Here is a 115,343-nt window from a genome sequence, read left to right as displayed (position 1 = left end):
CGGGGTGCGGCCCTCGCGGAGCGCGGTCACCGCGTCGGGCAGGGCCGCCGCAAGCGCCCTGGAGTACTCCTCCGCGCCGGAGTCGGGCTTCGCGTCCCGGTCCGGGAGGTGTGCCTCCAGCAGCATCGTGACCCGGCCCAGGGTGACCATCGCGGACTGCGCCGCCGTTGCAGAGCGACGCGAGAGGCCGCCGCGGTGACGTACGGGCTCGGCGCCCGCCCGTGTCGCCGTCTGGTCCCACTCCTGGCGGGCGGAGCGCGTGTCCAGCAGGGCCTCGCGGACCTTGCGGTTCGGGTTTCCGGGTGCGGGCGTGCCGACCGCACCGGCCGCGCTGCCCGCCGGGTCGGCGAAGCAGTCGAGCACGGCGATCGTGTAACCACCGGTCGCCGAGAGCCAGTCGGCGAGCCGGTCCCTCAACTGCGGTGTCTCCCATGCCGGGAAGAGCGCGTAACTGAGCATCGCGAGCCCGCCGCCGAGCGCCGTCAGCCAGATCCGGTCCAGCACGGTCTGCGACCACAGCGAGCCGGCGATCCCCAGCAGGAAGACGACGTACGCACCGATGCAGGCGGAGGTGATGGCGTAACCGGTGCGCATCAGCAAGTACATGCAGCCGACGCTGACGACCGCCAGCGCCGCACTCGCGTACGGGGGAGGATGGGCCAGCACCGTGACCGTGCCCGCCAGCCCCACGCCGAACAGCGTCCCGACGACGCGGGCCACACCCCGTTCGTACGTACGGGAGAAGTCGGGGCGCATCACCATCACGGCGGTCAGCGGCGCCCAGTAGCCGTGCTCGGGCGGCAGCACCCTGCCCAGCACATAGCTGACGGCGACGACGGCGGCGACGCGCAGAGCATGCCGGCACACGGGCGAGGACCAGCGCAGTTCACGGCGGAAGGTGCGCACGGCCACGGGGACGAGGACGGCGAGCGACGGCTGGCTCAAGTGCCGTGGCTGTACGGGATGTGCGGGCTGGGCGTCCGCGTCGGGGTCGACGTAGACGTCGGCTTCCTCCACGCTGTCGGGCCGTGCCGGCATCTGCCATGTGGCGCGGGGAATCAGCGGGATCGAGCGGGTGACCTCGACCGGCTCCTGCGCGGCGTCCACCGCGTCCTGCGTCAGCGCGATCAGCCGCATCGCCGCCTTGCGCGCCGGGCCGCTCAACACCGGCCCGGAAGCGGGGACTTGGAGCACGTCCAGGGCGTCCTCCGGCAGACGTACGCGCTCGCCGCGCCGCACCGCGCGGGCCGTCGCGTCCAGCACGGTCGCCGCCGCCTGCAGCAGCTCCCGTACGCGCTCCCGTTCCCGGCCGACCATCGGCGCGCCCACGACGGGGTCGGCGAGGGAGGCGAGCACGGGACGGAAGCGTTCGGCCAGGCCCCGGTAGCCGCCGAGCTGGCGCGGGCGGCGGCGTGCCTGACGCGGCGTCACCGCTGCGGCGCTGCGGGCCTCCATGAGCGGCTTGGGATCGAAGGACGCGCCGGGGTCGTGGCGCAGCCGGCGCGCGTAGTCCGCGACGGCGGCGAGCGCGTCGGCGAGCGCGTCGCGCCGCTCGCCCCATGGCCGTACGGGGAAGAGCACGATCAGCGCCGCCTGCACCAGTCCGCCGGCCGCGATGAGCGCGGCCTGTGCGAGGGCACCGAGCACGGTGGTCGGCAGGGTGACGGTCACCAGCATGCAGGCCACCGTCGAGGACGCCACGACACCCGCTGTCGGGCCCAGTCCCCAGGCCAGGCCGGAGGCGAACGCCCAGGCGGCGAGGAGGAGTACGAACGCGACGGGATGGCCGACGACGAGATAGCCGGCGAACGTCGACAGCGCCAGCGCCGCCCCCGCGCACAGCGCCAGCACCGGCCGGGGACGCCAACTGCGCTGGAACGTGGCCACACCTGAGGAGAAGGCACCGAACGCGGAGGCCACAGCCAGCTCCGCGGACCCCGCCCACAGGGTCAGGAACACGATCACCGCGACACCGGCCGCGGCGCGCAGCGCGATGAGCGGATTGAGCTTGGCCCGCTCGACCGACAGTCCGGACCGCGCCGTCTCACCGAACGCCCGGAACCAGGGCAGGACCTTCATGCCGTCGAGCTTACGGGGACGTTCCGGGCGGCGGCCGGGGGCGGCAGCCGAGGTCAGAACGCGAAGGTGGGGCGGAACCACGGCCGGGGCGATGAGTTCCGGAGGGCCCGGTGGTCGGCCTCGGTCAGACACACGAACCTGGGGAGGATCATGAACAGCGCCGCGTCATCACAACCGGGCACGGACGAGCCCGAGATCGTCGACGTCGAACCGGCGGTGACGGCCGTCGTCCGCGGCGTCGTGCCGCAGGCCGGGCTGCGGGACTTCTTCGACACGTCGTTCCGGCAGCTCGGCGAGACGGTCTCCCGTCAGCAGATCGCCATCACCGGCCCCGCGTTCGGCCTCTACAGCCGGCCGCCGCAGGAGACCGCCGAACTCGAAGTCGGCTTCGTCACCGACCGGGCTGTCCGGCCCGAGGGGGACGTCGTCGTGAGCGCGCTCCCGGGTACGCGCGTCGCACGTACGACCCACCACGGCTCGTTCGACGGGCTGGGCGCCTCCTGGGAGCGGCTGCACGCCTGGGTACGCGAGCAGGGGCTGACGCCGGGCCCGGTCATGTGGGAGTTCTACGTCACCGAGCCCACGCCGGACATGGACCCGCGGGAGCTTCGTACGCAGCTCAACTGCGTGGTCGCGGACGGGGAGGCTTCCGCGAAAGACTGACTCCATGAACCGCATCGACGTCCGCCCGGTCCGGACCGGCGAACTGGAGGCAGTCGCCGTGCTCCGCTGGCAGTGGGCGCAGGAGCGGCAGAGGACGCCCGTCACCTCGCGGGACGAGTTCGTACGGCGGTTCGTGACGTGGGCGCTGGAGCACGAGTCCTCGCACCGGTGCCTGGTCGTGGCCCGCGAAGGCACCTGCGGCGCGGAAGCCGGTGGCGACACCGACCGCGAGGACATCCGCGAAATGGCTTGCGACGAGGGCACTCTCCTCGGCATGGCCTGGCTCGCGATCACCCGGCGGGTACCGCACCCCGGCGCCCCCGAACGCGCCTCGGGCGACGTCCAGTGCGTGTACGTGGTGCCTGACGAGCGCGACGGAGGGCTGGGTGCACGGCTCATGGACGGGGTCCTCGCGCTGGCGCGCGACCTCGGGCTGGAGCGGGTGACGGTCCACTCCAGCGACCGCGCCGTCACCGCCTACACCCGTGCCGGCTTCGCCCACTCCCCCCTCCTGCTCCAGGCGGAGGTTGCGCGGGAGGGACAGCCCGGAACCCGGACTGCGCCCGTCAGACCTTGATGACGGTGACGTGCTCACCGCACAGGGCGGCGATGTCCTCGGGATCCGAGGTCAGTGCGGTCACGGGTCCGGGTGCGCTGAGGGCGGTTGCGCAGAACATGGCGTCGATGGCGTGCTTGTGACCGTGAAGGCCGACCTCGGCGAGCAGGTCCGAGGCACACCGCGCGATGTGCTCGGTAACGGGCTCGATGACGATCCGGGACAGCGTCCAATGCAGAGCCGTTCGCTTGATCCGAGGGTGGACGACTTCCACCAGCGTCACGGCGCTGGTGATCACGCGCATGTCCTCCGCACGCGCCAGCGCAAGCCACGCCGTGACCTCGCGATCGCGAAGAACAGCCTTCGCCAGTCCTTCACTGTCCAGAGCCAGTGTGCCCCCCGGTACAGCCAGGGGCCGGGTCATGCGGCGCTTGTCCCGGTGCTTCCGGCATTTCCGGCCTGCCCCTGGTCCTCGCGGGCACCGTGCAGTTGATCCCGTCTGGCCTGGATCTCTTCCTCGGTGATGGGGCCGTGATCGGCTTCCGCAACAGCGATGAGTTCATTGAGATCATCCCGCTCGATCTGCCGCCCGACGGCCGCGGCCACATAGGCGGACAGTCCTGATGGGCCGCTTCGTGTGCGGGCGGCTTCGGCGATGTCTCGCGGCATGGTGATGGAGTACTTCTGAGTGGGCTCTGCCATGCCCTCTATGCTACCTCGAATACTCCTGCTCGAGTGCGAACGGTCACGGCGGCCTCCGTACGCTCACACACCCGCCGCGTAACGCCAGAAGTCCCGCATCCGCTCGGGCCACGCCGGTCCGGACAGCCGGAGCTGCGTCAGCAGGATGGTGACGGCGCCGGTCGAGGGAGTGATGTGGGCGGCTGTCCCGCTGCCGCCGACCCAGCCGTAGCGGCCGGGCACGTTCCACACCTCGACGGGGTCCACGTCCACGCCGCCGCCGAATCCCCAGCCCTGCCCTTCCAGGAAGTGCGCGCCGGCCTCACGCTGGGCCCGCGTCAACTGGTCGGCGGTCATCCGGCGCACCGAGGCGGGCGACAGCAACTGCCTTCCGCCGGGGCCTCCTTCAGCGCCTCTCCCCGTACGCCCCTTCCGGGCAGGGCCCTTCTCCGTACGCCCCTCGGCGAGCAGCATGCGGGCGAAGGCGTGCCAGTCGTCGAGGGTCGAGACGAGACCGCCGCCGCCGGACGGGAAGGCGGGGCGGCGGCTCCACTGCCCGTCCGGCGGGTCGGCGGGCTCGATGCCGCCGCCCGGCGTCCGCGGGGGCAGGTAGAGGCTGGTGAGCCGGCCGAGCTTCTCCGGCGGCACCCAGAATCCGGTGTCCTCCATCCCCAGCGGTTCGAACAGCCTCTCGGCGAGGAACTCCGGCAGGGGCGTTCCCGAAGCGCGGGCGATGAGCACGCCGAGAATGTCGGAACCGAAGTGGTAGAGCCAGCCTTCGCCCGGCTGGTGCAGCAGCGGGATGCGGGAGAGCGCCGCCATCCACTCGTCGGGCGCGGCGCCCGCCTGTGGGCGCACCGGATCGTAAGCCAGCTCCGCGAAGAGCCGCCTGACGACCGGCAGCGAGAAGTCGGGCGCGAAGCCGTACCCGGCGCGGAACGTCAGCAGGTCGAGCACGGTGATGGGCCGCGAAGCCGGAACGACGTCGTCCACCGGGCCGTCGGGCCTGCGTACGACGACGGGCGAAGCCAGTTCCGGCAGCCACCGCTCCACCGGGTCCTGCAGCGCGAACCGGCCCTCCTCCACCAGCATCATCGCCGCCGCCGCGGTGACCTGTTTGGTCAGCGACGCGATACGGAAGACCGACTCCCTGGTCATCGGGACGGCGCCGCTCGCGTCCGCATGGCCAACGGCCGCCACCTCCGCCCGGTCACCACGGGCCACCAGGCCCACCGCCCCCGGCGCCGATCCGCGGCCCGTATGCCTCTCCAGGACGTCGCGCAGGCTGGTCATCGTCCCCTCCAGGTCTCCGGTCGCGCAGCGTACCGGTGCTCACGCCGCAGGCCCGGCCGCGCAGCGACGCGGCCGGGCCTGCACGAGCTGCTGCGAACGCCGAGCCGCTACGACGACGTGGGGAAGCCGAGGTTGATGCCGCCGCTCTCGGCGGGGTCGGGCCAGCGGGTGGTGATGACCTTGCCGCGCGTGTAGAAGGCGATGCCGTCGTTGCCGTAGATGTGCAGGTCGCCGAAGAGGGAGTCCTTCCAGCCGCCGAAGGAGTGGTGGCCGACGGGGACCGGGATGGGCACGTTGATGCCCACCATGCCCGCCTCGACCTCCAGTTGGAAGCGGCGGGCGGCGCCGCCGTCGCGGGTGAAGACGGCGGTCCCGTTGCCCCAGCGGCTGCCGTTGATGAGGGCGATCGCCTCGTCGTAGGTGTCCGCCCGTACGACGCACAGCACCGGGCCGAAGATCTCGTCCCGGTAGGCGTCCATGTCCGGGGAGACCTTGTCGAGGAGGGAGACGCCGATGAAGAAGCCGTCCGCGCACTCGGGGCGGCCCTCGACGGTGTATCCGGTGCCGTCCACGACGACGTCGGCACCCTGGTCGCGCGCGCCGCCCACGTATGAGGCGACCTTGTCCCGGTGCTCGCGGGTGATCAGCGGGCCCATCTCGGAGGAAGGGTCGTCGCCAGGACCGATGCGCAGCTTGTGCGCACGGTCGGCGATCTTCGCCACCAGTTCGTCGCCGGTGTCGCCGACGGCGACGACCACCGACACCGCCATGCACCGCTCCCCCGCCGAACCGTAGGCGGCGTTGATGGCGTTGTCGGCGGCGAAGTCCAGGTCGGCGTCCGGGAGTACGAGCATGTGGTTCTTCGCGCCGCCCAGCGCCTGCACCCGCTTGCCGTGCGCGACGGCCTCCGACTGGATGTACTTCGCGATCGGCGTCGACCCGACGAAGCTGACGCCCGCGACGTCCGGGTGGGACAGCAGCCGGTCGACCGCGGTCTTGTCGCCGTTGACGACGTTGAGCACACCGTCCGGCAGGCCCGCCTCCGCGGCGAGTTCGGCGAGACGGTAGGGCGCGGACGGGTCCTTCTCGCTCGGCTTCAGGACGAAGGTGTTACCGCAGGCGATGGCGAGCGGGAACATCCACATCGGCACCATCGCGGGGAAGTTGAACGGCGTGATGCCGGCGACGACCCCGAGCGGCTGGCGGATGGAGGCGACGTCGACGCGTGTGGAGACCTGCGTGGAAAGTTCGCCCTTGAGCTTCTCGGGGATGCCGCAGGCCAGTTCGAGGATCTCCATGCCGCGGGCGACCTCGCCCAGCGCGTCGGAGTGCACCTTGCCGTGCTCGGAGGTGATGAGCGCGGCGATCTCGTCGCGGTGCGCGTCGAGCAGTTCGCGGTACTTGAAGAGGAAGGCGGTGCGCCTGGCCAGCGAGCTGACCGACCACTCCGCATACGCGCGCCGCGCCGCGTCGACGGCCGAGTCGACCTCCTCGGCCGAGGCGAGCGCGACCTGTGTGGGCTGCGTGCCGGTGGCGGGGTCGTAGACGGGGCCGACGTTGCCGGAGACGGACTCGACGGCCTTGCCGCCGATCCAGTGGCCGAGGGTCTTCATGTCGTGGCTCTGCTTTCTGTGGTGGTTGCGAAGCCGGTTGCTGTACAGGGCTGTTGAGGTGTGACGTGACCCGGCTTGTTCCGTCGTGCCCGCGTGCCCGTCACAAGTGGCGGCGCCTGGCGGCCGCGTGGCGTTCGTACTCCTCGCGTGCCTTGCGCGCGGCCGGACGGCCGGACGTCTCGGCGACGACGACGTCCCACCAGGCCGCGGCCCCGGGCGGAGCCGGCGCCGAGGGGCCGGTGTCGGTCTCGACGTACACGCACGTGGGACGCTCGGAGGCGCGCGCCCGCGCGAGAGCCGTACGAAGCTCGCCGACGGTCTCCGCGCGGATGACGTCCAGGCCGAGCGATGCCGCGTTGGCGGCCAGGTCGACGGGCAGCGGCTCGCCCGTGTACGAGCCGTCGGCCGCCCGGTAGCGGTAGGCGGTACCGAAGCGTTCGGCGCCGGTCTGCTCGGACAGGCCGCCGATGGAGGCGTAGCCGTGGTTCTGCACCAGCACCATGTTGATGTTGACGCCCTCCTGCACGGCGGTGACGATCTCGCCCGGCAGCATCAGATACGTGCCGTCGCCGACGAGGGCCCACACCGGCCGGTCGGGGGCGGCGAGGCGGACGCCGATGGCGCCGGGGATCTCGTAGCCCATGCAGGAGTAGCCGTACTCCAGGTGGTACTGCCGCGGTGAGCGGGCGCGCCACAGCTTGTGCAGGTCGCCGGGGAGGGAGCCCGCGGCGTTGATGACGACGTCGTCGTCGCCGACGACACCGTCCAGGGCGCCCAGCACCTGGGCCTGGGTGGGGCGGGCGCCCTCGTCCTTCGCGGCGTACGCGGAGTCGACGGCCCGCTCCCATTCCGCCTTGCCCCGGGCGAACTCCTCCTCGTACGAGGCGGCGACGCGGTGTCCCAGCAGGGCGCCCGTCAGGGCCTCCAGGCCGGCGCGGGCGTCGGCGACGAGCGTCAGCGCGCTCATCTTGTGCGAGTCGAACGGGGTGATGTTGAGGTTGAGGAAGCGCACGTCCGGTTCGGCGAAGAGCGTGTTCGAGGCGGTGGTGAAGTCGCTGTACCGGGTGCCGACGCCGATGACGAGGTCCGCGGCGCGCGCCAGGTCGTCGGCCACGGCGGTGCCGGTGTGGCCGATGCCTCCCACGTCGCAGGGGTGGTCGAAGCGCAGCGATCCCTTGCCCGCCTGGGTGCTGGCGACGGGGATGCCGGTGGCGTCGGCCAGCGCCCGCAGTGCGTCCTCGGCCTCGCTGTGGTGCACGCCGCCGCCCGCGACGATCAGGGGCCTGCGGGCGTCCAGCACGGCGGTGGCGGCGGCCGCGACCTCGGCGGGCTCCGGGCCCGGCCTGCGTACGTGCCAGACGCGCTCGGCGAAGAACTCCGCGGGCCAGTCGTACGCCTCCGCCTGCACGTCCTGCGGCAGCGCCAGCGTGACGGCTCCCGTGTCGGCGGGGTCGGCGAGGACGCGCATGGCCTGCAGGGCGGCGGGGATCAGCGCCTCGGGCCGGTGCACGCGGTCGAAGTAGCGGGATACGGGCCGCAGCGCGTCGTTGACGGACACGTCGCCGGCGCCGGGCACTTCGAGCTGCTGCAGCACGGGGTCGGCGGTGCGGGTGGCGAAGATGTCGCCGGGGAGCAGCAGCACGGGCAGCCGGTTGACGGTGGCGAGGGCCGCGCCGGTGACGAGGTTGGTGGCTCCGGGGCCGATGGAGGTGGTGACGGCGTGGGCGGAGAGGCGGTTGTTCTGGCGGGCGTAGCCGACGGCGGCGTGCACCATGGCCTGCTCGTTGCGGCCCTGGAGGTAGCGCAGCGGTGCGTCGTCGCCCTGGCCGCTCTCGACGAGCGCCTGGCCGATGCCGGCGACGTTGCCGTGTCCGAAGATGCCCCAGCAGGCGTCGATCAGGCGGTGCTGCCGCCCGTCGCGCTCGGTGTACTGGGCGGCGAGGAAGCGCACCAGTGCCTGCGCGACGGTGAGGCGCCGCGTGCCGCGTTCGGTACGGCGTCCGGTCCGGCCTTCGGTGCCGGCGCCTCCCGGTACTGAGTTCACTTTCCCCTCTCCCCTTCCACTGTCGGTGCGTGGTAGAGCGGCAGCCTTGGATCGACAGGCTGCTCCTCCCAGCTGCCTCGGATCCAGGCGTGGTCTGGATGGTCGCAGATAAGCCACGCCCGCTCCAGACCCGGTCCGGCCATCACGTTCAGGTAGTACATGTCGTGGCCGGGTGCGGCGATCGACGGGCCGTGCCAGCCGTCGGGAATCAGCACCGCGTCGCCGTCGCGGACCTCGGCGAGCACGTCGGTGCCGCTGCGCGGACCGGACGGCGAGACCCGCTGGTAGCCGAGGCCCGGGATCTCCGCGGAGCCGGCGACGTCCTCGGTACGGTGCGGGGCGATCTCGAAGTAGTAGATCTCCTCCAGTTCGCTCTCCACGCCGGGCCGGTCCTCGTCGTGCTTGTGCGGCGGGTACGAGGACCAGTTGCCGCCCGGTGTGAGCACCTCGACGGCGATGAGCTGGTCGGCCTCGAACACCCCGGCCGCACCGAAGTTGTTGACCTGCCGGGAGCAGTTGCCCCTGCCGCGCAGTTCGACGGGGACGGACGAGGCGGGCCCGTAGCGCGCGGGGAACCGGCGCGTGCAGCGGGCGCCGGTGAGCGCGAAGCGGCCGCCCCCGTCGCTGCTGATGCTCACCGCGGCGTCCCTCGGGACGTACGCGAAGTCGCTCACGCCGTCGAAGACGCTTGTGCGGCCGTGGAGTTGGAACGTCTCACCCTCGGCGGCGACGGTGCAGCCCCCGCTGAGCGGCAGGACGATCCACTCGCTCTCCCCCGCGCCGAACTCGTGGCTGCCGCCGGGCTCCAGCTCCAGGACGCGAAGCGAGGAGTAGCCCCACCCGGCCCTCTCGGGATCGATGTCGAGCGTGTACGGGGCCGCGGCCGCGCTGCCCGCCGGCAGATGCAGTTCGCTGCGTGTCATGTGCACCGTCCTCGGGGTCCTGGGGTTTCTCGGGGCTGTGCTTTCCCGGGGGCCTTTGCCGCCACGGGGCCTGGGCTTTCCCGGGGTTCTCGGAGTCCTGCGCGTGCTCGGCTCACAGCAGCCCGACCGCGGTGTCCACGGCGCCCGCCACGTCGCCGTCGGCCGGATACAGCAGGGACCGTCCGACGACCAGACCGCGCACGGTGGGCATGCGCAGCGCCGTACGCCACTTCTCGTACGCGCCCTCCTGGTCCCCGTTCGTCTCGCCGCCCAGCAGCACGACCGGCAGGGTCGAGGTCCCGCACACCCATGCCATGTCGTCGGGGTCCTCGGCCACGGGAAGCTTCAGCCAGCTGTAGGCGGACGTGCCGCCGAGACCGGAGGCGATGGCGATGGAGCGGGCGACCGCCTCCGCGCTCAGGTCGTTGCGGACCTTGCCTTCGACGCGGCGGGAGATGAACGGCTCGATGAAGACGGGCAGCCGCCGCTCCGCCATGTCGTCGACGGCGCGCGCGGTGGAGTGGAGCGTGGCCAGCGAACCGGCGTCGCCGTAGTCGATGCGTACCAGCGCCTTGCCCGCGTCGAAGCGCAGCCGTTCGATGTCCTGGGCGCGGTATCCGGTGAAGCGGTCGTCGAGTTCGTACGTGGCGCCGGCCAGCCCTCCCCGGTTCATCGACCCCATGACGATCTTGTTCTCGAGGGCGCCGAGAAGCAGCAGGTCCTCCAGGATGTCGGCCGTGGCCAGTACGCCGTCGACTCCCGGGCGGGACAGCGCCAGCGTCAGCCGTTCCAGCAGCTCCGCGCGGTCGGCCATGGCCAGTTCGCTGCCGCCGACGCCCAGGGCACCTCGGGCCGGGTGGTCGGCGGCGACGATCATCAGCCGGCCGCTCTCGCCCACCAGGGGACGCCGGGCGCGTCTGGCGGCAGCCTCCGCGATCGCCTCCGGGTGCCGGGCCCGTACGGCGACGAGGTCACAGATGCTGATGCTGCTCAAGGGAGTTGCTCGCTTTCGTGGCGTGGCACGGCCTGGCGGCCGGCCGTGGCGGAGCGGCGGCGCGGGTCAGCCCCGCAGGAGTTCCTCGACCTCGCCGGGCGTGGGCATCGCGGTCGAGCAGGCCAGCCGCGAGGCGACGAGGGCCCCGGCGGCGTTCGCGTACCGCATCGTGTACTCCAGGTCCCAGCCGGCGAGCAGCCCGTGGCAGAGCGAGCCGCCGAAGGAGTCGCCCGCGCCGAGTCCGTTGACGACCTCGACCGGATGCGGGGGGACCTGAGCACGGGTGCCGTCGCGGTGCGCGGCGAGCACCCCCTTGGGGCCCTGCTTGACGACGGCGAGTTCGACGCCCGCCTCCAGCAGGGCGTCGGCGCAGGCGTCCGGCTCCCGGGTACCGGTGGCGACCTCGCACTCGTCGAGGTTGCCGACGGCGACGGTGGCGTTGGCGAGTGCCTGCCGGTAGTACGGGCGTGCCTCCGCCATGACCGCCTGCCCGGCCTCCTCGGCGTCCCCTGGTTCGTCGGCGTCCCCGGTGTGCGCGCCCCAGAACATGGGCCGCCAGTCCATGTCGAAGACGGTCGCCGCGGGTTCGCCGCCCGGGTGCCGCAGGCGGCTCTCCGCGCGGGCCTCGAGCGCGGTGAGGGTCGTGGTGCGGCTCGGTTCCGCGCACAGCCCCGTGCCCGTCACCCAGAAGATGCGCGCGGACGCGATCGCGGTGAAGTCGAGGTCCTCGGGTACGAGTTCGAGATCGGGAGCCTTGGGCTCACGGTAGAAGTACAGCGGGAAGCTGTCGGGAGGGAAGATCTCGCAGAAGGTGACGGGGGTGGGATACCTGTTCACGGGCGTGACCCACCTGTCGTCCACGCCGAAACCGCGCAGCGCCTGATGGCAGTACTCGCCGAAGGGGTCGTTCCCGGTGCGGCTGATGACGGCGCTGGTGTGCCCGAGCCGGGCGGCGGCCACGGCGACGTTGGTGGCGGAGCCGCCGAGGAACTTCCCGAACGTCTCGACCTGCGGCAGCGGAACGCCGGTCTGGAGGGGGTAGATGTCGACGCCGATGCGGCCCATCGTGATGACGTCGTGCGGCTCTTCCGTGACTGCCATGGATGCCCTTCCTGGGTCGTTCCCTCGCCGAGCGCCCCTCCCGGCGCCCGGCCTCCTCATCGTCGGCGCTGACGGCAAAACCTGTCAATGATTTGTCCTTACATACTGACGTCTGCAGTGCAAGGCGATGGTTCGTTTAGTCCGTATGAAACGTTGTCCTTACATACTCTTGACAGTGGCCGCGCCCACCGAGTTGGCTCGGCCCGTCGCTGCGCGCGACCCTCCGGCCCGTGACATCACACGCAAGACGTACGTAGAGCGAGGAGCCCTCAGTGACTTCTGCGACCCCTTCCCTCGACCGCATCCGGGTCGGCTCGGCACCCGACTCCTGGGGCGTCTGGTTCCCCGAGGACCCCGAGCAGGTGCCGTGGCGGCGCTTCCTCGACGAGGTCTCCGAGGCCGGCTACGAGTGGATCGAACTGGGCCCGTACGGCTACCTCCCCACCGACCCCGCCCGCCTCACCGAAGAGGTCGGCTCACGCGGCCTCAAGGTCTCCGCCGGGACCGTCTTCACCTCGCTGCACCGGGGCCCCGCGGTGTGGGACGCCACGTGGGAACACGTCAGCCAAGTCGCCGCTCTGACAAGGGCGATGGGCGCGAGCAACCTCGTCGTCATCCCGTCCTTCTGGCGGGACGACAAGACGGCCGAGGAGATCGAACCGCGCGAACTGACCGCGGAGCAGTGGCGCCACCTCGCGAGCGGCACCGAGCGCCTGGCCCGCGAGGTACGCGAGAAGTACGGGCTGGAGATCATGGTGCATCCCCACGCGGACACCCACATCGACACCGAGGAACACGTGGAGCGCTTCCTCGACGCGACCGACTCCGGCCTGGTCAACCTCTGCCTGGACACCGGCCATTACGCGTACTGCGGCGGCGACAGCGTCAAGCTGATCGAGACCTACGGCGAGCGGATCGGCTATCTGCACCTCAAGCAGGTCGATCCGGCGGTCCTCTCCGACGTGGTGGAGAAGGGGACGCCCTTCGGGCCGGCCGTGCGGCAGGGCGTGATGTGCGAACCGCCGCTGGGCGTACCGGCGATGGAGCCGGTGCTCACCGCCGCACAGGGTCTCGGCGTGGATCTCTTCGCCATCGTCGAGCAGGACATGTACCCGTGCCCGCCGGACCAGCCCTTGCCGATCGCCCGCCGCACACGGCGGTTTCTGCGCGGCTGCGGCGCGTAGGGAGCGTCCCGGCGGACCTTCGCGGGTCGACGAGCCGGGGACTCCCCCTCGCTGCGCTGCGGGGCCCCCACCGCAAGGCGGTGGGGTACCCCGGACGGGGTCCGGGGGAGATCGTCCTCGTGCCGGGCCCCATGCCGCAGGGCTGGGGCCGCATGCGAAGCCCTGGGGTCCCCCATGCGAAGCCAGGGGAGGGAGTACGCCGACTCCGACAACACCCGGGCACACCCCCTGACTTAGCGGGAGGGCCCCCTCCCGGACGCAGTCCAGGGGGCCGAGGTGCCGTGCCGGGCATCGCGAGCCGGTGGGCCTTTCCGGTCACAGCACCGGCCTGGCACCGGCCTGGCGTGCCGCCCAAGTGGCCCCCGAAGCGCGGGACTTGACGTGCCGCGAGGCCGGCCCGCGGCACCCGGCGCCGGCCGCGCCCCGCGCTGTGCCGGCGCCGTGCGGGCAGCACGCGGGGCGCCGCCGCAGGCGTACCGCACGCAGCGCGGGACCGTGTCGGAACCCTGTCACGAGCGTCACCATTACCCGGTCGGTACGTCACAGACCTTCAACAGGCCCTCCCCGTCGGTCACTCAGCGTCGTTCACCGGGCACAGGCTGATGATCAACAGCCGCTTCTGTGGTCCCTGTGGGAGGTGCCAAGTTGCCCGATCGACGACTCTGGTCGTACAAGGACATCGCCGCGCACATCGGAGTCCGGACGGACACGGTGCGCTCGTACCGCAAGCACGGCCTGCTGCCGCCGCCCGACCTCGTGGAGGGCGGCAAGCCGTTCTGGTACGCGGACACCGTCCGGGCCTGGGTCACGCGCCGTCCCGGACACCGTGGAGGGCGCTGAGGGCGCGGTCGGCGGACGCACCGGCGTCACCGTCCTGCGAGGCAGGCCGGGAGCCCCGGCGCCCGTCTCCCATCGAGATCCTCTCGGGTCTCCGTGGGGACGGGCGCCGGGGCCTCTGTCATATTCGGACCCGCGCCACAGCACGGCGGAAATACCTAGGGGGGGTATAGTGGTTCCTGTCTCCGTGCCCCACTGGAGCACAGGAACCAAGGACAACCAGGCATGACCAGGGAGCGACGATGAGCACAGTCACCACCACGTACAAGGTCAGCGGCATGAGCTGCGGGCACTGCGAGGGCGCCGTTTCGAGCGAGATCTCGGAGATCGAGGGCGTGTCCTCCGTGAAGGCCGTCGCCTCCGCCGGCGAGGTCACGGTCACCTCCGCCGCCGAGCCGGAGTACGAGGCGGTACGCGCGGCGGTCGACGAGGCCGGCTTCGAACTGACCGGGCGGGCCCAGGACACGGCGTGAGCCCCGCATCCGCATCCCCACCCCATCGCTCCCGGGAGCACCACGATGACCAGCACCACGCAACATGAGGCACCCGCCGCACCGCAGAGCGTGGAACTGTCCATCGGCGGCATGACGTGCGCCTCGTGCGCCGCCAGGGTCGAGAAGAAGCTCAACCGCATGGACGGCGTCTCCGCCAGCGTCAACTACGCGACGGAGAAGGCGAAGATCCGGTACGCGGACGCGGTGTCCGTGGACGACCTCATCGCCACGGTGGAGCGCACGGGCTATTCGGCACACCGGCCGCCCTCCCCGGTCCCGTCCACGCCCGGACCGCGCGCCGAACCCGGCGCGGGGACCGGCCGCTCGGAGACCGGTCCGGCGGACCCCGGCGCGGACGCCTCAGGGGAGGGCGACCCCCGGGCGGGCGAGCCGGCCGCACTGCGGCAGCGTTTCCTCGTCGCGCTGGTGCTGTCCCTGCCGGTCGTGCTGCTGTCGATGGTGCCGCCCCTGCAGTTCGACAACTGGCAGTGGCTCTCCCTCGTGCTCGCCTCGCCCGTGGTCGTCTGGGGAGGTCTGCCCTTCCACCGCGCCACCTGGACGAACCTGCGCCACGGCGCGGCCACCATGGACACGCTGATCACGGTCGGCACGCTGGCGGCCTTCGGCTGGTCGCTGTGGGCGCTGTTCTTCGGGCACGCCGGGATGCCGGGCATGCGTCACGGTTTCGACTTCACCCTCTCCCCCGGCTCGGGGGCCGGTTCCTCCGCTCTCTATCTCGAAGTCGCCGCGGGCGTAACGACGTTCCTCCTGCTGGGCAGGTATCTGGAGGCCCGCGCCAAGCGGAAGTCGGGAGCGGCCCTGCGTGCGCTGATGCAGCTGGGGGCGAAGGACGTCGCGGTGCTGCGGAACGGTGCCGAAGAACGGATTCCCGTCTCACGGCTGGCCGTCGGCGACCGCTTCGTCGTACGCCCCGGAGAGACCGTCGCCACGGACGGCACCGTCACCGAAGGCGCGTCGGCGGTCGACACCTCGATGCTGACGGGCGAGTCCGTGCCGGTCGACGTGGCCGCGGGAGACACGGTGACCGGGGCGACGGTCAACGTCTCCGGACGACTGGTCGTGACCGCGGCCCGGATCGGCTCGGACACCCAGCTCGCCCGGATGGCGAGGACCGTGGAGGAGGCGCAGAGCGGCAAGGCCGCCGTGCAGCGGCTCGCCGACCGGGTGTCGGCCGTGTTCGTACCCGTCGTGCTGGTGCTGGCCGCGGCGACCCTCGCGGGCTGGCTTCTGACCACGGGCGACGCCGCCTCCGCGTTCACCGCGGCCGTGGCGGTGCTGATCATCGCCTGCCCCTGCGCGCTCGGACTTGCCACGCCCACAGCGCTGATGGTCGGCACGGGACGCGGAGCGCAGCTCGGCATCCTGATCAAGGGCCCGGAGGTGCTGGAGTCCACGCGCCGCATCGACACCGTCGTACTCGACAAGACCGGCACCGTGACCACCGGACGCATGGAACTCCACGACGCCGTCCCCGGTGAGGGCGTCACGGAGGACGAACTGCTGCGGCTTGCCGGTGCGTTGGAGGACGCCTCCGAGCACCCCATCGCACGCGCCATCGCGCGGGGCGCGCGGGAGCGCGCCGGCGCGCAGGCGCCGCCGCTGCCCACCCCGGAGGGCTTCGAGAACCTCGCCGGGCTCGGTGTGCGCGGCACGGTGGAGGGCCGGGCCGTGCAGGTCGGACGTGCGGCCGGTGAACTGCCGGCCCGCCTGGCCGAGGCGATGACCGCGGCGGAGTCGGCGGGCCGTACGGCCGTCGTGGTCAGCTGGGACGGTGCGGTACGGGGCGTGCTGACCGTCGCGGACACGGTGAAGGACACCAGCGCCCAGGCCGTACGGGAACTGCGCGAACTGGGCCTCACACCGGTGCTGCTGACGGGCGACAACAGGGCGGTCGCGGAGGCGGTGGCGCGCAGCGTCGGCATCGAGCCCACCGGATCGGCTGTGATCGCAGGAGTGTTGCCGGAGGACAAGGCCGGCGAGGTGCGCCGGCTGCAGGCCGAAGGCCGCACCGTGGCGATGGTCGGCGACGGGGTCAACGACGCGGCGGCCCTGGCCGGCGCCGATCTGGGCCTGGCCATGGGCACGGGCACGGACGCGGCGATCGAGGCCGGCGACCTGACCCTCGTGCGGGGAGACCTGCGGGTGGCGGCGGACGCGATCCGGCTGGCCCGCAGGACGCTCGGCACCATCAAGGGCAACCTCTGGTGGGCCTTCGGCTACAACGTGGCCGCTCTGCCGCTCGCGGCCGCCGGGCTGCTCAATCCGATGATCGCGGGGGCGGCGATGGCCTTCTCGTCGGTCTTCGTGGTCACCAACAGCCTGCGGCTGCGCCGTTTCAAGTGACCCGGTCAGGGCTGCCCTGGCGACCGGGCACGGCCTCACACGTGAGGGGAAAGTGAAGATGGTGTGACGGCTGCCCGCCCCTATGTCCGTACGCGCCACCCTTGGCGGGGGAAATCCGGAATTACCAACTCCACCCATCCGCATCCCCGCGGGGACACCCGGGCGACCACACCCGGGTACCGAAAAGCGCCCCGCCGATCAGGTCCCCCCACGGGCCTGTCGACGGGGCGCTTCCGTTTCCCGGTCACGGATTCCCCCCACGGGATCCTGGCCGGGTGCTTACTGGCTGCACGTACGGACGGGAGGGCCGCTCAAAGCTCCCCGGGCACGCTTGCCGATTCTGCTCACCGGGTCCGTCCCCCAAAGACGCACTCGGCAGTGGCGGCGGCTCCGCCGGGGGGCCGCTGCCACCCGGTTAGACGTCCGACCCTGGACAATGGTTACCCCCCAATTTCTGTGACCTATGTCTCTCTGCGGATCTGCATATACGGAAGGCCCCGATCCGCTTGGATGGGGCCTTCCGCGGACGTCTCCCAAGGGGGCGTCACGCACTGTACAGCAAACGTCACCCGTGGGTCAGTGGGATCAGCGGGATTCGATGGGCACGTACTCGCGCTCGACGACACCGGTGTAGATCTGCCGCGGACGCCCGATGCGCGAACCGGGCTCCTTGATCATCTCGTGCCACTGGGCGATCCAGCCGGGCAGCCGGCCGAGCGCGAACAGCACGGTGAACATGCTGGTCGGGAATCCCATGGCCCGGTAGATCAGGCCGGTGTAGAAGTCGACGTTCGGGTAGAGCTTCCGCTCGACGAAGTAGTCGTCGCTGAGGGCGTGTTCCTCCAGGCGCAGGGCGATGTCCAGCAGTTCGTCGCTCTTGCCGAGAGCCGAGAGGACATCGTGCGCAGCCGCCTTGATGATCTTCGCCCTCGGGTCGAAGTTCTTGTAGACGCGATGGCCGAAGCCCATCAGCTTTACGCCGTCCTCCTTGTCCTTCACCTTGCGGATGAAGGTGTCGACGTCGGAGCCCGACGCCTGGATGCCCTGCAGCATCTCCAGAACGCTCTGGTTGGCGCCGCCGTGCAGCGGCCCCCACAGGGCGTTGATGCCGGCGGAGATCGAGGCGAACATGTTCGCCTGCGAGGAGCCGACCAGCCGCACCGTCGAGGTGGAGCAGTTCTGCTCGTGGTCGGCGTGCAGGATCAGGAGCTTGTCGAGGGCGTTGACCACGACCGGGTCGAGCTCGAACTCGGCGGCCGGCACGGAGAAGGTCATCCGCAGGAAGTTCTCGACGTAGCCGAGGTCGTTGCGCGGATAGACCACGGGGTGGCCGATGGCCTTCTTGTAGGCGTAGGCGGCGATCGTCGGCAGCTTCGCCAGCAGCCTTATGGTCGATAGGTGCCGCTGCTCCTCGTCGAACGGGTTGTGGCTGTCCTGGTAGAAGGTCGACAGCGCACTGACCACGGACGAGAGCATCGCCATCGGGTGGGCGTCGCGCGGGAATCCGTCGTAGAAACGCTTGACGTCCTCGTGCAGCAGGGTGTGGCGGGTGATCTCGTCCTTGAAGGAGGCCTGCTGGTCGACGGTGGGAAGTTCGCCGTGGATCAGAAGGTAGGCCGTCTCCAGGAACGTGCCTCGCTCCGCCAGCTGCTCGATCGGGTAGCCGCGGTAACGCAGGATCCCGCCCTCGCCGTCGAGGTAGGTGATGGCGGATTTGTACGCGGCGGTGTTGCCGTAGCCCGAATCCAGGGTCACCAGACCGGTCTCGGCGCGCAGCTTGCCGATGTCGAAACCACGGTCGCCTACCGTGCTGTCGACCACGGGGTAGCTGTACTCATCGTCCCCGTACCGAAGTACTACAGAGTTGTCGCTCACGTCTTCCCTCACCGACGTAGTGCCTCTTCTTCGAGGTGCCCTGACCCTTTCCACTGTCTCCCACTGAGCGCGGTGCGGTGCACTCGGGGTCGGCCAAAGGGCTCTTTGATGGCACGCAGTGCCGTCTTCTTCTCAATATCCTGCACCCTCCACGCGGCGCCGGTCACCCCCTGGAACAGCCGGGGACCGCGCCGGGCGCCGCGGCCCCCAGCAGCCGGTGGTCCAGGGCCGTGCACCGGCGGCCCGCGGAGACGGTGCGGACTGCCTGCCCGATCGCCTTCCGCGACCCCACAAGCACCACAAGACGCTTTGCCCGTGTGACGGCGGTATAAAGCAGATTGCGCTGGAGCATCATCCACGCACCCGTGGTGACGGGAATCACCACCGCCGGGTACTCGCTGCCCTGGGACCGGTGGATGGTGACGGCGTACGCGTGGGCAAGCTCGTCCAGTTCGTCGAAGTCGTAGGCCACCTCCTCGTCCTCGTCCGTACGGACCGTCAGGCGCTGGTCCTCCGCGTGCAGGGCGGTGACGACGCCGACGGTGCCGTTGAAGACGCCGCAGGCGCCCTTCTCGTAGTTGTTGCGGATCTGGGTGACCTTGTCACCGACGCGGAAGACCCGCCCGCCGAAGCGCTTCTCCGGAACATCCGGACGGGACGGGGTCACCGCCTGCTGCAGCAGCCCGTTGAGCGTCCCGGCGCCGGCCGGGCCGCGGTGCATGGGCGTGAGCACCTGTACGTCGCGGCGGGGGTCGAGCCCGAACTTGGCGGGGATGCGGCGGGCCACGACGTCGACGGTGAGCTTCCCTGCCTCCTCCGAGTCGTCCTCGGGGAAGAGGAAGAAATCACTCAATCCGTGGGTGACGGGCTGCGCTCCGGAATTGATGCGGTGGGCATTGGTCACCACACCGGACTGCTGCGCCTGCCGGAAGATCCGCTTCAGCCGCACCGACGGGACGGGGCCGCCCTCGGCGAGCAGGTCCCGCAGCACCTCGCCGGCGCCGACGGACGGCAGCTGGTCCACATCGCCCACCAGCAGCAAGTGGGCGCCCGGCGGCACGGCCTTGATCAGCTTGTTGGCCAGCAGGAGATCGAGCATCGACGCCTCGTCGACCACCACCAGGTCCGCGTCGAGGGGGCGGTCGCGGTCGTACGCGGCGTCCCCTCCGGGCTTCAGCTCAAGCAGCCGGTGCACCGTGGAGGCTTCCGCCCCGGTCAGCTCCGCAAGCCGCTTGGCGGCCCTGCCGGTGGGCGCCGCGAGGACGACCTTCGCCTTCTTCGCCCGCGCCAGCTCCACCACCGACCGCACCGTGAAGGACTTGCCGCAACCTGGCCCGCCCGTCAGCACCGCCGCCTTCTCGCTGAGCGCCAGCCGCACCGCCTGCCGCTGCTCCGGCGCCAGCTCGGCGCCCGTGCGCTCCGCGAGCCAAGTGAGCGCCGCCTCCCAGTCGACGTCCTGGAAGGCTGGCATCCGGTCCTCCGGGGCGTGCAGCAGCCGGCGGAGCTGACCCGCCAGTGACAGCTCCGCCCTGTGGAAGGGCACGAGATAGACGGCCGTGACCGGCTGCCCGTCCTCGCCGGGGACCGTCTCGCGCACGACCCCCTCCTCCTCCGCGGCGAGTTGGCCGAGACAGTCGATGACGAGACCCACCTCGACCTGGAGCAGCTTCACCGCGTCGGAGATCAGCCTCTCCTCGGGGAGATAGCAGTGCCCCTGGTCGGTGGACTGCGAAAGGGCGTACTGCAGACCGGCCTTGACGCGCTCCGGGCTGTCGTGGGGGATTCCGACGGACTGCGCGATGCGGTCCGCGGTGAGGAAGCCGATGCCCCACACGTCCGCCGCCAGCCTGTAGGGCTGGTTCTTCACCACGGAGATCGAGGCGTCCCCGTACTTCTTGTAGATCCGCACGGCGATCGAGGTGGAGACGCCGACGCCCTGAAGGAAGACCATCACCTCCTTGATGGCCTTCTGCTCCTCCCAGGCGGCGGCGATCTTCCCGGTGCGCTTCGGGCCCAGGCCCGGCACCTCGATCAGCTTGCGCGGATCGGACTCGATGACCTCCAGCGTGCCCGTGCCGAAGTGGTCGACGATGCGCTCGGCGATGCGCGGGCCGATGCCCTTGATCAGGCCGGAGCCGAGATACCGGCGGATGCCCTGCACGGTGGCCGGCAGGACCGTCGTGTAGTTCTCCACGGTGAACTGGCGGCCGTACTGCGGGTGGGAGCCCCAGCGGCCCTCCATGCGCAGCGACTCGCCGACCTGCGCGCCCAGCAACGAGCCGACGACCGTGAGCAGTTCGCCGCCGCCGCGGCCGGAGTCGACCCTGGCCACGGTGTATCCGTTGTCCTCGTTGGCATACGTGATGCGTTCGAGGACCCCTTCGAGCACGGCGTTCTGGAAGGACATGTGACAGACCTTGACTTCCGCTCTCCGGCCTAGGTGCCGGGGATTCCTACCACGGTCGGTTGACCGTCTCGGGGGGTTCCTGCTTCAACGCGCTGTGCCGGGATGGGTCCCGGTCTTACCTGCGCTCGACAGGCTGACACCGCCAGTCCGGCGGCCTTGGCGACGTCGACCGCCGCGTTGACGTCTCGATCGAGGACGGCCCCGCACCCTTCGCACTCCCAGATGCGGACGTGTAGGGGCTTAGGGCCGTCCTTGACGCCGCAGACTGAGCAGACTTGAGAGGTCGGCTCGAACCGGCCGATGCGCACGAACCTGCGACTGAACTTCGCGGCTTTGTCTCTGGCTGCCTGCCGATAGTCCTTACGGGACTTCAAGCGGGGTGCTCCCATGCGGGGGCGCTTGCCCTTCCGGTAGGCGGCGTCCAGGTCCCGGAGGGACTGTTGAAGAACGACGGCGGAGACTTCGGCGAGCCAGGCGCGCTCTTCGGTCTTCTTCGCCTCGGTAATCAGCAGCTTGGACAGGTCTCCTGTCTTCGGGAACACCTCACCTGCGGCACGGGCGGTCTCCCGGGCGCGAAGCGCGTCGTTGTAGACCACCCGCACACACCCGAACGCCCTGGCCAGCGCGGCACGCTGAGGACCGTTCGGGTACAGGCGAAAGCTGTACCTCAGCTGCATGACGATCACCGTAATGCCCGCCACCGACAACGCGTCAGGCCTGTGGACGACCCGGTCACGCCCCGGCACGGACGCCTCCGGCAGGTGTCACGTGCCGCGTCACGGACCGCGTCGGGAGCCTTGTCACGATCGGATGTAGAACCCTTGTGCTGACGCGGTGCCGTCCCTTCTCATGTCGGATGTAATCGTTACCACGACGGTCAGGATCCAAGGCGGGCGCGGCAGTTGACCAGCATCAAGGACGTTGCATCCCACGCAGGGGTCTCGGTCGCCACGGTCTCCCGGGTGCTCAACGACCACCCGGCCGTGCGCCCGGACACCCGCTCGCGCGTGCTGACCGCCGTCACCCAGCTCGGTTACCGTCCCAACGCCGTCGCACGCTCCCTGAGGACGCATCAGACGCGCACTCTCGGCCTCGTCATCAGCGACGTGCTCAACCCGTTCTTCACGGAGCTGGCCCGGGCCGTCGAGGACGCCGCCCGTGAGCGCGGCTACAGCGTCATCATCGGAAACGCCGACGAACGCGCGGCACTTCAGGAACACCATGTGCGCACTCTCCTGGAGCGCCGCATCGACGGCCTGCTGGTCTCCCCCACCGACGGCGGCAACGCGATGATCCGGGACGCGGCGGCCGCCGGCACCCCCATGGTCTTCGTCGACCGCTGGATACGCGGCCTCGACGTGCCCGTCGTGCACGCGGACGGACGCGGCGCCGTCCACGATCTCGTCGCGCACCTCCACGCACTGGGCCACCGGCGCCTCGCCATCATCGGCGGCCCCAGCGAGACCACCACGGGCGACGAACGCGTGGCCGCCTTCCGCGCGGCGCTCGACGCGCACGGACTGCCGCTGCCCCCGGAGTACACCGGCCAGGGGGACTTCCAGACCGAGAGCGGCAGACGGGAGACGGCGGCCTTCCTCGATCTGCCCGAGCCCCCCGAGGTCGTCTTCGCCGCGGACAACCTGATGGCACTGGGCGCGATGGACGAACTGCGCCGCCGCGGCCTGCGCGTCCCCCACGACATCGCGCTGGCCGCGTTCGACGACATCCCGTGGTTCCTGCACACCGATCCGCCCATCACCGCGATCGCACAACCGACCGGCGAGCTGGGACACCGCGCCGTGGAAGCCCTGATCAACCTGGTCGAGGGCCGCAGCGCCGAGTCCGTCACCCTCACCGCCCGCCTTGTCACGCGCCGCTCCTGCGGCGAGAGCGAAGGGAAGAACCGTTGAGCACGCCCGACCCCCCACCTTCCCGGGAGTTGCTGCGCACCGAGGGCATCCGCAAGACCTTCACCGGAGTGGTCGCCCTCGACGGCGTCGACTTCGACCTGCACGAAGGCGAAGTGCACGTACTGCTGGGCGAGAACGGCGCCGGCAAGAGCACCCTCATCAAGGTCCTCTCCGGCGTCCACCGCGCGGACTCCGGACGCGTGCTGCGCGACGGGAAGCCCGTGCGCATCCACAGCGCGGGCGACGCCGAACGCCTCGGAGTCGCCACCATGCACCAGGAGTTCAACCTGGTTCCGCATCTCAGCGTCGCCGAGAACATCTTCCTCGGCCGGCAGCCCCGCCGCTTCGGGCTGCTCGACCGCTCCCGCATGAACGCCGACGCCGCCGAGGTGCTCGGCCGCGTGGGCGTCGACATCCCACCGGACACGCCCGTACGCGAACTGGGCGTCGCACGCTCGCAGATGGTCGAGATCGCCAAGGCGCTGAGCCTGCGCGCGCGTGTGCTGATCATGGACGAGCCGACGGCCGCGCTCACCGCCGACGAGGTCGAGAAGCTCTTCGACCTCGTACGGAGGCTGCGCGCCGACGGCGTCGGCATCGTCTTCATCACCCATCACCTGGAGGAGATCGCCGCGCTCGGCGACCGCGTCACCGTGCTCCGCGACGGCCGCAGCGTCGGACGGACACCCGCATCGACGCCGCGCGACGACCTCGTACGGATGATGGTGGGGCGCAGCATCGAGCAGCAGTACCCGCGGGAGACCGGCACCCCGCGCGCCACTTCCGGGAACGCGGAGGCGCCGCTGCTGCGCGTCTCCGGGCTGGGGCGTGCGGGCAGCTTCTCCGGAGTCGGCTTCGAGCTGCGTGCGGGCGAAGTCGTGGGCCTGGCAGGGCTGGTGGGCGCCGGGCGTACGGAGGTGGCGCGTGCGGTCTTCGGCGCCGACCCGTACGACTCGGGCACCGTCGAGGTGCAGGGCAGGCGGCTGCGCCGGCACGACATCAACGCCGCACTCGCCGCCGGCATCGGGCTCGTACCGGAGGACCGCAAGGGCCAGGGTCTGCTGCCTGACTCCTCCGTGGAGGACAACCTGGGGCTGGTCACGCTGCGCCGGGCAAGCCGCGCGGGCTTCGTGAACCTGACCGGCCAGCAGGAGTCCGCGAGCCGCATCGCCGGGCGTCTGAACGTACGCATGTCGGGGCTCGGCCAGCGCATGGGCACCCTCTCCGGCGGCAACCAGCAGAAGGTCGTCATCGGCAAGTGGCTGCTCGCACAGAGCAGAGTGCTGATCCTCGACGAGCCGACGCGCGGCATCGACGTCGGCGCGAAGGTCGAGATCTACGAGCTCATCAACGAACTCACGGCGTCGGGCCACGCCGTGCTGATGATCTCCAGCGACCTCCCCGAGGTGCTGGGCATGAGCGACCGCGTCCTCGTGATGGCCCAGGGCCGCATCGCGGGCGAACTCGCAGCGCGGGAAGCGACTCAGGACGCCGTGATGCGGCTCGCCGTGGGCACCGCGCACGAACAGGGCACGCCCGCGTCGAAGACCAAGGACAAGGAGGGCCTCCGTGGCCACTGACATCCACAGCAGCAGCGGGCAGGGCCACGGCGACGGGCACGGTCAGGGACAGCACCGCCTGGGCAAGGGCCCCTCGAAGGGGGGCGGTCCCGGGGGCGGTCCCGGCGGTGCCCTGAGTGACGCGAAGCCGGTGCTGCGCAAGGTCCTCCTGGAGAACGGCGCGCTGAGCGGACTCGTCGTACTGACCGTCGTGCTGGCGGCCATGTCCCCCGACTTCCTCAGCACGCAGAATCTGCTGAACGTCGGCGTGCAGGCGGCCGTGACCGCGATCCTCGCCTTCGGGGTGACCTTCGTCGTCGTCGCGGGAGGCATCGACCTGTCGGTCGGCTCGGTCGCCGCCCTCTCCGCGATCATGCTCGGCTACACCTCGACGAAGGAAGGCCTCCCGGTCTGGCTTTCCGTGCTGCTCGCGGTCGGTACGGGCGTCGCATGCGGCCTCGTCAGCGGCGGGCTCATCGCCTACGGCAAGCTGCCGCCGTTCATCGCGACCCTCGCGATGCTCTCCGTCGGACGTGGCCTCTCGCTCGTGCTCTCCGAGGGCACCCCGATCGCGCTTCCCGCCTCCGTCGCCACGGTCGGCGAGACGCTCGGCGGCTGGTTCCCCCTGCCGCTGGTGGTGCTCGTGGTGATGGGCGGCATCACCTCGCTGGTGCTCGCCCGTACCTACAGCGGCCGTTCGATGTACGCGATCGGCGGCAACGAGGAGGCCGCGCGGCTCTCCGGAATCCGGGTGCGGCGTCAGAAGCTCGTCATCTACGGGCTCTCCGGCGCATTCGCCGCCGTCGCCGGGATCGTGCTGGCCTCGCGGCTGGCCTCCGCGCAGCCGCAGGCGGCCACGGGGTACGAACTGGACGCCATCGCCGCGGTGGTGATCGGCGGCGCGAGCCTCGCGGGCGGTGTCGGAAAAGCGTCCGGAACGCTCATCGGCGCCCTTATCCTCGCGGTCCTCCGCAATGGTCTCAATCTGCTGGAAGTCTCGATTTTCTGGCAACAGGTCGTTATCGGGGCAGTGATTGCTCTTGCGGTGCTCCTCGATACACTCCGTCGTCGCGCATGATCTCTGTGCGTTCGGGGGACAGCGCGCCGTTCATTTCACTGCCGTCGACTGCAAGGAATGCAGCAATGAGCAAGAGAAAGAGCACGTATGCCGTAGTGACAGCCGCGGCTCTGATATGCGCAGCCGCCACGGGCTGCGGCAGCGGCTCGGCCAAGTCCGGGGAGAAGAAGGACATCAAGCTGGGGCTGGCCCTCTCGACCCTCGACAACCCGTTCTTCGTGGAGATGAAGAAGGGCGCGGAGGAGGAGGCCAAGGCGCAGGGAGCCTCACTGAACGTCCAGGACGCCCAGAACGACGCGTCCCAGCAGGCCAACCAGCTGCAGAACTTCACCAGCCAGAACGTGAAGTCGATCATCGTCAACCCCGTCGACTCCGACGCCGCCGGGCCTCCGGTCAAGGCCGCGGCCAACGCCGGTATCCCCGTCGTCGCCGTCGACCGTGCCGTGAACAAGGCGAAGGTCGCCACGACCGTCGCCTCCGACAACGTCAACGGCGGCAAGAAGGCGGCCGAGCAGCTCGCGAAGCAGCTCGACGAGCAGGGCAGCATCCTCGTCCTGCGCGGCCAGCCGGGCACCTCCGCCTCCCGCGAGCGTGGCAAGGGCTTCATGTCCGCGATCAAGAAGTACCCGGACATCAAGGTCGTCGGTAAGCAGTCGGCCAACTTCGACCGCGCCGAGGGGCTCGACGTCACCACCAACCTGCTCCAGTCCCACCCCGAGGCCACCGGCATCTTCGCCGAGAACGACGAGATGGCCCTGGGCGCGATCAAGGCGCTGGGCGGCAGGGCCGGGAAGCAGATCAAGGTCGTCGGCTTCGACGGAACCCCTGACGGCTTCAAGGCCATCCAGAAGGGCACGCTCAACACCTCGATCGCCCAACAGCCCGCCGAGCTGGGCAAGATGGCCGTACGCAACGCCATCCGGAAGATCGAGGGCAGCGACCCCGACCAGGAGATCATGGTCCCGGTCGTCACCGTGGACAAGAGGAACGTCAGCCGGTACTCCTGACCGGCCGCCGGGGCAGGTCACCCGCCCCGGCCGGAAGCAGGCACGCGGGGCGGCGGCGGCCGACGGGCAACTGGCCGGCCGCCGCCCGGCGGCGAACCGAACGGACCGGACCGGACCGGACCGCAACTGGAGAAGGAGCCGGCACCCCAATGAAGAAGTCGGGAATCCTCAACCGTCACCTCGCGGGCGCGCTGGCCATGCTGGGCCACACCGACCGCGTCGTCGTCTGCGACGCGGGATTTCCGGTGCCGGTGGCGCCGGGCCTGATGATCGTCGACCTGGCCTTCCGCGCGGGGGTGCCGCCCTTCGCCGAGGTGCTCTCCGGCCTGCTGGACGAGCTCGAGACCGAGGGCGCCATGGCGGCCTCCGAGATCAAGGACCGCAACCCGGAGGCGTCCGCCCTCCTCGACGGGCTCTTCCCGTCCCTGGAACTCGTTCCGCACGAGGAGTTCAAGGCCCGGGCACGTGGGGCGCGCCTCGTGGTCCGTACGGGCGAGGTCCGTCCGTACGCGAACGTGATGCTGCACTGCGGGGTGCCGTTCTAGGCCGTGCGCGGGCCTTCCCCAGGGGGGCGGGTAACCCGGTGGCGCCGGGTGCCCGGTGCGGGCAGGATCAACGGATGCCTCATCTCGGACTGGTGACCGTGGTCGTGCCCGACTACGACGAGGCCGTCGCCTTCTACGTGGACGCCCTCGGCTTCGAACTCGTCGAGGACACACGCGTGGAGCAGGACGGCGACGGCGGGAAGCGCTGGGTGGTCGTCGCCCCGCGCGGAGCGCGGGAGACGCGGGTGCTGCTCGCCAGGGCCGACGGGCCCGAGCAGAGCGCCCGCATCGGGGACCAGACCGGGGGCCGCGTCGGCTGGTTCCTCAACACCGAGGACTTCGACGGTGATTACGCGCGCATGCGGGCGGCCGGGGTCGTCTTCGAGGAAGCGCCGAGGGACGAGCCGTACGGGAAGGTCGCGGTCTTCCGCGACCCGTACGGGAACCGCTGGGACCTGCTCGGGCCCGGCCTGAACGGGACGGCGGAGCCGGGCACTTGGCCCGTCGCCACTGCCCTGACGACCGCGCGCCTCGCGCTGGAGCCGCTGCGCGCCTCGCATGCGCCTGAGGCGTTCCCGGTGCTCGCCGACGTACGCCTGCACACCTGGACCGGCGGATCGCCTCCCTCGGCCGAGGAGTTGGAAGCCCGCTACCGGCGGCAGTGCGCCGGGCGGTCGCCTGACGGGGGCGAGGGATGGCTGAACTGGATGCTCCGCCGGGTGTCCGACGCGCAGTTGGTCGGCACCGTGCAGGCCACGCTCCGCCGTCCGGCCGCCGGCCCTCTCACTGCCGAGGTCGCCTGGGTCGTCGGCGGCGACCACCAGGGAAACGGCTACGCACGCGAGGGCGCGCTCGCCATGGCGCGGTGGCTTCGCGGCCACGGCGTGGACACGCTCGTCGCCCACATCCACCCGGAGCATGCGGCATCGGCCGCGGTCGCCCGCGCGTTGGGCCTCACCCCGACGGACACGATGGTCGACGGGGAAGTCCGCTGGAGCGGCGGCCCCGGGAGCGTCAGCGGCAGTTGACCGGGGCCGCATCCCGGCCCCAGGGCATGCAGCTCGTGTGTGCCTTTCCCCACGTCCGAACTTCCCCTTGTGCGGGGCACTTTGCGCCTGTCTAGACTGTTCGGGGTTTCGAACTGGACGCCCGGGCTGCTGCGGTGTTGCTGTTCGAACGGGGACTCAGGGCAGGTCGACGTGCCTGTGTACGGGGGGAGTTGACGGTGGGTTACACGCTGCCGGAATGGGCGGACGAGGTCCTGGACTACATCGGGATCAGTTTCCCGAACGTGGACGAGGACGACTACCGCGAAATGGCCACCGGCCTGCGCGAGTTCGCCGACGACATCGAGGACCACGGAGCAGAGGCCCACCGCGCGATCCAGCGGCTGCTCTCCTCCGGCGAAGGCGCCGCCGCCGACGCCCTCGAAGCACACTGGGGCAAAGTCAAGACCAAACACCTCCAGGACGTCGCCGACGTCTCCCGCACCTTCGCCGACGCCATGGACGTCATCGCCGGGCTCATCGAAGGAATGAAACGCAAAGCCGAGATCGAACTCGGCGTCATGGCCGCCGCCGTCGGCATCTCGCTGGCCGCCGCCGTCTTCACCGGCGGCCTGTCCGCCCTGGGCGGCGCCGCCGCGAGCGCCGCCTGCCGGGAGGCCATCCGCCGCGCCATCAAGGAAGCCTCCGAGGCGATCGTCGAGGAGCTCGTCGCGAAACTGACCGAGCCCGTCGTGGCCAAGCTGGAGAGCAAGGCCGCCGACCTCCTCGTCGAGCTCGGCTCCGAAGCACTCGGCCTGCCCGGCGGCGACGGCCCGCCCAAGGGCAAGGACGCCACCCAGCTCAACTCCGCACCCGGATCGGCCGGTTTCGGCTCCGGCCCCGGCAAGACCGGCAAGGTCAAGGTCGACCACGACGAACACGACACCGCCGCCACCAGCCTCGCAGGCCTCGGCTCGAAAATGGACTCCGGCGCCCTGTCCAAGCTCGACCGTGCCGACTCCAGCCACGGCCGCGTCCGCGGCAAGGACGCCTTCACCGCCCCCTTCGACGCCCTCATCGACTCCGGCGTCAAAGCCGCCAAGAAGGCAGGCCCCGCCCTGCGCGACCACATATCCGACGGCATGACCCGCGCCATCCGCACCACCTCCAAGAACCACAAACGCAACGAAGACTCCATCGTCGACGACCTCAAAGGCATCAACTCCCGCAACGACGGCAAGGGCCCGGACGGATCGCGGGGCGGCCCGAACCCGGCCGGCAGGAACGCACCCGGCAAGAACAAGCCACCGTCCCCGGAGCTGTCGGCCAAGGGCCGCAACTCGTCCGACAGATGCCTCGGCGGCGACCCCATCGACATGTCCACCGGGGAGGTCTTCCAGCACCAGACCGACCTCACCCTCCCCGGCGTCCTGCCGCTGGTGGTGGAACGCACCCACCTCTCCGGCTACCGCAACGGCCGCTTCTACGGACCCTCCTGGGCCTCCACGCTCGACGAGCGCCTCGAAGTCGCCGAGGACGGCAAGGAGTTGTGGTGGCACCGCACCGACGGGTCCTCGCTGCGTTACGGCCACGCCCCGGACATGATCGGCGAACAGGTCCACCCGTATGAGGGCCACCGCATCCCCCTGACCTGTGTGCAGGGCTCCAGCGGCTGGGACCTGGCCGTCACCGACCCCCGTACGGGGCTGACCCGCCGCTTCCTCCCACCCGAGGACGGAACGTCCGGCCTGTGGTGGCTGGCGGAGGTCGAGGACCGCAACGGCAACGGCATCAGCATCGACCGCGCGCCCGACGGCACCCCTACCGCCATCCGCCACGACGGCGGCTACCACGTCGAGGTCGCGACGGAGGACGGCCTGGTCGCCTCGATCGCCCTCCGCACCCCGGACGGCCCGGTCGAGGTCAAGTCCTACGCCTACGACGACGCCCGGAACCTGACGCACATCGTCAACTCATCCGGCCTGCCCATGGTCTTCGGCTACGACGCCGACCACCGCATCACCTCCTGGACCGACCGCAACGACTCCACCTACCAGTTCGTCTACGACGAGCGGGGCCGCGTGACGCGTACGGTCGGCCCGGAGGGATATCTCTCCTCACAGCTGGAGTACGACACCGCCGAGCGCATCACCCGCTACACCGACTCCCTCGGCGCGGTCACCACATACCACCTCAACTACCTCGGCCAGGTCATCGCCGAGACCGACCCGCTGGGCAACACGGTCCACAGCGAATGGGACCGCCACGACAACCTCCTCTCCCGCACGGACGCCCTGGGCCACACCACCCGCTTCGACTGGTCCGACAACCACGTCGACCTCCTCGCGGTCCACCGCCCCGACGGCACGACGACCTCGACCGTCTACAACGGCATGCACCTTCCGGTGGAGATCACGCTCCCGGACGGCGCGGTCTGGCGGCAGGAGTTCGACGGGCGCGGCAACTGCAGCACCGTCCTTGCCCCTGACCGGACAAGGACTTGCTACACCCATGACTCCACAGGTGCAGTCGCCACCATCACCGATGCACTCGGCGGACAGACCCGCATCGCCAACAATCCCGCAGGACTCCCCCTCGCCCTCACCGACCCGGTCGGGGGTGGGACCTCATGCGCCCGTGACCCCTTCGGACGACCTGTCACAGTCACTGATGCAGTCGGGGTGACCACACGGCTGGAATGGACCGTCGAGGGCAAGCCCTCCCGCCGCTTGGCTGCCGAAGGTTCTGAAAGGACGTGGGAATGGGACGGGGAAGGCAACTGCGTTACTCAAACCGACCCCAATGGCGGTGAAAGCCACTTCCAATACACCCACTTCGACCAGTTGGTTTCACGGACCACGCCGGACGGGGTGACATACAACTTCGCCTATGACACCGAGCTGCGTCTCACCCAGGTCACGAACCCGTACGGCCTGACCTGGGATTACGCCTACGATCGGGCCGGCAATCTCTGTGCAGAGTCCGACTTCGACAACCGCGAAGTCAGCTACGTCCACGACGTCACAGGAAGGCTGGAGTCCCGGACCACACCGCTCGGCCACACCATCCGCTACGAGCACGACGCTCTCGGTCGCGTCACCGCCAAGAACGCAGCAGGGCACGTCACCCGGTACGAGCACGATGCCGGGGACCGGATCACCCACGCAGCGTCGCCGGACTCCACACTCGACTTCGAGTGGGACATCACCGGGCGGCTGTTGTCCGAAGCCGTCGATGGCCGCAGGACCCTGTTTGCTTATGACGAACTAGGACGTCGCTCCTCTCGCACCACTCCTACGGGCGCAGTCACAAGGTTCGCCTACGACGAGGCCGGGAACCGCACCTCCCTTTCCGCCGATGCGCATCGGATCGACTTCACCCACGACGCGAACGGGCGCGAGCTGGAACGCACCTTCGGCGATACGGTCACCCTGACATCCGTATGGGACCCTCTGGGCCGCCTCACCCATCAGGATCTGGTCACCAACACCCGTACTCGACGCGCCCGTTCGTATGCCTACCGCCCCGACAGCTACCTCACCTCCATCACCGAGGAGGTCACCGGGCTCAGCCAGCAGATGGACCTCGACGCCATTGGCCGACCACTGACGGTCACGGCCGACGGCTGGTCGGAGTCCTACGCCTATGACCAAGCCGGCAACCAAACCGCGGCGGCCTGGCCCGAGGAAGCTGGTCACGCCGCCGCCCGCGGCGAACGCACCTACCAGGGCACGCGCATCGTCTCCGCCGGCAGTGTGCGATACGAGCACGACGCCGCGGGACGCATGACCACACGCCAGAAGAAGCGGGTGTCGCGGAAGCCAGACACGTGGCACTACGAATGGGACCCTGAGAACCGGCTCACCGCGTGCACCACACCTGACGGCACGCGCTGGAGCTACACGTACGACCCCATTGGCCGCCGCACCGCCAAGTACCGCCTCGACGACAACGGTTCACCCGTTGAAGCCGTCTACTTCACTTGGGACGGCACGCGACTCGCCGAACAGTCAGACACCGCCACCGGCGTCACCCTTACCTGGGACCACGAAGGACACCGCCCACTCACCCAATACGAGCGCAAACCCCTCACCCAAGGCGAGGTCGACTCCAGGTTCTTCGCCATCGTCACCGACCTCGTCGGCACACCCACCGAACTCGTCGACGAGCAAGGCGACATCGCCTGGCACACCCGCACCACCCTCTGGGGCACCACTACCTGGAACCGCAACGCCACTGCCTACACGCCCCTCCGATTCCCCGGCCAGTACGCCGACCCCGAAACCGCGCTCCACTACAACCATTTCCGCCACTACGATCCCGAGACCGCCCGCTACACCACGCCGGACCCCCTCGGTCTCGCGCCGGCCCCCAACCCGTCTACATACGTACAGAACCCACGCAACTGGATAGACCCACTGGGCCTGGCCTCATGTGAAACGGTGACGGTCTACCGCAAGCAGACCAACCACCCGCTGAGCCAGCGTGTGCACATCGGCGAGAACGGCGAGGTGGTGATCAGTGGAAAGGGAAAGCTGTACCTCAACATGAGCGGCGACATCAGCCACACCACAGAATTCCGTGGCGATGGCGGCCAGATCGTCGCCTTCGACGTGAGCCGAGAATACCGTGACGCCGTACGGGATGCCGCGCTCCCACAAGACCGCGCCGACCACCCAGATGGAGATTCCTTCAGCAAACCCGAATGGAAACAGCTGCTGAGGGAGTATCCGGAGATTTCTGACCCAAGCAAGGGACCGGACCTCTACGGCATATCCGATAAGCTACTCGGGGGGCTCCGAGAAAATATCGTCCCCGGCTCCGGTCGCGTAATACAAGAAGGTTGAGAGAGCACTACATGATTCACGACGTTGACAGTGTCCGCATGGAGCTCATGCGCCTCCGGGAAGGAGCCGATCCAGCCTCAGCGTCCGCTCCACCCGTGCTTTCCGTGTTCACTGTGGAACTGCAAGAAGGTCTGCTCCACTTCAAGGACGGACTGACATCGGTCCTGGAAGTGGCCTTGCGTCTGGGCACCACAGAGGAATTCGATGGCGAAGATCTACCCATCCAAGAGGTACCAGGCTGGTTTGTAGAAATCAGTTCGAACCCGGAGAATGCGCCACTGGCTGCCCGTCGTGGACGAGATCAGTACCTCGCCAATATTGTGAGCGGACCGTGGCCGCTCCAGGACTGGCTGTATCGATTCTGTCCCGACGAAGATTCCCGAGGATGGTCTTGGTGGGACATGACACCCACTTCCGACGGCGACGTTCACCTCTGGGTGGACAGTTGGGGCGAGGATTTCTTCGGCTGTGACGACCTTCGCTGGTTGGCATACACCGCTGGGGCACGACGGGTCGTCGGACCGGAGATTCGCCAGCTTGAATCATGGCTTGAAGAATCCAGTACGCAGAAAGATGACAATGAACACTGAGGCATCAGCTGTTCCGTCGAAACGTACATTGCGGGGGCGCTACGACGCCTCCACAATCCGCGTTTACCAGGCATACACAAAGGAGATTTCCGAGCGAGCAGTTGCCGCCGGCACGTTCGTACCCCCTTTCAAGAGGGAGCGGATGACATGGATCAAGCCCTCATTCCTATGGATGATGTACCGCTCGGGGTGGGCGACGAAGCCTGGACAGGAACGTGTTCTAGCGATCGATATTACGCGAGAAGGCCTTGAATGGGCTCTTTCACGCTCGACTCTCAGTCATTTCTGCCCTGACTTGCACGAAAGCAGGGAAGACTGGCAAGCCATGGTCAGCGAGTCCCCGGTTCGCGTGCAATGGGATCCCGACCGGTCGCTCGATCTCAAACCCTTGGACGTCAGGGCCATCCAGATAGGGCTCTCCGGGGAAGCTGTAAAGCGGTACGTAGAGAATTGGATCGTCTCTATTACCGATATCACTGAGATGGTCCATGAGATCCATTCCTCTGCGCGCCTGGGGCATGTGGCGAAGGCAGAAGAAAGACTTCCTCTCGAAGTACCGTATCCTCTCCCCGAGCTCATTCGAAGAAGAATCAGTGCGGACTCCGTGGATTGAAGAAGCAGCGAAGAGCGCAACCGGAATTTACGATGGGCGAACAAGTGTCACCCGCCATCTACGAATACAAGAAGCGTGTTGGCGCATGGGGGATGATCGTGCGCCTTACCGCAGAGCTCTCAATTGTGGACGACTCCCCTGCGGAAGGAGAACGGGTCCAGGACAAAGATGTCTGGATCCGATTCACTGCTACCTTTCCCGCAACAGAGAGGGAGTGGATCACATATGACCTATCACTCGTTGCAACGCAGTTGACGATCGCAGAGCTTGACGCCCGCAGCACGCTGGTAACAGTGCACGATCTCGAAATTCCGCTTCTTACTGATTATCAGGAGGAAGCGTCAGCACTGGCCATGATCGGCTGGCTTCGGGAGAACGCTGGAATTCGAGGAATCGACATTCCCGTTGATTTCGACAAGGATAACAACCGCTATGTCTGCGACTGGGGAGGAACAGACAGCATCCGAGGTGAATGATGCGGCTGCCGGGCTGACACAAGCCGAACTGGGCACGGCCATCGGGTACGGGGAGGACCACGTCTCCTCGGTCGAGCGCGGAAGGCGCGTACCCAGGCCGGAGTTCCTGGACTCCGCGGATCAAGTGCTGGACGCCTGCGGCAAGTTGGCGGCCATGAAGGGTGACGTGGCCGAGGCCCGGTACCCGAAGAAGGTGCGGGACCTCGCCCGGCTGGAAGCCGAGTCGGTGGAGTTGGGGGCGTACGGCAACCACAACATCCACGGGCTGCTGCAGACCGAGGAGTACGCGCGGGCGCTGTTCCGGATGCGCCGGCCCACGTACGGCGAAGACGACCTTGAGCGGTATCTGGCCGCCCGCATGGCCCGGCAGGAGATCATCGCCAGGACTCCCCTTCTGCCCACGCTCACGTTCGTACAGGAAGAGGTCACGCTGCGACGGCCCATCGGGGGCAGGGAGGTGCTTCGGCGACAGCTCCAGCACCTGTTGCAGATCGGCCGGTTGCGGCACGTGGAGATCCAGGTCATACCGACCGACCGGGAGGATCACGCGGGGATGGGGGGTGAGCTGCAGGTGCTGAAGCTCAAGGACGGGTCGACGGTCGGCTATTCGGCAGCACAGCTGACGACGCACCTCATGTGTGACCCGAAACAGGCTCAGGTGCTGGAGCTGCGGTATGGAATCATCCGGGCTCAGGCTCTCAGCCCACGGGAGTCGCTGGCCTTCATCGAGAAAGTGCTTGGTGAGACATGACCCTGAAGCCCTCTGTCCCGGACGGCTCCACGCTGACATGGATCAAGAGCAGCTACAGCGGCAGCAACGACAACGACTGCGTCGAAGCCGCAGCCACACCCGGCACCGTCCACATCCGGGACTCCAAGAACACCCGCGGCCCACGGCTCGCGTTCACCGCCGCCGCGTGGACGGAGTTCGTCTCGTACGCCCGCGCCGGCCGGTAACGGGAAGCGAAGGGCGGATTTCGAGGGGCCCGGCTGCCGTGCTCCAACGGCCGGGCCCCTGTGCCCCCCTCGGCCTCCTGCATCCCCCCAAGAGGCCTCAAGCACCAGGTAAGACCCACAACACCCCGGAACGGTTGCGCCCGATCCGGAATTTCTTCCTCAGGTTGCTTCCGGCCGCCCCTCAGGCCTCCGGCAGCCCTGCCGGCAGGACGTGCCGCACGAAGCGGTCAGCCGTCTCCGCCAGGACCTCGACGCCGTCGCGCGCCCACAGGCCGGGGTTGAAGATCTCCACCTCGATGGGTGCGTCGTAGCCCGTGGCGTCGACCAGTTCGCGGAAGCCGCGCAGGTCGACGGCGCCGTCGCCGAGCTGGCCGCGGCCAAGCAGTACGCCCTCGGGGAGCGGCGTGATCCAGTCCGCGAGCTGGAAGGACGCCAGCCGTCCGCCCGCGCCCGCCCGCGCTATCTCTTCCGGCGCCCGGTCGTCCCACCACACGTGGTACGTGTCGACGACGACCCCCACCTGCTCCGGCGGGAAGCGTTCGGCCAGGTCCAGCGCCTGCCCCAGCGTGGAGACCACGCAGCGGTCGGAGGCGAACATGGGGTGCAGCGGTTCGACCGCCAGGCGCACGCCGCGCTCGCCCGCGTACGGGGCCAGTTCGGCGAGCGCGTCCGCGATCCGCTCGCGGGCGCCCCGCAGGTCGCGGCTGCCCTCAGGCAGGCCGCCGGAGACGAGAACGAGCGTTCCCGTGCCGAGCGTCGCGGCCTCGTCCACGGCCGTGCGGTTGTCGTCCAGGGCCCGCCGGCGGGCGGCTGCGTCGGACGCCGTGAGAAAGCCGCCCCGGCACAGCGAGGTGACGTTCAGCCCCGCGTCCCGTACGAGCCGGGCGGCCGCCTCCGGGCCGTACTCCTGGACGGGGCCGCGCCACAGCCCCACGTGTGCGATGCCGAACTTGGCGCAGGCGCCGGCCAGTTCGGGGAGCGGAAGCTGCTTGACGGTCTGCTGGTTGACGGAGAGGCGCGCCAGCCTGCCGCCGGGGGCCCTCACGCCTCCACCCCCTGTACGTCGAGCAGCCGCCGCATGCGCGCTTCGGCGAGGCCCGGGTCGGGGAACAGACCGAGCGTGTCGGCGAGTTCGTAGGCGCGCGCGAGGTGCGGCAGGGTGCGCGCCGACTGCATGCCGCCGACCATGACGAAGTGGTCCTGGTGGCCGGCGAGCCACGCCAGGAACACGACGCCCGTCTTGTAGAAGCGCGTCGGCGCCTGGAAGAGGTGCCGGGAGAGCGCCACGGTGGGATCGAGTGCCGCGCGGAAACCGTCGCGGTCACCTGCGTCGAGAAGGCGTACGGCGTCGGCGGCGAGCGGCGCCAGCGGGTCGAAGATGCCCAACAGGGCGTGGCTGAAGGCCCGTTCGCCGCTGAAGGCCCCTTCGCCGTCCGCGTCCCCGCCGTCTCCCGCGATCAGCTCCGGGTAGTTGAAGTCGTCGCCCGTGTAGCAGCGCACGCCCTCCGGCAGACGGCGGCGCAGCGCCACCTCACGGCCCGCGTCCAGCAGGGAGACCTTCACGCCGTCGACCTTGCCGGGGTTCCCGTCGATGATCCTCAGGAAGGTGGCGGTGGCGGCGTCGAGGTCGGTGCTGCCCCAGTAGCCCTCCAGCGCCGGATCGAACATCGGCCCGAGCCAGTGCAGGATGACGGGCTCGCGGGCCTGGCGCAGCAGATGCCCGTACACCTCCAGGTAGTCCTCGGGGCCACGGGCCGTGGCGGCGAGGGCCCGCGAGGCCATGACGATCGCTTGCCCGCCGGCCTTCTCCACCACCTCGGACTGTTCCTCGTACGCGCCACGGACGCTCGCCAAGTCCGAAGCACCGGGCGGCAGTTGGTCCGTGCCGACGCCGCAGGCGACGCGTCCGCCCACGGCTCGTGCCTCGGCCGCGGAGCGCCGGGTGAGTTCGGCGGCGACGGACCAGTCCAGGCCCATGCCGCGCTGCGCCGTGTCCATGGCCTCGGCCACGCACAGGCCGTGCGACCACAGATGGCGCCGGAAGGCGAGTGTGGCGTCCCAGTCCAGGGCGGCCGGTCCGTCCGCCCCCGCCCCTTCCTTGAACCGGTCGGCGACGACGTGCGCCGCGGCGAAGACCGTACGCGAGGCGGGAGCGGCGCCGGCACGGGCGGAGGCACCGGCCTCCACCCGTACGACGGCGTCCGCCGGCTCGGCCCTCGGCTCGTACGCGCGCAACGCCCCGCTCTCGTCGGGCAGTCGGATCACAGCGTCCCTCCCTCGCAGCAGCAGGTACGGCCTGACCGGGGCATCAAAGCGACAGCTCCGGGACGGGCAGCCGCCGGCCCTCCGCCGAGGAGCGCAGGCCGAGTTCGGCGAGCTGCACTCCGCGCGCGCCCGCCAGCAGGTCCCAGTCGTAGGGCGTGCCGAGCGCGACGTGGCGCAGGAAGAGCTCCCACTGCGCCTTGAAGCCGTTGTCGAACTCCCCGTTGTCCGGGACCTCCTGCCACTGCTCCCGGAACGACTCGGTGGCGGGCAGGTCCGGATTCCATACGGGCTTGGGCGTGCCCGACCTGTGCTGTGCGCGGCAGCGGCGCAGCCCGGCGACGGCCGAGCCCTCCGTGCCGTCGACCTGGAACTCGACGAGTTCGTCGCGGTTGACGCGCACCGCCCAGGAGGAGTTGATCTGTGCGACGACGCCGCCCTCCAGCTCGAAGATGCCGTACGCGGAGTCGTCGGCCGTCGCCTCGTACCCGCGTCCCTGCTCGTCCCAGCGGCGGGGGATGTGCGTCGCGGCGTGCGCCTGTACGGAGTTGACCTTGCCGAAGAGCCCGTGCAGCACGTACTCCCAGTGCGGGAACATGTCGACGACGATGCCGCCGCCGTCCTCGGAGCGGTAGTTCCAGGAGGGGCGCTGGGCCTCCTGCCAGTCGCCTTCGAAGACCCAGTAGCCGAACTCGCCGCGCACCGACAGGATCCGCCCGAAGAAGCCGCCGTCGACGAGTCGTTTGAGCTTGAGCAGCCCCGGCAGGAAGAGCTTGTCCTGCACGACGCCGTGCTTGACGCCCTCGGCGTGCGCGAGCCGTGCGAGGGCGAGGGCGCCGTCGAGGCCGGTGGCGGTGGGCTTCTCCGTGTAGATGTGCTTGCCGGCGGCGATCGCCTTGCGCAGTGCGTCCTCCCGGGCGGAGGTGACCTGGGAGTCGAAGTAGACGTCGATGCTTCCGTCCGTGAGCACGGCGTCGAGGTCCGTGGTCCACTCGTCCAGTCCGTGCCGCTCGGCGATCGACTTGAGGGCGAAGTCCCGGCGGCCGACGAGCACGGGCTCGGGCCACAGCGCGCTGCCGTCACCGAGGTCGATGCCGCCCTGCTCGCGGATGGCGAGGATGGAGCGGACGAGATGCTGGCGGTATCCCATGCGTCCGGTCACGCCGTTCATGGCGATGCGCACGGTTCTGCGTGTCACGAGGGTCGTCTCCTTCAGGTCCGCACAATGGTGGCAACTTGCGCAGCAAGCGCTTTCTAACCGAAAAAGCTTGCCGCTTTCCTGGGGGGCACCACAAGGGGGCGCCTATCGGGACATCCAGGGCGGGCGTGCTTCCGGACCGCCCGGCTCACTCTGCCCACCGCTCTGCTCCCACCGCAGCTCGACGGCGGTCAGGGCCAGAGCGAGCGGTCCGGGCAGCAGGAGGAGCACCGGCGGCAGGGCCCACGCGCACACGCCCGCGGTGCACAGGGCCAGCACGATCAGACCGCTGCCGGGGAGGTCCCGCACGGTGCGGGCGGCTCCGGCCCGCACGGCAGGGATCCAACCGCCCGGGCCCGCGTACGGGGGCAGCGCGCACGCGCGCAGGCCGGTCACCGCCGCCGCTGCCGCCACCACCGCCAGGATCAGCGCGAAGGGCTCCGCACCGGGCAGGCCCACGGTGGCGAGAGAGGCGTCGGCGGCCACCAGGACGGCGAACAGGAGCGCTGCCGCCCCCGCAGCCCATTCGCCGGGGCGGGCCAGCCGCCTGCGCAGCGCCGCGTAGTAGCGTCCGGCCGTGCACGGTTCGTCGTACAGGCGGCGGCGCCTGAGCAGCGTGCACGCGGTGGACAGCGCGGCCGGGAACGTGACCGCCGGCAGAGCGGCGACGGACACCGCGAGTCCGACGGCGAGGATGTCGGCGAAGAGCTCGAAGCGCGCCCCGAACAGGTCGCCGCGTTCCCGCTGTGTCCGCGAAGTGCTCATCGCCGGTCAGCCTTTCAGTCCGGAGTTGGCCATGCCTTCGACGAGCAGCCGCTGGAAGGCCAGGAAGAACAGCACGATGGGCAGCAGCGCGAAGACCGACATCGCGAACATCGGCCCGTACGCGGACTGGCTGGAGGTGTCCACGAAGGTGCGCAGCGCCAGTGTGAGTGTGTACTTGTCCGGCTCGAAGAGGTAGATCAGCTGGGTGAAGAAGTCGTTCCAGGTCCAGATGAAGGTGAAGATCGCGGTGGTGATCAGCGCCGGCCTGGTCAGCGGAAGAACGACACGGGCGAAGATGCGGAACGGGCCGCAGCCGTCGATCTTGGCTGCTTCGTCCAGCTCGCGCGGCAGCCCGCGCATGAACTGGACGATGAGGAAGACGAAGAAGGCGTCGGTGGCCAGGAACTTCGGCAGCACCATCGGCCAGAACGTGTTCACCATCCCGAGCTGGTTGAAGACGATGTACTGCGGAATCAGCACAGCGTGATGCGGCAGCATGATCGTGGCGATCATGAACGCGAACAGCGGCCCCCGCATGGTGAAGCGGAGCCGGGCGAAGGCGTAGGCGGCGAGCGAGCAGCTGAGCACGTTGCCGAGCACGGCACCGAGGGAGATCGTCAGCGAGTTGCCGAACAGCTGGAGCAGCGTGACGCCTTCGATGCCCTCGGCCGCCGTTCCGTAGTTCTCGGTGGCCAGCCGGGAGGGCAACAGGGCGAGGCTGGCGAGCACTTCGTCCGCCGGCTTGAAGGACGTGGCGACCAGCCAGGCCAACGGGTAGAGCAGCACGGCGAGTACGGCGAGCGCGCCGATGTGGAGTGCGATGTGCGACCGGTCGGCCCGGCGGCGGCCGTGGTGACTGCTCAGGACGGTGACGGACATCAGCCGCCCTCCTCGTTCGCGTAGAAGACCCAGGACTTGGACGTACGGAACAGCACCGCCGTGACGATGCCGATGGCCAGCAGCAGCATCCACGCCATCGCCGAGGCGTAGCCCATGTGTGAGGAGGTGAAGCCCCGTTCGTAGAGGTAGAGGGTGTAGAAGAGCGTGGAGTCGGCCGGTCCGCCGCGCCCCGAACTGATGGCGAAGGCGGGCGTGAAGACCTGGAAGGCCTGGATGGTCTGCAGCACCAGGTTGAAGAAGAGCACCGGGGAGAGCATCGGCAGGGTGATCGAGGCGAACTTCCGCCATGGGCCTGCCCCGTCCACGGCGGCCGCCTCGTACATCTCCTGCGGGATCTGCTGGAGCCCGGCGAGGAAGATGACCATGGGCGCCCCGAACTGCCAGACGGTCAGCAGCGCGACGCTCAGCAGCGCCCAGCCGGGCTGGTTCACCCAGCCGCCGATGTGGACGCCGACGCCGGAGAGCAGATTGTCGACCGTGCCGCCGTCGTTGAATATCGCCCGCCAGACCAGCGCGATGCTCATGGACGCGCCGAGCAGCGAGGGTGCGTAGAAGGCCGACCGGTAGAAGGACCTGCCGCGCCGCATCGACTTCAGGGCGAGGGCGGCCGCGAGGGCGAGCGCCAGCTGCAGGGGCACGGCGATGAACACGTACAGCAGGGTGTTCCCGACGGAGCGGTAAAGGCGCGCGTCCTCGGTGAACATCTGCGTGTAGTTGCGCAGGCCGACCCATGAGGGCGGGTCGAAGAGGTTGTAGTCGGTGAAGGACAGGTAGAGCGAGACGGCCATGGGCAGGAGGGTGAGCACTGTCGCGCCCAGCACCCACGGGGAGAGGAACACCCAGGCGGCGCCCTGCCGTTCGCGTACGGGCGGGCGGCCCTGCCCGTACGGGCGGCGCCCGCCGGTGCCGCCCGCACGCTGCGCCCCTGACGGGGCAGCCTCGGAGGCCGGGGCCGAAGTGGCCCGGGCGGTGGATGTGTTCGCCATCACGGCCTCAGCTCCGCTCGTGCCTCGGTGAGGAAGTTCTCGGCCGCCTCGCGCGGTGTCAGCTTCTCGAAGGAGACCTGGTCGTAGTCGCGTTGGAAGGTCGACTGCAGTCCGTTGTCGCCCCGGGGCGGCGCCGCCGGCGGGGGATCGAGCTTGCCCCGCAGGGATGTCTGCAGCCTCGCCACCTGCTTCTGGAAGCCCGTCACGGAGGAGAGCACCCGGCTGCGCTGCCTGCTGTTCACCGGGGTGCCGCGGTCGACGCCGAGGATGTCGGCGGCCTTGTCGGAGTTGAGCAGAAAGTCGATGAACTGCGCCGCCTCACGGGGGTGTTCACTTCCGGCCGAGATGCCGAGCAGCATCGACGGCTTGTAGTACTGACCGAACGTGCCGTCCTCGCCCGTCGGCGTCGGGGCGATGGCGAGCCGGTCGCCGTACATCGCCTCGTAACCGGCGGAGGGCGCGTCCCAGTTGAACTCCGCGACGGACAGCTTGCGCCCCATCGGCGTGTCCTCCACCGATCCGGACATCTGCGTGGTGTCGGTGGCGGGGCTGACCAGCCCCTCCTTGCGGAGCTTGGAGGTGAAGGTCCACCAGCGCGCCAGATCCCCGGCGCTGAAGGCGACCTGGCCGTCCTTGCCGTAGAGCTGCTTTCCCCGGCCGCGCAGCCAGATCTCGAACTGGTCCTCCGCCGCTCCGGGGTCCGTCATGGCGTACGTGCCGCGGTGCTCCTTCACCTGGCGCAGCGCCTTCACCCAGTCCTGCCAACTCCAGCCGGCCTGGGGCTGAATCACCCCGGCCGCACGCCATGCCGCCTTGTCGTAGGCGACGGTCTGGGTGCCGACGCCCATCGGCAGTGCGTACTGGCGGCCACCGACCTGGCCGGTCTTCAGCAGCTTCGGATCCATCTCGCCGGTGGGGAGGGCCTTGCGCTGCTCGGCGAGGTCGAGCATCACACCCGAGCCCGCGTACTGGCTGATCTGCCGGTAGTCGAGCTGGATCAGGTCGGGTACGTCGTCGCCCGCGGCCTGGGTGGCGAGCTTCTGCTTGTAGGAGTCGTAGGTGGAGTAGGAGGTCTGGACGTCGATGCCCGGGTGGGCGCGTTCGAATGCTGCGACGGCCTTCTCGGTGCGTGCGGCGCGGTCGGTGTTGCCCCACCAGGTGAAGCGGAGGGTGACCTTGCCGTCGGCGGTGGCGGAGGCTCCGCCACCGCACCCGGTGAGCGTCGCGCACAGGGCGATCGCGACGGCTGCCGCGCAGGACGCCCTTGTCCTGGGTCGGGGCATGGAGGGTGACCTTTCCGTGCTGCTTTCGGTACGCCGGTGACGCCGGCGCCGGGCACCGGCCGGAGCTGTCCCGCGCCGGCGCCCGGCGAGGACTATTCGCCGTGATACGGGAGCGTGGTGCCCGGCAGTTCGTACTCGTCGCGGCGTCCGCACATCCCGTAGCCGCCGCGGCGCGTGGGCTCCGCCGAACGGGCACGGGCGGCCGCCAGATGGGACGGGTCGCCGTCCGCCAGCGCGGCGAGATGCCGGCCGGTGCGTTCCGCGGCGGCGAGCGCGCCGTCCCGCCAACGCGGCTGCCAGGCGGCCAGTCTGGGGGCGACGAGGCGTGCGGCCGCCCGGTGGAAGGCGTGCAATGGCTCCGCGTCGCCGTCCTTCAGCGCGTCTCTCAGCCGCAGATAGCCCTCGACCGCGAGGTCGCGCCGCTCGCGCGCCGCACGGTCCGCCTCGGGGCCCTCCTTGGCGGGCAGCCCCGACGCGGCGGCGTACGCCTCGGGGTCGGCCAGCACCTCGGGCGGAAAGGTGAACACCGCGTCGCCGGCCTCCGGCAGGCCGCTGTTCTGCATGAGCACCGTCACCCGCAGACCGCCGCCGCTGCCGTCCTCTTCCCGCCCGCGGGTCATCCGGTGCACCGTCCCCGGCGTGAACCAGGCGATGACACCCGGCTCCAGCGGCGTCTCGGTGAAACCGTCCTCGACGGTCAGCGTCTGGACCGAGCCCTCGCCTGCCGTGACGACGTACGCCTCGGTGCAGGCCAGGTGGATGTGCGGGCTGCCGCCGCAGACGCCGTCGGCGGCCTCCCAGTCGTAGGCGCTGATGTGCGACAGGCCGATCCCGCCCGGCAGTTGAGCGTCCACGTGCTCTCTCCTTCGAACTCGGCGTTCAGGGTCCGGACCGCCGGGCGGGTCTCTCCCGGCCGGTCACCACGGGGTCGCCTTCAGCCGCCGCTCGATACCGTCCGCGTCCAGGGCGCCGTCCGCGACCAGCACGCGGTAGCCGTACGCGAAGGAGTCGCCCGGCGGCAGCGCGAACTCCTCAAAGAATGCCCAGGAGAAGGCGACTGTCGGCACGGGCTCGGAGCGCACGAACCAGTGGGACGCGTGCACCGACTCCGCGTTGCCCGGCGCGTGCGCGAAGACGAGGGTCGAGTGGGCGTCCGTGCCGTCGTGTTCCCCGACGAAGCCGATCCAGGGGTGGTCCTCGGCGGACCGGCCCATCATTTCCTCGTCGGTGCTCGGCCCGGCCGGTGAGAGCACCTGGCCGCCGGTGAAGTCGCGCGGCCCGCGCCAGTGCAGTCCCGTGTAGCCGGCCATCTCACGGCCGTGCGTCGTCGGCGAGCCGAAGTGCAGTGGTTCGCCGCGGATGTTGGTCAGCTCGATGGACCAGTCGACCGCGTAGGTGCCGCTGTGCTCGTCGGCCGAGTGGAGCGCCACGGAGCGCCGCTCGTGCGCCCACTCCTCGCCGCCGTTCTCGACCCAGGTGAGCAGTTCGGTGAAGTCCAGCCTGTCGCCCGCCACTTCGAAGGAGTCGAAGCCGTCGTGCCGCATGGAGCCGACGCGGTCGTGGAGAGGCAGGTAACCCTCGCCGTGCACATAGGAGTTGCCGCCCCAGAAGTTCTGTCCCGACAAGTGGCTTGCGGTCATCTGCAGGCCCTTGTGCCAGCGGTGGTCGTTGGGCCGGTAGCCGGAGACCGGGCTGCCGGCGAGCGTCCGCAGCGGATGCACGTACGGCTTGCGGGACTCGAAGGCCACCGGGTCCGGGGCGTAGACGTACGCCATCAGCTCGGTGCCTGCCGCGGTGACGGTGACGCGTTCGCCGTGCGTGTGCGTGACGGTGAGGGGAGTGGGGGCGTTCAACGCTGCTCCTTCGGTGCCCAGTCGGGGTGATTGCCGTGCATGGCGCGGTAGAAGGGGTCCTGCGCCGCGATCTCACCCTGGTGTACGGGAGCCCCCGTGAACGCCGACTTGTAGAGCGCGGCGAGGAATTCGAGAGTGCGGCGGGCGTCGCGGCCGCTGCCCGGGGGCCGTTCGCCCTTCTCCATGGCGTCGAGGAAGCCGTCGAGCTGGGCTTTGTGCGAGCTGGGCACGTCGGCCGCGGGAGTGTGCCAGTGCGATGTGCGTTCCTGCTGCTCGCGTGCGTGCGGGGCGGGGGTGTAGGCCCAGTCGTCGTTGCCGTACCCGTACAGGTGCGTCAACTCCACTGTGGCGTCGGTGCAGTCGATGCGTATGCGGCTGACCTCGTCCGGGCTCAGCACGCTGTTGACGACGGTGGCCATGGCTCCGCTCTCGAACCGGACGAGGGCCGTCGAGACGTCCTCGCTCTCCACGTCGTGCACGAGCCGCCCCGCCATGGCACGGATCTCGCTCCACTCACCCAGCAGATGCAGCAGCAGATCCATCTGGTGGATGCCGTGACCCATGGTCGGTCCGCCGCCCTCGGTCTCCCAGCGGCCGCGCCACGGAACGGAGTAGTAGCCGGCGTCCCGGTGCCAGGTGGTCTGGCAGTGCGCGACGAGCGGCGTTCCCAGCTCGCCGGCGCGCAGGAGTTCGCGGGCGTGCAGGGCGCCGGAGCCGTAGCGGTGCTGGAAGACGACGGACGCGTACGGGCCGCCGGTGCCGTCCCCCTCCGCCTCCGCGATGGTGTCGTACTCGGCGAGCGAGAGGCACAGCGGCTTCTCGCACAGCACCCACGCCCCGGCACGCAGCGAGGCGACGGCCTGCTCGGCATGGAAGGCCGGCGGCGTCCCGATCAGGACGAGGTCGGGCTCCTCCGCGGCCAGCATCTCCGTCAGCCCGGGGTAGCCGCTCACCCCGTCCCCGGCCTCGCCGAGGAAGTCCGCGAGGCGGCCCTCGTCGACGTCGACTGCGCCGACGAGCCGTACACGGCCTGACTGCTCACGCAGCGCCGGCAGATGGCTTCCGCTGACGATTCCGCCGGTTCCGACGACGGCGGCACGCAGGGGAGTTCGCTCTGAGGGCATACAGCAGGGGCTCCATCCACCAATAGAAAGCGCTTGCTGAACGGGCACACTAGAGGTGCTTGATAGGACGGGACAAGACCCGTGCACTCCTCAGCCGGAGTCTCCCGTTCCGAAAAAGACCGGGGAGCCGGTTGCGCACACAAGAGAACACGCGGGGTGAGAACATGGGCGCGCCCGGGCACCGCTGGGGAGGGCTGTGACCGTGTGCGCTGCACTTCTGCGCTCCTGCACCACCGGACGGGCGTCCGGATGCGGCGATCGCCCAAGGCAATTCGAGAACTGTGGACAACGGAGGACTGGATGGCAGTGACTCTGGCCGACGTGGCGACGCGAGCAGGGGTCTCGGCAGCGACCGTCTCGCGCGTACTGAGCGGCAATTACCCGGTCGCGGGCGCCACCCGTACACGGGTGATGCGTGCGGTCGAGGAGCTCCAGTACGTCGTCAACGGCCCGGCCAGCGCCCTCGCCGCAGCCACCTCCGATCTGGTCGGCGTCCTCGTCAACGACATCGCCGACCCGTTCTTCGGCATCATCGCCAGCGCGGTGCAGGGCGAGATGGGCACCGGCGTCCAGGGTGGCAGCGGCGGCCAGAAGCTCGCCGTCGTGTGCAACACCGGCGGCTCCACCGAGAGCGAACTGACCTACCTCACGCACCTTCAGCGCCAGCGCGCGGCCGCCGTCGTCCTGACGGGCAGCGGCGTGGAGGACGAGAAACACGGTGCCGCACTCGCCACCCGGCTGCGCCGCCTCGCGGCGGGGGGCACGCGCATCGTGCTGTGCGGGCGGCCTCCGCTCGCGCCGCCCGGGCAGAAGGAGGGGCAGGAGTCCCAGGAGGCCCGGGAGCGGGGGCAGGACCACGGACAGGGGCAGGGGCAGGAGCAGGACCCGGAGCGGGCTCACGGCCGGGAAGCGGCTCGGACGCCGCCGGACGAGGGAGAGCCGGCTCCGGCCCCCGGGGACGGCATAGTCACGATCGCCTTCGACAACCGCGGCGGCAGCCGCCGCCTCACCGAGCATCTGCTCTCCCTCGGCCACCGCAGCATCGGCTATGTGACCGGTCCGGCCGACCGCACCACCACACGGGACCGCCTGGAGGGCCACCGGCTCGCCCTCCGGGCCGGTGCGCCCGAACTCCTCGCCCAGGCCGAGCAGTTCACCGTCCACGGAGGGGCCTACGACCGCTCCTCCGGCTACGACGGCGCTCTCGAACTGCTGCGCCGCGTCCCGGACCTGACCGCCGTGCTCGCCGCGAACGACACCGTCGCGCTCGGCATCTGCGCCGCACTGCGCGACCAGGGCCTGCGCATCCCCGAGGACGTCTCCGTGGCGGGCTTCGACGACCTGCCCTTCAGCGCGGACGCCTCACCGACGCTCACCACCGTCCGCATCCCCCTGCACGACGCGGGCGCCCGCGCCGGCCGGCTGGCCCTCGGCCGCGAGACGCCGCCCCCCGGCGGGGTCGCGACCGTACGCACCGAGCTGATGGCGCGCGGCTCGACGGCACCCCCGTCGGGACGCCGCGCCTGAGACCCACGGGCACCGCGGCCGGTACGGAATCGGCACCGGCGGTGTGAGCTGCACGGCCGCCCGCTCACACTGCGGGCGGGGGCACAGACGACCAGTTGACGCCCGGAGCTTGTACGAGCACAGGGGCATCTGATCCGCTGTGCTCATGCGACTCGCCTTCTCCACCCTCGGCATCCCTGGTCTCCCCGTCCCCGAAGCCGTACGTCTCGCCGCCGACTCCGGCTTCGAGGGCCTGGAGCTGCGGGCCCACCCGGAGGAGCCCGTGCATCCGGGGCTGACCCTCGCCGAGCGGGTGGACGTGGTCGAGGAGTTCAAGGCGGCGGGGGTGGAGATCCTCGCCGTCGCGGGATACGCCAAGGTCGCCGCCCCGGGCGACGACGACGCCGTCCTCACGGACGTCCAGGAACTCCTCGAACTGGCACGTGACTTGGGCGCGCCCTTCGTACGGGTCTTCCCCGGCGGCGGCGACAGCAGCCGCGAGGAGAGCGACGCCACGGCCGCCCGCAGGCTGGCCGCCCTCGCGCCCCTCGCCGCCGACCTGGGCGTGCGGCTGCTGCTGGAGACGCACGACTCGCACAGCACCGGTGAGGACGCCGCACGCGTGCTCGCCGCCGTCGGCCATGCCTCGACGGGCGCGCTGTGGGACGTCATGCACACCTGGCGCGCCGGCGAGGAGCCCGGCACCAGCCAGCGTCTCCTCGCACCGTTCCTCGGCTATGTGCAGGTCAAGGACATCGCCTCCGCCGACGACACCACTCCCCTGCCGCCCGGTGAAGGCGTGCTGCCGCTGCGCGAGGTGGTGAAGCTCCTGACGCACGCGGGCGACACGAAGGACCCCATCGCGGCCGTCGGCACGAGCGGAAGCGCCGGGGGCGCGCACTCGGACCCGTCCCGCGGGTGGCTGTGCTGGGAGTACGAGAAGCGCTGGTATCCGGAGGTGCCGGAGCTGCCCGCGCTGCTTCCGGCCGTACGGGACCATCTGCGGGACCTGATGTCCGGGAACTGACGTCCGGGAACTGAAGCAGACGCCGGGTCCAGGCGGCGGCTCCCGCCGGCAGCACACGCAGCCGACAGCACACGCGAAGGTGCCCGCCCGGGGCGTACATGCCCCGGGCGGGCACCTGACCGCGTCAGGGCTGCGGAGAGCCGGACTCCGTCCGGACGTCAGCCGGTCCGCAGCCGGTCCGCGGCCCCGGGCCTCACGGCCGCAGCATCCGCTCCTGCTCGACGGGACGGTCCAGGTCCCCGTCGTACTTCGTCAGGCGCTTGGGCTGTGCGCCCTTCGCGGGCTCGGCGTCGGCCCACTTCAGAAGCGCGGCAGTCGCAGCCTTCTTGTCCTTCGCGCTCAGCCCGGCGATGTTCGCGCCGTGGTTGGCACCGGGCGCCGTGAAGACGTGCGCGTCCTTCGTGCCCTTGCCGACGCTGAACGGCTCGGCGCTCCACGGGTCGTTCTGCCCGTTGACGAAGAGCATCTGCGAGGCGTGCCCGCGGACCCACTTGTCGATGTCCTTCATCGCCTTGGAGTCGAACTTCATCGGGATGTCCCGGGGCACGTACGTGCGGGGCTTGTTCAGCCCGGGGTACTTGCGTACGTCGTCCAGGAGCGGCGACTCGTAGTCCGGCGAGCCCATCTGCGTACCGGCCTGGAAGTAGTACGGCGTGTACGGCAGCATGCCCTGGTCGGCACCGGCCTCCCAGCCGCCGGTCTCATTGGCCCAGTCCCACAGTTCCTGGGTCTTGGCCTTCTCGGAGGGCACCTTGTCGCATGCCTCCTCTTCCAGCTGGTACTGCCAGAAGCCCCACACCAGGTCCTGCGCGACGAGTTCGAACGCCTTGTCCGCGCTGCCCGCCAGCTTGAAGGTCCAGCCCTCCTCCTTGGCCAGCTTCTTCAGCCGCTTCACCATCTCGCCGCGGCGTTCGAAGATCTCGTGCTGCGTCGCGTTGAGCCGGTCGCGGCACTTGTCGGAGCCGACCTTCTCGAAGAAGTCGTAGTACGCCGAGTCCTCGTCGTTGTTCACGTCGTTGGGCGCGACGTAGGCGACGGTGCCGTCCATGTCCTTCGGGTAGAAGCGGCGGTAGTAGGTCGCCGTCATTCCGCCCTTGCTGCCGCCCGTGGAGATCCAGCGCTCGCCGTAGATCTTGTTCAGCGCCTTGAAGATGCGGTGCTGGTCGCTGGCCGCCTGCCAGATGTCGAGCTTCGACCAGTCGGCCGGGTCGGGCCTGGACGGCGTGAAGAACCGGTACTCCATGGAGACCTGGTTGCCGTCGGTCATCTGCGTCGGCTCGCTGCGCCTGGGCTCCGGGTTCAGGTCGTAACCGGAGGTGAAGAAGATGTTGGGGCGGTCCTCGGCCTTGTGGAGAAGCGAGATCCGCTGCTTGAAGGTCCCCTTTTCCGGGTTCCTGTGGTCCACCGGCTGTTCGTAGTTGAGGAGGAAGAAGCGGTAGCCGTCCACCTTCTTCTCCTCGATGAAGCTCATCCCCTTGATAGCGAGGATGCGGTCCTTGATGTCGGTTCCGGCCGCTGTGGCGGTCCCTGCCGACGCTCCGCCGGCGCTCGCGGTGCCTATCAGCACCGCCAGCGACAGCGTCCATCTGAGCGTTCTTCGCATGCGCTCTCCCCTGGATCCGTCAAAGGTCGGAGTGAACCTACCGGGAGGGATGCGGCACCGCTAGATATTCCTCCCAGGTGTGACGCTCGACCCAGGGCCGGGGCGTCACCGGGGCCGGTCCGGCGCTGTGTCGCGTGCCGGTCAACGGTGCATCCGGCGCAGCGCGTTCATGGCGGAGCCGACGATCCGGTCGTCGGACACGAGCGCCAGGTCGCGGGCCGCCCGGCCGCCGTTGAATCCGAGGAGCACGGGCCTGCCGAAGGCCTTCCGGCCGTTGACCCACCAGGACCACCGGCCCGGGGCGTCCCGGTCGAACCACTCGATGACGTCGGCGTCCGGGTCCCAGAAGACGTACGGGAACTCCAGCCACAGCTTGTCGAGCAGGCCCGACCCGAGGGCCTCGACCGCCTGTTGCTTCTCCCGCGGCAGCGGCGGATCGAACGAGATCCTCTCGGCCTTGAGCACCCCGATCGGGACGGTGATCACCGCGTGGTCGGCCGTCACCTCGCCGCCGTCGCGCAGGGCGAGGGTGACACCGTCGGAGCGGTGTCGCACCGCGGTCACCACGGTCCCGTCGCGCACGGGGAGTTCGCCGCGTACGTGATCGGTCAGGCGGGCGTAGCCGTCGGGCAGCAGCAGGTCCGGGCCACGCAGATCCCGCCCCTCGCGCTCGGCGGTCACCGCGAGCCGGTCCGGGTCGGCGGCGTACTCCTGGGTGTAGTGGACGGCCGCGGCGTACCGCAGTGCGGCCGAGGGCTGCTCGGGGAAGACCGCGGACACGGGGGTCGTGTCGGGCTCTTCGACGTCGCCGAGTTTCCGCCGGTGCAGGGCGAGTTCGGCCATGGCCCGGGCATCCCGCCCGGCGACGCTGCCGTAGTCGAACGCAGTGCCGCTGCCGCCGCTTCGCCGCAGCACGCGCGTCATCACATTGCCCTTGGAGCCGTGTATCCAGGAGGCACCCATCTCGGCGGGCACGCCGGCGATCCGCTCCGTCCATATCCGGCCGCCCACGCGGTCGCGGGCCTCCAGGACCGTCACCTCGAAACCCGCGTCGGCCAGGGCGCGCGCACAGCCCAAGCCGGCGAACCCGGCGCCCACCACGGCGACGTGCCGCCCCGCCCGTCCGCCGCGGGCGATCTCCTTCGCGGCCCGTCGCCCGCTCTCCAGCGCACCGTGGGTGGTGGCCGGGGCTCCGGACGAGGTGGCTTCGCCGGCGAAGTGCAGCCTTCCGGCCACGGGCGCCGCGAGCAGCTTCCGCGCCCTCACACCGAGAGGGCTGGGCGCGAGGAAGGAGTAGGAGCCCAGTGCGAACGGGTCGGCCGACCAGGACGTACGGAGGAAGGACACCGGTTCGGGCAGCGCACCGGACCGCCGCAGCGACGCCGGAGTGGCTGCCCCGCCGCTCCGGCCGCTCCCGGCCAGTCCGCCGGCGACCGCCGCGGAGAAGCCCGCTGCCAGCAGGTGTCTCCGCATCGTCCCGCGTGGTCTTCCGGTCATCGTGCCCCCGCCCCTTCCGGCCGCCGGTCTCGCGCCCGGTCCAGACGGCAGACTCTAGAGCGTGTCCGCGAAGCGGCGTCGTCCTCCCCCTGGGCGGGAGCGCAGGGGCACTCCCCCTCGCTGCGCCGGGGCCCCGCCCGGACGGAATCCGGGGGAGGAACTGTACGGATACGCCCTAGGCTGCCTCGCATGACCGACTACCGGCAGCATCAGCCCGCGCCGCTTGCCACCGGGCCGCGCAACATGGCTCTGCTCTCCTTCCACGACGCGCGGGAGCAGCCCGAGGACGCCAGGTTCGAGGACGCGCCCATGGGTTACGCGCTGGTGGTGCTCTGGCACGGCGACCGGGTGCTGATGGTCTACGAGCGCGAACGCGAGTGCTGGGAGCTGCCCGGCGGCGGGATCGAACCCGGTGAGTCGCCGAGGGCCGCGGCAGTGCGGGAGTTGTGGGAGGAGACCGGTCAGCCGCTGGAGGCGGACGCGATGCGGTTCGTGGGTCACACGTGCACGGCGCTCGGCACGTCCGGACGCGTCCTGTACGGCGGGGTGTTCACGGCGCGCACCGACAGGCCGCGTACGTTCGCGCCCAACAGCGAGGTCTCGGCGGTGCACTGGCGCGCTGACGGCGAACCGTTCCCGGGCGGCGGCATGGTGCAGACGGTCGACGAGTACATCGTGGAGCTGTGCAGGGACTGAGCGCCCGGCGGCGGGCACGGCCGCGCGAGGTCCGCGCGGCCGTGCGGGGGGTCAGTCCGTCACCCTCAACTCCTCGATGCCCGTGGGCTTCCCGGCGTCCGCGGAGGTGACCGAGACCCGTACGTAGCGGTACGGCTTTCCGTGTTCGTCCGGCTTGCCGTCGTCCGCCTCGCGCCAGTGCCGTCCGTCGGCCGACACCTCCGTCCGGTGGCTCGCGGGCTTCCCGCCGTCCCACTCCGGCTCGATGCTGCCGCCCTTCACGCTGCGGGCGAGGCGTACCGTCAGCGAGCCCTTCTTGCCGTCCGGCGTCCATGCCGTGGCCGCGTTGCCGTCGACGGCGGCGTCCGCGTACATGCCGGACTCCTCCGAGGAGGCGTCCGCGTCGCGGCAGCGGGCGAGGTTCGGCGTCGGGTCCTGGTCGGGGCGGCGGGTCTTGAGCACCGCCGGGGCCTCCTCGCTGACGGTCTGCTCGCCGTGCGGCGTCCGGACCGTGAAGGGCTCACCGCCGGTGAGGCGGACGGTGGTGCGGTGCGCGCCGAGTTCGATGTCGTACGTACGCCCCTGCCAGCGCTGCCCCTTGAGCGTGACGCCCTCGGAGAGCTGCGGCGGAAGCATCGGGTCGAGCTTCAGTTCTCCCTCGGCCGGCCGCTGCCCGGTCAGGCCGTGGGTGAAGACCTGCAGGAAGCCGCCCTTCCCGGTGACGAAGTCCTGTGCGGGCTGCCCCGCGTGCGGGTCGGCCGCTCCGGCCTTCTCGCCGCGCGCCTCGGAGAAGAGCGCGAAGGGTCCGCGTACGAACGGCTCGATGGAACGCTTGAGGTACGTGTACGTCGAGCAGCCGGGCTCGTCGTTCTGCGCGGCGTCCACGGCGTGCACGGAGTCCGTCATGGCGGGCCCGTCGGGGTCGGTGCGGGCCGCGTAGTGGTCGAGGGTGCGCCGCGCGGTGGCCTTGGACATCGGCCACTGGAGCGGGTATTGGAGCAGCACCGTGTCGGCCTGCTTGATGGTGGAGCCTTCGTAGCCGTCGTACTGCTCGAAGACCTTGTTCTTCTCGTCGAAGGGGATGCGCAGCTTGCCGGCGATCTCCTTCCACCGCGGCGGCGCCTCCTCGCCCAGCAGTTGAGCGGCCCGTGCGGCCTGGCGGAGAGACGTGGCGGCGCCGGCGTTGGTGAAGACGCCGTCGTCGACGCCGTTGCTGTACTCGTCCGGGCCCGCGACGTTCTTGATGGAGTAGCTGCCGTCGCCGTTCTTGTGCACGCGGCTCGCCCAGAACTCGGCGATGCCCTTGAGTACGGGCCAGCCGCGTTCGCGCAGCCACTGCTTGTCGCCGGTGGCGAGGTAGTACTGCCAGTTCGCGAGCGCGATGTCGCTCTGCAGATGGTTCTGCGTGCGGCAGTGCGGCGGGTCCCAGCTGTGGCACTCCTTCCACAGGTCGCCGTCCCTGCCGGTGTTCCAGCCGTAGAAGAGGCCGTCGTAGCCGAGCTTGCTGGCGTTGGCGGCGGCACCCTCGCGTGTGCGGTAGCGGTAGTCGAGCACGGACTTCGCGAGGTCCGGGTGCCCGGAGAGCAGGCCCGGGTACATCCACGTCTCCGCGTCCCAGAAGACGACGCCCGCGTAGTTGTCGCTGGTGAGGCCCGCGGGTGCGATGCTGTCGTCGCCGCCGCGCCTGGTGGCGGCGAGCAGCCCGTACTGGGCGGAACGGAGCCACTTCTGCAGCTCGGGGCGGCCGCCGACCCGGATGTCGCTGCGCCACAGCCGCTTCCACGCGGCCGAGTGCGCCGGGTAGGTGCGCTCCCAGCCGCGGGCTGCGGCCTCGCGGGAGGCGGTCAGTGCGCTGCGCTCGGGGGCGTCCGAGGTGTGCGCGGTGTCCACGCCGACGTACTTGGTGAACTCGTACGTCCTGCCCTCACGCGCCTCGAACGAGACGCCCTGCCTGGCCGTCAGCTTCGATGCGGGTCCAGCCTTGTGTTCACTTGTCGCACGTACTCCGGGGCCAGGGCGCAGAGTCGAGGCGACCGCTCCCCCGACCTTCGTGCCGTGCGTACGGAACGCGACGTCCATGCTCTGCCGGTCCTGCGGCGCTCCCTTTCCGGCGTCGGTGCGGTCGCCGCCGCCGGTCTGCGAGATGCGGCGGGCGCCACGGCCGTCGAGCACGTCGGTGACGCGCGCCTCGCCGCTCCAGTGCGGCCGCATCCGTACGCGGACCGCGCCCGAGTGCTGACGGTTGCGGTCCGCGAGCACCTCGTACGTCAGGTCCGTGGCGCGTCCGTCCTTCGCGGTCCAGGTGAGCGAGGTGCGCACCAGCCCGCGGCGCATGTCGAGGGACTGCTCGTAGTCCGAGACGCGGCCGGCCGGGGTGCCGGAGGAGAAGGTCTCGCCGTCCTGGCCGCCGGTGGCGACGTTCAGGCCGGTCCAGGTGGGGAGTGCGGCCAGGGCCTGCCTGTTCTCGGCGGTCTTCTGGTTGTGCGCGTAGAGACCGGAGACGAATGAGCCGTCGTAGCGCGGCGTGAACAGCGGCCAGCCGGACTTCTCGCCGCCCGCGCTGTAACCCGAGCCGGACGGTGCGATGCGCTGGCCGAGATAGCCGTTGCCGACGTATGCGCGGTAGCTGTCGTCGGGGTCCTTCTCGTGCGAGGTGAGCACCCAGCCGTCGCGCCCGCCGGGCCCGTCGGACGCGGGGGCGGGGGCAACGGCGCCCGGCGGAGCGGTGGTCGAGGCCTGCGGCACTGCTGCCACGAGGGTGCAGGCGAGCAGCGGCAGCGCCAGACGGCGGGAGTCCCACCGCCTGGCACCTCGCGAGGGGGAATGACGACGAGACGGTCCGAGCATGGACCGAACCTAAAGTTGTGAACACATCCAGTCAACAGCCAGCGCTTTTTCGTCAAACTTTTGAATGCGGAGCGCCAGTTGTCGTCCGTACGCCGTCCGGCCGTTCCGTCCCGCCCACGAAGACCCGCCACAACCGCGCGTACCGCCCGTCCCGCGCGAGGAGTTCCTCGTGCGTGCCGTCCTCGACGATCCGCCCGTGGTCCAGGACCACGACCCTGTCGGCGCGCGCGGCCGTGGTGAGCCGGTGCGCCACGACGAGCGTGGTGCGCCGCCCCGACAGCCGGTCCGTCGCCTGGTTCACCAGCGACTCCGTCGCCAGGTCGAGCGCCGCCGTCGCCTCGTCCAGCAGCAGCACGTCCGGGTCGACGAGCTCCGCGCGCGCCAGCGCGATGAGCTGCCGCTGTCCGGCGGAGAGGTTGCGGCCGCGCTCGGACACGGGGTGCAGATAGCCGCCGGTCAGTGTGGCGATCATGTCGTGCGCGCCCACCGCCCTTGCCGCCGCCTCGACTTGGGCGTCGCTCGCGTCGCTGCGCCCGTAGGCGATGGCGTCGCGCACCGTGCCCGGGAAGAGGTACGGCTCCTGCGGTACGACGCCGAGCCGGTGCCGGTACGCGGGCAGGTCGAGCGTCCGCAGGTCCGCACCGTCCACGAGCACGGCGCCCGCCGTCGGGTCGTAGAACCGGGCGACCAGCTTGACGAGGGTGGACTTGCCCGCGCCCGTCTCACCGACGAACGCGACCGTCTGCCCCGCCGGAACCGTCAGGCGGATGCCCGAGAGCGCCTCCTCCTCGTGTGTGCCGCCCTCGGCGGTGGCGTAGCGGAAGTGCACGTCCTCGAAGGTGATCTCACCGCGCAGCGAGTCCACCTCGCGCGGGTCCGCGGGCGCCGGCGTGGTCGTCTTCTCACGCAGAAGCTGCTGGATGCGGCCGAGCGAGACCGACGCCTGCTGGTAGCCGTCGAAGACCTGGGAGAGCTGCTGCACCGGGGAGAAGAACAGCTCGATGTAGAGCAGGTAGGCCACCAGTCCGCCCGCCGTGAGCGTCCCTTCGTCGATCCGTCCGGCGCCGACGACCAGCACCCCGGCCGTGGCCAGCGAGGCGAGCAGCTGCACGAAGGGGAAGTAGACCGAGATCAGCCACTGGCCGCGCACCCGCGCCTGCCGGTAGCCGTCGCTGCGCTCGGCGAAGCGAGCGGTGCCGCGCCGCTCGCGCCGGAACGCCTGCACCATGCGCAGACCCGCGACGGACTCCTGAAGGTCGGCGTTGACGACACTGACGCGCTCACGCGCCAGTTCGTACGCCTTGACGCTGTGGCGGCGGAAGTAGACCGTCCCGACGATCAGGACCGGCAGCGTCGCGAAGACGACCAACGCCAGCTGCACGTCGAGCACGAACAGCGCGATGAGGATGCCGAGGAAGGTGAAGACGGAGACCACGGCCGTGACGAGGCCGGTCTGCAGGAACGTCGACAGCGCGTCCACGTCGGTCGTCATCCGGGTCATGACCGCACCGGCCAAGTGGCGCTCGTAGTAGTCGAGTCCGAGCCGCTGAAGCTGCGCGAAGATCTTCACCCGCAGCGCGTACAGGACCCGTTCGCCGGTACGGCCCGTCAGCCGCATCGCGGCGTACTGCGCCGCCCACTGGCCCGTCACCACGACGAGCGCGAGCGCGGCGGCTGTCCAGACCGCGCCGAGTGCCGCCTTCTGGACGCCGTCGTCGATGCCGTTGCGGATCAGCACGGGCAGCGCCAGCCCGAACGCCGCGTCGAGAGCGGCGAAGAGGAGCGCCACCGCGAGCGCGGCGCCGAAGCCGCGCAGCAGACGGCGCAGCCCGTAGGACTCCTCGGGGCGCTCCGCCCCCTCCTCGTCGACTTCCGGTACGTCCTCGGCAGGCGGCAACGCGGCCACACGGGCCAGGAGTTCGGGGCTGCCGGGCATCGCGGCCAGCTCGGCGGCGAAACCGCCGGGCCGTCCCGCCTGCGCACCGGCGAGGTCGCTGCCCCCCGAGGCGGTGGCGCCCTCGTCCGGCGAGGAGTCCTTCTCGCGCACCCACAGCCCGGGCGTGACGCCAGGCTCCACCGCGGCCGATGTGCCGGCGCCCCTGCCGTCGCCTCTGGCGTGACCCGTGCCGTCGCCGCCGGCGGCCATGGCCAGTCCCGCCGGGTCGCGTTCCACCTCGCCCAGCTCGTCGGGGTCGGTCAGCAGCCGCCGGTAGAGCGAGCAGCGCTCCGTCAGTTCCTCGTGCGTCCCGACGTCGGCAAGGCGCCCGCGGTCGAGTACGGCGATCCGGTCGGCGAGGGCGAGCGTGGACTGCCTGTGCGCGATGAGCAGCGTCGTACGGCCTGCCATCACGCTGCGCAGCGCCTCGTGGATCTCGTACTCGACGTGTGCGTCGACGGCGGACGTCGCGTCGTCCAGGAGCAGCAGCCGCGGATCGGTGAGTACGGCCCGGGCGAGGGCGATGCGCTGACGCTGGCCCCCGGAGAGAGTCAGGCCCTGTTCGCCGACGGTGGTGTCGTAGCCCTCGGGCAGTTCGCGGATGAAGCCGTCGGCCTGTGCGATGCGGGCCGCGGCGGCGATCTGTTCGTCCGTCGCGTCGGGCGAGCCGTAGGCGATGTTCTCGCGGATGGAGTCGGAGAAGAGGAAGCTGTTCTCCGGTACGAGGCCGATCGCGGAGCGGAGCGACCCGATCGTCAGATCGCGCACGTCGTGTCCGCCGACCCGAACGGCACCGCCCGTCACGTCGTAGTAGCGGGGCAGCAGCATGGCCAGGGTGGACTTGCCGCTGCCGCTGGAGCCGACGACGGCGACGGTCTCGCCGGGCTCCACCCGCAGCCGGAAGCCGTCGAGGACCGTGCCGCGCGCGGCGGGCGCAGGGGGGCCGCCGTGAGCGGCGTCGCTGCCGCCGGCGTCCTCGGTGCGGCCGTCCGCCGGCCCGTCCTGGCGTTCGTATCCGAAGCTGACGTCGTCGAACTCGACGGAGGCCTCGGCGTCGGCGGGCAGCTCATGTGCGTCCGGGCGCTCGTGCATCTGCGGCTCGGTGTCGATGAGTTCGTAGACCCGCTCGACGCCGGCGCGCGCCTGCTGCCCGACCGTCAGCATCATCGCGAGCATCCGTACGGGCCCGACGAGCTGCGCGAGATACGTGGAGAACGCGACGAAGGTGCCGAGGGTGATCTCCCCCCGCGTCGCCATCCAGCCGCCCAGCGCCAGCATGCCGACCTGCCCCAGGGACGGCACGCTCTGCAGGGCGGGCGTGTAGCGGGAGTTGAGACGTACGGTGCGCATCCGCGCGGCGAACAGTTCGCGGCTGATGTCGCGGAGCTTCCGCTTCTCCTGCTCCTCCTGCCCGAAGCCCTTCACCACACGCACCCCGGTGACCGCGCCGTCGACGACGGAGGCGACGGCACCGGCCTGCTGCTGCGCATACCAGGTGGCCGGGAAGAGCCGGGTCCGGCTGAGGTTCGCGATCCACCACAGCGCGGGGAAGACGGCGAGTGAGACGAGCGTGAGCATCGGGGAGAGCACGATCATCACGACGAGCGCGACGGCGAAGAGCAGCACGTTCCCGATCATCATCGGCAGCATGAACAGCAGGCTCTGCACCAGCTGCAGGTCGCTCGTACCGCGTCCGACGACCTGCCCGGTCGACAGCTCGTCCTGGCTGCGCCCGTCGAGGCGGATGATCGCCCGGTACATCTCGGTGCGCAGGTCGTGCTGTACGTCGAGCGCGAGCCCCCCGCCGTAGTACCGGCGGGCGTAGGTGAGGACGTAGACGGCCGCTGCGGCGAGCAGCAGCAGCCCGATCCACAGGGCGAGACCGCCGTCGTTCCCGACGACCACGTCGTCGATGATCACCTTGGTGAGCAGCGGCACGAGCGCCATGACGCCCATGCCGGCCAGCGACGCGCCGACCGCCAGCACGACGGCGCGCTTGTAGCGCCAGCAGTAGGCCGTGAGCCGCCTGGCCCAGCCCTGCGGGGGCGGCGGAGGCGGAGCCTGCTGGCCCTCGGGGCCCTTCGGGCCGTCAGGCCCGTCGGGGTCCCCAGGACTCTTCGGGCTGGCAGGGCCCGGCCCAGTCCCCTTGGTCAGCAGGTCCTGGCCGTCCGGCTCGTCCTCGGCCGGTTCCGTCCCCGTGTCCGTTGTCACGTGTCCTTCGCCTCCGTCGCACGCGGGAGATGCCCCGTTGGGGAGATGCCCCTTGGCCGCGCTCAGCGCGCGGGAGATACGAAGGCTCAACGCCCCGGCGCGTGGGATTTCATCCCGGCGCGACGATGCCGGCCGAAGACCCGACTTTCGTCCTAGGCCCGCGGACCAGGAGAAACGGAGGGAGTAGGTCCGCAAACGACAACCGGGGCGGCCGGGAGAGCGGGGGGCTCTCCCGGCCGCCCCGGCGGGGACGTCCATGGAATGCTGACAGGTGGCACCCCCCACAGGGCCAGCGCTGTCGCCGTCATGTGTCGTCCCCATCCCGCGGGACCGCAGTGGGAAGTCTGTCGGGAACTTTCACGCGATGCACATCGAACCAACCAGATTCAGTAACGTTGCGTGTTAAACCACGTTCGCACAGTTACCGCTTACTGTGTGTGAGTGCGATCACACGCACCGCTTCCACCAGCCATGTTCCCCTGACCCGAAATCGTCCGGGCCACCACGGTATGCAAGCAAGCGCATACACACCGTCCCCAATACGGCTGGAAACAGCCCCGTGTGCGTCTCTCGAACCACTTGTCGAACTGGAATGGGCGCGGTTCACCCAGGACACACGCGACCCCTAGCGTCCCGTCCGTCCCTCGGCGATCTGCCGGGCCATGACCGTGGTCAGTTCGTACGCCGTGTGCGAGGCGGCCACCGAAGTGATCTCGGCATGGTCGTAGGCCGGAGCGACCTCCACCAGGTCGGCGGAGACGAGACGGCAGTCCGCGAGGCCCCGGATGATCTCCAGCAGTTCGCGTGAGGTCAGGCCGCCCGCCTCGGGGGTGCCCGTGCCCGGCGCGTGCGCGGGGTCCAGGACGTCGATGTCCACCGAGATGTAGAGCGGCCTGTCGCCGACGCGCTGGCGCAGCTGGTCGGTGACCTCGTCGACTCCGCGGCGCATCACGTCGGCGGAGGTGACGATGCCGAAGCCCATCCTCTCGTCCTCGTCCAGGTCCTTGCGGCCGTAGAGCGGGCCGCGCGTGCCGACGTGCGAGACGGCCGAGGTGTCCAGCAGCCCCTCCTCGAACGCCCGCCGGAACGGGGTGCCGTGGGTGTACGCCGCGCCGAAGTAGGTGTCCCAGGTGTCCAGATGGGCGTCGAAGTGGAGCAGCGCGACGGGGCCGTGCTTCCGTACGACCGAACGCAGCAGCGGAAGGGCGATGGTGTGGTCGCCGCCGAGCGTCATCAGCCGCGCACCGGAGTCGAGCAGGCCGTCGGCGGCCTCCTGCACCGTCTCCACCGCCTCGCCGATGTCGAACGGGTTCGCCGCGATGTCCCCCGCGTCCGCGACCTGCGCGAGCGCGAAGGGCGCGGCCTCCTGCGCCGGGTTGTACGGGCGCAGCAGCCGGGACGCCTCGCGGATCGCGTTGCCCCCGAAGCGCGCGCCGGGACGGTAGGAGACACCCGTGTCGAAGGGGACGCCGACGACCGCGATGTCCGCGGTGCCCCCGGTCTCGTCCAGGCGCGGCAGCCGCGCGAACGTGGCGGGGCCCGCGAAGCGCGGCACGCGCGAGCTGTCCACCGGGCCGAGGGGCTCAGGCCGCGGCGTCCCCTCGGGGTGCGGGGCGGGCCGCGCGGCCGGCTGCTGGTGCTGTCCGTGCTGATCGGCTGTGCTCATGGGCGCGAGGCTAGACGCCCGGAGTGCTCCCTCTCGTTGGACGTAACCGGGACCGCGGGAAGCCGACTTGTCCGCGGCGTACAGGTGTACTCGTGCCGGCAGGGGCATGGCGGGCCGAGGGCACGCCTGCGGCGCCCGGTACCTCAGGGGTGACAATGAGCGCATGCCCATATTCGCTCCCGCCGCCGCACCGGCCAGATCCGAGCTGATCGAGCACCTCGTACGCACCCGTATCGCCGGTGATGTGGCCACCCCCCGCGAGAACAACCTGTCCCACTACCGCAAACTCGCCAACGGCGACCGGCACTACTGGCTCGGTCTCGAACTCGGCGACCGCTGGCGGGACGAGCAGGACGTGCTGGCGGTGATGGCGGAGCGCTGCGGCGTCGTCGACGACCCGGACCACCGCAGCGGCCAGGACACCATCGACCCCGAACTGACGGTGGGCGCCCTGGACCGGGCGGCCGCGGAGCTGCGCAAGGCGGCGGAGGCACGCCTGCGGGTGCTCTTCGCGACGGGGCACCCGGGGGCACTGCTCGACATGCACGGCGCGCTCGCGCAGTCGCTCCACGACGCGGGCTGCGACATCGTCCGCGTACCGCTGGGCACGTACACGGACCAAGGCGTGGTGGTGCAGTTCGGCGGTGTGGCGGTCCACGAGCGTGCCGCGTCGCTGTGGCACACGCACTCCCCCGATCCGATGGCCGCCGTGCTGGACGAGCTGCGGCGTACCGGGCAGGCGCCGCCCGACCTGGTCGTCGCCGACCACGGCTGGGCGGGGTACGCCGGGGAGCAGGGCATCGACACCGTGGGCTTCGCCGACTGCAACGACCCCGCGCTGTTCCTCGGCGAGGCCGAGGACTCCCTCGAGGTGACCGTTCCCCTCGACGACCACGTCGCCGATCCGCGCTTCTACGAGCCCATGACCGCCTACCTGCTGGCGGGGGCGCGGCCCGGTACGGCGTGACCGCCCGGTAACGGGTGACCGCGCCGGCGGGCACGGTCGCGCCGCCGCCCGCCGGGCGGGAAAACCGATTGCTCCGCTCCGCCGCCTCCGCATAGCGTCGTGACCATGTCCGCAGCCACTCAGGCGATCATCAACGGTGCCCACGCCGACGCGTGTGGCACCGGCTGGGCATGGGCCCAGCTCGTCGTACGCCCGCGCGCCCGGCGCCAGGCCCTGGCCATCCGCCAGGACGCCTGAGGCGCACCGGCTTCCGGCTCTCCGGCTCCCGGCTCACACCCGGCGTCTCCTCCGGCCTTCCGTGCCGGCGGTTCCGCCCGTCTGCTGCCGCGCCGCCCGCCGCCGCACGCCCCTGCCCTACGACTGCCTCACGTCTCCACGTCGCGTCCCCGGCATGTGTCCAGGGCCTCCGGTGTCCCCATCGACCGGACAGGCCCGGCGGAGTCATGCCCGCGAACGCGCCGTACGGCTCACCTTCGCGTCGCGCATGCCGCACTCGTCGCACACCCGTGCGCGCGTGCGCCCACCCGCACGTTGCCGCGCCTGTCCTCACACACCAGAGGACCTCGCCGTGGCACGCCGCCGCAAGACGCTCTCCCAGAACTTCCTCCACGACACCGCCGCCGTACGCCGCATCGTCCACGCCGGCGCGCTCCGCCCTGACGCCCTTGTCGTCGAACCCGGCGCCGGACAAGGGGCGTTGACTCGCCACCTGGCCACCGGCGGCCGCCGTGTCATCGCGTACGAGATCGACCCGGGACTCGCCGCGCACCTCTCGCGCCGCCTCGGCGACAGGCCCGGACTGCGCCTGGTACGCGGCGACTTCCTGCGCGCACACGCACCGCGCGAGCCGTTCGCCGTGGTGGGCAACATCCCCTATTCCCGCACCACCGACATCGTGCGCTGGTGCCTCGCCGCGCCGCAGCTGACGTCGGCCACACTGCTCACCCAGCTCGAGTACGCCCGCAAGTTCACCGGCGACCGGGGACGCTGGCCGCTGCTGACCGTGAGCACCTGGCCGGAGTTCGAGTGGCATCTGCTGGGACGGGTCGGCCGCGAGTCGTTCACACCCGTGCCGCGCACCGACTCGGCTGTGCTGCGCATCGAACGCCGTGGCCGGCCCCTTCTGCCGCCGGACCGGCTGCACGCCTACCGAGGCTTCGTCGCGCACGGCTTCACCGGAGTCGGCGGCTCGCTCGCTGCGACGCTGTCGAGGCGGCACCGCACGGGCCGGGTCCGCGCCGCCTTCGCACGTGCTGACGCCGACGCCTCCGCTCCCGTCGGGCTGGTGACCCCGCGCCAGTGGCTCACGCTGTTCGCGGAACTGGGCGATCGCTGAACTCCCGGGCGGCGCACGGCTCGTGCCGTGCGCCGCGCGCCACGCGGCCGCTCCCGCTCACGCGGTCACTCCTGGCCGCGCGGGACCCGTACGACGCCCTCCTGGATCACCGACACCGCCAGCCGCCCGTCACGCGTGAAGATCCGGCCGTGACCGAGCCCGCGTCCTCCTTGCGCCGTCGGGCTGACCTGGTCGTAGAGGAGCCATTCGTCCGCGCGGAAGGGCCGGTGGAACCACATCGCGTGGTCCAGGCTCGCCCCCACGACGTCGCCGACCGCCCAGCCGCCCCGGCCGTGCGCCAGCAGCACCGAGTCGAGCAGCGTCATGTCGGAGACGTATGTGGCGAGGCAGATGTGCAGCATCGGGTCGTCAAGCGGCCCGTCCAGCTTGCCGTTCGTACGGAACCAGACCTGCGAGCGCGGCTCCCGCGGCTCCCCGGCGCTCGCGAACGGAGGCTCGCGCACGTACCGCAGATCGACGGCCGCACGCGCCTTCATCAGCCGCTGCGGCACGTCGGAGCCGCGGAAGAGGGCGGCGTACCGGGGCATCATGTCCTCGGCCGTCGGCAGCGTCTCGGGATCGGGGGCCTGCGGCATCGGCTCCTGGTGCTCCAGCCCTTCCTCGTACGTCTGGAAGGAACTGGAGAGGTGGAAGATCGGCTGCCCGTGCTGGACGGCCACGACCCGGCGGGTGGTGAAGGACCGTCCGTCGCGGATGCGGTCGACGGTGTAGACGATCGGCGCGCCCGGGTCGCCGGGGCGCAGGAAGTACGAGTGCAGGGAGTGCGGGAGCCGCCCCTCGGGCACGGTCCGGCATGCGGCGACGAGTGCCTGCGCGGCGACCTGACCGCCGAACACCCGTGGGACGACGGCCTCCCGGCTGTCGCCCCGGTAGATGTCCTGTTCGACCCGCTCCAGATCGAGCAGGTCGACCAGGGACGTCAGTTCATGGCTCATACAGGCGATTGTGCCCGCGGCGGGCTGCCCGCCGTTACGGCACAGATCACAATCCGGAGCGAAGCGTTCCGGATCACAGTCGTCAGAGCCCCATCGACTTGGCCACGATCGAGCGCATGACCTCGCTCGTGCCGCCGTAGATGCGCGATACGCGGGTGTCCGCGTACAGACTCGCGATCGGGTACTCCAGCATGTAGCCGTAACCGCCGTGCAGCTGCAGGCACTTGTCGATGACACGGGCCGCCAGCTCGGTGGTGAACAGCTTCGCCGAGGCGGCGTCCGCGGCGGTCAGCTCGTCCGCGTCCAGCGCCTCCAGCGCGCGGTCGCACACGGCCTGCATGGCGTCGACGTCGGCCTTGCAGTCGGCGAGCACGAACTTGGTGTTCTGGAACGAGGCGACCTCACGCCCGAAGACAGTGCGGTCGTTCACGTACTCGTGCGCGAAACGCACCGCGGCCGCCGACATGGCGTACGCGCCGATGGCGATGCCCAGGCGCTCCTGCGGCAGGTTGTGCGTGAGGTAGGTGAACGCCTTGCCCGGCTCGCCGAGCATGTCCTCGACCGGCACCTTGACGTCGGTGAAGGAGAGTTCGGCCGTGTCGGAGGCGCGCAGGCCCAGCTTGTCGAGCTTCCGGCCGACCGCGTACCCCTCGCTCTTGGCGTCGACGACGAGGATCGAGATCCCGCCGCGGCGGTCCTCGGGGTCGGGCGGCGACGTACGGCAGCAGACCAGCACGCGGTCGGCCTGCACGCCGCCGGTGATGAAGGTCTTGGCGCCGTTGAGCACGTAGTGCTTGCCGTCCTCCGACAGCCTGGCCGTGGTCTTCATGCCCGCGAGGTCGGAGCCGGTGCCGGGCTCGGTCATCGCGATGGCGGTCATCATGTCGCCGGAGACGAAGGAGGGCAGCCAGCGCTGCTTCTGCTCCTCGTTCCCGTACTTGAGTATGTAGGGCAGGCAGAGCGCCGTATGGACGCTGGAGCCGCCGAAGCTGACGCCGGCGCGCGCGCACTCCTCGGTGATCACGGCGTTGAACTTGAAGCTGTCCTCACCGGCGCCGCCGTACTCCTCGGGGACCTCGATGCCGAAGACGCCCAGCTCGCCCAGCTTCTTGTAGAACTCTCTCGGGACGTGCCCCTGTTCGGCCCACTCCTGGTAGTGGGGTACGGCCTCGGCCTGGATGAAGTCACGGATGGTCTGACGGAACGCCTCGTGATCCTCGTCGAAAACCGTGCGTCGCACTGGCACGCCTCCTCATGTCCCGCTGTGTCGCGCGCCACCCGCCGGATCTGGGCTTTCGACGTTGGCTAAGCGCTTGCTCAGTCAACCAAGCTACCCACGGGTCAGCCGCGCTGTCCAGAGGTCGTACCCGCTGTGGCGCCCGCCTCACCGGCCCCCGTACGGCGGCTGCCGTCTCCGCCCCCGGCGCCGTCCTCGGCTCCGTCCTCGGCCGGGGCCGCGGCCAGGGCGCCGCGCGCGAGCCGGTGCAGGAGCGCGGCCGTGGTCTCGCGGTCGGGCAGCGCGGACGAACCGCTCAGGTGGGGCGTCGAGTTGAGCAGCCCGAAGACGGTGTGCACGGCGACGCGGGCCTCCAGCGACGTCAGCTCCGGATAGATCGCGCGCACCGCGTCGACCCACAGCTCGACGTACTGCCGCTGCAGCTTGCGCACCTGCTTGCGGTCGCTCTCGCGGAGCCTGTCCAGCTCGCGGTCGTGGAGCGTGATCAGCGAACGGTCGTCGAGGGCGAAGTCGATGTGCCCGGCGATGAGCGCGTCGAGGGCGGCCTCCGGCGCGAGGCCCGCAGCCGCCGACTCCTCCACCCGCATGCGTCCGCCCTCGTGCAGCCGCTCGCTGATGCCGACGAGGAGCTCGGCGAGCATCGCGTCCTTGCCCGCGAAGTGCCGGTAGAGACCGGGGCCGCTGATGCCGACCGCGGCTCCTATCTCGTCGACACCGACACCGTGGAAGCCGCGCTCGGCGAATAGACGGGCAGCCTCCCGCAGGATCTGCTCGCGGCGGGTGGGGGTGGACCCCGTCTGCGTGCTCATGAATCCATTCTAGACAGGAGGGTTAGCGAGCGTTAACCTGGTGGACAGTGGTTAATGGCCGTTAACCGCCGCCCAATACAAGGCGCGAGCGAGCACGAGCCGGTACCGGGCGGCAGAAGGAGCGAGGGGGCGCGAGGTGAGGCACGAGCAACCGCAGCCCGCAGCGGGGCGGACGGCCGTCCCGGAGGCGGTATCGGGAGTGGCGGGGCCGGCACCGGCGCTGGCGAGCAGCATCGACACGGCCTCCGAGGCCTGCCGGTCCAACGAGGCGGCGCACCGTGAGCTGGCCGCTCAGCTGCGCGAGAAGCTGGCCGCCGCCAGGCTGGGCGGCGGCGAGCGGGCCCGCGCGCGGCACACCGAGCGGGGCAAGCTCCTGCCGCGCGACCGCGTGGACACCCTTCTCGACCCCGGCTCGCCCTTTCTGGAGATCGCGCCCCTCGCGGCGGAGGGGATGTACGGAGGCGCGGCGCCGGCCGCGGGCGTGATCGCGGGCATCGGCCGGGTCTCCGGGCGCGAGGTGGTCGTCGTCGCCAACGACGCCACGGTCAAGGGCGGCACGTATTACCCGATGACGGTCAAGAAGCACCTGCGCGCCCAGGAGATCGCCCTGGAGAACAGGCTGCCGTGCGTCTATCTCGTCGACTCGGGCGGCGCGTTCCTGCCGATGCAGGACGACGTGTTCCCCGACCGGGAGCACTTCGGCCGGATCTTCTACAACCAGGCGCGCATGTCCGGGGCGGGCATTCCGCAGATCGCCGCGGTGCTCGGCTCGTGCACGGCCGGCGGTGCGTACGTACCGGCGATGAGCGACGAAGCGGTGATCGTGCGCAGCCAGGGCACGATCTTCCTGGGCGGTCCGCCGCTGGTGAAGGCCGCCACCGGCGAGGTCGTCACCGCCGAGGAGCTGGGCGGCGGCGAGGTGCACAGCCGGATCTCCGGTGTGACGGACCATCTCGCCGAGGACGACGCCCATGCGCTGCGGATCGTCCGGCACATCGCGGGCACGCTGCCCGAGCGCGGGCCGCTGCCCTGGTCCGTGCTCCCTTCGCGGCCGCCGGCCGTCGACCCTTCGGGGCTGTACGGGGCGGTGCCCGTCGACTCACGCACGCCGTACGACGTGCGCGAGGTCATCGCCCGCGTGGTGGACGGCTCCCGGTTCCAGGAGTTCAAGGCCGAGTTCGGGACGACGCTGGTCACCGGCTTCGCCCGTGTCCACGGCCATCCGGTCGGCATCGTCGCCAACAACGGCATCCTCTTCTCCGAATCGGCCCAGAAGGGCGCGCACTTCATCGAGCTCTGCGACCAGCGCGGCATCCCGCTGCTCTTCCTGCAGAACATCTCCGGCTTCATGGTCGGCAGGGACTACGAGGCGGGCGGCATCGCCAAGCACGGCGCGAAGATGGTGACGGCCGTGGCGTGCACGAGGGTGCCGAAGCTGACGGTCGTCATAGGCGGTTCGTACGGCGCGGGGAACTACTCGATGTGCGGCCGCGCCTACAGCCCCCGCTTCCTGTGGATGTGGCCGAACGCGAAGATCTCCGTGATGGGCGGCGAGCAGGCCGCCGCCGTACTGGCGACCGTCAAGCGTGACCAGCTGGAGGCACGCGGCGAGGAGTGGAGCACCGAGGAGGAGGCGGAGTTCCGCGCCCCGGTGCGCGCCCAGTACGAGGAGCAGGGCAGCGCCTACTACGCGACGGCCAGGCTCTGGGACGACGGCGTGATCGACCCGCTGGAGACGCGGACGGTTCTGGGCCTCGCGCTCACCGCCTGCGCCAACGCACCGCTGCCGGCGAAGGATCCCGCGGGGCCCGCCTTCGGCGTCTTCCGTATGTGAGGGGCTGCATCGTGAAGGATGGGACATCGACCATGTTCGACACCGTGCTGGTTGCCAACCGCGGCGAGATCGCGGTGCGGGTGATCCGTACCCTGCGGCAGCTGGGCATCACCTCCGTCGCCGTCTTCAGCGACGCGGACGCCGACGCGCGCCATGTGCGGGAGGCGGACAGGGCGGTGCGCATCGGGCCCGCACAGGCCGCGTCCAGCTATCTCTCGGCTGAGCGGCTGCTGGAGGCCGCGGCCCGTACCGGCGCTCAGGCCGTCCACCCGGGTTACGGCTTCCTCGCGGAGAACGCCCCCTTCGCACAGGCCTGTTCGGACGCCGGTCTGGTCTTCGTCGGCCCGCCGGCCCCCGCCATCGAGCTGATGGGCGACAAGATCCGCGCCAAGGAGACGGTGCAGGCGGCGGGCGTTCCCGTCGTGCCCGGCTCCTCCGGGTCGGGCCTGAGCGATGCCGAACTGACCGCCGCCGCACGGGAGATCGGCATGCCCGTGCTGCTGAAGCCCTCGGCGGGCGGCGGCGGCAAGGGCATGCGCCTGGTGCGGGACGAGGCGGCCCTGCCGGACGAGGTCGCCGCTGCGAGGCGCGAGGCCCTGGGCTCCTTCGGCGACGACACCTTGCTGGTGGAGCGCTGGATCGACTCCCCGCGCCACATCGAGATCCAGGTACTCGCCGACGGTCACGGCAACGTGGTGCATCTCGGCGAGCGCGAGTGCTCTCTGCAGCGCCGCCACCAGAAGATCATCGAGGAGGCTCCGAGCCCGCTGCTGGACGAGGCGACGCGGGCGGCGATGGGCGAGGCCGCCGTGGAGGCCGCCCGTTCCTGCGGGTACCGCGGCGCGGGCACGGTGGAGTTCATCGTCCCGGGCGGCCCTCAGGGCGGCGGGTCCTCCCCGCATGAGGACGGCGCCCACCGTCCCTACTACTTCATGGAGATGAACACCCGCCTCCAGGTCGAGCATCCCGTCACGGAAATGATCACGGGCGTCGACCTGGTCGAGTGGCAGCTGCGGGTGGCCGCAGGAGAGCCGCTGCCCTTCGGCCAGGCAGGCATCGCCCTGAACGGTCACGCGGTCGAGGCGCGCATCTGCGCCGAGACGGCCCTGCTCCAGGGGGACAGGGTGGACTTCCTGCCTTCGGCGGGCACGGTTCTGCTGCTCCGTGAGGCCGAAGGCCAGGGCGTACGCACGGACTCGGGGCTGCTGCCGGGCACCGAGGTCGGCACGACGTACGACCCGATGCTGGCCAAGGTCATCGCGCACGGGCCGGACCGGCCCACGGCGCTGCGCAGGCTGCGCGCCGCCCTCGCGGAGACGACGGTGCTCGGCGTGGAGACCAACACCGGTTTCCTGCGGCGGCTCTCGGGACATCCCGACGTCGCCGCGGGCGCCCTCGACACCGGCCTGGTCGACCGCACGGCGGCCTCGCTTGTGCCCCGCGAGATCCCCGATGAGGTCTATGCGGCGGCCGCCCTGCTGCGCCATGCGGCACTCGAACCTGAAACGTCCACGGCTGCCTGGACGGACCCCTTCTCGGTGCCTTCGGGCTGGCGTCTCGGCGGTGAACCGGCCTGGACGGCACACCACTTGCGGGTGCCGGGGCACGACCCGGTCGCCGTCCACGTACAGGGGCCGGCGAGCGACGCGCGGGTCCGGGTCGGCGACGGTGAGCCCCGCACGGCCCGGCTCGTCGACGACGGCGCGGCGCACGGGCTGCACCTAGAGTGGGACGGCACCACTCTCCGGCTCGCCCACGCCGCCTCCGCCACGGGCCACTGGCTCGGCCGCGACGGCGACAGCTGGCACATGCAGGACCACGACCCCGTGGCGGCCGCCCTGCGCGGCGGCGCCGGGGCACACGGTGCGGACGCCCTGACGGCGCCCATGCCCGGCACGGTAACCGTGGTGAAGGCCGCCGCCGGCGACAAGGTGACGGCGGGCCAGAGTCTGCTCGTCGTCGAGGCGATGAAGATGGAGCACGTCATCACCGCCCCCTACGACGGCACAGTCACCGAACTGGACGTCACGGCGGGAAGCACCGTCGCCATGGACCAGGTGCTCGCCGTCGTCGAGCCGCATCCCCCGGCGTCCTCCACCGGCGACGCGGACCAGGACCAGGACCAGGACCAGGCTCAGGACCACGGCCGGAACCAGGGCCAGGAACCGGTCCGCGAAAAGGACCGGGACAAGGCCACGGGCCCGGAGACGGGCAAGGAGGTGGAGGTGTGATCGAGGGTCTGCCCATGCGGTTCACCGGCGACGGCCTCCCGTCCCGGGTTCGCATCCACGAAGTCGGCCCGCGCGACGGCCTGCAGAACGAGCAGGCGACCGTCCCCGTCGAGGTGAAGTCCGAGTTCATCCACCGGCTGCGCGAGGCGGGGCTGGAGACCATCGAGGCGACGAGCTTCGTGCACCCCAAGTGGGTCCCCCAACTCGCCGACGCCGAGGAGCTGATGCCGCTCCTCGGCGACCTGCCGCAAGACCTGCGGCTGCCGGTCCTGGTGCCCAACGCACGGGGCCTCGACCGGGCGTTCGCCCACGGCTGCCGGCACATCGCCGTCTTCGCCAGCGCCACCGAGTCCTTCGCGAGGGCCAACCTCAACCGCTCCCTGGACGAGTCACTGGCGATGTTCGAGCCCGTGGCCGCCCGCGCCAAGGCGGAGGGGCTGTGGGTGCGCGGCTATGTGTCCATGTGTTTCGGCGATCCGTGGGAAGGCGCCGTCCCGCCCGCGCAGGTGGCCGGAGTCTGCCGCGCGCTGCTGGACATGGGCTGCGACGAGCTGAGCCTCGGCGACACCATCGGCGTCGCCACGCCCGGCCATGTCGCGGCGCTGCTCGGCGAGCTGGCCACCGCGGAGGTTCCCGCGGCCCGTACCGCCGTCCACTTCCACGACACCTACGGCCAGGCCCTGTCCAACACCCTCACCGCGCTCCAGCACGGCGTGACCACCGTCGACGCCTCCGCGGGCGGTCTCGGCGGCTGCCCGTACGCGAAGAGCGCCACCGGAAACCTCGCGACCGAGGACCTCGTCTGGATGCTGCAAGGTCTCGGCATCGAGACCGGGGTCGACCTCGCCCGTCTGACGGCCACAAGCGGCTGGATGGCGGACCGGCTGGGCCGTCCCAGCCCTTCACGCACCGTGCGCGCGCTCACCGGCGCCGGCACGGATACCGGCTCCCGTCCGAACTCCCACAAGGAGCAGTGACCACCATGTCTCTCGACCACCGTCTCTCTTCCGAGCACGAGGAACTCCGCCGCACAGTCGAGGAGTTCGCGCAGAAGGTCGTCGCCCCGAAGATCGGCGAGTTCTACGAGCGGCACGAGTTCCCGTACGAAATCGTGCGCCAGATGGGCGAGATGGGCCTGTTCGGGCTGCCCTTCCCCGAGGAGTACGGCGGCATGGGCGGCGACTATCTCGCGCTCTGCCTCGCCCTGGAGGAGCTCGCCCGCGTGGACTCCTCGGTGGCCATCACCCTGGAGGCCGGCGTCTCCCTCGGCGCCATGCCGGTCTTCCGGTTCGGCACCGAGGAGCAGAAGCGCGAGTGGCTGCCCCGGCTGTGCTCCGGGGAGATGCTGGGCGCCTTCGGCCTGACCGAACCCGAGTGCGGTTCGGACGCCGGCGGCACCCGTACAACGGCGGAGCGGGATGGGGAAAGCTGGGTGATCAACGGCTCGAAGTGCTTCATCACCAACTCCGGTACGGACATCACCGGTCTGGTCACCGTCACCGCCGTCACGGGCCGCAAGGAGGACGGGTCGCCGCGGATCTCGACGATCATCGTGCCGTCCGGCACCCCCGGCTTCACGGTCGCCGCCCCCTACTCGAAGGTCGGCTGGAACGCCTCGGACACCCGCGAGCTGTCCTTCACCGACGTACGGGTCCCGGCGGCGAATCTGCTGGGCGAGGAGGGCCGCGGCTACGCCCAGTTCCTGCGCATCCTCGACGAGGGCCGGATCGCCATCTCCGCGCTGGCCACGGGGCTCGCACAGGGCTGCGTCGACGAGTCCGTCAGCTATGCCAAGACCCGGCAGGCGTTCGGCAAGCCGATCGGTGCCAACCAGGCGATCCAGTTCAAGCTGGCCGACATGGAGATGCGGGCGCACACGGCCCGTATCGCCTGGCGTGACGCGGCGTCCCGGCTGACTCTCGGCGAACCGTTCAAGAAGGAGGCGGCGCTGGCGAAGCTCTACTCCTCGGAGATCGCCGTCACCAATGCCCGCGAGGCCACCCAGATCCACGGCGGCTACGGCTTCATGAACGAATACCCGGTGGCCCGCATGTGGCGCGACTCCAAGATCCTCGAGATCGGCGAGGGCACGAGCGAGGTCCAGCGGATGCTGGTGGCCAGGGAGCTCGGCGTCGGATAATCGCAGCATGGCGGAAATCATCCAGCGCACGGGCACCTGGACATTCGACGGGGAGACGATCCGGATCGTCCCGGCCGCGGGGAAGCAAGTGCCGCCCCTTCGCAAGTCACTGGGCGAGGTGGCTGTTCCCCTCATGGCCGTCTCCGGCATCGCGTACGAACCCGGACGGAAGGGCGGCCGGCTCAGGCTGCGGCTGCGCGAAGGCGCTGACCCGCTCGCCCAGGTGGCGAGCGGGCGGCTGCCGGACGGCTCCGATCCGTACCAACTGGCGGTGGAGCGGGACCGCGAGGGCGTCGCCGAGTACTTCGTGGAAGAGCTCCGCCGTGCCCTGCTGCTGGACGAGGTCCCGGACACGCCCTGCGACCGCTATCTGCTGCCCGGGCCGTCCGTGCCGCTGACGGCGAGCGGCACCGACGGCACCGTCTCCTTCGACGGCGAGCGCATCCAGCTCGACTGGAACTGGATGGCCGCTGAGAGCAAGTCGCATGCGGGGCCGCGCCTCCTCGCTCTCGACGAACTGGACGGCGTGGAGTGGACGCCCGCGATCGGCTGGGAGAACGGCTCACTGCGGTTCCGCCCGAAGGGCAGGCCCCCCGTCCTCAAGCCCGAACACGACCCCAACTGCCTGCTGCTGTGGGGCATTCGGCAGGCCCGTGAGACGGGCGGCTCGGTGCTGCTCGCCGCCGCGGTGACGGCCCGGCTGCCGCACCCCGCCGCGGCACAGCCCCACCAGGGAGGAGGCCCGGCAGTGCCGCCCGCTGCCCCGTCTCTCTCCAAGGGCGGCGGGACCGCGGCGTACGCGCCGGGAGCAGCGGGCACGGACGGCACCGCGGACGTCTCCGACCATGACGGGCTGCTGCGCCGCCTGCGTGAGCTCGGCGAACTGCACCGCGAAGGCGTGCTCACCGACGAGGAGTTCACCACGGCCAAGAAGGCCCTCCTCGACCGCTTCTGAGGCCCCTCGCTCGCGCACAGGCCCCGCCGGGCGGCCCGTCAGCGGCTGCCGCCCGGCCAGGGCACCTGCGGTGAGCGCCAGTACTCCATGCCCAACTGCTCCCACCGCGGGCCCTGTTCGGCCAGCCGTTCCCGGTAGCCCTCCCAGCCGAGCGCCGACTCGGGCGACCAGCCCAGTTCCGCGATGCCGGGAAGCCGCGGGAACGCCATGAACTCGATGTGTTCGCTGTTCTCCAGCGTTTCCGACCACAGCGGCGCCTCGACCCCCAGCACGGCGCCCTCGGGCGCTCCCTCGATGTAGCTGCCGGGTTCCCAGCTGTAGGACTGCTCCGCCTCCACATAGCCCGCCCAGTGCAGCCCGAGTGGCGTGTCCTCGTTGTACTGCATGTCGAGGTAGGCACGGTTGGCAGGCGAGAGGATCAGCTTCGTCCCCTTCTTCGCCGCCTCCACGACCTCCGGTTCGTCCGCGGCCCCGCTCGTCCCCCAGTACTGCGCCACGGCGCCCTCGGCCGGCTTCGCACCGGTGAGCTGGTGCCAGCCGATCACCGTCTTGCCGTACTTGGCGACAGTCTTCTGGGCCCGCTCCATGAAGGCGACGTAGTCCTCGTGGCTCGTCGAGTGCGCCTCGTCGCCGCCGATGTGCAGATAGCGGCCCGGCGTCATCTCGGCCAGCTCACGCACCACGTCGTCCACGAAGTCGTACGTCACATCGAGCGGCACGCACAGGGAGCTGAAGCCCACCTCGATGCCCGTGTAGCGGGGCGGCGCGACGCCGTCGCAGTTGAGCTCCGCGTACGAGGCGAGCGCCGCGTTGGTGTGCCCCGGCATGTCGATCTCGGGGACGACGGTCAGCTCGTGCTCGTCGGCGTAGCGGATGATCTCCCGGTAGTCGGCCTTGGTGTAGTGGCCGCCGGGGCCGCCGCCGACCTCGGTCCCGCCGCCGTACGTCGCCAGCCGCGGCCAGGAGTCGATGGCGATCCGCCAGCCCTGGTCGTCGGAGAGGTGCAGATGCAGCTTGTTGATCTTGTACATGGCGAGCTGGTCGATGTAGCGCTTGACCTCCTCGACGCTGAAGAAGTGCCGCGAGACGTCGAGCATCGCGCCCCGGTAGGCGTACCGCGGCCGGTCGGTGACCGTGCCGCCCGCCACCTGCCACGGGCCCGGCTGCTCCGTACGCGACTCGATCTGCGGGGGCAGCAACTGGCGCAGCGTCTGCATCCCGTGGAAGAGTCCCGTGCCGGTGGGCGCGCTGATCACGGCCGCCTTCGGGGAGACCTTCAGCCGGTAACCCTCCGCGCCCAGCCCGGACTTGCCGGACTTCCCGGGCGACTTCCCGCCCGTGAGCCGCAGTTGGATGCCGTCACGGCCCGGCTGTGTGGTGACGGGCAGCCGGTAGCCGGTGGACGGGCGCAGCAGCCCCGCCAGTTGGTCCGCGACGCGGCGCGCCTCGCCGGAGGAGCCGGTCACACGGATGACCGTCCTGTCCGTGATGGTGAAGGCCCCGCCGCCCTCCCGTACGGATTCGGGCGCCGGCACCACGTGGCCCAGCGGCGTGGGCTGCCGCTCGCGGGGGCCTGGGTTCTCGGCGGCCGCGGCAGCCGTCGAGCCGGGGAGGACGGTGACGAGGAGAGCGGCGCACAGCAGCAGCGGCCGGATTCGTCTCACGGACGGTCCCTTCGGTGGGCGTCGTGCATGGGGCCCACGCGGCGTCGCCACGCGGGCCGGGGTCATGTGCGTGGTGCAGACGAACGGACACACGTGTATCGCGCCCCTCACTCCGGGTCAAGGTGTAGACCACTCGCCGCCGCCCCGGGGCAGGCGGGGTCGCGGCCCGCGGCAGCTCTCCCGTCACCCTCGTCCTCCTCATCACTCCCGCTGCCCCCGTCACCCCCGTCACCCCCGTCCGACCCGGAGGCATCCGGTCACCACGGGGTCGCACACAGCTATCTTCGACACACGTGCCCGATATCGGGCAAGTTTCTTGCGTTCCTCGCGCCGAGCGCTCAATATCAAGGTGTGCTCGAAGTGCGTACGCCGGTCCACGACGACCTCATCGACCATCTGGTCCGCACGACACCGCTCCAGCGCGGTGAGGCGGCCCGGATCGTCCTGGACGTACTGGCGTACTTCGACGAGACGACCGAGGAGTTCGTACGCCGCCGCCATCGCGAGCTGCAGTCCAGGGGGCAGAACAACACGCAGATCTTCGCCCGCATCTCGTCCGAGCTGCCGCACCGCGCGGTGGCACCGCCGGATCTCTCGCTGCGGCAACTGCGCCGCATCGTCTACGGATGACCGGGGACGGACGGCGTCCGCCCGCCGGCGGCACCCCGCGGACGACGAAGACCGGCGGCCGGACCTGAGGCCCGGCACAGCACACAACAGCAACGAGACCAGCCCACCACCGAGTGGAAACCGACGAGGAGAGGCAACAGCCAATATGTGCGGAATCGTGGGATATATCGGCCGACGCGAGGTTGCTCCGCTCCTGCTGGAGGGGCTGCAGCGCCTGGAGTACCGGGGATACGACTCCGCCGGCATCGCCATCCACAGCAGCGGGACGGGCAGGAACGCGGGCCTGAAGACCGCGAAGACCAAGGGCCGCGTGCGTGACCTGGAGGAGCGCGTCCCCGCGAAGTTCGCGGGCACCACCGGCATCGCCCACACCCGCTGGGCCACCCACGGCGCCCCCAACGACGTCAACGCCCACCCTCACCTGGACAAGGACGAGAAGGTGGCCGTCGTCCACAACGGCATCATCGACAACGCCTCCGAGCTGCGCGCCAAACTCACCGCCGACGGCGTCGTCTTCGTCTCCGAGACCGACACCGAGGTCCTCTCCCACCTGATCGCCCGCGCACAGGCCGAACGCCTGGAGGCCAGGGTCCAGGAAGCGCTGCGGATGGTCGAGGGCACGTACGGGATCGCGGTGCTGCACGCGGACTTCCCCGACCGCATCGTCGTGGCACGCAACGGCTCGCCCGTCGTGCTGGGCATCGGCGAGCACGAGATGTTCGTCGCCTCGGACGTCGCCGCGCTCGTCTCGCACACCCGCCAGGTCGTCACACTGGACGACGGCGAGATGGCCACCATCAAGGCCGACGACTACCGCACCTACACCACCGAGGGTTCGCGCACCTCGACCTCGCCCGAGACGGTGGAGTGGGCCGCCGAGTCCTACGACATGGGCGGCCACGACACCTACATGCACAAGGAGATCGCCGAGCAGGCCGACGCCGTCGACCGCGTGCTGCGCGGCCGCATCGACGAGCGCTTCGCGACCGTCCACCTCGGCGGCCTCAATCTAGACGCCCGCGAGGCGCGCAGCATGCGCCGCGTGAAGATCCTCGGCTGCGGCTCGGCCTACCACGCGGGCATGATCGGCGCGCAGATGATCGAGGAACTGGCGCGGGTGCCCGCGGACGCGGAGCCCGCCAGCGAGTTCCGCTACCGCAACGCCGTCGTCGACCCCGACACCCTCTACATCGCGGTCAGCCAGTCCGGCGAGACCTACGACACGCTCGCAGCCGTGCAGGAGCTCAAGCGCAAGGGCGCGCGCGTGCTGGGTGTGGTGAACGTCGTGGGCTCCGCCATCGCGCGTGAGACGGACGGCGGCGTGTACGTGCACGCGGGCCCCGAGGTCTGCGTCGTATCGACAAAGTGCTTCACCAACACGGCAGTTGCCTTCGCGCTGCTCGCCCTGCACCTGGGCCGCATCCGCGACCTGTCCGTCGCCGACGGCAAGCGGATCATCGAGGGACTGCGCCGCCTGCCCGGGCAGATCGACGAGATCATGCGCGCTGAGGACGACATCAAGAAGCTCGCGCAGGACTACGCGGAGGCGAAGAGCATGATGTTCGTCGGCCGTGTACGGGGCTACCCCGTGGCCCGCGAGGCGTCCCTGAAGCTCAAGGAGGTCTCGTACATCCACGCCGAGGCCTACCCGGCCTCCGAGCTGAAGCACGGACCGCTCGCGCTGATCGAGCCCGCGGTGCCGACGGTGGCGATCCTCCCGGACGACGAACTCCTCGACAAGAACAGGGCGACGCTGGAGGAGATCAAGGCCCGCAGCGGCAAGATCCTCGCCGTGGCGCACCAGGAGCAGGAGAAGGCGGACCACACGATCCTGGTCCCGCGCAACGAGGTCGAGCTGGACCCTGTGCTCATGGGCATTCCGCTCCAACTGCTCGCCTACCACACGGCGTTGGCCCTCGGCCGGGACATCGACAAGCCGAGGAACCTGGCGAAGTCCGTCACGGTGGAGTAGCCGGACGGGGCGCGGCGAGCGCAGAAAGCGGCGGGCGGAATCCCGCGCGGGCCACCAACCACGCGGGATTCCGCCTCCCCTTGCCGGCGTCGCCCATAACGCCGGCAGGTTGCCGTCCCACGGGACCGTCACCTCCCGTGCGACAGCACGCTCTTCATATGTACGGAAGTCCCGTGCCCCCTATATGCCCCTCACAAGCGCACAATCCACATGCCGCGTCGAGAAGATTCGGCGCCGGACAAAAACGGAACACCCTCCGCACAGGGCGCAATTGGGCACCGTCCGCCCGCGGGAGCGTTACGGGATCACCACGACCGGGCGCTCGGCCCGCCGCGCCAGCCGTCCCGCCACCGAGCCGAAGATCCGCCCCGCGAGACCGTGCGTCGAACCGACGACGATGGCGTCCGCCTCGTATTCGTGTCCGACCTCTTCCAGCTCGTGGCAGATGTCGCCGCCGCGCTCGACGAGGATCCAGGGAACCTCGGAGAGGTGTTCCGCGCAGGCGAGTTCGAGCCCGAGCACCTCCGTGCGGTGGTCGGGCACATCCACGAAGACGGGCGGCTCACAGCCGGCCCACACGGTCGTCGGCAGCCTGTTGGCCACGTGGACGATGATCAGGCCGGAACCGGACCTGTAGGCCATCCCGATCGCGTACGCGAGAGCACGTTCACTCGACATGGAACCGTCGAAACCCACCACCACGCCGTGCTGGAAGGCCGGATCGCATGAGTGGCGTGCCTCTTCCGCCGCCTCATCGGTCGCACTCGGCTCTGCGACCTGCTTGCGGTCCGCTGGTTCGGGGATCTCGTGTCCGGCCATGTGTGTCTCGGCGAAGGGAGTCCTCTGTGCGGAGGGAGCGGCGGTTGACTGTGGGCTTCCGTACGGAAATCGGCATCCTGGCGGTGCTGAACGCCCGGCGTGAATCCGGCCATCAGGCCGTCCGAAGGGCGCTCTCCAGCCTCTTACCCGTAAGGGTACGACCAGACTCCCCCCTTGCCCAGGGGCGCTGGGAGGGACCGGCCGCTGCGGGCTGACCCCGGAGCATGCCTGAGGGATCGGCTCGGCGCAACGCCCGGCTTCGCCCCTTACCCCCAACAGGCATCCGGATACGCGGAGTTACGTTCCTGTCGACGCTGCGTTATCACTGCGTGCCCACACAGACTCCCCGACGGGGCGGGGGCCGGCGCCGCCTCCCCTCCTCCGCGGCGCTCCTCTCCTCCGCGGCGCCGCCCTCCGCCGTGTTCCTCTCCCGTCCCGGCGCGGACCACGACGACGATCCCGCCCCCGACACGGAGAGCGCGGCACGCACCTCTGTCGCCGCGGGCGCGCTCGTCCGCTGGGGCGCCTTCAGCTGCGCACTGACCCCGGTCACGCTTGTGACCTGCGGTGTCTCCTTCCTGGCCGCGCTCGGCGCAGCCGCAGGGCTCGCCGTCGTCACGGCGGTGTGCGGTGTGCTTCTGCACCTGTCCCAGCACGCGTACGCACAGCACGGCCTCCGCCGCTTCACCGACGGCAGGCCGGGGCCGCACCGGGGACGTCACAGCCGTACCGGGACGGGTCTGCACAGGGGCGGACGGCACTGGGGACACCCGGGTGAGCCGTAGCGGCCGAATTGCACCGGCGTACGCCGGTGCACGGAGGCGTACGCACACGTTGTGTCCGAATCCCACATGCGGTCCCCGTGATTTTCGGCCAATCTTGTTACTGGTCGCGGCAGTTGGGACTGCAACTTCGCCACCCCCCGCCACCTGCGAGGAAAGGACCGACGGGCACGTGTGGCGCCTACGGCGGCGGGGCAGGGACGGCATGCGCACTTCCCAGTGGCGTCACCGGATGGAACGCTTCGTGATCGAACGCTTCACGCCAAGTTGCCTTGTCGACATAGCACCGAGTGTCGAACTTGTCCCAACGACATCGTCCGACACAGTAGATTCGATCTTGGCTATCGCCGCGGGGGAAACGCGCAGGACCGAGAGGACGCGACGATTGAGGGGGGCTGACTACCGGTGAGCGTTCCAAAGAGCCATCAGGACTCGACGAACGGCCCGGCGACGACCCGCAAGCTGGCCGCACGGCGGCGCCGGGAGATCGTGTCGGTGCTGCTCTTCAGCGGTGGTCCCATCTTCGAGAGCTCCATACCGCTCTCCGTCTTCGGCATCGACCGCCAGGACGCAGGGGTCCCCCGCTATCGGCTTCTGGTGTGTGCGGGGGAGGACGGGCCGCTGCGTACGACCGGCGGGCTCCAACTGAGCGCTCCCTACGGGCTCGACGCGCTGTCCCGCGCGGGCACCGTCGTCGTCCCGGCCTGGCGGTCGATCACGCAGCCGCCGCCGGCCGCCGCCCTCGAGGCCCTGCGCAGGGCGCACGAGGAGGGGGCGCGCCTCGTCGGCCTCTGCACCGGGGCGTTCGTGCTCGCCGCCGCCGGACTCCTGGACGGACGCCCCGCGACGACCCACTGGATGTACGCACCGACGCTCGCCAAGCGCTATCCCTCCGTGCACGTCGACCCCCGCGAACTCTTCGTGGACGACGGCGACATCCTCACCTCCGCGGGCACCGCCGCCGGAATCGACCTGTGCCTGCACGTCGTACGCAACGACCACGGGTCCGAGGCGGCGGGTGCCCTCGCCCGCCGCCTGGTGGTACCGCCCCGCCGCGGCAGCGGGACGGAGAGCGGAGGTCATCCCCGCCATCTGGACCGCTCTTTACCGGAGGAGATGGGCGCGGACCCGCTCGCCGAGGTCGTCGCGTGGGCGCTGGAGCATCTTCACGAGCAGTTCGACGTGGAAACGCTGGCTGCTCGCGCGTACATGTCCCGCCGCACCTTCGACCGGCGCTTCCGCTCCCTGACGGGCAGCGCACCCCTCCAGTGGCTGATCACGCAGCGTGTGCTGCAGGCACAGCGGCTGCTGGAGACCTCCGACTACTCGGTCGACGAGGTCGCGGGGCGCTGCGGGTTCCGTTCGCCGGTGGCGCTGCGGGGGCACTTCCGGCGTCAGCTGGGCTCGTCACCGGCCGCGTACCGCGCCGCGTACCGCATCCGGCGTCCGGACGGCGGGAACGGAGCCGGCGGCGGGCACGCGGAGGACGACGCAGGAGCGGGTGGCGGGGAGGCCGGCGGCCGCTCCGGGGCGCAGGGCGCTCACGGCACCCACGGTGCTCAGGCCGCATACGGTGAGGCGGGTGGCCCCGGCGGCTCCGGCAACGGCCCGGGCGGCGGCACCGGCACCGGCGGCGACCGCGTGCTGCACGCGGCGGGCCAGTACGTCCCGCGCGAGCTGCGGGACACCGCCCGCGCACACCGGGACTCCCGCCACGACGCCACCGAGCCCGGCAAGCCGGAGTCGGACGCATGGGCTCCGAGGTTGCCGGGACAACGGGGCCGCGGCTGACTGCGTGGACGTAGGGTGAAGCGCATGAATGACCGCATGGTGTGGATCGACTGCGAGATGACGGGCCTCTCGCTGGCGGACGACGCGCTCGTGGAGGTGGCCGCTCTCGTCACCGACTCCGAGCTGAACGTACTCGGGGAAGGCGTCGACGTCGTCATCCGTCCTCCGGCGCGGGCACTGGCCTCGATGCCGGAGATCGTCCGCGAGATGCACACCGCATCCGGCCTGCTGGACGAACTCGACGACGGCACGACGCTGGCCGACGCCGAGGAGCAGGTCCTCGCCTACGTCCGCAAGCACGCCCCGGAGGCGGGCCGGGCCCCGCTCTGCGGCAACTCGGTCGCCACCGACCGCGGCTTCCTCGCCCGGGACATGGCCGACCTGGAGGCGCACCTCCACTACCGCATCGTGGACGTCTCCTCCATAAAGGAGCTGGCCCGCCGCTGGTATCCGCGTGCGTACTTCAACAGCCCGCCGAAGAACGGCAACCACCGGGCACTCGCGGACATCCGCGAGTCGATCGCGGAGCTGCGCTACTACCGCGAGGCGGTTCTCGTCGCGCCGCCCGGCCCGGACTCGGACACCGCGAAGAAGATCGCCGCCAAGCACGTGGTCCCGCCCGCTGAGTGAGGGACGGCGGTCCGGGCGTCCCCGGGCCCCGTCCCGTGGCGTCCGGTCGCAGGCCGGTCGCAGTCCGGGTCCGGTTGCGGGCAGTTGCGGGCATTGCGCGGCAGTTCCCGGTGCTGTGTGGTCCCGTTCGAGCCCCTTCGGGTGGGCCAGAACCCGTGCGCGAGCATCCCGCCGCACCCTGTACACTCTTTCTCGGCCGGACGGAAAGAGCGAGCCGGTCGTGGTGGATGTAGCTCAGCTGGTAGAGCACCTGGTTGTGGTCCAGGAAGTCGCGGGTTCAAGTCCCGTCATTCACCCTCGTCGATCACGGCCCTCACCTGGGGAGACCCGGGCGGGGGCCTTTTTCGTGCGCCCGCGCGCGCCCGCTGACGGCCGCGCACCGCGCGTCGCCCTCATGCCGCGGTCGTACGGCCGCGTGGGTGAGCCGTGCCCGCGCTGGGGATGCGGCGGCCGCGGGGCGGACCGAGCCTGGTGGGAGCGGACCACGGTCCGGGGAGGCCCAGGGAGAGGACTCGATACACATGGCAGGTCCACACGACCCGAACGGCCCTCAGGACCCTCGCAATCCGCACGGCCGGCCGGGACAGCACGGGCGGCCCGGACAGCCCGGACAGCCCGGTCGGCAAGGCCCTGGCGCCGGGCCCGGCGGGGGTCCGCACGGCGCCCCGGAGCGGGACGGCCCGTTCGAGCCCTTCGAACCGGCACCCGGTTACGGCTCCGCGGCCCGCTACCCGGACCCGTACGACGAGTCCGGCACATACGTACCGGAGAAGCGGACCAACGGCTTCAACCACGACCGCCCGCCCGGCGGCCACCGCCGCCGCGTCAGCTTCGCGCGGCTGTGGGCGGGCGGCGTCGCCGTGGCGCTGGTGGCCGCGCTCGCGGCGGCCGTCGCGCTGCTGCTCGTACGCGGAGTGCTGGACATCCCGGTCTTCGCCCCCGAGCAGGAAGGCACCATGGAGCTCACCTCCACCGGTCAGCTCGCGCTGGGCTCGGCCCTCGCCGCTCTGGCGGCCACGGCGGTGCTGCATCTGCTGATGCTGGCGACGCCGCAGCCGGGCCGGTTCCTCGGGTGGATCATCGCGCTGGGCACGGCGGCCGTGATGCTGATGCCCTTCACCTCCACCGCCGGCTGGGAGGCGAAGGCGGGCACCGCCGGTGTCTACCTCGTGATCGGCGTCGTCATCGGCACGCTGCTGGCGACGGTCGCGCGCACCGCCGCCGGGCGCGAGGCCCCTCGCGACGGCGACCGCGGCTGACTGGCGACCGCCGGCTCTGCGCCCGATCGCCGCACGGACCGCCTCGTGGCAAGGCCCTCACCGGGACGCCTCTCCGGTGAGGGCCTCATGCTGGCCCCGCGGGATGCCGCTTCACGGGCTACGCGATGCGGACACCGTGCCGGGCCAGGTAGGTGACGGGGTCGACTTCCGTGCCGTAACCCCGCTTGGCGCGTACCTCGAAGTGCAGATGCGGGCCGGTCGACCGGCCGGTGTTGCCGGATTCGCCGAGTACGGTGTTCGCGCGGACGACGCGCCCCAGCCGTACGGTGATCTTCGAGAGGTGCGCGAAGAGGACGTGCTTGCCGTCCTTCATGTGGACGATCACGGCATTGCCGTACGAGCCTGCTTCCCCGGCGAGTTCGACTCTGCCGGTGCCGACTGACCGGACGGTGGTTCCCGTCGGTGCGGCGAAGTCGACGCCCGTGTGATGTCCTGCCGCCCATCCGCCGGGGACTCCCCAGCGCTCCGAGATGCGGGCGGCCTTCGTTATGGGACGTGCGTAGGAGGGTGCCGGTTCGCTGAGGGTGACGCGCTCGCGGCCCTCCCCCGGACGCCCGACGTCGTCCGACGCCGGAGCCAGATTGTGGGGCCGGCTGTTCACCGACGCCGAGCCGGCGAAGCCGCATATGGATACGGCCGCTGCGAGCCCGCCGGTCAATATCCTCCGCACGATGCCTGAATCACGCCGCGTCTGAGGTGTCATACCTGGCAGCAAAGGACACCGGCAGGGCGCCCGCACCCGGGCGCTGTCCGGAGGAGTGACCATCCCGACGCCCCGTCACCCTCAGGGGTCAGGTGAGGTGTGACGGAGCGCCGGGACGAGTAGGGGACCCGCCTGGGGTCCTGAAGGGTCCGGGAACCCGGTATTCAGAAGGAGCTGTATTCAGAATGAAAGGGTGGGGCGAAGCGGGGTGTGGGGGGAAGGCGCCACGCCCCACCCTGGTCCGGGAGCCGGCCGCGCACGGCCGGCTTCGGGTGGGAGGCCGGTCAGCCGGTGAAGCCCTTGGCGAACGCGTCCGCTTCCTGCTCGATGCTCGAACAGGTCGGGTCCGCCTCGTCCTTGGGGCCGCCCGGGCAGGCCTTGTCCCTGGTGGCCGACCACATCGAGAGCCAGCCCAGGTTCTTCTCGTCCGCGAACTTCTTCACCTCGGCCGCGTCGTCCGTCTTGAAGATCTCGACGGGGACGTCGTTGACGCCGATCATCGGGGTGACGGCCACGGTCTTCCACGCCTTGGCGTCGTCCTCGATGCCCAGCGCCGTCTTGACCTGCTTCTGGGTGGCGGTGGCGGCGTCGATGGCGTACTTACCCATGTCGCCGTCGTAGGACGGGCCGTAGTCCATGGCCATGATGTTGACCGCGGAGATCTTCACCCCGTTCTTCTTGGCGTTCTCCAGCAGGCCCGTGCCGTCCTGTGTCAGCCCCTCGGGGAGCACGGGCAGGGTGAAGGAGACGTCCAGGTCCTTGTGCTTCTTCTGGAGCTGGGCGATCGCCTGGGCGCGGCGGGTGTTGGCCTCGGTGTCGGGAAGGGCGGCACCCTCGATGTCGAAGTCGGCCTTCTTCAGGGCGAAGGCTTCGATGACCTTGCCGTACGCCTTGGCCAGTTCGTCCGCCGAGTCGCAGGCCAGGCCGAGTTCGGAGCCGGCCGCGCCGCCGAAGGAGACCCTCACGTCTCCGCCCTTGGCCCGGAATTCCTCGATCTGCTTCGCCACGGCGTTCTCACCGAGGTCCTGGGTGCCGCCCCACTTGGGGACACAGCCGCCGCCCGAGGTGATGAAGGCCAGGTTGAACTCCTTCACACCCGTCTTCTCGGAGCTCTTGATGAGGTCGTAGGAGGGCTCGAGCGAGGTGTCGACGTACGGCGCGAAGGTGCCTGCCGCCGCGGGCTTCGCCTTGCTCGCGCTGCCCTTCTCCTCCTCGCCGGCGCTCGCGTTCCCGGCGAACGCGAAGGCGGCGCCGGCGACCGTCGCGGCAGCGGCTGCCGCCGCGGCGAGCTTCACTTTGCGGCTGGTCCGGGAGGGCTGTGCTGCAGGGGTGTTCGTCATCGTCGGGGTGCCTCATCAGGTGGGGGTGATGGTACGGACCTGAGGCAAACTAGCGGGGCCGAGCCGGACAATTCGCTTGTTACGGGCGGGAGTTGAGGAACTTAGGCCGCGCTTAAGGGAGGGCAAGGGTCCGGTTAGGGAACGGGGCACCCGTGCCGCGGCCCCGGCGCACGGACGAGGTCGTCGTTCGCCGAGCGGCACGGTGCCGCTCGGGCCGCTCGGGCCGCTCGGGCCGCTCGGGCCGCTCGGGCCGCTCGGGCCGCTCGGGCCGCTCGGGCCGCTGGGAGCCTTCACCCGCTGCCTCGCTCCCGCGCTCCGCCCGCGCGCTAGCCCCGGCCCAGGGGGAGGCGGGTCCGGCGCTCGCGTTCGGGGCGGCGACGGCCCCGGCCGCGGCGGCGCCGCTCCGCCTCGCCGCCGTCCAGCGTCAGCCACACCCGTATCTCGGTGCCGCCCAGCACGGACGGTCCGATGCGTACGTCACCGCCGGTGGACTCCGCGACCCTGCGCACGATGTCCAGGCCGAGCCCGGTCGACCCCGGCTTGCCGTCGCCGTGGCCGCGGCGAAGCGCGGCGTCCGGGTCGGCTATGCCGGGGCCCGCGTCGGAGACGAGCACGATCACCGAGTTGCTCGCCGGTCCGCCGTGGTGGACGTCCACGGAGAAGGCCGTGCTCACCGGCGTGTGACGGAAGACGTTGCCGAGCATCGCGTCCAGGGCCGCGGCGAGTTCACTCCGGGCGACCGGCACCCGGACCGGACGCTCCACACCGGCCAGCCGCGCCTCCCGTCCCTCGTCCTCGGCGAGTGCCGACCAGAACGCCATGCGTTCCCGTATCACTTCCGCCGCGTCGCAGGCCGCGGACTCGATGGCCCCCGTCGTCTGGACCCGCTGCTCCCGCTGCTCGCGGGCGGTGCTGATGATGTGGTCGACCTCGCTCTCCAGCTTGGCGACGGCCTCCCGGGTGTGTTCCGCGGCGTCGCCGTCGCCGAGCGAGGCGGCGTTCAGACGCAGCACCGTCAGCGGCGTACGGAGCCGGTGCGACAGGTCGGCCGCCAACTCCCGTTCATTGGCGAGGAGTTGTACGACCTGATCGGCCATGGCGTTGAACGCCACGGCGGCGGACCGCAGTTCGCTCGGCCCGTCCTCGGGCACCCGCACGCCCAGCTTGCCCTCCCCCAGGGAGTGCGCGGCGGCCGCGAGACGCCCCGCCGGGCGCACCATGAGCGTCCCGAGCCGGTCGGCGACGGCCACCGACCCGAGGATCAGGGCGATGCCGACGCCCGCGAGGATCAGCCATGACGTGGTGACGTTGTGGGTCACCTCGTCGTTCGGGATGAACACCTCGACGACGGCGAACTCACCGCTGGCGACCGCGGTGGGCCGCAGCAAGGTGTAGCCGCCGGGCACCATGACGGTCGAGGCGCGGCCCTGGCGCCTTGCCGTCTCCAGCTGCTTCTGGGTGGCACGCTGCCGGCCCACCTCGACGGCGCTGTCCGGACCGGCTGCTCCGGCCCTCGCGGACCCCTTCGAGGAGTTCGAGGAGTTGGAAGAGTCCGAGGACTTCGAGGGCGACGGGGCCTGCGGCACATGTACGGCGAGCCGGCCCTCGCCGCCCGCCTCCGTGCTGACCACGGCCCGCTCGAGCTCCTGCCGGTCCGTCGTGATCGCCAGCACCGGACCGACGGTGGCCGCCTGCCGCTCGGCGTTGGAGAACGCACGGTCCCGCGCCGTCTCCTTCACGACGAGCCCCAAGGGCACGGCGAAGGCGATCACCACCATGACTGTCACGGCGAGGCACACCTTCACCAGTGCCCATCTCATGCCCGTATTTCCTTTCTCACGGCCGCGCCTCCGTCGGCGCCTCGAGCTTCACCCCGACGCCGCGGATGGTGTGCAGGTAGCGCGGACGGGCCGCCGTCTCGCCCAACTTGCGGCGCAGCCAGGAGAGATGGACGTCGATGGTCTGGTCGTCGCCGTAGGACTGCTGCCAGACCTCGGCCAGCAGCTCCCTGCGCGCCACGACCACACCCGGCCGGCCGGCGAGAAATGCCAGCAGGTCGAACTCGCGCCGGGTGAGATCCAGCAGCGCGCCGTCGAGCTCGGCCTGCCGCCGCAGCGGGTCGATGGCGAGGCCGCCCACCCTCAACACACGCTCCGTGACCGTGCCCTGGCCGCCGCCCCCGCCTGCCGTCGCGCCCTGTGAGCGCCGCAGCACCGCGGACATGCGGGCGGAAAGGTGTTCCACGGAGAAGGGCTTGACCAGGTAGTCGTCCGCACCGTCGTTGAGCAGGCGGACGATCTCGTTCTCGTTGTCGCGGGCCGTGGCGACGATCACGGGTACGTCCGTGATGCCGCGCAGCATCTTCAGCGCCTCCGCGCCGTCCAGGTCGGGAAGGCCCAAATCGAGGATCACGACGTCGAATCCGTATTGGGCGACCTCGCGCAGCGCCTCCAGCGCCGTGCCGACGCTGCGCACCACGTGCGAGGCGTCCTTGAGGTGCCGGATGAGGGCGGAACGTACGAACTGGTCGTCCTCGACCACGAGCACTCGGGCCATGTGCGAACGTTAGTCCATACCGGGACGTGAGTACGCAGGTTGCAGCTATGGTGACAGTGATGGGACGACGAACACTCGTGCACGCGACGGCTTGGATGCTGGCGACAAGCGGCGCAGTGACGCTGTCCTGGTTCGGGGTTCACACGGTCCTGGCAGGCACCGAGTACGAGCCGCCGCGTTCGCTGCCCATCGCGGACGGTTCGTCGTCCACGACGGGCCCCGGAGCGCCGTCCCCGCAGCAGCCGGAGCCGGCGCCGTCCCCCTCCAAGTCCTCACCGCCGGAGAAACCGCGGCCGACCGCCTCCCCTTCCGCGCCCGGCGGCGGTGAGCAGACGACGAAACCGCCGTCCAGGCCCACGGAGCCGGCCGACCCGCCGGAGTCGGGGAAGGTGGAGGGTGCCAGCGTCGCGGGCGGCCGCGCCGTCTTTGACATGCGCGACGACTACGCGACGTTGGTGTCCGCGACGCCCAACGACGGCTGGGACATGCAGGTCTGGAAGGACTCCACCTGGATCCGGGTGACCTTCTCCAAGGACGGGGCGTCCTCCTCCGTCTTCTGCCGCTGGGACGGGGCGCCGCCGCGCATCGAGTCGTACGACAACGGCTGAGGCAGAGCACGCGGGAGCGCGAGTACGTACGCGGGTACGCCGGCGAGCGCACCGGAGCCCCGGGCGGGTCAGCCGAAGGTTCCTTCAGGCGGTACCGGTGAGGGCTTCGCCGTCGCGTCGGTGACCGGCACGGCGCCGCCCGCGAAGCCGTCGAGCGTGCCGCCCGACTCCACCCGCCCCGGGTGCGGGTCGCCCGCCGAGCGCCGGGTCAGCTCCGCGACGGGCAACTCACGGTCGGCTGCGACGAGTACGGCGTTGCCGAAGCGCTTCCCGCGCAGCACGGCGGGATCGGCCACGAGAGCAGCCGAGGTGAACACCTCGCGCACCGTGGCGACTTGTGAGCGCAGATGCTCCAGCGGCCGGCGCCCCCGCCCACGGGCCGTCCCGCCGCCGTCGCCGCCCGGCCCGTCGGCGATGTTCGCGGCGTACAGTCCGTCCGGGCGCAGCACACGCCGTACTTCGTGGAGGAATTCGGTGCTGGTCAGATGCGCGGGCGTGCTCGCGCCGGTGAAGACGTCGGCGATGACGAGGTCCGCCCACCGCACCGGGAGTCTGCCCAGGCCCTCACGGGCGTCGCCGCCGCGTACGCGTATGCGCCAGCCACGTTCCAACGGCAGGGCGGTGCGCACCCATGCGGCGAGCGCCGTGTCCCGCTCGACGACCTGCTGCGTGGAACGGGGCCGGGTGGCCGCGACGTAACGGGCGAGGGAGAAGGCTCCGCCGCCCAGGTGCAGCACGTGCAGCGGACGTCCCGGCGGCGCCACGAGGTCGATGACGTGACCGAGTCTGCGCTGGTACTCGAACCCGAGGTGGGAGGGGTCGTCCAAGTCGACGTAGGACTGCGGCGCTCCGTCCAGCAGCAGCGACCAGCCGTGCGCGCGGTCGGGATCGGGGACGAGCTCCGCGTGACCCCCGTCGACCTGTGCGCTCAGCGTCTCGCGCGCCCCCCGCGCACGGCCGCCCCTGCCACGGTCACCGCCGCGGTCACTGCCGCGGGCGCCGTCACGGGCACCGTTGCTCCGCCGTTGTCCGCCCTTCGCCACATGCCCAGTATCGCCGGAGTCCGGGGAGCCCGGCTGCTCAGGGGCTGTTCACTGGCAGCGGTCGGCGGCCTCGATCGTGCGGGCGGCCTCGCCCAGCGCGGCCCGCAGCAGCGACGCGTCGGTGGCCACCCCGAACGCCCACTCCGGAGGTACGAGCCACCCCGTGCCGGCAAGTGGCGGGTCCTGCGCGACCGTTCGGGGCCGGCCGGGGGTCTGGGTGCAGGCGCTGCCGGGCAGGTCCCAGCAGGCGGCGGTGCCCGGCGGCACGAGGAAACCGAGAGTGTCCCCGTCACCGTCGCACAGCAGCACCGGGCCCAGCCCGTCCCGGAGACGCAGGATGTCGACGGCCTCCAGGCCCTGCCGGGCGGGCACAGTCACCAGATCGCAGGGCACACCGCCGGAAACGGTGCGGACTCCTAGGCCGGTGTCCATCGGGACCCCTCCTCCGAGCTCCTCCGCAGTGGTCATGCAGAGTTCAACGGCCCGGACCGTCAACGGGCTACGGCACACCCCGCCACAAAGGATGGCACTTCATGGCAGATGATGGGTGAGATATCCGTTTTGTAGCGGAACCCTGCGTGCTGACGGCGTCACAGCCGGTACGGTCCGGCCATGGCGTCGTCATCTTCCGCGCCGCAGGGCCCGCACCGCGCGCCCAACACGGCGTTCCGTCGGCTGCGCGGCACACTGTCGCCTGCCGAGTTCGCCGCGGCCGTACGCCGGGCGGCGCGCGAGATCGGCGAACACGTCGCGTGCGACGCCCGCTACATCGGACGGGTGGAGGCAGGCGAGATCCGCTGCCCCAACTACGCCTACGAGCGGGTCCTCCTGCACATGTTCCCGGGGCGCACGCTCACCGACATGGGCTTCGCCGACCGCGACGCCGTACGGGGCAGGGCCGCCCGCCGTACCCAACAGGCGCACGGAGGTGATAATCCGCCGACTTACCTGACGACGCGTCATACGGAATCGCGTACGCTCTTCGGTCATCACAGCAGCCCCAACAGCCCCACCAAACCTGGTAATCCCAACAATCACACCAACATCACCGGTCACAGCGGCAGCCCCGACGCCATGCAGGACTGCTCCGACTCCCTGTTCATCTGCACGATCTGTTCAGACTGTTCCGAGATCCACGAGGAGAGCGACGTGCTACGTCGCGCATTCATGACCGGCGGCCCGGCAGTCGCGATGGCCGCCATGCCGCCCCTCGGCGCCGTGGCCGCGGCCGCGGACGGCCGCACCTCGCCCGGGCGCGCCCACCGGCGCGTCGGCGAGACCGAAGCGGAAGCGCTGGAGCAAGCCGTGCGGCGCATCCGGCTCCTGGACGACCGGCACGGCGCCGACGCTCTCTACCAGCGCGCCGGCAACTCCCTCCGCTCCGCGTACGAACTCCTCGACAAGGGCACCGCCGGCCGCCAGTCCGTCACCGACCGCCTGCACAACGGCGCGGGTGAACTGGCCATCTCCGTGGGCTGGCTCGCCCACGACTCCGAGCGCTTCGACGACGCGCGCTCGCACTACGCCGAGGCGCTCGCCACAGCCCGCGTCGCCACCGACCCGGCGCTGGAGGCCCACGCCTTCTGCAACACCGCGTTCCTCGCACGCGACGCGGGCCGTCCGCGCGAGGCCGTACGAGCGGCGCAGGCCGGGCAGCAGGCGGCCAAACACCTCGGCTCCGCACGGCTGTTGTCGCTGCTCAGCATGCGCGAGGCGGGTGGCTGGGCCGGGCTCGGCGACCGTACGGCATGCCAGGAGGCGCTGAGCAGAGCGCGCGCGCTCTTCGAACGCGGTCCCTCCGACCCCGACCCGGCCTGGATGAGCTTCTTCGGCGACGCCGAACTGGCGGGCCTGGAGGCACAGTGCTGGTCGGCGCTGCACGAATTGGAGCGGGCCGCCGCGCACGCCAGGCGCGCCGTCGCACTTCAGAATCCGCACTTCGTCCGTAACAGGGCGCTGTTCACGGCCGAACTGGCGGGCGACCTCGCGGCGTTGAAGCGTCCGGAGGAGGCGGCGAAGGCCGGCGGGGAAGCGCTCGCGCTGCTGGGGCCCGTGCAGTCCTCCCGCATCCGCGGGATGCTCGGCACCGCCGCGCGGCGGCTGCGGCCGTACGCGGGAGAGCGCGCGGTCGACGCGTTCCTGGAGGAGCAGAGCCGCGCCGTGCCGAAGCCGCGTACGGCCTGAGCGCCTGGAACCGGGGGCGCGCCCTGGGCCCCCGCCCGCTCGGCTCGCGCTCAGTCCAGATGTCCCGTGTCGTTCCAGCGGCCGATCGCCGGTTCCCCGTACGCCCAGCCGAGGACCGAGAAGGAGGCCGGCGAGAGGGACAGGCATCCCCCGAACCGGACCTCCCGGCCGAGCCAGCGTGCGCCCAGCACTCGCAGAATGTGGCCGTGCGCGAAGACGAGCACGTCGCGGTCCGCCGACCGGGCCCATTCCACGACGCTGTCGGCGCGGTCGGCGACCGCGCTCATGCTCTCGCCGTCGACGACACCGTCGCGCCAGATGAACCAGTCGCTGCCGGTGTCCTCGCGGATCTGCTTCGTGGTGAGGCCCTCGTACGCCCCGTAGTCCCACTCCTTCAGGGCGTCCCACTGCGCCGCACGGTCCGCGAAGCCCGCGATGTCGCACGTCTCGCGGGCACGGGAGAGGGGGCTGGTGCGTACCTCGGCGTCCGGAAGCCCGTTCCACGGCTCACTCTTGAGGCGCTCGCCGAGCAGCCGGGCGTCACGGCGGCCCTCGTCGAGCAGGGGGACGTCGGTGCGGCTGGTGTGCTGGCCGGTCGAGGACCATTCGGTCTTTCCGTGCCGTACGAGCAGGATGCGTGGTGCCATGGGAACCCCTTCAGGCGTCGTGACGGGTCGCGTGGGCCGGCCGGTGTGTGCCGGTGCGGGTCTGCTCACGTACGGCCGACTCTGCCCTCGCCGCCACGTGGTGGCCCGTACCCTGGCCGTACGGGGTGGCAGGCGCGTCGGCGCCGGTGCGGCGTCTGTCGGTCGCGGATGCCACACTTCCGCAGGTGATGCAGTCTTCCGCGAGGCGACGCCGATGACCCACTCCGACGGCAGTCAGAGCGCCCTGCGCCGGCGCCTCGCCGAGTTGCGCGGCGGGCCCGACGTCCCGCCCCGCCCGCTGGACGCCCGCGCCCTGGCCGCGCTCGCCGCGAACCCGGGATGCCGCAGGCGGGCCCTGCTGGACGGCGCGGGTGTCGACAAGGCCGCTCTGGCAGAGGCGTTGGGGGCACCGGCTCCCTTCGGGCAGTCCCAGTTCGCCTTCGCGCGGGGCAACTCCTTCGAGGCGAAGGTCAAGGCCGACGGTGGGGCCGAGCTGATCCGGCTGCTGTGCGCCAGTACGGGCGAGACTCCGCCCGAGCCGGGTGAAGTCGCCCTGCCGGACCTCTCCGCCGACGGTCCCTCGGGCCGGACTGCCCGTACGCGCCTGGCACTTGCGCCGTCCCGGGCAGGAGACGAGGCGGCAGCGGGAACGGCGGAAGGCGGCACGGCTGCCGAGGGCGGATGGGCGCTGCTCTTCCACCCGATGCTGGCGCTCGACGTCGCCGGTTCGACGGCCTATCTGGAGCCGGACGCCATCGCCGTACATCCGGACGGCAGTTGGACGGTCGCCGAGATCAAGTCCTTCCCGGTGCTGGACGGTTCGGCGGACGCGGCGAAGGTCGGGGCCGCCGCACGCCAGGCCGCGGTCTACGCACTGGCTCTGGAGGAGTCGGGCGTGACAGGCGAGGTGCGGGAGCAGGCCCTGCTGGTGTGCCCGAAGGACTTCTCCAACCTCCCCACCGCGCACGGCATCGACATCCGCAAGCAGCGCGCCGCCACCCGCCGTCAGCTCGCCCGTCTCACCCGCCTCGAAGAGATCGCCGCGGCGCTTCCCCGTGAGACGGTCTTCGACCCCGCCCGGCCGGCGCCCGAGCTGATCTCCGCTGTCGAGTCGGTCCCCGCGGCCTACGCCCCCGAATGCCTCTCCACCTGCGAACTTGCCTTCCACTGCCGCGACCGGGCGCGCGCCGCCGGCGCGGTGGAGTCGCTGGGCCGGTCCGTGCGGGGTGAGCTGGGCGGCTTCACCACGATCGACGCGGTCCTGTCGGCGGCGGGCGCACCACACACCGGCGGGGGCGACGCCGCCGGTGCGGAGAGCGGACAGGACGCGGGCGCGGGCGGGAACGCAGGCGCGGGCCCCGGTGCGGACACCGGCCACGCCGGTGCTGGGTCCGGCGACCCCGCGGCGGTCGCCCTGCGCCGCGCGGCGCGGCTGCGCGCGGAAGCTCTGGGAGCCGGCCGCACCGACAGCCGGGTGACACCGTGTCGTTGATGTCCGCGCTCGCCCGCATGGAGGCCGCAGCGGCCGGTCTGGCACAGCCCAGAGCGACCGTCCGTCACCGGCGTCTTGCCGAACGGCCCCTGGTCTTCGTCCCGTTGACCACCGCGGGAGAGGCGGGGGCCCCGCTCGGGGCGATGGCCGGCACCGAACGCGAGTCGCCCGTACTGCTGGTCGTACCGCAGCCGCGGGACCGCGATCTGCGCTTCGCCTTCCTGGCCCGTCTCGCCGGCGTCGTGCTGCCGCACCTGGAGTCGGCGCAGGACGAGATCGAGTGGGAGGAGCGCAAGGAGACCGACCCCGAGACCGGCAAGAAGGAGACGGTCCAGGTCGAACTGTGCGTGGACGCCCCGCAGTTGATCGTCCCGAACGGTCCGGGCGCCGACTTCGTACGGCTGCTGGGCCGTTCCATGCGCTTCCGGCGTACCGCCGAGGAGGACCCGGAAGGCCCCTACCCCGCTCCCCCGGGCGTACCGCTGCTCGGCCGCTGGCTGACGCTCTACGGTGAACGGGCCCGTGTCCCCGGCTCGTCACTCCTGCTGTCCATGACCGAGCTGCTGTCGCGGCACTGGGCCACGGGCCAGAGCGCGCTGGAGGACCAGCACCTCGGTGCGCTGCTGGCGTGGATCGATCCGCCGGAGGGCCTGAGCGGCGGTGAGGCCGCGCTGCGCGCGGAGGTCGGGAGGGACTCGGCGGGGCAGTTGCTGTGTCCGCCGGCCGGCCCTGCCACGGACCCCGCGTTCGACAACAGGCTCCTGGCTCCCGCGATCGACCGTTTCGACGCGCGCCTCCCGGGCGCCGAGGACGAGGTGAGGGAGCTGGTCGCCTCCCAACTGCGGCCCGCCTGGGACGCGGTGTGGCGCGGGATCGATCTGCTGCGGACGCTGCCGGAGGGCGAACGCGTCACGGAGCGCTTCAAGCGTGACCGCTGGTCCTACACGGCGCACCGCGACCGTGTACGCAGCGGGGAACCGCCGCAGCCCCGCCGCGACGACGCGGTGACGGCTGCCGCCAAGCTCGCGCAGCGTGAGCGGGAACAGGCCCGGCTGGAGGCGCAGGAAGCGCTCGACGACCCTCTCGTCATGGCCGAACGCCGGTTCGCGGGCGAGGCGTTCGCCGGCGAGGTCACCGCGGTGGAGATGGCGTACTCCGAGGGGAAACGGGCCATGCCGCGCCCCCTGGTCACGCTTTCCACGGACGACCGGCCGCATCTCGGCGGGGGCGTCAAGGTGCACCGTGCGCTGGTCGAAGGGGCCCGTCAGAGCGCCGAGTTCGTGAGGTACGAGACGGAGGGCGACGGGGACGGGGATGCGGATGCGCCCAGGGCCGGCGACGGGACCGGGACCGGCACCGGGGACGCCACCCTGGTGACGCTGCGGCTGACCAGCGGCATGGGCCGCGGCAAGGAGCCCGCGCCCGGCACCGTTCCGGAGAAGGGCGAGCGGCTGTGCTGGACGCTCTTCGAGCACACGCCTCGCGGCGGCCCCGAGCTGCCCGAGGTGGAGGACACCCCGTGGACGCACGGCGGCCCGCCCGCCGAACCGGCACCCGCCGGCGTGCCCGCGCCACGCGGCACGACCGCCCCGGGGGCTGCCCCCACGGCGCCACCGCAGCCGCCCCTCCCCGACCCCGTCACCAGCGAGGATCTCCTGTGAGCGCGCCGCCCCGCCCGTACGGCCCCGGTCCCGGTGAGGCCGCATCCGGCGAAGCCGTCCCCGCCGGGGCTCATGATCCGGACCCCGGTGCCGCCGCTTCCCGGGCCACGGACGCGATCCTTCACGACACGCTGCACAGCTCCCGCCGCGGCGTCGTCGTGGACTCGCCGCCCGGTGCGGGCAAGTCGACACTCGTCGTCCGCGCAGCACGCGAACTCGCCGCTGCCGGACGGCCGTTGATCGTCATCGCGCAGACCAACGCCCAGGTCGACGACCTCACGGTGCGGCTTGCCGCCGCCGACCCGGAGCTGGCCGTGGGACGGCTGCACAGCAGCGAGTCGCACCCGTACGATCCGGCGCTCGACGCCTGTCCGACCGTCGTCACCTCCGCGAAGGCCGGCGATCTCGCCGGGCTGCCCGTCGTGCTGTCCACCGCCGCCAAGTGGGCCTGGGTGAAACGGGGCGAGGGGCAGCCGCGGTGGCCGCACGCGATCGTGGACGAGGCCTACCAGATGCGCTCGGACGCCCTGCTCGCCGTGGCCGGTCTCTTCGAGCGGGCGCTCTTCGTGGGCGATCCGGGCCAGCTCGATCCGTTCAGCCAGGTCGGCGCGGAGCAGTGGGCGGGGCTGACCCACGACCCGTCCGCCAGCGCCGTGACCACGCTGCTGTCGCACAATCCGGATCTTCCGCAGCACCGGCTCCCCGTCTCGTGGCGGCTTCCCGCCTCGGCGGCGCCGCTGGTCTCGGAGGCCTTCTACCCGTACACGCCCTTCCGCAGCGGCAGCGGCCCGTGCGACCGGCGTCTGGCCTTCGACGGCCCGGCGGACGGTTCGCCCGCCGACGAGGTGATCGACGAGGCCGCCCGTTCCGGCTGGGGTCTGCTGGAGCTGCCGCCCCGGATCACGCCGCGTACGGACCCGGAGGCCGTCGGCGCCGTCGCCCGGGTCGTGGGCCGGCTGCTCGCCCGCGATGGGGCCACGTCCGACGAGCGTTCGGCCGGTACGTCTCCGCTCACCGCGGCCCGCGTCGCCGTCGGCACGGCGCACCGCGACCAGGCCGCCGCCGTACGGTCCGCGCTCGCCGGGCTCGGTCTCCCCGGAGAGCTGCGCGTCACGGACGTCACTGTCGACACGGCGAACCGGCTGCAGGGCCGCGAGTTCGACGTGACCGTCGTCCTCCATCCGCTCTCGGGCCGCCCCGACGCGACGGCGTTCCATCTGGAGACGGGCCGGCTGTGCGTGCTCGCCTCACGGCACCGGCACGCGTGCATCGTGGTCTGCCGCGCCGGGGTCTCGGAGCTGCTCGACGACCACCCCGGCACCGAGCCGGTCCAGCTGGGGGTCACCGTGAAGTTCCCGGACGGCTGGGAGGCCAACCATGCGGTGCTCTCGCACCTGTCGGCGCACTCGGTGCCGTGGCGCGCCTGAGGTCCCCGGCGTGCCGAGCGCCGTCAGCCGCTGAGCCCTGCGAGACCCCTGACGGAGCCCCTGGAGGAGCGCCTTCGTCCGGGCGTGCGCCGCGCCTGCGCCGCGCGTGCGCCCGAAGCCGTACGCGGGCCGACCTGCACAGCGAACCGCCGGCGCGGGACAATGGCCGCGGCCACGACTCATGGAGGTAGGCACATGCCCGAGCCGAACCCGGCTCCGGACCCGCGCGGGAGCGCCCCGCGCTTCCGCCGTCCGGTGCCCCTGCTCTTCGAGCCGTCGGAGAGCAAGGAGGACTCCGAGCAGTTCTTCGACCTGGACACGATCACGGACCCGCGCGAGCTGCTGGAGCGTTCGACCGAGCTGGCGCTGGCGTTCCGTGCCGCCGCCGACCGTGCCGTGGAGTTCCAGGCGATGGCGGCGGCGCAGCTCGCCGACCCCAAACGCTTCGACCGGCTCTCGGACGCGGCCGTCGCCGAACGGGGCGAGTGGTCCGAGGACTACGCCCGGAAGATGATCGAGTTCGGCCGGGAGCTCCTCGCGGACCGCGGACCCCAGTAGGCGGCCGTGGCCGCTGGTTCCGTCGCCGCCGCCCGCCGGGTCCGGCGTGGGGCCGCAGGGACGGGTGCGGTCGCGGTGGCCGGGGCACCGGCCGCAGCCGGCGCACAAGGACGGCCGGAATCCGCCTTGCACCCGCGCGGAGAAACCGGTCGCCGTCGCCCCAAGTGATCAACCGTGAGCGGGGCGTGCACAATACTTCACCACGGCCCCGCTTGTCCGATTTTCTGTTCAAAGTTCAAAACAGAACAGCATGTCCGGTACATCTGTTCTTCATGAGTGACTGGCAGCGGGACGACATCCCTCAGCGCCCCCACCCCGCCGGCGACCCCGGCGTCTTCGGACTCACCTCCGACCCGGCACCCCACGGCTCCATGTGCGCCCCCACCCCCGGCGCGTCCTGCGTCACGCGGGCAGGAGCCGACTGGCTCGCCTCCGCCTGCAGCCTGCCTGCCAGCGTGCACGCGCTGTGGACACACCGGCCCGCCTCCCCGAGCGCCCTTCCCTGCGGAACCGCCTTCGACGTCGTGAGCGCGCCGCCGCTCCCCGGCCGCCTGATCCTGGAGCGCTTATGGGCCAGCGGCCCCGGCAGCGGACCCGTCGCCTTCCACCGGGGCAGGGTGCTGCTCTTCGCCGCCACCGGTACGGCTCAGCGGCTGCCCGCTCTGCTGAGCTGGGGAGAGTGGCGAAGGCCACAACGAACCTTGCCGGCCACCGCTGCCGAAACGTTCCCCTCGCTGCTCTGCCTCGGCCCCGGCGACTCCGTGACCATCCCGGCCCTCCACGGTGAACACCAGGGCGACCAGACGGCCGGGGAGGCAGAGGCGGCGCCCGCCCGGTCCCGCTGGCTCGTCGCGCCGGACGTCCGTCTCCCCTGGCTCCCCGGCCCCGAGGTCCTCCTGCGCGCGTGCGTCGGGCCTCGCCCCGGCCGCCTCGCTCCGCACCCCCGTGCTTCCGTACGTGCAGGTCGGGGGCCCGCGAGCGCCGAACAACCGATTTCCGGAACAGCGGACCGTGATGCTAAGGTCTACGACGTCACCAGGCGCCGTTAGCTCAGTTGGTTAGAGCAGCTGACTCTTAATCAGCGGGTCCGGGGTTCGAGTCCCTGACGGCGTACGTGCACAGCGAAGGCCCTCTCGCCCGAGGCGAGGGGGCCTTCGGCGTGCGGGCCCTGGGCCGCCCGGCTCGGGCACGCCCCCGTCACGGCGGACGCCCGGCACCTCGGCCTCCCCCGCCTCCCCCGCCGCCCCCGCCGGGCCCTAGGCGTCGCCGTCCTGCCGCGTCACCTTCACCCGCCACGTGTCGTCCGCCGTGCGCCGGGTGACCTCCACCCGTACCCCGCCGCCACGGTCCGTCGTATAGCTGTCGCCCTCCCCCAGCGGCGCGTCCGCGAGCGACGGGTAGACCGAGCCGTCCGAGCAGCCGTGGGTGCCGGGGTGGCCGTCCACCACCTTCACCGGCCCGTACGTCGAGGCGCGGTCGCTGCGGACCCAGTACAGGAGCACGCCCTCCGCGCACAGCCCCCGGTCGTTGCCCTCCGAGCCGCGGGCCTCCATCGCCAGCGCCTCGTGCTGTCCCGTACGTACGACCGCCAGCCGCCGGTCGCCCCGGCCGCCCACCGGGTGCGCGGCCAGCGAGCGCAGCGTGTGCGACGTGGCGCCGCCGCCGGACGGCACGCAGCTGACGTTGCGCCGGGTCAGCCACCCGAGCTTCCACTTCTCCCACGCGAAGAGATCGGGCGCGAGCCCGAACTGGCTGCCCATGAGGTCCCAGTCCCCGACGTACGTGTCCCAGTCGGCCAGCCCCGAGGCCGGCCGCTGGTAGAGGTCGGGCAGGTCGAAGGCGTGACCGGTCTCGTGCGCGAGGACGTGGCGGTCGGGCGGGCTCTGCTCGAAGACGGTGACGAGGCGGCGCAGCTCGGTGCCGTCGGCCTCGATGGGGGTCTCGAGGTTCACGACCTTCGTGGCGTCCGAGTCGACGCCGCCGGCGTCCGGATCGGCGACGAGATAGACCAGGTCGTAGCGGCTGAAGTCGACGCTCGGGTCCGCGGCGGCGACGGCGTCCCGCAGGTAGTCGGTGCGCTGCCGCTCCTGCCAGTCACGCCTTATCCCGTACGAGCGGGAATCGGAGGGCATCCGGATCCAGCGCTTGCCGGCGTGGGTGCGCAGCTGGAACTTGCCGTAGGAGGCGCGTCTGTAGAAGTCGGACGTGGCCGGGAAGTGGTCGGCGGTCAGCTCCCGGGGCGTCGTCATGGGGCGGGAGTCGGGGAAGGAGAGGAAGAGCATGGCGGCGTCTATGCGGTTCCGCGGGCGCGGATAGGCCGGGTCCCAGCTGTCCACACCGAGGGAGTGGTGGGCGGCGGTCCTCGGCAGGGCGCACGGTGCGGCCACGGCGACGGCGGTGATCGGCCCGGCGAAGAGCCCCATCCCTATGAAGGCCGTCAGTGCCATGAGGACCGCTCCCGCGCGGCGCCATCCGCACCGCACGGAGGTGGGTCTCCGCGAGCCGTGCTTCGTAGAACGCGCCACGTGTGGACCTCACTGGGGCAGGGGGCAAGACCCTTCAACCGTTGCCCGTAATGCCCGCTAAGTCCTGTTCCGTTAGACCATGCGCGTGAGCGGCAATATGGCTACTGTGTGTGATGCGCTGCCTTACGCGGTCGGCCCCGTTCCCGCACCCGTGCCGGAACGGTCACCCTCGCGTTCACTCTTACGTCCCACGCGCACCAACGCCCCGGTGGGACGCCGTGGTTACTGGCTCCGCTCAAGCACGAACCTCTATGATCGGCACATTTCCAGCGCGGATCGCCGAGCAGCGCCCCGGGCCGACCGCCCGTCCGATCCGCACGCGACGAGCCCCCCGGCGGGAGCGATTGGTGAACGGACCCCTCGAAGGACCGGGCAGGAACTCCGGCGAGAACACCGGGACTTCACCGCAGAAGATCACTCAGCGTAGCCTCGCGCGAGGTGGCCGGCGCGGCACGACGGAGCTGCGGAGCCGGAAGCGGGACAGCGACTTCCGCGCCGCCTTCAACGCCGCGCGCCTCGCGATGGCCATCGTCGACCGCGACGGCAGAGTGGTCAGCGCCAACGACGCCCTCGGCGCTCTCCTGGGCGCCCCGCCGGAGGCGCTCGTCTCCACCTCCGTCACCGACCTGCCCTCGCTGGGCCTCGACGGAAACGCCGTGCGGAGGGTCCTCGACGGGGGCGGTCCGCGGTACCCGGTCGCCCCCCGCGCGGGCGGCGGCACCGCCCCGCCCGCCGGCACCGCCCCGCCCGCCGGGACCACGCGCGAGCCGGTGCCCGTGAGCTGCACGCGGCGCCTGAAGAATCCCGACGGGCACACCCTCTGGGCCGAGATCTCGCTCATGCCCACCGCGCACGACGGCGAGACCCTGCTGTCGGTGGCCGACGTCAGCGAAGAGCGCGACCTGCGCGACCGGCTCCGCCACCTCCAGATGCACGACCCGGTGACGCGCCTGCCCAACCGCACCCTCTTCTTCGAGCGGCTGGCGACCGCCCTGTCCGACACCGCGACCGGCCGTGTCGGCATCTGCTACCTCGACCTGGACGGGTTCAAGGCGGTCAACGACACCATGGGCCACCGCGTCGGGGACGAACTGCTCGACGCCGTGGGCCGGCGGCTCATCCAGTGCGCGGAGGACGGCGGCCAGCGGCACCTGGCGGCACGCCTCGGCGGCGACGAGTTCGCGGTGCTCGTCGACGGTTCCACCGGTACGGAACAGCTGACCGCCCTGGCCGACGCCACCCTGAAGGCCCTTCAGCAGCCCTTCGACCTGGGCGGGCAGCGGCTCACCGTCTCCGCGAGCATCGGCGTCGTCGAACGTGAGGCCGAGGGCACGGACCCGACGGAGCTGATGCAGGCCGCGGACACGACGCTGTACTGGGCGAAGGCCGACGGCAAGGCGCGCTGGACGCTCTTCGACCCGGAGCGCAACGCCCACCGGATGACCCGTCAGGCGCTGTCATCCGCGCTGCGCGGCGCCGTCGAACGGGGCGAGTTCGTACTGGACTACCAGCCGATCGTCGGCTTCGACGACGACCGGTTCGTGGGCGTCGAGGCGCTGGTGCGCTGGCAGCATCCGCAGTTCGGAAAGCTCGGACCTAACCGTTTCATCGGCCTCGCCGAGGAGAACGGCGCGATCGTCCCGCTCGGCCGGTGGGTCCTGGAGGAGTCGTGCCGCCAGGCGAGGAGCTGGATGCTGGGTCACCCCGGACCGCCGGTCTACGTGAGCGTGAACGTGGCGGTGCGCCAGGTGTGGGACTCCGACCTCGTCGCGGACGTCCGAAGCGTGCTGGAGAGGACGGGGCTGCCTTCGGGACTGCTGCAGCTGGAGCTGACCGAGTCCGCGGTGATGGGCTCCGCCGGCCGCCCGCTGCAGGCGCTGCAAGCCCTGAGCGAGATGGGTGTCCGCATCGCCATCGACGACTTCGGCACCGGCTATTCGAACCTGGCGTATCTGAGCCGTCTCCCGGTGCGTCTGCTGAAGCTCGACGGCAGCTTCGTACGGGGCTTCCGCGCGGCACGGCACCCGAACCCGGCGGACGAGACCATCGTCACGGCGCTGGTGCGCCTGGCACACCAGCTCGGCATGACGGTGACCGCCGAGTGCGTCGAGAACGCGGCACAGGCCGACCGCCTCCGCCGGATCGGCTGCGACACCGGGCAGGGCTGGCACTACGCCAAGCCCATGCCGGCCCACTGCATCGCGGCGCTGCTGCGCTGAGCGTCTGTCAGGGCAGTTCGTAGGCGTCCGCGATGAGCGCGTAGGAGCGGACGCGCGCCGACGGGGTGTGGACGTTGGCGGTGAGCATCAGCTCGTCGGCGCCGGTGCGCTTGACGAGGGCGTCGAGCCCTTCGCGTACGGCGTCGGGGGTGCCGTGTGTGACGTTGGCGAGCCAGCTGTCCACGAAGTCGCGTTCGGCCGCGCTGAACGCGTACGCCGCCGCCTCCTCCGGGGAGGGGACGAGGCCGGGCCGGCCGGTGCGCAGACGCAGCATGGCGAGGGCGCCGGTGAGCACCTGGCGGCGGGCCTCCGCTTCGTCGTCCGCGGCGAGAGCGGCGGCGCCGATGAGCGCGTACGGCTCGTCCAGTACGGCGGAGGGCCTGAAGCTGTCGCGGTATAGGTCCAGAGCGGGCAGCGTGTTACGGGACGAGAAGTGGTGCGCGAAGGCGAACGGCAGCCCCAGACGGCCCGCGAGTTCGGCGCTGAAGCCGGACGAGCCCAGCAGCCAGACCGGTGGACGGGAGACCTCGCCCTGCACCGGCCCCGGCACGGCGTGGATGCGCGAGTAGCGGTGGCCGTCGGGGAAGTCGTCGTCGAGGAAGCGGATCAACTCCGCGAGCTGCTGCGGGAATTCGTCCGCTCCTTCCTGTAGTTGCCTGGGACCCCCACCCACGCCCGAAGGGCTGTGGGGGAGGCGCAGGGCCGCGGCCGTCGCGCCGTCGGTGCCGGGCGCACGTCCGAGGCCGAGGTCGATGCGGCCGGGCGCGAGGGCCTCCAGCGTGCCGAACTGCTCGGCGATGACGAGCGGAGCGTGGTTGGGCAGCATCACTCCGCCCGAGCCGAGCCGGATGCTGTCGGTGCGGGCGGCGAGGTGGGAGAGGATCACGGCCGGCGAGGAGCTGGCGACGCCGGGCATGGAGTGGTGCTCGGCGACCCAGTAGCGGGTGAAGCCGCGCCGCTCGGCGAGGCGCGCGGTCTCGACGGTGGCCCGCAGCGCGTCACCGGAACTCAGTCCGACGCCCACGTTCGCCAGGTCCAGCACCGACAGCGGGACCGGGGCCGCGCCCCTCGCCTCACCGCGTATGCCGTCCCCGCTGTCCCTGCCGGTGTCTGCTGCGCTGCCTGTGACGTGGCCCTCTGGCACGGGTGCCGCCCTCCGCTTGCTGTTGCTGCGTCCAGCACTCGTCAACGGCGGACGGCACCCTTTCTCTTCCCGCCTCCTCCCGGGCCTGTCGCCTCCCGGCCCGGTCCCCGCCGTCGTGCGTCAGGCCGTGAAGAGCGTGCCCAGCGCCGGGACGCGCACGGAGACGTCCAGCAGCCGCAGGCCTTCCCAGGTGGTGACCTGGTTCGCGGTGAGTACGGGCTTGCCCAGCGCGTCCTCGATGTCCTCGATCCACGCGGCGGTGTGCAGGGCGGTGTCGGGAAGCAGCACGGCCTGTGCCTCCGGGTGGTCGCCGCCACGGGCGAGAGCCAGGACCTCGTCCTTGCCCCACGTGCCGACCTCCGCGGCGGTGATGATGCCGCTGCCGCGCATCGAGACGACCTCGCTGCCCGCCGCCTTGAGGAAGGCGGTGAAGAGTTCGCCGACGTCCTCCGGGTAGGTCGCGCCGATGGCGACGCGCTCGGCACCCAGGGCCCGTACGGCGTGGGCGAACGCGAAGGAGGTGCTGGAGGCGGGCAGCCCGGCGGTGGCGGACAGCTCCCGCACCTGCGCGTGCGCGCCGTCCCAGCCGAAGACGAAGCTGGCGCTGGTGCACGCCCACACGACGGCTTGGACGTCGCGCTCCTTGACCTCCTCGACCTTCGCGGCGAGCCGCTTGGCCGAGCCCATCTCCAGCAGCGCGTCGGCGCGGTGGGCGTCCTCGCCGATGTCGGTGTGCACGAGCGGCAGCCGGACGTCCGCACCGGCGTCCGAGAGGATTCGCTCAAGCCGCGGGTAGTCGTCCTCCGCCGAGAAGCCCGGGTAGAGGAATCCCACCGCCTGCGACTGTGCTGCCGCGTTCGCCATCTACGCCTCCTGAGGTGTCGCCGGTTGACCGTGATGTGTGGTGGCAGGTGTGCGCGCCGGCCGCTTCCGTACTGGACGTTCCGGCGCGTGCTGCCGAGTGTCGCTCACCTCCCGCCCGTACGGTCCGCGCGAGCTTTCACGCACGGACGTACGGCGAGGGGGCGGCGGGCACGGACGGGCGCCGGACACTCCGTCCGGCGCCTGTTTGTCGGGGGTGCACCCCGCGGGGCGGGGTGCCGCATCTCACACGGGCGGGGGTCACACCGGCGGCTGGTTGCCGCCGCCCCACTCGTCCGTGTAGCCGCTGGTGAAGCCCTGGTCGAACCCGTCCAGGGGCTCGCCGCTCTCGGTGCCCGCGCTCGCCAGAGCCGCCTCGGGCTCGACGGGACGGACCGGCTCGGCCGCCTCGGCGGGCTGGACCGGCTCGGCCGGCTCCTCGGGCCTGCTGACCGGCAGGGTCGGCGACGAGTTCATCGCCGCGGGACCGCGGCGGGCCACCGGGTCGACCAGCGCCTGGTACGGGCCCACCGCTTCCTTGCCGATGCGGCGCAGCGCGTCCCAGAGCGTGACCTGGTTCGCGGAGAGCACCGGCATGCGCAGCTCCGCCTCCAGCTGCGGGATGACGTCGTACGTCGGCAGGTTGGTGCAGCTGATGAAGAGAGCGTCGGGAGCGTCCCCGGCGACGGCGTCGCGTGCCATGTCCACGACGTCCCGGTAGGGCACCCGCCAGATCTCCTTGGTCAGCCCGAGATAGCTGCGGCCGGTGACCGCGATGCCCGCCTCCCCGAGGAAGTCCTCCAGCGAGTCGGTGACCGACTTCGTATAAGGGGTGACGACGGCCACGCGCCGGGCCCCGATCTCCTGGAGCGCCGCCAGCAGCGCACCGGAGGTGGTCAGGGAGGGGATCTCGCCGGCCTCCTCCATGGCCGCGGTCATCGACCGCTCACCGGCGCCGCCTCCGACGAAGCTGCCCGACGTGCACGCGTAGGCGACGACCTCCGGGGCAACCGCATACAGCGCCTGCACGCCCTCGCGCAGGGTCTCGTGCTCACTTACGAGGCGAGCCTGGTCGAGGCTCACCTCGACGGGCACAAAAGGGGTTCGTGTGAGGTGCAGTGACACATCGTCCGGCACCCAACGCCACAGCTCCCGATCGAGTGCGAAGTCGAACGGGGCGACAATTCCGACACCGCGTTGTGGCTGCGGTCCGCCGAGGAAGGAGACATCCATGGGTGAGCCCCAAAGAACGGAGGGGTGGCCTACGGCCAGAAAGGGAAATGAAAGCCGGTCATTAGCCGGAACGCCGGGACAGATGCCTTCATTGACGACGGTAGTTCGCGCTACCTACCGTGGTCAATCCTTGCATGTACGCCATCTTCCCGCCGCCGAGTTGAGCCATCCCGACCACCCAACCGCCCCCTAGTTTCGAAGTGGTTTCCTGCCGATGACCGAGCCCGTACTTCTTGTCCTCGACGATGATCCGCTGCCGCGGCTCGACCGCCTCGCCGGCCGCGCCCGCGTCGTACACGCCGACGAGAAAAGCCTGGTCGAGAAGCTGCCGACGGCGGACGTACTGCTGGTGTGGGACTTCCTCTCGGACGCGGTCCGGCACGCCTGGCCGGGGGGCGGGCGGCGGCCGCGCTGGGTGCACACGCCGAGCGCCGGGGTCGACCGTCTGCTGCCCGAGCTCGCCGCCTCACCTGAGACCTTGGTCACGAACGCGAGAGGGGTCTTCGACCAACCCATTGCCGAATACGTGGCAGGGCTGGTTCTAGCCATGGCCAAGGATTTCCGGGGCAGCTGGGAATTGCAGCGGCAACGTCTCTGGAAGCACCGCGAGACGAAAAGGGTCGGTGGCTCTCGTGCCGTTGTGGTCGGGTCCGGGCCAATTGGCAGAACTATCGGCCGGACGCTGAAGGCGCTCGGCGTCACCGTCGACCTCGTGGGCCGTACGGAGCGGGCGGACGATCCGGACTTCGGACGTGTCCACGGCAACTCCGCGCTGGGTTCGCTGCTCGTCGGAGCCGACTGGGTCGTGTGCGTCGCGCCGCTGACGGAGGGGACGCGCGGGCTCTTCGACGCGGGGGCCTTCGCGCAGATGAAGCCCGGGGCGCACTTCATCAACGTCGGCCGCGGCCAGCACGTGGTCGAGGACGACCTCGTGGAGGCGCTCCGGGCGGGCCGGATCGCGGGCGCGGCTCTGGACGTCTTCGCGGAGGAGCCGCTCGCCGCGGACAGCGGACTCTGGGACGTGCCCGGGCTCCTGATCTCGCCGCACATGAGCGGTGACACGATCGGGTGGCGGGACGACCTCGCCGAGCAGTTCCTCGACAACTTCGACCGCTGGGAGGCCGGGGAGCCCCTGCTGAACGTGGTCGACAAGGACCTCGGCTACGTCCCCTCCACCTGAGCACGGCCGGTACGGGCACGCTCCGGCGCCGCCCGCTGCCCGCGGCACCCCCGCTCCAGGCCATCCCTCCGGCCACCCCCGGCCACCCCTGGCCGCCCCCGGCCACGACTCGAAAGGCTCCCATGTCGGATCTCAGCAGCCTCACCGCCGGACGGCTCCTCGCCGGGTACGGCAACGGGGACTTCTCCCCCGTCGAGGCGACCCGCGCCGTGCTCGAACAGGCCGAGAAGGTGCAGCCCCATGTGAACGCCTTCGTCAGCATCCTCGCCGACGAGGCCCTCGCGCAGGCGCGCGAATCGGCGGAACGCTGGCGCCGCGGCGAGCCGATGGGTCCGCTCGACGGTGTTCCGGTGACGGTGAAGGACATCCTGCTGCTGCGCGGCCGGGCCACCCTCCGCGGCTCCTGGTCCTCCTCCACGGAGGGCACCTGGGAAGAGGACGCGCCCTCGGTGGCGCGCATGCGCGAGGCCGGCGCGGTCTTCGCCGGCAAGACCACGACCCCGGAGTTCGGCTGGAAGGGCGTGACGGACAGCCCGCGGCACGGCATCACCCGGAACCCGTACGACACCTCCCGTACGGCCGGCGGCTCCAGCGGCGGCGGCTCCGCGGCAGTGGCGCTCGGCGCCGGGCCCCTGACGCTCGGGACCGACGCGGGCGGATCGGTGCGCATCCCGGCCGCCTTCTGCGGGATCTTCGCCCTCAAGCCGACGTACGGAAGGGTGCCGATCTATCCCGCCAGCGCCTTCGGCACGCTCGCACACGTGGGCCCGATGACCCGGGACGCGGCGGACGCGGCGCTGCTGATGGACGTGATCTCGCAGCCGGACGCCCGCGACTGGTCCCAGCTGGCACCGCCGCAGGGCAGCTTCCGTGAGTCGGTGAAGGGCGGGGTGCGCGGACTGCGCGTCGCGTACTCGCCGGACTTCGGCGGCCGGGTCGAGGTCGAACCGGACGTCGCCGCCGGAGTGCGGCGCGCGGTGGAGCGGCTGGAGGAGCTGGGCGCGGTCGTCGAGGAGACCGATCCCGGATTCGAGGACCCGATCGAGGCCTTCCACTCCCTCTGGTTCGCCGGTGCGGCCCGCGTGACGCAGTACTTCACCGACGAGCAGCGTGAGGCGATGGACCCCGCGTTGCGGGAGGTCTCCGAGGACGGCGCCGCGCGCAGCGCCCTCGACTACCTGGCCGCGGTCGACGTCCGCATGGCGCTGGGCAAGCAGATGGGCGTCTTCCACGAGAAGTACGACCTTCTGGTGACTCCGACGACACCGGGCACCGCCTTCGGCGCGGGCCTGGAGGTGCCCGAGGGCGCCGGCTACCGGCGGTGGACGGAGTGGACGCCTTTCACCTACCCGTTCAATATGACGCAGCAGCCCGCCGCCTCGGTGCCCTGCGGGCTGGACGGCGACGGGCTGCCGATGGGCGTGCAGCTGGTGGCCGCACGCCACCGGGACGATCTGGTGCTGCGGGCGTCGCACGCGCTGTACGAGGCGGGAGCCGCGGAGATCCCGGCCCCCGCCCTGGCCGGAAGCGCCTGAGGCGCTCAGGCCCTGCGGAAGTTGAGGGTCTCGCCGAGAGCGCCCGCCCGCCACAGGTCCTGGCAGGCCTCGGCCATCGCGTCGAGGCCCTCGACGACCGCACCCCAGACGATGCCGGGCACCCACCCGGCATCGCCGTTGATCAGGAGGTTGTTGCGCTCGTAGAAGAGCGCGAGGTCGATGACGGTGGACCGGGTGGCGTGCGCGGCCTGGGCGCCCCGCTGCTCGGCCGCCGCCTCGTAGCCGTACGACGCGGTGTTCAACTGCGTGTCGGTGAAGGTGAAATAGCACAGATCACCCGGAATGGGAGTGATCGTCGGATTCTCCAGCGGCGGCTCCTCCGGGGCGAACGGCGGGATCAGCGCGTAGATCTCGTTGCGGGCGTACTTCGCGTGGTAGACGTCTCCGCCCAGCGGCAGCGCGTTCCACACGGCTTCGCAGGTGATCGGGGCGCGGTCGTCGAGCAGCTTCGCCGTGCAGCTGACTCCCCGCTTGTCCAACGACACTTCAATGAACCGCTCGGCCATCGTGCCTCCGCGTCGTGCAGTGGTGGTTCGTACGTGTCAATGGTGGCGCAGCGGTCAAGCCCACAACGAGCAGGTCAAGGGCTGAAAACGATCCGCATATCTTCAGGGGGCCTGGGTAGCTGCGCGCCCATGGCTCCACCACGAGGGAACAACACCGGAAATGCCGGGAAAACCGGCAGAAGTCTGGGCCGCCGTTCGATGCTCGCGGGAGCGGCATCGCTGACGGCGCTCGGAACGCTGGGCACCACCACTGCGTGCAGCCGTGTGTCCAGCGCCGATACCGGAGACGGGGGCGATCTGCTGGAGAGACTGAAAGTACAGGGCACGGTCAAGCTCGGGATCGCCGGCGAGCAGCCTTACAGCTACATCGACACCGACGGCAAGCTGACAGGATCCTCGCCCGCCATCGCACGGGTCATCTTCCGGCGGCTCGGCATCGAGAACGTCCAGCCGCTGCCCACCGAGTTCAACTCGCTGATCCCGGGCCTGAACTCCCAGCAGTTCGACGTGGTCGCCGCCGGCATGTACATCAACCCCGACCGGTGCCAGCAAGTGCTCTTCGCCGACCCCGAGTACGAGATGAGGGACGCCTTCATCGTCCGCAAGGGGAACCCCAAGGGGCTGCACACCTACAAGGACGTCGCCGAGAAGGGCGCCAAGATGGCCACCGGCGTGGGCTACGCGGAGATCGACTACGCGGTGGACGCCGGCGTCAAGAAGAGCGAGATCAAGCTCCTCCCGGACCAGCTCGCGGGGCTGCTGGAGGTCCAGGGCGGCCGCGCCGACGTCTTCGCGGGTACGGCGATCACCGTCCGCAACGTCGTGAAGCAGTCCAAGAGCGGAAAGACGGAGTACACCGACGACTTCGTGCCCACCCTGGACGGCGAGCCCGACCTCGGCACGGGTGCCTTCGCCTTCCGCAAGAGCGAGAGCAACCTCCGCGACGCCTTCAACGAGGAGCTGCAGAAGATGAAGAAGAGCGGTGAGCTCTTCCGCATCATGAAGCCCTTCGGGTTCGTCGAGCAGGAGATGACGACCAAGACCGCGAAGGAGCGCTGCAAATGACGGACCTTACCTGGGGTCTGTGGGAGCTGCTGCTGAACGGCGTCTGGCTGACAGTCCAGCTGACCGTCCTCAGCGCCCTGCTCGGCGCCGCCGTGGCGTTCGTGGTCGGGGCGGCACGCACCCACCGGCTGCGCTCCGTGCGCTTCCTCTCCGGTGCCTACATGGAGATCTTCCGCGGCACCTCGGCCCTCGTGCTGATGTTCTGGATCTTCTTCGTGCTTCCGGTCGCCTTCGGCTGGCAGCTCCTCCCGATGTGGGCGGCGGTCCTGGCGCTCGGCCTGTCCTACGGTGCGTACGGATCGGAGATCGTGCGCGGCTCGCTCGCCGCCGTGGCCCCGGCCCAGCAGGAGGCGGGCATCGCGCTCAGCTTCAGCCCGTGGCAGCGGCTCACCAAGATCGTGCTGCCGCAGGCGTGGCCGGAGATGATCCCGCCCGCCAACAACCTGCTGATCGAGCTGCTCAAGGGCACGGCCCTGGTCTCGATCATGGGCGTCGCGGACATCACCTTCGGTGCCTCGCTGGTGCGCAACGCGACCGGGCAGAGCGCCCCCGTCTACACGATCGTCCTGGTGATGTACTTCGTGCTCGCCTTCGTCATGACCCGGGGCATGCGCGTACTGGAGCGGCACGCCAAGGCCGGTGTCGGTCAGGCACCGCCCGCCAAGAGCTTCGGTGTACGGCGCCAGGTCACCGTGCCGCGTCAGGCCGACGCCTCCCGTGACGTTCCCACCACCGGAGGTGCCTCATGAGCTGGGACTGGTCCGCGGTCAGCGAATTCATGCCGCGCCTGTGGGAAGGCGTGCTGCTCACCCTCCAGGCACTGGTGCTGGGCTCGCTCATCGCCTTCGCGCTGGGTCTGGTCTGGGCACTGGCTCAGCGGTCGAGCCTGAAGATCGTGAGCTGGCCGGTGACGGCCGTCACGGAGTTCATCCGCAACACTCCGCTGCTGGTGCAGCTGTTCTTCCTCTACTTCGTACTGCCCGAGTGGAACATCACCCTCACGGCACTCGTGGCCGGCGTCGTCGGCCTCGGGCTGCACTACTCGACGTACACGGCTGAGGTCTACCGCGCCGGCATCGACGGTGTGCCCGTCGGGCAGTGGGAGGCGTGCACGGCTCTCAGCCTGCCGCGCAGCCGCACCTGGAGTGCGGTGATCCTGCCGCAGGCGATCCGTCGCGTGGTGCCCGCGCTGGGCAACTACGTCATCGCGATGCTGAAGGACTCGCCGATGATCGCGATCATCGGCGCACTCGAAATGCTGGGCCAGGCCCGGCAGTTCAGTGCCGAGACCTTCCAGCCGACGGAACCGATCACTGTCATCGGCATCGTCTTCATCCTGATCGCATACCCGGCATCCCTGCTGATGAGAGCCCTGGAGCGTCGACTTGTCCACTGAGAGCAGCACTTCGAAGGAAACCAAGAACCCGGCCGTCGACGGCAGTGAGCTCATCGAGTTCAAGGACGTCACCAAGCGGTTCGGCAGCAACGTCGTACTCGACAACCTGTGTTTCGACGTCTCGTCCGGCAAGCACGTCACCCTCATCGGCCCCTCGGGGTCCGGCAAGACCACGATCCTGCGGCTGCTGATGACGCTGGTGAAGCCGGAGGAAGGCACCATCAAGGTCGCCGGCGAGTACCTTACGCACGAGACGAAGAACGGGAAGCTGGTGCCCGCGAGCGAGCGCCACTCCCGCGAGGTGCGCAAGAACATCGGCATGGTGTTCCAGCAGTTCAACCTCTTCCCCAACATGAAGGTGCTGCGGAACATCACCGAGGCGCCCGTCCATGTGCTGGGCCTGTCCAAGGACGAGGCGGAGCAGCGCGCCCGCGAGCTGCTCGAACTGGTCGGCCTGACCGAGCACATCGACAAGTACCCGAGCCAGCTCTCCGGCGGCCAGCAGCAGCGTGTGGCCATCGCCCGCGCGCTCGCCATGCGTCCGCAGGTGCTGCTGCTGGACGAGGTCACCTCGGCGCTCGACCCGGAGCTGGTGGCGGGTGTGCTGGACGTCCTGCGGGACATCGCGCACACCACGGACATCACCATGCTGTGCGTCACCCACGAGATGAACTTCGCGCGTGACATCTCGGACGACGTGCTGATGTTCGACGAGGGGCGGGTCATCGAATCGGGTTCGCCGGAGAAGATCTTCAGCGAGCCGGAACACGAGCGCACGAGGGAGTTCCTGAGCGCGGTTCTGTAGGGCGTTGGCGCCTGGCGGCGCGGCTCAGCGCAGTCCATGGGGCCGTACCCGGTTTGCCGGGTACGGCCCCGCGTGTGTTGGCGGTGCGTGTGTTCGCGTGCGGTGGGTGGGTGGTGGCGGGTGCGTGCCGCTCCGGGAGCCAGTCCGGACGGGCATGATTTCCCTCCCTGAACCGGTACGGGCTGTCGTGCTGCCTCCCATATACCGGTCCGCAAATCACTTCCCCACGCTTCGCTGGGGAGACCCCAAGGGTGTCCGGACGTGCCTCCCTGCGCGTCCCGCCCCCTCCCCTCCGCCGGCGGCTCCCCGCCGGTGGCCCCAGTCAGTTGCCTCTTCCCTCCGGGCAGTCCCGGTGCCGCTCTCAGACCACTCCACGGCCCAACGGGCCCCTGAACGCCGATGGTTGGAGCCGCAAGGCACGTACACGTGCCGAAAGGTCCGCACGGCAGCGATCCCCCACCCATGTGGAAACCACGAGGGGAAAGCCGCTAGGACGACCGGAGGGGGTGGGACGCGGAGGCGGTGGCTCCGGGAAAATCAAGCGCGATTTGCGGACCGGTATATGAAGGGCAGCACGACAGCTCGTACCGGGTTCAGGGAGGTAAATCGTGCCTTCCCGGAGCCGCCGCCGCAGCGGCACGCACCCGGAACCCCGAACACACGCACCCCGAAGCGCACACGCGGCGGGCCCGCGCGCCAGCGCAATGACGCATATGCCAAATAGGGGCAACGCCCCCCTCCCGCGTGCCCGTTGACCGTTATCGTGAGAAGCGGACGTGACCGGACGCGACGGTCACGACGCAAACGGTCACACCTCCAGGGAGGCCCGTCGTGGCGCTGAAGCCGGAGCACACCGCACCGTTCCACTCAGTGCGGTACGCGCTGCGTGTGCTCGAGGCGATCGCGGCGCACCGCGACGGCGTCACCGAGGCGGACCTCTCACAGGAGACCGGGCTGCCTCCGGGCCACCTCGCACATCTGCTGGCGATGCTCTGCCGGGAGACGTACGCGGAACAGCTCCCGGACGGAAGCTACGTCGTGGGTGAGTCACTCGTGCTGCTCGGCTCCGGCGGCGACCGCGAACGGGCCCTGGACGAGCGCCTCCAGCGCACCCTCGCCGATCTGCGCGACACCGTGGGCGCCGCCGTCTACCTCAGCCGCTACAAGGAGGGCGAGCTGGAGGTCACCGGGTACGCGGACAGTCCCATGACGCCCGCCGTCAACGAATGGGTCGACTTCCGCTCGGCGCTGCACGCGACAGCCATCGGAAAGTGCCTGCTGGGCCAGCTCGACCACAACGGCCGCAAGGACCATCTCTCACGGCACCGGACGGCACGTCTCACCTCCCGCACGATCACGGACGAGACCCTGCTGCTGAACACTCTCGACCGGCAGCCCCCGACCGTCCCCGTACTGGATCTGCAGGAGTACGCGGTGGGCACGGTGTGTGCGGCGGTCCCCGTCACAGCCGGGGCGTCGGTGGGGTGTCTCGCGCTGTCGCTGCCCGTCGAGCACGCGCACCGGCTGCGTCATGCGGCGGAGACGCTCAGCCGCCGGGCGGCTCCGGTGATGCTGTCGCTCGCCATCTGACCGTTCTCCGCCATTTGATCATGGTCATGAGCACCCCTGCGGAGGGGGTAGTATTTCCTGCGTCGGTCTGCGCAGACCGACGGGCGCCGTTAGCTCAGTTGGTTAGAGCAGCTGACTCTTAATCAGCGGGTCCGGGGTTCGAGTCCCTGACGGCGTACAGCGAAAGACCGGAAGCCCTCCGCATGAGCGGGGGGCTTCCGGCGTTTCCGCGCCCGCTCTTCCCCGCGCACGGACGAAGCTGCGCTCCCGGCCCCGCCCTCCCGGCCTCCGACCACTGCGTTTCGCGCCGTCGGCTCCATGCGTCCCTGGCGTACGGCGAATTGGTCTGGACATGGCTGGATGAGCGCGCTACATTCGCCGCCTGGTCTAGACCGTTGGACGTCACGTGCGCACTCCACCCCCCCCACGATCAATTGGAGAAACATGCGCAAGAGGATCGCAACAGCCGTCGTGGCACTGGGACTTGGCGGCACCGCCATGCTCTTCGCCGGTGGCTCGGCACAGGGGCACGGCTTCAGCACCGACCCCACCAGCCGTCAGGCGAACTGCGCCGACGGCAAGGTCACCGACTGCGGAGCCATCCAGCATGAGCCACAGAGCGTCGAGGGCCCGAAGGGCTTCCCCGAGGCGGGCCCGGAGGACGGCACCATCTGCGCCGGCGGCAACGACAGCTTCAAGGAGCTCGACGACCCGCGCGGCGGCGACTGGCCGGCGACCGAGCTCAAGGCGGGCGCGGACCACACGTTCAAGTGGACGCTGACGGCCCGGCATTCGACGACGGACTTCCAGTTCTTCGTCACCAAGGACGGCTGGGACCCGTCCAAGAAGCTCACCCGTGCCGACCTGGAGCCGAAGCCGTTCCTCAAGGTCGACATGAACGGCGAGCAGCCCCCGGCCGAGTGGACCGGCGAGGGCAAGCTGCCGGAGGGCAAGTCGGGCAAGCACCTGATCCTGGGCGTGTGGAACATCGCCGACACGGCGAACGCCTTCTACTCCTGCGCCGACGTGAAGTTCTGAGCCTGCGGGCGGCGTGACCGCGGGATGTGAGTTCCGCGAACTCCCCGATCCCCCGAGGGACTTCGCCGGGCCCCCGCGACACCCCCGCAGGCCCCATGGGGAGCCCCGGGACCCGAATTCCCGGACGGCCCCCGGAGGGAGGGGCCCTGGCCCGGCCGTCCACCGCGCGACGGCGGGCCGGGCCCCGACCCGGGACCGGGCCGGCCCGCCGGTCCACACGGTCCGCTGACCCGCCGGTCCGGCACACCTGAGAACGCCCCGCCCCACGGCCACGCCGCGTGGCGCACCCGGATCCGGTCCGACAGACTCACCCCATGCATCCCGCCACCCTCACCAGCAGGGCACTCGGCCGCGCCCTCGTCTCGCGTCAACTGCTCGCCGGACGCGAGGGAATGACCGCCCTGGAGGCCGTCGAGCATCTGGTCGGCATGCAGGCGCAGGCGCCGAAGCCGCCCTATTTCGGGCTCTGGTCACGGCTGGTGGACTTCCGCGCCGAGGAGCTGTCCGCTCTGCTGCGCGACCGGCACGCGGTACGCGTCAGCGTCATGCGCGGCACCGTCCACCTGGTGAGCGCCGCGGACTGCCTGCAGCTCCGGCCGCTGACCCGCGTGATCTACGAGCGTCTGATGCGCGCCGCCCACGCCAAGCGGCTCAACGGATCTCGACCCGTGGGACGTCGCCGGTGCCGCGTCGGCCCTGCTGCGCCAGGAGCCGCGCACGGCCCGCGACCTGGGACGCCTCCTCGGCGAGCGCTGGCCGGACCAGGACCCGGAGGCCCTGTCGCGGGCGGCGCGTGCTCTGTGCGACGTGGTGCAGATTCCGCCGCGCGGGCTCTGGGGGCGCTCGGGGCAGCCCACATACGCACCCGCCGAGCAGTGGCTGGGCAGGCCCCTGTCGACCGGGCCGGCCGTCGAGACCGTACTGCTGCGCTATCTGGGCGCGTTCGGGCCCGCGTCCGTCATGGACGCGCAGACCTGGT

Annotated in this window: 94 protein-coding genes, 3 tRNA genes and 3 pseudogenes (2 of these 100 only partly in view); 55 read left to right on the top strand and 45 right to left on the bottom strand. The window is 70.9% G+C overall.

All coding sequences use genetic code 11. The annotated features are described in order from the left end of the window. On the bottom strand, positions 1-2,079 hold the 5' portion of the coding sequence (locus tag AN215_RS16205) for an FUSC family protein (protein ID WP_070013692.1). 147 nt of this gene lie to the left of the window's left edge; only the first 2,079 of its 2,226 coding nucleotides appear in the window; its start codon is at positions 2,077-2,079; its stop codon lies off the left edge, out of view. A 150-nt stretch (positions 2,080-2,229) separates the two neighbouring features. On the opposite strand from AN215_RS16205, the gene AN215_RS16200 reads away from it, so the two are divergent. Together AN215_RS16200 and AN215_RS16195 are read left to right on the top strand one after the other, a co-directional pair. Next, positions 2,230-2,742: a GyrI-like domain-containing protein gene (locus AN215_RS16200; RefSeq protein ID WP_070013691.1), complete on the top strand. Its 513-nt coding sequence runs from the start codon at positions 2,230-2,232 to the stop codon at positions 2,740-2,742. A 4-nt stretch (positions 2,743-2,746) separates the two neighbouring features. Further along, complete coding sequence (locus AN215_RS16195; protein ID WP_070013690.1) at positions 2,747-3,319, top strand: GNAT family N-acetyltransferase; 573 nt, start codon at positions 2,747-2,749, stop codon at positions 3,317-3,319. On the opposite strand, the gene AN215_RS16190 is transcribed toward AN215_RS16195, so the two are convergent. From AN215_RS16190 to iolC, 8 genes are all read right to left on the bottom strand, one after another. Continuing rightward, positions 3,309-3,722: a PIN domain-containing protein gene (locus AN215_RS16190; protein WP_070013689.1), complete on the bottom strand. Its 414-nt coding sequence runs from the start codon at positions 3,720-3,722 to the stop codon at positions 3,309-3,311. The two genes, AN215_RS16195 and AN215_RS16190, sit on opposite strands and share 11 nt — an antisense overlap. Continuing rightward, positions 3,719-4,000: a CopG family transcriptional regulator gene (locus AN215_RS16185; RefSeq protein ID WP_070013688.1), complete on the bottom strand. Its 282-nt coding sequence runs from the start codon at positions 3,998-4,000 to the stop codon at positions 3,719-3,721. The genes AN215_RS16190 and AN215_RS16185 overlap by 4 nt, the downstream gene beginning before the upstream one ends. Before the next feature lie 63 nt (positions 4,001-4,063). Further along, positions 4,064-5,272, bottom strand: coding sequence for a serine hydrolase domain-containing protein (locus tag AN215_RS16180; RefSeq protein WP_070013687.1), 1,209 nt, complete (start codon positions 5,270-5,272; stop codon positions 4,064-4,066). Positions 5,273-5,379: 107 nt separating this feature from the next. Next, entirely contained in the window at positions 5,380-6,885 is a 1,506-nt protein-coding gene (locus AN215_RS16175; RefSeq protein ID WP_070013686.1) for a CoA-acylating methylmalonate-semialdehyde dehydrogenase, read from the bottom strand. A 100-nt stretch (positions 6,886-6,985) separates the two neighbouring features. After that, positions 6,986-8,929, bottom strand: coding sequence for a 3D-(3,5/4)-trihydroxycyclohexane-1,2-dione acylhydrolase (decyclizing) (iolD, locus tag AN215_RS16170; protein ID WP_079123106.1), 1,944 nt, complete (start codon positions 8,927-8,929; stop codon positions 6,986-6,988). Continuing rightward, on the bottom strand, positions 8,926-9,852 hold the full coding sequence (gene iolB / locus AN215_RS16165; RefSeq protein WP_070013685.1) for a 5-deoxy-glucuronate isomerase: 927 nt from the start codon (positions 9,850-9,852) through the stop codon (positions 8,926-8,928). Before iolB ends, iolD begins: the two co-directional genes overlap by 4 nt. Before the next feature lie 112 nt (positions 9,853-9,964). Next, positions 9,965-10,846, bottom strand: coding sequence for a Cgl0159 family (beta/alpha)8-fold protein (locus AN215_RS16160; protein WP_070013684.1), 882 nt, complete (start codon positions 10,844-10,846; stop codon positions 9,965-9,967). Positions 10,847-10,912: 66 nt separating this feature from the next. After that, positions 10,913-11,947, bottom strand: coding sequence for a 5-dehydro-2-deoxygluconokinase (gene iolC / locus AN215_RS16155; RefSeq protein ID WP_070013683.1), 1,035 nt, complete (start codon positions 11,945-11,947; stop codon positions 10,913-10,915). 272 nt (positions 11,948-12,219) lie between these two features. Between iolC and AN215_RS16150 the strand changes: the two genes are divergently transcribed. The 4 genes from AN215_RS16150 (at position 12,220) to AN215_RS16135 (ending at position 16,826) form a co-directional block, all read left to right on the top strand. Beyond that, positions 12,220-13,131, top strand: a complete 912-nt coding sequence (locus tag AN215_RS16150) for a sugar phosphate isomerase/epimerase family protein (protein ID WP_070013682.1) — start codon at positions 12,220-12,222, stop codon at positions 13,129-13,131. A 645-nt stretch (positions 13,132-13,776) separates the two neighbouring features. Next, positions 13,777-13,971 carry a helix-turn-helix transcriptional regulator gene (locus AN215_RS16145; protein WP_070013986.1) on the top strand — a complete coding sequence of 65 codons (195 nt, stop codon included), beginning with the start codon at positions 13,777-13,779 and terminating at the stop codon, positions 13,969-13,971. A 239-nt stretch (positions 13,972-14,210) separates the two neighbouring features. Next, complete coding sequence (locus AN215_RS16140) at positions 14,211-14,441, top strand: heavy-metal-associated domain-containing protein (protein ID WP_070013681.1); 231 nt, start codon at positions 14,211-14,213, stop codon at positions 14,439-14,441. Between the two features lie 45 nt (positions 14,442-14,486). Further along, complete coding sequence (locus tag AN215_RS16135) at positions 14,487-16,826, top strand: heavy metal translocating P-type ATPase (protein WP_070013680.1); 2,340 nt, start codon at positions 14,487-14,489, stop codon at positions 16,824-16,826. A gap of 585 nt (positions 16,827-17,411) precedes the next feature. Here AN215_RS16135 and AN215_RS16130 read toward each other — a convergent pair. The 3 genes from AN215_RS16130 to AN215_RS16120 all read right to left on the bottom strand — a co-directional run bounded on the left by AN215_RS16130 (position 17,412) and on the right by AN215_RS16120 (position 21,785). Continuing rightward, positions 17,412-18,701, bottom strand: coding sequence for a citrate synthase (locus AN215_RS16130; protein WP_070013679.1), 1,290 nt, complete (start codon positions 18,699-18,701; stop codon positions 17,412-17,414). Between the two features lie 163 nt (positions 18,702-18,864). Beyond that, positions 18,865-21,108, bottom strand: a complete 2,244-nt coding sequence (recD2, locus tag AN215_RS16125; RefSeq protein ID WP_070013678.1) for an SF1B family DNA helicase RecD2 — start codon at positions 21,106-21,108, stop codon at positions 18,865-18,867. A gap of 29 nt (positions 21,109-21,137) precedes the next feature. Beyond that, positions 21,138-21,785 (bottom strand): helix-turn-helix domain-containing protein, encoded by a 648-nt coding sequence (locus tag AN215_RS16120; protein ID WP_070013985.1) that lies wholly within the window; start codon positions 21,783-21,785, stop codon positions 21,138-21,140. 225 nt (positions 21,786-22,010) lie between these two features. Between AN215_RS16120 and AN215_RS16115 the strand changes: the two genes are divergently transcribed. From AN215_RS16115 to AN215_RS16075, 12 genes and pseudogenes are all read left to right on the top strand, one after another. Continuing rightward, a complete protein-coding gene (locus tag AN215_RS16115) occupies positions 22,011-23,018 on the top strand; it encodes a LacI family DNA-binding transcriptional regulator (protein WP_070013677.1) in 1,008 nt (335 codons plus the stop codon). Beyond that, positions 23,015-24,598, top strand: a complete 1,584-nt coding sequence (locus tag AN215_RS16110; protein ID WP_070013676.1) for a sugar ABC transporter ATP-binding protein — start codon at positions 23,015-23,017, stop codon at positions 24,596-24,598. Before AN215_RS16115 ends, AN215_RS16110 begins: the two co-directional genes overlap by 4 nt. A 58-nt stretch (positions 24,599-24,656) precedes the next feature. Beyond that, positions 24,657-26,662, top strand: a pseudogene (locus AN215_RS30415) (ABC transporter permease/substrate-binding protein). Positions 26,663-26,811: 149 nt separating this feature from the next. Then, positions 26,812-27,207, top strand: coding sequence for a D-ribose pyranase (gene rbsD / locus AN215_RS16095; RefSeq protein WP_070013674.1), 396 nt, complete (start codon positions 26,812-26,814; stop codon positions 27,205-27,207). A 74-nt stretch (positions 27,208-27,281) separates the two neighbouring features. Further along, a pseudogene (locus tag AN215_RS30410) lies at positions 27,282-27,674 on the top strand (VOC family protein); the annotation flags it as partial. Next, on the top strand, positions 27,663-28,235 hold the full coding sequence (locus AN215_RS28700; protein ID WP_338057934.1) for a GNAT family N-acetyltransferase: 573 nt from the start codon (positions 27,663-27,665) through the stop codon (positions 28,233-28,235). The pseudogene AN215_RS30410 and the gene AN215_RS28700, both read left to right, overlap by 12 nt. A 197-nt stretch (positions 28,236-28,432) precedes the next feature. Continuing rightward, a complete protein-coding gene (locus AN215_RS16085; RefSeq protein WP_070013673.1) occupies positions 28,433-33,040 on the top strand; it encodes a DUF6531 domain-containing protein in 4,608 nt (1,535 codons plus the stop codon). 95 nt (positions 33,041-33,135) lie between these two features. Next, the gene (locus tag AN215_RS28695; RefSeq protein ID WP_245694520.1) at positions 33,136-33,630 is read left to right on the top strand and encodes a hypothetical protein; all 495 of its coding nucleotides are present in this window, start codon (positions 33,136-33,138) and stop codon (positions 33,628-33,630) included. Further along, entirely contained in the window at positions 33,620-34,243 is a 624-nt protein-coding gene (locus tag AN215_RS28690; protein ID WP_079123103.1) for a DUF4291 domain-containing protein, read from the top strand. The genes AN215_RS28695 and AN215_RS28690 overlap by 11 nt, the downstream gene beginning before the upstream one ends. Next, positions 34,240-34,719, top strand: coding sequence for a hypothetical protein (locus tag AN215_RS29600; RefSeq protein WP_139140750.1), 480 nt, complete (start codon positions 34,240-34,242; stop codon positions 34,717-34,719). The genes AN215_RS28690 and AN215_RS29600 overlap by 4 nt, the downstream gene beginning before the upstream one ends. Continuing rightward, positions 34,676-35,470 carry a helix-turn-helix domain-containing protein gene (locus AN215_RS16080; RefSeq protein ID WP_070013672.1) on the top strand — a complete coding sequence of 265 codons (795 nt, stop codon included), beginning with the start codon at positions 34,676-34,678 and terminating at the stop codon, positions 35,468-35,470. The genes AN215_RS29600 and AN215_RS16080 overlap by 44 nt, the downstream gene beginning before the upstream one ends. Beyond that, the gene (locus tag AN215_RS16075) at positions 35,467-35,676 is read left to right on the top strand and encodes a DUF397 domain-containing protein (RefSeq protein ID WP_070013671.1); all 210 of its coding nucleotides are present in this window, start codon (positions 35,467-35,469) and stop codon (positions 35,674-35,676) included. The genes AN215_RS16080 and AN215_RS16075 overlap by 4 nt, the downstream gene beginning before the upstream one ends. Positions 35,677-35,857: 181 nt before the next feature. On the opposite strand, the gene AN215_RS16070 is transcribed toward AN215_RS16075, so the two are convergent. From AN215_RS16070 to AN215_RS16025, 10 genes are all read right to left on the bottom strand, one after another. Beyond that, positions 35,858-36,721 (bottom strand): sugar phosphate isomerase/epimerase family protein, encoded by an 864-nt coding sequence (locus AN215_RS16070; RefSeq protein ID WP_070013670.1) that lies wholly within the window; start codon positions 36,719-36,721, stop codon positions 35,858-35,860. Then, positions 36,718-37,941, bottom strand: coding sequence for a dihydrodipicolinate synthase family protein (locus tag AN215_RS16065; protein ID WP_070013669.1), 1,224 nt, complete (start codon positions 37,939-37,941; stop codon positions 36,718-36,720). Before AN215_RS16065 ends, AN215_RS16070 begins: the two co-directional genes overlap by 4 nt. A 43-nt stretch (positions 37,942-37,984) precedes the next feature. Next, positions 37,985-39,136 carry a Gfo/Idh/MocA family protein gene (locus AN215_RS16060; protein WP_070013668.1) on the bottom strand — a complete coding sequence of 384 codons (1,152 nt, stop codon included), beginning with the start codon at positions 39,134-39,136 and terminating at the stop codon, positions 37,985-37,987. A gap of 105 nt (positions 39,137-39,241) precedes the next feature. Beyond that, positions 39,242-39,901, bottom strand: a complete 660-nt coding sequence (locus tag AN215_RS16055; protein ID WP_070013667.1) for a hypothetical protein — start codon at positions 39,899-39,901, stop codon at positions 39,242-39,244. A 6-nt stretch (positions 39,902-39,907) separates the two neighbouring features. Further along, on the bottom strand, positions 39,908-40,780 hold the full coding sequence (locus AN215_RS16050) for a carbohydrate ABC transporter permease (RefSeq protein ID WP_070013666.1): 873 nt from the start codon (positions 40,778-40,780) through the stop codon (positions 39,908-39,910). Next, positions 40,780-41,787 carry a carbohydrate ABC transporter permease gene (locus AN215_RS16045; protein ID WP_079123102.1) on the bottom strand — a complete coding sequence of 336 codons (1,008 nt, stop codon included), beginning with the start codon at positions 41,785-41,787 and terminating at the stop codon, positions 40,780-40,782. Before AN215_RS16045 ends, AN215_RS16050 begins: the two co-directional genes overlap by 1 nt. Next, a complete protein-coding gene (locus tag AN215_RS16040; protein WP_070013665.1) occupies positions 41,787-43,070 on the bottom strand; it encodes an ABC transporter substrate-binding protein in 1,284 nt (427 codons plus the stop codon). The genes AN215_RS16045 and AN215_RS16040 overlap by 1 nt, the downstream gene beginning before the upstream one ends. A 92-nt stretch (positions 43,071-43,162) precedes the next feature. Continuing rightward, positions 43,163-43,924, bottom strand: coding sequence for a cupin domain-containing protein (locus AN215_RS16035; RefSeq protein WP_070013664.1), 762 nt, complete (start codon positions 43,922-43,924; stop codon positions 43,163-43,165). Positions 43,925-43,987: 63 nt separating this feature from the next. Further along, on the bottom strand, positions 43,988-44,923 hold the full coding sequence (locus AN215_RS16030; RefSeq protein ID WP_070013663.1) for a DUF6807 domain-containing protein: 936 nt from the start codon (positions 44,921-44,923) through the stop codon (positions 43,988-43,990). Continuing rightward, positions 44,920-46,047: a Gfo/Idh/MocA family protein gene (locus tag AN215_RS16025; RefSeq protein ID WP_070013662.1), complete on the bottom strand. Its 1,128-nt coding sequence runs from the start codon at positions 46,045-46,047 to the stop codon at positions 44,920-44,922. The genes AN215_RS16030 and AN215_RS16025 overlap by 4 nt, the downstream gene beginning before the upstream one ends. 300 nt (positions 46,048-46,347) lie before the next feature. Here AN215_RS16025 and AN215_RS16020 point away from each other — a divergent pair, with 300 nt between their 5' ends. Both AN215_RS16020 and AN215_RS16015 read left to right on the top strand, forming a co-directional pair. Continuing rightward, positions 46,348-47,574: a LacI family DNA-binding transcriptional regulator gene (locus AN215_RS16020; RefSeq protein ID WP_070013661.1), complete on the top strand. Its 1,227-nt coding sequence runs from the start codon at positions 46,348-46,350 to the stop codon at positions 47,572-47,574. Between the two features lie 145 nt (positions 47,575-47,719). Further along, complete coding sequence (locus AN215_RS16015) at positions 47,720-48,580, top strand: sugar phosphate isomerase/epimerase family protein (protein ID WP_070013981.1); 861 nt, start codon at positions 47,720-47,722, stop codon at positions 48,578-48,580. A 193-nt stretch (positions 48,581-48,773) separates the two neighbouring features. Here AN215_RS16015 and AN215_RS16010 read toward each other — a convergent pair whose 3' ends face one another. Beyond that, positions 48,774-50,183: a S28 family serine protease gene (locus AN215_RS16010; protein ID WP_070013660.1), complete on the bottom strand. Its 1,410-nt coding sequence runs from the start codon at positions 50,181-50,183 to the stop codon at positions 48,774-48,776. A gap of 141 nt (positions 50,184-50,324) precedes the next feature. Continuing rightward, positions 50,325-51,680 carry a flavin monoamine oxidase family protein gene (locus tag AN215_RS16005; protein WP_079123101.1) on the bottom strand — a complete coding sequence of 452 codons (1,356 nt, stop codon included), beginning with the start codon at positions 51,678-51,680 and terminating at the stop codon, positions 50,325-50,327. A gap of 189 nt (positions 51,681-51,869) precedes the next feature. Between AN215_RS16005 and AN215_RS29865 the strand changes: the two genes are divergently transcribed. After that, entirely contained in the window at positions 51,870-52,376 is a 507-nt protein-coding gene (locus AN215_RS29865) for an NUDIX hydrolase (RefSeq protein ID WP_070013659.1), read from the top strand. Between the two features lie 51 nt (positions 52,377-52,427). Here the strand turns inward: AN215_RS29865 and AN215_RS15995 are convergent, their stop codons facing one another. The 3 genes from AN215_RS15995 to speB all read right to left on the bottom strand — a co-directional run bounded on the left by AN215_RS15995 (position 52,428) and on the right by speB (position 61,015). Further along, entirely contained in the window at positions 52,428-55,202 is a 2,775-nt protein-coding gene (locus tag AN215_RS15995; protein ID WP_070013658.1) for a glycosyl hydrolase family 65 domain-containing protein, read from the bottom strand. 52 nt (positions 55,203-55,254) lie between these two features. After that, complete coding sequence (locus AN215_RS15990; protein ID WP_171904238.1) at positions 55,255-59,124, bottom strand: ABC transporter ATP-binding protein; 3,870 nt, start codon at positions 59,122-59,124, stop codon at positions 55,255-55,257. Positions 59,125-59,974: 850 nt separating this feature from the next. Then, positions 59,975-61,015, bottom strand: coding sequence for an agmatinase (speB, locus tag AN215_RS15985; protein ID WP_079123100.1), 1,041 nt, complete (start codon positions 61,013-61,015; stop codon positions 59,975-59,977). 163 nt (positions 61,016-61,178) lie between these two features. On the opposite strand from speB, the gene AN215_RS15980 reads away from it, so the two are divergent. From AN215_RS15980 to erm, 3 genes are all read left to right on the top strand, one after another. Continuing rightward, positions 61,179-61,982 carry a phosphatase gene (locus tag AN215_RS15980; RefSeq protein ID WP_070013657.1) on the top strand — a complete coding sequence of 268 codons (804 nt, stop codon included), beginning with the start codon at positions 61,179-61,181 and terminating at the stop codon, positions 61,980-61,982. Positions 61,983-62,087: 105 nt separating this feature from the next. Next, positions 62,088-62,219 carry a hypothetical protein gene (locus AN215_RS30665; RefSeq protein WP_275521363.1) on the top strand — a complete coding sequence of 44 codons (132 nt, stop codon included), beginning with the start codon at positions 62,088-62,090 and terminating at the stop codon, positions 62,217-62,219. A 331-nt stretch (positions 62,220-62,550) separates the two neighbouring features. Further along, positions 62,551-63,318 (top strand): ErmE/ErmH/ErmO/ErmR family 23S rRNA (adenine(2058)-N(6))-methyltransferase, encoded by a 768-nt coding sequence (erm, locus tag AN215_RS15975; RefSeq protein ID WP_070013656.1) that lies wholly within the window; start codon positions 62,551-62,553, stop codon positions 63,316-63,318. 65 nt (positions 63,319-63,383) lie between these two features. Here erm and tesB read toward each other — a convergent pair whose 3' ends face one another. The 3 genes from tesB to AN215_RS15960 form a co-directional block, all read right to left on the bottom strand. Then, positions 63,384-64,274 (bottom strand): acyl-CoA thioesterase II, encoded by an 891-nt coding sequence (gene tesB, locus AN215_RS15970; RefSeq protein WP_070013655.1) that lies wholly within the window; start codon positions 64,272-64,274, stop codon positions 63,384-63,386. A gap of 82 nt (positions 64,275-64,356) precedes the next feature. After that, positions 64,357-65,514 (bottom strand): acyl-CoA dehydrogenase family protein, encoded by a 1,158-nt coding sequence (locus tag AN215_RS15965; protein ID WP_070013654.1) that lies wholly within the window; start codon positions 65,512-65,514, stop codon positions 64,357-64,359. A gap of 101 nt (positions 65,515-65,615) precedes the next feature. Next, positions 65,616-66,320 (bottom strand): SACE_7040 family transcriptional regulator, encoded by a 705-nt coding sequence (locus AN215_RS15960; RefSeq protein ID WP_079123099.1) that lies wholly within the window; start codon positions 66,318-66,320, stop codon positions 65,616-65,618. Positions 66,321-66,519: 199 nt separating this feature from the next. Here AN215_RS15960 and AN215_RS15955 point away from each other — a divergent pair, with 199 nt between their 5' ends. The 5 genes from AN215_RS15955 to AN215_RS15935 are packed head-to-tail and all read left to right on the top strand — an operon-like array spanning position 66,520 to position 73,480. Next, positions 66,520-68,154, top strand: a complete 1,635-nt coding sequence (locus AN215_RS15955) for a carboxyl transferase domain-containing protein (RefSeq protein ID WP_070013653.1) — start codon at positions 66,520-66,522, stop codon at positions 68,152-68,154. A gap of 32 nt (positions 68,155-68,186) precedes the next feature. After that, positions 68,187-70,385: an acetyl/propionyl/methylcrotonyl-CoA carboxylase subunit alpha gene (locus AN215_RS15950; RefSeq protein ID WP_079123098.1), complete on the top strand. Its 2,199-nt coding sequence runs from the start codon at positions 68,187-68,189 to the stop codon at positions 70,383-70,385. 14 nt (positions 70,386-70,399) lie between these two features. Then, entirely contained in the window at positions 70,400-71,362 is a 963-nt protein-coding gene (locus AN215_RS15945) for a hydroxymethylglutaryl-CoA lyase (protein WP_070013977.1), read from the top strand. A 5-nt stretch (positions 71,363-71,367) separates the two neighbouring features. Continuing rightward, positions 71,368-72,525: an acyl-CoA dehydrogenase family protein gene (locus AN215_RS15940; RefSeq protein ID WP_070013976.1), complete on the top strand. Its 1,158-nt coding sequence runs from the start codon at positions 71,368-71,370 to the stop codon at positions 72,523-72,525. 7 nt (positions 72,526-72,532) lie between these two features. Beyond that, on the top strand, positions 72,533-73,480 hold the full coding sequence (locus tag AN215_RS15935) for a DUF4429 domain-containing protein (RefSeq protein WP_070013652.1): 948 nt from the start codon (positions 72,533-72,535) through the stop codon (positions 73,478-73,480). Positions 73,481-73,518: 38 nt separating this feature from the next. On the opposite strand, the gene AN215_RS15930 is transcribed toward AN215_RS15935, so the two are convergent. Beyond that, positions 73,519-75,144 carry a beta-N-acetylhexosaminidase gene (locus AN215_RS15930; RefSeq protein WP_070013651.1) on the bottom strand — a complete coding sequence of 542 codons (1,626 nt, stop codon included), beginning with the start codon at positions 75,142-75,144 and terminating at the stop codon, positions 73,519-73,521. A gap of 351 nt (positions 75,145-75,495) precedes the next feature. On the opposite strand from AN215_RS15930, the gene AN215_RS15925 reads away from it, so the two are divergent. Together AN215_RS15925 and glmS are read left to right on the top strand one after the other, a co-directional pair. After that, positions 75,496-75,774: a hypothetical protein gene (locus AN215_RS15925; RefSeq protein WP_070013650.1), complete on the top strand. Its 279-nt coding sequence runs from the start codon at positions 75,496-75,498 to the stop codon at positions 75,772-75,774. A 145-nt stretch (positions 75,775-75,919) separates the two neighbouring features. Further along, entirely contained in the window at positions 75,920-77,746 is a 1,827-nt protein-coding gene (gene glmS / locus AN215_RS15920; protein WP_070013649.1) for a glutamine--fructose-6-phosphate transaminase (isomerizing), read from the top strand. A gap of 297 nt (positions 77,747-78,043) precedes the next feature. Here glmS and AN215_RS15915 read toward each other — a convergent pair whose 3' ends face one another. Continuing rightward, complete coding sequence (locus tag AN215_RS15915) at positions 78,044-78,565, bottom strand: universal stress protein (protein WP_070013648.1); 522 nt, start codon at positions 78,563-78,565, stop codon at positions 78,044-78,046. A gap of 329 nt (positions 78,566-78,894) precedes the next feature. On the opposite strand from AN215_RS15915, the gene AN215_RS30405 reads away from it, so the two are divergent. The 5 genes from AN215_RS30405 (at position 78,895) to AN215_RS29270 (ending at position 83,027) form a co-directional block, all read left to right on the top strand. Continuing rightward, the gene (locus tag AN215_RS30405) at positions 78,895-79,350 is read left to right on the top strand and encodes a hypothetical protein (RefSeq protein WP_245694519.1); all 456 of its coding nucleotides are present in this window, start codon (positions 78,895-78,897) and stop codon (positions 79,348-79,350) included. A 402-nt stretch (positions 79,351-79,752) separates the two neighbouring features. Next, positions 79,753-81,138 (top strand): helix-turn-helix domain-containing protein, encoded by a 1,386-nt coding sequence (locus AN215_RS15905; RefSeq protein WP_070013647.1) that lies wholly within the window; start codon positions 79,753-79,755, stop codon positions 81,136-81,138. A gap of 24 nt (positions 81,139-81,162) precedes the next feature. After that, complete coding sequence (gene orn, locus AN215_RS15900; protein WP_070013974.1) at positions 81,163-81,768, top strand: oligoribonuclease; 606 nt, start codon at positions 81,163-81,165, stop codon at positions 81,766-81,768. Positions 81,769-81,991: 223 nt separating this feature from the next. Then, a tRNA-His gene (locus tag AN215_RS15895) sits at positions 81,992-82,064 on the top strand. Positions 82,065-82,289: 225 nt separating this feature from the next. Further along, positions 82,290-83,027: a DUF6069 family protein gene (locus tag AN215_RS29270; protein ID WP_107374387.1), complete on the top strand. Its 738-nt coding sequence runs from the start codon at positions 82,290-82,292 to the stop codon at positions 83,025-83,027. 118 nt (positions 83,028-83,145) lie between these two features. Here the strand turns inward: AN215_RS29270 and AN215_RS15885 are convergent, their stop codons facing one another. From AN215_RS15885 to AN215_RS30765, 5 genes are all read right to left on the bottom strand, one after another. Next, the gene (locus AN215_RS15885) at positions 83,146-83,649 is read right to left on the bottom strand and encodes a M23 family metallopeptidase (protein WP_245694517.1); all 504 of its coding nucleotides are present in this window, start codon (positions 83,647-83,649) and stop codon (positions 83,146-83,148) included. A 386-nt stretch (positions 83,650-84,035) separates the two neighbouring features. Further along, positions 84,036-85,091, bottom strand: a complete 1,056-nt coding sequence (locus AN215_RS15880; protein WP_070013645.1) for a chitinase — start codon at positions 85,089-85,091, stop codon at positions 84,036-84,038. Positions 85,092-85,417: 326 nt separating this feature from the next. Continuing rightward, positions 85,418-86,911, bottom strand: a complete 1,494-nt coding sequence (locus tag AN215_RS15875; protein WP_070013644.1) for a HAMP domain-containing sensor histidine kinase — start codon at positions 86,909-86,911, stop codon at positions 85,418-85,420. Positions 86,912-86,927: 16 nt separating this feature from the next. Beyond that, positions 86,928-87,647, bottom strand: coding sequence for a response regulator transcription factor (locus AN215_RS15870; RefSeq protein WP_070013643.1), 720 nt, complete (start codon positions 87,645-87,647; stop codon positions 86,928-86,930). Between the two features lie 139 nt (positions 87,648-87,786). Then, the gene (locus AN215_RS30765) at positions 87,787-88,080 is read right to left on the bottom strand and encodes a hypothetical protein (protein ID WP_338057925.1); all 294 of its coding nucleotides are present in this window, start codon (positions 88,078-88,080) and stop codon (positions 87,787-87,789) included. Between AN215_RS30765 and AN215_RS30760 the strand changes: the two genes are divergently transcribed. After that, positions 88,079-88,255: a hypothetical protein gene (locus AN215_RS30760; protein ID WP_338057924.1), complete on the top strand. Its 177-nt coding sequence runs from the start codon at positions 88,079-88,081 to the stop codon at positions 88,253-88,255. The two genes, AN215_RS30765 and AN215_RS30760, sit on opposite strands and share 2 nt — an antisense overlap. A 68-nt stretch (positions 88,256-88,323) precedes the next feature. Here the strand turns inward: AN215_RS30760 and AN215_RS15860 are convergent, their stop codons facing one another. Together AN215_RS15860 and AN215_RS15855 are read right to left on the bottom strand one after the other, a co-directional pair. Further along, a complete protein-coding gene (locus tag AN215_RS15860; protein WP_171904205.1) occupies positions 88,324-89,298 on the bottom strand; it encodes a spermidine synthase in 975 nt (324 codons plus the stop codon). Between the two features lie 48 nt (positions 89,299-89,346). Next, the gene (locus AN215_RS15855) at positions 89,347-89,730 is read right to left on the bottom strand and encodes a hypothetical protein (RefSeq protein ID WP_107374385.1); all 384 of its coding nucleotides are present in this window, start codon (positions 89,728-89,730) and stop codon (positions 89,347-89,349) included. A gap of 180 nt (positions 89,731-89,910) precedes the next feature. Here AN215_RS15855 and AN215_RS15850 point away from each other — a divergent pair, with 180 nt between their 5' ends. After that, complete coding sequence (locus tag AN215_RS15850; RefSeq protein WP_070013641.1) at positions 89,911-91,482, top strand: NsdA family TPR-like regulatory protein; 1,572 nt, start codon at positions 89,911-89,913, stop codon at positions 91,480-91,482. A 50-nt stretch (positions 91,483-91,532) separates the two neighbouring features. Here the strand turns inward: AN215_RS15850 and AN215_RS15845 are convergent, their stop codons facing one another. Further along, a complete protein-coding gene (locus AN215_RS15845; RefSeq protein ID WP_070013640.1) occupies positions 91,533-92,129 on the bottom strand; it encodes a histidine phosphatase family protein in 597 nt (198 codons plus the stop codon). Between the two features lie 214 nt (positions 92,130-92,343). Between AN215_RS15845 and AN215_RS15840 the strand changes: the two genes are divergently transcribed. From AN215_RS15840 to AN215_RS15815, 6 genes are all read left to right on the top strand, one after another. Continuing rightward, positions 92,344-93,621 carry a hypothetical protein gene (locus AN215_RS15840; RefSeq protein WP_070013639.1) on the top strand — a complete coding sequence of 426 codons (1,278 nt, stop codon included), beginning with the start codon at positions 92,344-92,346 and terminating at the stop codon, positions 93,619-93,621. Then, entirely contained in the window at positions 93,612-95,282 is a 1,671-nt protein-coding gene (locus AN215_RS15835) for a hypothetical protein (protein ID WP_070013638.1), read from the top strand. The genes AN215_RS15840 and AN215_RS15835 overlap by 10 nt, the downstream gene beginning before the upstream one ends. A gap of 116 nt (positions 95,283-95,398) precedes the next feature. Beyond that, entirely contained in the window at positions 95,399-96,709 is a 1,311-nt protein-coding gene (locus tag AN215_RS15830) for an AAA family ATPase (protein ID WP_070013970.1), read from the top strand. Positions 96,710-96,904: 195 nt separating this feature from the next. Continuing rightward, a complete protein-coding gene (locus tag AN215_RS15825; protein WP_070013637.1) occupies positions 96,905-97,267 on the top strand; it encodes a hypothetical protein in 363 nt (120 codons plus the stop codon). A gap of 272 nt (positions 97,268-97,539) precedes the next feature. Next, on the top strand, positions 97,540-98,316 hold the full coding sequence (locus AN215_RS15820; protein WP_420856227.1) for a hypothetical protein: 777 nt from the start codon (positions 97,540-97,542) through the stop codon (positions 98,314-98,316). Continuing rightward, a tRNA-Lys gene (locus tag AN215_RS15815) sits at positions 98,307-98,380 on the top strand. Before AN215_RS15820 ends, AN215_RS15815 begins: the two co-directional genes overlap by 10 nt. 143 nt (positions 98,381-98,523) lie before the next feature. Here the strand turns inward: AN215_RS15815 and AN215_RS15810 are convergent. Next, a complete protein-coding gene (locus AN215_RS15810; RefSeq protein ID WP_070013636.1) occupies positions 98,524-99,714 on the bottom strand; it encodes a M6 family metalloprotease domain-containing protein in 1,191 nt (396 codons plus the stop codon). A gap of 425 nt (positions 99,715-100,139) precedes the next feature. Between AN215_RS15810 and AN215_RS15805 the strand changes: the two genes are divergently transcribed. Then, positions 100,140-102,011, top strand: a complete 1,872-nt coding sequence (locus tag AN215_RS15805) for a putative bifunctional diguanylate cyclase/phosphodiesterase (protein WP_070013635.1) — start codon at positions 100,140-100,142, stop codon at positions 102,009-102,011. A gap of 7 nt (positions 102,012-102,018) precedes the next feature. Here the strand turns inward: AN215_RS15805 and AN215_RS15800 are convergent, their stop codons facing one another. The 3 genes from AN215_RS15800 to AN215_RS15790 all read right to left on the bottom strand — a co-directional run bounded on the left by AN215_RS15800 (position 102,019) and on the right by AN215_RS15790 (position 105,249). Next, a complete protein-coding gene (locus AN215_RS15800) occupies positions 102,019-103,155 on the bottom strand; it encodes an LLM class flavin-dependent oxidoreductase (protein WP_070013634.1) in 1,137 nt (378 codons plus the stop codon). Positions 103,156-103,275: 120 nt separating this feature from the next. Then, positions 103,276-104,019, bottom strand: a complete 744-nt coding sequence (locus AN215_RS15795) for a maleate cis-trans isomerase family protein (protein ID WP_070013633.1) — start codon at positions 104,017-104,019, stop codon at positions 103,276-103,278. A 258-nt stretch (positions 104,020-104,277) separates the two neighbouring features. After that, positions 104,278-105,249, bottom strand: coding sequence for a maleate cis-trans isomerase family protein (locus AN215_RS15790; protein ID WP_070013632.1), 972 nt, complete (start codon positions 105,247-105,249; stop codon positions 104,278-104,280). Between the two features lie 214 nt (positions 105,250-105,463). On the opposite strand from AN215_RS15790, the gene AN215_RS15785 reads away from it, so the two are divergent. Together AN215_RS15785 and AN215_RS15780 are read left to right on the top strand one after the other, a co-directional pair. Beyond that, entirely contained in the window at positions 105,464-106,429 is a 966-nt protein-coding gene (locus AN215_RS15785) for a D-2-hydroxyacid dehydrogenase (protein ID WP_070013631.1), read from the top strand. Positions 106,430-106,551: 122 nt separating this feature from the next. Beyond that, positions 106,552-107,964, top strand: a complete 1,413-nt coding sequence (locus AN215_RS15780; protein ID WP_070013630.1) for an amidase — start codon at positions 106,552-106,554, stop codon at positions 107,962-107,964. A gap of 5 nt (positions 107,965-107,969) precedes the next feature. Here the strand turns inward: AN215_RS15780 and AN215_RS15775 are convergent, their stop codons facing one another. Then, entirely contained in the window at positions 107,970-108,491 is a 522-nt protein-coding gene (locus AN215_RS15775; protein ID WP_070013629.1) for a DUF3830 family protein, read from the bottom strand. 129 nt (positions 108,492-108,620) lie between these two features. Here AN215_RS15775 and ehuB point away from each other — a divergent pair, with 129 nt between their 5' ends. From ehuB to AN215_RS30400, 8 genes and pseudogenes are all read left to right on the top strand, one after another. Further along, entirely contained in the window at positions 108,621-109,556 is a 936-nt protein-coding gene (gene ehuB, locus AN215_RS15770) for an ectoine/hydroxyectoine ABC transporter substrate-binding protein EhuB (protein ID WP_079123095.1), read from the top strand. Beyond that, positions 109,553-110,305 carry an ectoine/hydroxyectoine ABC transporter permease subunit EhuC gene (ehuC, locus tag AN215_RS15765; RefSeq protein WP_070013628.1) on the top strand — a complete coding sequence of 251 codons (753 nt, stop codon included), beginning with the start codon at positions 109,553-109,555 and terminating at the stop codon, positions 110,303-110,305. The genes ehuB and ehuC overlap by 4 nt, the downstream gene beginning before the upstream one ends. Next, complete coding sequence (gene ehuD, locus AN215_RS15760) at positions 110,302-110,952, top strand: ectoine/hydroxyectoine ABC transporter permease subunit EhuD (RefSeq protein ID WP_070013627.1); 651 nt, start codon at positions 110,302-110,304, stop codon at positions 110,950-110,952. Before ehuC ends, ehuD begins: the two co-directional genes overlap by 4 nt. Then, entirely contained in the window at positions 110,942-111,757 is an 816-nt protein-coding gene (gene ehuA, locus AN215_RS15755) for an ectoine/hydroxyectoine ABC transporter ATP-binding protein EhuA (RefSeq protein WP_070013626.1), read from the top strand. Before ehuD ends, ehuA begins: the two co-directional genes overlap by 11 nt. Positions 111,758-112,588: 831 nt before the next feature. Beyond that, a complete protein-coding gene (locus tag AN215_RS15750) occupies positions 112,589-113,347 on the top strand; it encodes an IclR family transcriptional regulator (RefSeq protein ID WP_070013625.1) in 759 nt (252 codons plus the stop codon). A gap of 83 nt (positions 113,348-113,430) precedes the next feature. After that, positions 113,431-113,504 (top strand) — tRNA-Lys (locus tag AN215_RS15745). A 266-nt stretch (positions 113,505-113,770) separates the two neighbouring features. Continuing rightward, positions 113,771-114,364, top strand: a complete 594-nt coding sequence (locus tag AN215_RS15740; protein WP_070013624.1) for a lytic polysaccharide monooxygenase auxiliary activity family 9 protein — start codon at positions 113,771-113,773, stop codon at positions 114,362-114,364. 314 nt (positions 114,365-114,678) lie between these two features. Further along, positions 114,679-115,343: pseudogene (locus AN215_RS30400) on the top strand (winged helix DNA-binding domain-containing protein) (it continues 479 nt past the right edge of the window).

This window comes from Streptomyces abyssalis, assembly GCF_001751365.1.
Lineage (GTDB): Bacteria > Actinomycetota > Actinomycetes > Streptomycetales > Streptomycetaceae > Streptomyces > Streptomyces abyssalis.
Note: the sequence above shows the minus strand (reverse complement) of the source record. Positions and strands in the feature narration are given on the sequence as shown.

Bases quoted from the DNA above. Each gene is read 5' to 3' on its own strand.
- AN215_RS16200 (WP_070013691.1), top strand. From the start codon at position 2,230: ATGAACAGCGCCGCGTCATCACAACCGGGCACGGACGAGCCCGAGATC.
- AN215_RS16195 (WP_070013690.1), top strand. From the start codon at position 2,747: ATGAACCGCATCGACGTCCGCCCGGTCCGGACCGGCGAACTGGAGGCA.
- AN215_RS16190 (WP_070013689.1), bottom strand. From the start codon at position 3,722: ATGACCCGGCCCCTGGCTGTACCGGGGGGCACACTGGCTCTGGACAGT.
- AN215_RS16185 (WP_070013688.1), bottom strand. From the start codon at position 4,000: ATGGCAGAGCCCACTCAGAAGTACTCCATCACCATGCCGCGAGACATC.
- AN215_RS16180 (WP_070013687.1), bottom strand. From the start codon at position 5,272: ATGACCAGCCTGCGCGACGTCCTGGAGAGGCATACGGGCCGCGGATCG.
- AN215_RS16175 (WP_070013686.1), bottom strand. From the start codon at position 6,885: ATGAAGACCCTCGGCCACTGGATCGGCGGCAAGGCCGTCGAGTCCGTC.
- iolB (WP_070013685.1), bottom strand. From the start codon at position 9,852: ATGACACGCAGCGAACTGCATCTGCCGGCGGGCAGCGCGGCCGCGGCC.
- iolC (WP_070013683.1), bottom strand. From the start codon at position 11,947: ATGGCAGTCACGGAAGAGCCGCACGACGTCATCACGATGGGCCGCATC.
- AN215_RS16140 (WP_070013681.1), top strand. From the start codon at position 14,211: ATGAGCACAGTCACCACCACGTACAAGGTCAGCGGCATGAGCTGCGGG.
- AN215_RS16135 (WP_070013680.1), top strand. From the start codon at position 14,487: ATGACCAGCACCACGCAACATGAGGCACCCGCCGCACCGCAGAGCGTG.
- recD2 (WP_070013678.1), bottom strand. From the start codon at position 21,108: ATGTCCTTCCAGAACGCCGTGCTCGAAGGGGTCCTCGAACGCATCACG.
- AN215_RS16120 (WP_070013985.1), bottom strand. From the start codon at position 21,785: ATGCAGCTGAGGTACAGCTTTCGCCTGTACCCGAACGGTCCTCAGCGT.
- rbsD (WP_070013674.1), top strand. From the start codon at position 26,812: ATGAAGAAGTCGGGAATCCTCAACCGTCACCTCGCGGGCGCGCTGGCC.
- AN215_RS28690 (WP_079123103.1), top strand. From the start codon at position 33,620: ATGAACACTGAGGCATCAGCTGTTCCGTCGAAACGTACATTGCGGGGG.
- AN215_RS16080 (WP_070013672.1), top strand. From the start codon at position 34,676: ATGTCTGCGACTGGGGAGGAACAGACAGCATCCGAGGTGAATGATGCG.
- AN215_RS16075 (WP_070013671.1), top strand. From the start codon at position 35,467: ATGACCCTGAAGCCCTCTGTCCCGGACGGCTCCACGCTGACATGGATC.
- AN215_RS16055 (WP_070013667.1), bottom strand. From the start codon at position 39,901: ATGAGCACTTCGCGGACACAGCGGGAACGCGGCGACCTGTTCGGGGCG.
- AN215_RS16050 (WP_070013666.1), bottom strand. From the start codon at position 40,780: ATGTCCGTCACCGTCCTGAGCAGTCACCACGGCCGCCGCCGGGCCGAC.
- AN215_RS16045 (WP_079123102.1), bottom strand. From the start codon at position 41,787: ATGGCGAACACATCCACCGCCCGGGCCACTTCGGCCCCGGCCTCCGAG.
- AN215_RS16040 (WP_070013665.1), bottom strand. From the start codon at position 43,070: ATGCCCCGACCCAGGACAAGGGCGTCCTGCGCGGCAGCCGTCGCGATC.
- AN215_RS16025 (WP_070013662.1), bottom strand. From the start codon at position 46,047: ATGCCCTCAGAGCGAACTCCCCTGCGTGCCGCCGTCGTCGGAACCGGC.
- AN215_RS16020 (WP_070013661.1), top strand. From the start codon at position 46,348: ATGGCAGTGACTCTGGCCGACGTGGCGACGCGAGCAGGGGTCTCGGCA.
- AN215_RS16015 (WP_070013981.1), top strand. From the start codon at position 47,720: ATGCGACTCGCCTTCTCCACCCTCGGCATCCCTGGTCTCCCCGTCCCC.
- AN215_RS16010 (WP_070013660.1), bottom strand. From the start codon at position 50,183: ATGCGAAGAACGCTCAGATGGACGCTGTCGCTGGCGGTGCTGATAGGC.
- AN215_RS16005 (WP_079123101.1), bottom strand. From the start codon at position 51,680: ATGACCGGAAGACCACGCGGGACGATGCGGAGACACCTGCTGGCAGCG.
- AN215_RS29865 (WP_070013659.1), top strand. From the start codon at position 51,870: ATGACCGACTACCGGCAGCATCAGCCCGCGCCGCTTGCCACCGGGCCG.
- AN215_RS15995 (WP_070013658.1), bottom strand. From the start codon at position 55,202: ATGCTCGGACCGTCTCGTCGTCATTCCCCCTCGCGAGGTGCCAGGCGG.
- speB (WP_079123100.1), bottom strand. From the start codon at position 61,015: ATGAGCACAGCCGATCAGCACGGACAGCACCAGCAGCCGGCCGCGCGG.
- AN215_RS15980 (WP_070013657.1), top strand. From the start codon at position 61,179: ATGCCCATATTCGCTCCCGCCGCCGCACCGGCCAGATCCGAGCTGATC.
- AN215_RS30665 (WP_275521363.1), top strand. From the start codon at position 62,088: ATGTCCGCAGCCACTCAGGCGATCATCAACGGTGCCCACGCCGACGCG.
- tesB (WP_070013655.1), bottom strand. From the start codon at position 64,274: ATGAGCCATGAACTGACGTCCCTGGTCGACCTGCTCGATCTGGAGCGG.
- AN215_RS15960 (WP_079123099.1), bottom strand. From the start codon at position 66,320: ATGAGCACGCAGACGGGGTCCACCCCCACCCGCCGCGAGCAGATCCTG.
- AN215_RS15950 (WP_079123098.1), top strand. From the start codon at position 68,187: ATGTTCGACACCGTGCTGGTTGCCAACCGCGGCGAGATCGCGGTGCGG.
- AN215_RS15945 (WP_070013977.1), top strand. From the start codon at position 70,400: ATGCGGTTCACCGGCGACGGCCTCCCGTCCCGGGTTCGCATCCACGAA.
- AN215_RS15940 (WP_070013976.1), top strand. From the start codon at position 71,368: ATGTCTCTCGACCACCGTCTCTCTTCCGAGCACGAGGAACTCCGCCGC.
- AN215_RS15935 (WP_070013652.1), top strand. From the start codon at position 72,533: ATGGCGGAAATCATCCAGCGCACGGGCACCTGGACATTCGACGGGGAG.
- glmS (WP_070013649.1), top strand. From the start codon at position 75,920: ATGTGCGGAATCGTGGGATATATCGGCCGACGCGAGGTTGCTCCGCTC.
- AN215_RS15915 (WP_070013648.1), bottom strand. From the start codon at position 78,565: ATGGCCGGACACGAGATCCCCGAACCAGCGGACCGCAAGCAGGTCGCA.
- orn (WP_070013974.1), top strand. From the start codon at position 81,163: ATGAATGACCGCATGGTGTGGATCGACTGCGAGATGACGGGCCTCTCG.
- AN215_RS29270 (WP_107374387.1), top strand. From the start codon at position 82,290: ATGGCAGGTCCACACGACCCGAACGGCCCTCAGGACCCTCGCAATCCG.
- AN215_RS15880 (WP_070013645.1), bottom strand. From the start codon at position 85,091: ATGACGAACACCCCTGCAGCACAGCCCTCCCGGACCAGCCGCAAAGTG.
- AN215_RS15875 (WP_070013644.1), bottom strand. From the start codon at position 86,911: ATGAGATGGGCACTGGTGAAGGTGTGCCTCGCCGTGACAGTCATGGTG.
- AN215_RS15870 (WP_070013643.1), bottom strand. From the start codon at position 87,647: ATGGCCCGAGTGCTCGTGGTCGAGGACGACCAGTTCGTACGTTCCGCC.
- AN215_RS30760 (WP_338057924.1), top strand. From the start codon at position 88,079: ATGCGCGACGACTACGCGACGTTGGTGTCCGCGACGCCCAACGACGGC.
- AN215_RS30765 (WP_338057925.1), bottom strand. From the start codon at position 88,080: ATGTCAAAGACGGCGCGGCCGCCCGCGACGCTGGCACCCTCCACCTTC.
- AN215_RS15855 (WP_107374385.1), bottom strand. From the start codon at position 89,730: ATGGACACCGGCCTAGGAGTCCGCACCGTTTCCGGCGGTGTGCCCTGC.
- AN215_RS15850 (WP_070013641.1), top strand. From the start codon at position 89,911: ATGGCGTCGTCATCTTCCGCGCCGCAGGGCCCGCACCGCGCGCCCAAC.
- AN215_RS15845 (WP_070013640.1), bottom strand. From the start codon at position 92,129: ATGGCACCACGCATCCTGCTCGTACGGCACGGAAAGACCGAATGGTCC.
- AN215_RS15840 (WP_070013639.1), top strand. From the start codon at position 92,344: ATGACCCACTCCGACGGCAGTCAGAGCGCCCTGCGCCGGCGCCTCGCC.
- AN215_RS15825 (WP_070013637.1), top strand. From the start codon at position 96,905: ATGCCCGAGCCGAACCCGGCTCCGGACCCGCGCGGGAGCGCCCCGCGC.
- AN215_RS15820 (WP_420856227.1), top strand. From the start codon at position 97,540: ATGAGTGACTGGCAGCGGGACGACATCCCTCAGCGCCCCCACCCCGCC.
- AN215_RS15810 (WP_070013636.1), bottom strand. From the start codon at position 99,714: ATGGCACTGACGGCCTTCATAGGGATGGGGCTCTTCGCCGGGCCGATC.
- AN215_RS15795 (WP_070013633.1), bottom strand. From the start codon at position 104,019: ATGGCGAACGCGGCAGCACAGTCGCAGGCGGTGGGATTCCTCTACCCG.
- AN215_RS15790 (WP_070013632.1), bottom strand. From the start codon at position 105,249: ATGGATGTCTCCTTCCTCGGCGGACCGCAGCCACAACGCGGTGTCGGA.
- AN215_RS15785 (WP_070013631.1), top strand. From the start codon at position 105,464: ATGACCGAGCCCGTACTTCTTGTCCTCGACGATGATCCGCTGCCGCGG.
- AN215_RS15780 (WP_070013630.1), top strand. From the start codon at position 106,552: ATGTCGGATCTCAGCAGCCTCACCGCCGGACGGCTCCTCGCCGGGTAC.
- AN215_RS15775 (WP_070013629.1), bottom strand. From the start codon at position 108,491: ATGGCCGAGCGGTTCATTGAAGTGTCGTTGGACAAGCGGGGAGTCAGC.
- ehuB (WP_079123095.1), top strand. From the start codon at position 108,621: ATGGCTCCACCACGAGGGAACAACACCGGAAATGCCGGGAAAACCGGC.
- ehuC (WP_070013628.1), top strand. From the start codon at position 109,553: ATGACGGACCTTACCTGGGGTCTGTGGGAGCTGCTGCTGAACGGCGTC.
- ehuD (WP_070013627.1), top strand. From the start codon at position 110,302: ATGAGCTGGGACTGGTCCGCGGTCAGCGAATTCATGCCGCGCCTGTGG.
- AN215_RS15740 (WP_070013624.1), top strand. From the start codon at position 113,771: ATGCGCAAGAGGATCGCAACAGCCGTCGTGGCACTGGGACTTGGCGGC.